A 115,343-nucleotide genomic window follows, 5' to 3' on the forward strand; every position below is an offset into this window, starting at 1 on the left:
ACAGGCCGATCTTGATGCATTTGAATCTGCGATGAAAGTGTCAGACATGTCTGGTGTGAGAAAAATTGCTCACAAGATGAAAGGTGCAGCCGCTATGATTGGTGCCAGGGAACTGGCCGATATTTGTCTTTCTATTGAAAAGGAAGACGTTGAAGCGTCCGATACCATTCCTATTCAGCGGAAGTTAGAACAAATTCATGATAAAACGGCAGCCATCCGTCGTGAAATAGAAAACCTCGTTCGGAGTCATCTGCACTTTACTTCTTTGTGATACAAACCAGCGTTTGTTGGTTTTGTCCATGTTGATTATACCCCCAGAGCCTTACAGTTTTTCTGCCAAATAAAACATCAGCCTGCCTGGCGATGAGGCTCGTTGAAAAGTCTTCTTTGTACATGTATTTTTCATTTAAGAATCTTGCTATGTATCACACACCAAAAAAGCATTAAAAAGTAGCGTATATTTCTACTCTGAATTTTCACTATAAAAAACAATGAAATAGACTTATTTTTCGTCTGTGGATAACGAACTTTTTATCCACAAAAACAGTTGATAAGTCGGTAGACTTCTCATGGGGGTACTGATCTGGAGCGGCTTACGAGAATGTCAATACCTGGACTGTCTAAAGGGAGAGAAGTGAAATGTCCGGTTGCAGAAAAAGACAAAACCTGCCTCCGCCAATCACGAAGATTTTGTGATTGAAGTTGAGCAAGTTTTGTTTATATACAAGAGATTGACTATTTGCTGATGGCTTTAACTGAAAGTGTGAGATCAAACAAAGCCATCGGTTCGTCACCATGAAGGCTTGGGCAGGTAGCCGTAATACGGACTGGCTGGTTAACCCGTTCGCCAGTGGAAAGGGTTTGGTCGAGCATTTGGTCAATCAGCTTTCCATCATTGCAGGTAAACAGTACATCGGCCTCTGGTCGTTTCAGGAACTCGGCAGTGACAGCCTTAAACGCGAGTGAGATCTTCTTGCCCCTGGTTTCCGCTTTACTCATGGCCATAAAGCCGCCTGCCACATCAGCGCCTACAGCGAGAGTGCCGAAATACATGCTGTTGAGGTGGTTTTTGGTTTTACGCTTCAACGGAATTCGGATTTGTACTTGCTCTTCATCCAAGACCAAAATTCTGGGGCGGCAATACCAGATGAGGGGAACCTTGAAAAAGCCAAACAGTTTGAGCATGCGGTTGGCGTGGGCGAGCGTCTGTTTCATGCTTCATCCTTGAAAAGAAAGATGTTCTCACCCTATGGTTCAACTGGTCGGATGTCAATGTTAATGCTTTGTGAAAATTCACCTATGTGATCAGTCCGAGCAATTGGGCCCGGCAAAACGCCACAATGGTTTTGCTGTCCTGAATCACATCATTGGCAATCATGCGTTGCACCTCATTGACGCTGAAATGTACCACTTCAATGATTTCATCCGCGTCCATTTCAGCACTGCATGGGTGAAGCTGTCTGGCGACAAAAAGGTGCTGGGTTTCATTGCAGAATCCGGGCGCAGGCAGGGATTCGCCGATAGCATGCCATTCCTCAGCCCTGAGCTGCGCTTCTTCCGCAAGTTCACGCTCTGCACAGACACGGGGAGATTCATGGGCCTCAAGTGTCCCAGCTGGAAATTCATAAATCCACTGGCGGATAGACGGGCGATACTGGCGAATCATGACCAGTTTACCGTCGTCAGCAACGGGCAGGATCAGCACGGCACCGGGGTGTTCAAGGGTGATGTGTTTCGTGACAAGGCCATTTGGCAGGATGTGCTCACCCTCTTCCAAAGAGAACCTTTTCCAGGCAAAAAGTTGTTTCGGTTTATTCATCGTGTGGGGTCCCAGTTAGATAAGCAAAGTACACTACGCCGATTACCGGGTAATAGAGATAATGGGTTGTTTTATGTACTTGAAAATGTGATCCATACCAATAAAAACTGCGTCTAATTCCAGAAGTATGGTAGAATCCGCGCCAATTTTGTGGGAGTTGGGAAAGCCATGTGGGCGCAATAACTCCCTGTACCAACGCAAGTTACCGCTATTTGGTGACTTGGTATAGATGATAATTCTGGAGTATTACCTTGCAATTTGAAGACCTGGGTTTAGACAAACGCCTTTTAAAAACGATGGAGCTTTGGGGATTTGATACCCCGACGGATGTGCAGGCATCTGCGATTCCTGTCGTTTGTGCAGGGAAAGATCTGCTTGCGTCGTCTAAAACCGGATCAGGTAAAACACTGGCTTTCCTCTTGCCGGCATTACAGCGTGTGATGCGCAGTAAAGCATTCAGCCGTTCTGGTCCCAGAGTTGTGGTTCTGGCTCCCACCCGTGAACTGGTAAAACAGGTGTATGGCGAGCTACGTAAACTGCTTGCTGGCACACAGTTCAAAGGGATGCTGATTCTGGGTGGAGAGAACTTCAACGATCAAGCAAAAGAGTTTCGTAAAAACCCTGCCTTTATCGTGGCGACGCCAGGCCGTTTGGCGGACCATCTGGAGCATCGTCACCTGTCATTGGAAGGCTTGGAGCTGCTGATTCTGGATGAAGCTGACCGTATGCTGGATCTGGGCTTTGCGCCACAATTAAAAGCAATTAACAGCGCTGCAAACCACCGTCGCCGCCAGACGTTGATGTTTTCAGCAACACTCGATCACCAGCAGGTGAATGAGATTGCAGCGGATATGCTTAAAGATCCCAAACGTGTTGCCATTGGCTTTGTGAATGAAGAGCACAAAGACATCGAACAGCGTTTTTTCCTGTGCGATCACCTTGACCACAAACAGGCTTTGCTCGATCGGGTGATGGAGCAAGAGTCTTACCAGCAAGTGATGATCTTTACGGCGACACGTGCAGACACAGATCGCTTGGCGACATGGTTTGTCGAACGTGGCATCAAAGCGGTTGCCCTGAGTGGTGACCTGAGCCAAAGCGCCCGTAACCGTATCATGAATGAGTTCGAGCGTGGCCTGCACAAAGTGTTGGTGACCACGGATGTTGCGTCCCGTGGATTGGATATTTCGAATGTTTCCCATGTGGTGAATTTCGATATGCCAAAACATGCTGAAGAATACGTGCACCGTATTGGTCGCACCGGCCGTGCGGGCAATAAAGGTATTGCAATCTCATTCGTGGGGCCGAAAGACTGGAACAGCTTTAAAAATATTGAAGGCTTTCTGGACAAACGCATGAGTTTCCAAACCCTTGAAGGCCTGGAAGGGAAGTTCAAAGGACTGGCACCGAAGAAAAAGAAAACCTTCAGCAAAAAGCCGCAACACAAGAAGAAGGGGGACAAACCTACCCAGAAAAAAGCGGCAGTACCGAAAAAGCGCAACAAAAGCTTCTACCAAGGCGTGGCTGTGGGTGAGCAGGTGTTTGCGATTAAAAAGAAAAAGCCGACAGAAGAATAATCGGGCTGGACTGAAAATAGCGCCTTTCACTGGCGCTTTTTTATCGTTTGTATAGAGCAAAAACAGAAAAGTAAAAAACCAAAGATAAAAGCTAAAGGAAAATGAAATGCATACAGCTCAGATAAACGGCAAAAACATGTCGTACTTGGATGTTGGCGAAGGCCCGGTTGTGTTGTTTGGTCACAGCTACCTTTGGGATTGCGATATGTGGCGACCGCAAATCGAGGTACTCAGCAAAAAGTACCGTTGCATTGTGCCTGAACTGTGGGCGCATGGTCAGTCAGAGGATGCACCGGAAACCACCACATCGCTGATTGATTATGCTGACGATATTCTCTTGCTGATGGATAGCTTAGACATTGAACAGTTTGCGCTGGTTGGTTTGTCTGTTGGTGGCATGTGGGGCACTGAACTGGCATTGAAAGCGCCGGGCCGGGTGAATGCACTGGTGCTGATGGATACCTTTATCGGCTATGAACCGGAGGTAGCCAAAGAAAAGTACTTTGCGATGTTTGATACTATCGAGCAAATGGGTATGATCCCGCCCTCCATGGTGGATACAATTACGCCCCTGTTTTTCGCCAACGATGCTGAAACGGCCAACCCCGGATTGGTTTCTGCCTTCAAGGATAAGTTAACGAGCTTGAATGGTGAGTCAGCAAAAAATATTGTCAAGGTTGGGCGAATGGTCTTCGATCGCCGTGACACGTTTGACGATATTGAAAAATTGACGATTCCAACGCTCATTCTGGTAGGGGCCGAAGATAAACCACGCCCTCCGCTGGAATCTATGTTGATGCATGATGCGATTGATGGCAGCGAATACAAGGTCATCCCTAACGCGGGACATATCAGCAACCTTGAACAGGCAGATGTTGTTACCCAGGCGCTCACCGATTTTCTTTCTCGCTACCTGTAAATCCCCGAAAGCCGTTAAGGCGGCTTTCTCTTTGTCGTCAAACAGCGCTCAGCCTTGTATATCAGTTTGAGCATTTTCAGGTTGGTTGGGTATATTTGTGTGGCAGAGGTTACAAAATGCACCATCCAATGTGATTTTTTATCTATTTCCCTTTTCTAGTATGTGAGTTGAACACAACAGAAAGGGAAGACGACAATGAAAAAACTCGCCGTGGCTACGATTGCATCACTTTTATCCGTTTCAGTGGCAAAAGCGGAAGAAGGGCTGATTCAGATACAGAGCGCCAATTCAGTGGCAGAGACAGCAAGCAAGGTTGAAATGTTCTTGAAGGAAAAAGGCTTAACCCAGTTTGCACGCATTGATCATGCTGCCAATGCGGAAAAGGCAGGATTAACGCTCAGACCGACGGAAGTCATTATTTTTGGTAACCCGAAAGTAGGGACGCCCTTGATGCAATGTGCCCAAAGTATTGCTATCGATTTACCGCAGAAAATGCTGATAAGTCAGGATGCTGATAACAACGTTTGGTTGGCCTACAACGATCCAGTGTACCTCAGGGATCGCCACAACATGGAAGGGTGCGAGAATGTGCTCAATAAGGTGTCAAAGGTGTTGGCAGCCATGGGGAAAACAGCGACCAACTGATTTTCCGAGCATTCATATTGCCCAGTCTGATACTGGGCGTATGCCCGCATGTATTGGAACCAACATCGTTAAGAAGTCGTGTCGCCTATACTGTCGATAAAAAACCCAATAGGCGGAATATTTTTTTGCTTCCTGTCACAAAATCCCCTTTATCAGATGAAAGGGTTTGCACTACTATACGCAAATGGCCTGAAGATGCTCGACTTCAGGTGATTTGATGGATATATGCAGGCTCAACCATTTCAATATAGGCGGATTATTATGAAAAAGGCTATTGCTTCAATGGCTATTATGTTCGCGCTGACAGGCTGTGAAGAAGCAAACGAAGCGATCGACAAGGCGCAAGAAGTGGCGACCAGCGCTGCAGAAAGTATTCAGGAAAAAATGGACTCCGTTGATCTTGGTGAACTGAATTTGGATTCGCTGGAAAGTGCGACAGCATATGCTAAAGCGCTCACTGAGTCGATGGAAGAAGCACTCCGTGCTGATCTTACCGATGCTGATGTGGTTGCAAAGGTTCAGGAAAAAGTGGCGAACTCTTACGCCTGCCTTATCGATGCCACCTCAGAAAATACGGCTGAACAACTGCTCAATAAATTTATGTCAGCTATCAATGATGAGGACGCGCAGTCCCTGATTGAAAAAGGTGTGGAAAAAGCCAAAGCGGCGAAAGCGTGCGTGATGTAACCGACGTGAATGCCTCCTTTTAAAGGTTGACGTATTGTCAGCCTTTTTTAATCAGTGATGCATTTTTGTCTCCATTCACACTTTTCATTTCGGCAGCAAACTTTTTGCCTAAAAAGTTAACATTTAGTGAGATTTGCTTTTCGGATTTCGCTATACTCCCGCCTGAACAAAAAATCAGCAATTTGCAAAAGTAAGACGTGGCGTCATGACAGCGCGACGACAAGCTAGCAAAAATTATAGGAGAGGAACATGGAGACTGTTTTAGTTGTCGCATTTATCGTTGGAGCGTTCTTTATCGTGAAAAAAGAGCGTGCTTGTCGTTCATAGCTCATTGATGTTGACTGTTTGATATCATTTTATACTCCTTTTTACAGTCGAATAACATGGTGCTGAACACAAAAGCAGAGCCTGGCGCTTTGCTTTTTTTGTTTGGTTTTACCAACGCATTACAGCTCACCAACCACAGTGCCTTCGCTGGCTAACGCATACAGGTGATGCCTGATGCTGTTTTTTGCTTCGGCCGAAAGACCGAAGACATCGTAAATCCCAATCACCTTCCCAGTTGTTTCTTCCGATGTGACCAGCATTCCTGTTGCAACAGGTGCACCTTGCTGCATGCCGACAAACAGCTGAACCTGCATTCCTTCCGGGAGGGGAAGATCTGTCAGTGATAGTTGGGAAAGAAACGCTATCAGGGTTTCGCGTTCATGTTCCGGCCATTTCAGTGACAGGGTTTTGGCGTATCGCACCATCAGGGGGTGACAATCGACTTCATAGACGATGAGGCTTCCTCTTTTTTCTACGGTTGCTACATCAATTTCAACAGGCTCGGCTTCTGCGGCCTTGTATAAACGTAGCCCTTCTTTACTTTCCAAGGTGGGAAACTGGGCGCTTTCAACATGGCTGGCCATCCAGGCGCGCTTTTTGTGAAAGTGCGAGAGAATGATAGATTTACTCATGAAAACTCCGGTTTTTATGAGGTGAGCGATCCGTGTACAAATCGTTCCTCCAACATCATGAAGGCAATCTTCAATCGTGGCTTGATAATAACGCTGCTGGATGAAATAACAATGTCTTGCTCACAAAATGAGGAAATATCACGACCGAGTGTCGATAATTTGATCAAGTGTGTTCAATCCACGCCAACACCAAGTAACGTAGGCTTATACATTGATAGTAAATTAAAAAATCAGGTATAAAATAGGGAAGTAAACTCCATCATTGCCCACACTTTAGGTTCCGCTTTTTTATGTCTGGACAACGTCTGCAAACCCAGTTTTCAATGATTTATACCCATTTCGGGGGAAAAGACAGCGATACCAACCTTGAAACTATGTCAGAGATCTTCTGCTGCACCCGGCGTAATGCCCGGATGGTGCTGAACAAAATGGCAGGGCAGGGTTGGCTGAGCTGGGAGCCAGCCGTAGGGCGGGGAAAAATGAGCCGCCTGACGTTCCACCGCAGTGATGCAGATCTTCAAATGAAGCGGGTTAGGAAATGGGTTAAAGAAGGCAAGCTGGATGCAGCCTTGGAAGAGCTTGACAATGATGCAGCCAAACTGGCGAGGTTGATTCAAGAGCAATTGGGTGTCTCCACCCTCGAAGGGCGGCAGATTATCCGCCTGCCGTATTACCGTTCATTCCCTATACTGAATCCGGCCAAGCCGTTGCGACGCTCTGAGCAACACCTGGTAAGGCAAATTTTCAACGGCCTCACACGTATTAACGAGTCCACAGAGAAAGTGGAACCTGATTTGGCACACCATTGGGAGACGTTGTCTGACACGCACTGGCGTTTCTATTTGCGTCCGGCTGTCAGATTCCATGATGGAACGTTGCTTTGCAGCGAAGATGTTATTTGGTCACTTAAAGCCGTGTCTTCCCGTCCATATTTTTCGCATATCGAGCGCATTGAAGCGCCGACGGAAAACGTGGTCGATATTTATTTGAACCGTCCGGATTGTCGGCTTGCTGAAACGCTCGCCGTTCCTATGGCATCAATCCAATCGAAGAAAGTGGCACACAGTAAAGAAGCGGATGCGTTTCCGGTTGGAACAGGCCCTTACCGCATTGTTGAAAACAACAGCCGTCAGTTGGTGTTGAAAGCCCATGACCAATATTTTGGCTTCCGTGCCTTAACCGATGAAATTGAAATCTGGGTTTTAGACAGCGCTGCAATGTGTTATTTGCAGCCGACAGCGTCGCTGGATCCGACGGCATTGGATTCGCGCCAGGGTGCGTTAAAAAGTGCAGCAAACCAAAGGCTGGAATTGGATGAAGGTTGCAATTATCTGTTGTTGAACCGTAAAACCGGATTGGCCAAAGATCCGGCATGGGCAGAATATTTCAGCCAACGTGTTTCCTCCCTGTTTCTGTTACCTCACCTTGCTGAGCGGGGCATTGGTGAGTATCGCTTGACGAATGCTTATGGTTTGGTTCCTGGCTGGATTCATACCAGAACAGCCAGACAGGATGTCAAGCCTCCTGCGATGGGCAAATTGCGTCTGGTACACCAGAAAGATAACCCATTGTTCCCATTGCTTGCTGCCGCCTTAAGGGAAATGTTGGCGCAGGACGGGGTTGATCTTGAAATCAGCACGGTTTCATATGAGGAGATGATGCTGCCAAAAAATGCCAAAAAGGTAGATGTTTGGCTTTGTGGAATGAGCCTTGGGAATAAGCGTCATGATGCTATCTTGCCTTGGTTGTTGAGCTTCGAACATATTTCTGCGGCGATGCCTGAAAAGGAGTTCATCCAGTTGAAGGAGAAAGTGGCACAGTGGAGAGAAGCTGAAAATGTGGTGTTTGATGCAGAGTCGATAGGACGCTCTTTGGTGGAATCTTCACAGATAGTCCCGCTTTTCCATATATGGTTAGGTGTGGTTGATGGGCAAGAATTGGAAGATGTCGCTTCAAACAGGATTGGCTGGTTCGACTTTAAATCGGTCTGGAAAAAACCGATTGTGTAGGAAAAGAACCGGACGTGGGGTCAGAACCAGGCAAATGCGGCCATCAACAGTAAAGGAAGTGTCACCAGAGTAAGGAAGTTCCCAAATAGCACCATTGAGGCCACCTTATCGGCACCGACTTTAAATCGTTCGGCAAACAGGAAATTCAACACGGCGGGTGGCAGCATGGCAAACAATAACATCATGCGAAGGTGCTCTGATGGCAATGGAACAAAGAAATATATCACCGCAAAACTGATGGCACCGGTCAGTAAGCTGAGAATGGTGCTTAACAGGCCCACCCTGAGCCCTGACCATTGAATAGCGGTGAGTTGGACGCCCAGGGAAATTAGCATTACTGGCACCGCCGCATTGCCAATGAGCGTCATGGCTTCATTCAACGGATCCCAAACCGTCCAGCCATTAAAATTAAACACCAACGCCAGCATTGAGGCCCAGAGCAGGGGCATTCTAAGCACGTTATTGAAACGGTATTCGCTATTGCTGAGTAGCGCCAAGCCTACAGTGACGTGGAGCATCATTGACACGACAAACAACAAAATTGCGGGGGCTTCAGCGCTCTGCCCAAACGCATAACCAAACAGTGGAATAGCGAGATTTCCACTGTTGCGGAACATTTGCGGGGGGCCCCAGGTTTTGAAGGGCAGTGACAATGTCTTGCCAATACCCATCATTAACATGCCTGGTAATAGAACGGCGATAAGTGCAGCAATAAACAAGGATGTTTGTTTGCTGCCCATTGGCATAACAGAAAGTGAGGTGAAAACGAGGCACGGCACCATTAAGTCAATGTTAATACGGTTGATATGGCGCATATCAGGTTTCAATGCTTTCCCGACAAAAAAGCCAGCGGCAACTACGGCAAAAACCGGAAACAGTATGCTGATGACTTTTTCGAGCATTTCTGGCCCTTACTGAGTTTTGGGATAAATGAAGTGGTCAGAAAATCTGTTATCCCCGAGCAGGTAATGCCAGTCTAACCAATGATATTCATTTGGCAATTACCCTTTTGATGAAACACTGGAAAATTAGCATGAAGGTGTCGAAAGGTTAAATCGTGTAAGTTGCAGTCAACAGCATGTATTTGAACAGGGGTAATCCATCTCGCTGGCGGAATAAGGGATGGAATATCCGATGTTTCCCTCCTGTTAACTGGTACGCTTGTGCAAAATCAGCTGCCAGGCTTTTTTCGGCATCAACCAGCCTGATGCCCTGCGCGACATATTCTTCTTTGTGAATGGGTTGGTGACCTAACCACCAGCTGGGTATTGACTTGCTGGCGTTTGAACGATCTATCCAGTGATCAGCGATGATGATTAGGCGTTTTTCTTTTGGGCTGGCCGTGTCGGGGTGTTCAAGTGTCCGGAGGGTATCTTTTACCAGTGCATTCCGGCAGGCAATATTGGCGCTGATGAGACGATGAGCGGCAAGATAAATCTGGTGCTCGGGGCTTTCTATGCGAAACGCTGAGTGTTTGATTGAGGCGCTTTCCTCAAGCTGGACATATTCAGTGTCAATGCCCAGATTATGGTAGGAATGGATTAACCGTCGAGACAGTGCTCTCCCAAGATGACTTTCTTTCATGCCACGGTTGTGGATAGTCGGATAGTGATGTTCGCAAAAGCTGACGCAGTCAGATTGGAAATCTCTCAGACTCAGCGAAATAAGTTCATCCAGCAAGAACGCCTACTCCAAAAATCAGCACAACAATGTAGGAATGTGTCAAAGTGGCCATGGGCTACTTAAAGTATGGCAAAAATGAGAATTTTGCCATATTTGGATGCGCTATTTGTGCAGAGGCGTTCAAAAGTCGGGTTATGTTCTTCTAAATACTGGACGAATAACGATTCTTTTTAGCGTTTTCCAACGAATTGCCAGCAGTGAAAGTGCGAGAACAATGTAAATTGTCGGCTCGACAAGTTCAGATTTTGCTGACCAGTAGAAGTGGATGGGGCTCAGAATAAGAGCGAGATAGACAAAGTTGTGCAATTTTTGCCATTTCACTCCCATATGCCGTTGGATTTTCGCTGTAGAGGTGACGGTAAGTGCAAGCAAAATCACCCAGGAAATAAACCCGATTGTCATGTAAGGGCGCGAGATGATTTCTTGCCCCAATAAGGTGAAATTCAAGGTCAGATCTAGCGCAAAGTAAGTCAGCATATGTAACGTTGCCCAAAAGAAAGCATAAAGGCCTACAACACGACGGCACCGGACCAATAGCCCATTTTGGGTAAAACGGGCTATTGGGCTGATCAGCATAGAGATGATCAGGGTGTTCAGCGCGGCCAGCCCGGTGTAATGGGTGATTCCATCCACCGGATCGGCGCCGAATTGGTTGGATAAAACCAGATAGGCCATGTTTGCTACAAAGCCAAGGCTGACAAAATGTACCATCACTTTTATGCCAGTGATCTGGAGAGGGGTGACTCGCATTAATAATTGGCCCTCAAATCCATGTTGCTGTACAGGTGGGCGACTTCTTCACCATAGCCGTTAAACATGGCTGTTGGTTTGCGACGGGAGCTGAATATTGACCCTTCGCCGATGAAACGTTCCGATGCTTGACTCCAGCGTGGGTGATCAACCTGTGGATTAACATTGGCATAGAAACCATATTCATGCGGAGCCAATAAATTCCAGGTGGTTGGCGGCTGGGCTTCAAGCAAGTGAATTTTGACGATCGACTTGATGCTCTTAAAGCCATATTTCCATGGCACGACCAAACGGATGGGGGCGCCGTTTTGTGGTGCTAATGTTTGACCATACAAACCCACACTCAGCAGAGTAAGTGGATTCATAGCTTCATCTAAGCGCAAACCTTCCACGTAAGGATAATCGATACCGCCGCCAACAAACCGGGAGCGTTGTCCTGGCATTTGTTCGGGATCATAGAGGGTTTCAAACGCAACATATTTGGCGCTGCCCATGGGATCGGCGTCTTTAAGCAATGCTGCCAATGAAAAACCCACCCAGGGAATATTCATGGACCAGGCTTCAACACAGCGCATTCGGTAGAAGCGGTCTTCAAGCGGGTATTTTTTTAGCAGGTCGTCATAACTTAGTTTCATTGGCTTGTTTACTAACCCACTGACTTCAAGTGTCCATGGGTTGACAGCAAAGTGTTGGCTATTTTCTACAGGGTCGCCTTTGCCTGCTCCGAATTCGTAGAAATTGTTGTAGGTCAGTACTTTGGATTCAGGGGTTGCTTCAAGTCCTTTTCCGTAAGGGGTTGTTTTTGCTACTAGAGGCGATCGTACGAAGGACCCAGCTTCACTTTTATTATCACCACCAAAGACATCAAAGATGTTGGCTTGGCTTTGCGCAGCAAAGGGAAGGCTGGCAGTCACAATACCGAGCTTTTTTAGGATCTCACGGCGAGATTTATAGATGCTCTCTGGCGTCAGTTCGTTTTCTTTTATCTCGGATTTCTTCGGTACTCGAATCAGCATTTAGGTGCTCCATTGCATATGCTTGTTGGTTTACTAACACACAGACCTAATAAACGCATAACTTATTTCAATAGATTGGTTTTTTTATGAAAAAAATGCACTCCAGTGTGGCAGTTCGGTTTAGTGGTGAGTAAGTGACTCATTAACGACTGCCTTATATAACCAAGCAACCTGAATCCTGCACCTTCAAGTTGCTTGGATGTATTGACTTGTGCTCTTAAACTATTTCACTAAAGATCAACAAACCATCAGTGCAAGGGGGGCGGCAGGTGTTTTCTTTGGCTCACCTATGTCAGGAGTGACAGTTTCGCAACGTAATCTCCGTGCTTCTTTGGGGATAGAGAAAAAAAGCATTGCTGTTGATGGGCTATGGAATATGGGAGAATGGCTGGATGATGAGTACTATAAATGGGGACCTCGAGCGGGGTTGGGTATTGCTGTCCCTATGGGGCAACGGTCCTATCTCGTGTTATGTTTAGAGACATTGCTCCAATTTTAGAAGAGAGACCATAGCGAGATGATGAAGTTCGCGAGAAAACTTGTACCTATTTTTTTTGCAAGCTTGTTACCAACACTGAGCATGGCCAATGAGTACCCTTGGCCTGAAGCCAACACCCGATTGATTGGCGATAATCCTGTGCATATCGTTCAGGCTGGTGAACACCTTGAGAAAATCGCTAAAGCTTACAATGTGGGCTTTTTAGCGTTGATGTCTGCAAACCCAGGGGTTGACCCGTATCTGCCTAAACCTGGTACGTTTATCACTGTTCCTCAACAGGTTATCCTACCGGATGTGGAATATGAAGGCATCGTGATTAACCTTGCCGAGCTCCGTCTTTATTACTTCGACACTGATAATCGTAAAGTGCATGTTTTTCCGATAGGTATTGGACGGATAGGCCGCGATACTCCGATCATGCAAACCAAGATCAGTCAAAAGCGTGAAAATCCAACCTGGACACCACCTGCAAGCTTAAGAAAAGAATATCTGGAAGAGCGGAATATTGTATTGCCTGATGTAGTGCCGGCAGGGCCGGATAACCCCCTTGGGACGCATGCGTTAAGGTTAGCGTATGGAACGGGGTCATATCTTATTCATGGTACGAATAAAAGCTTTGGTATTGGGCTGCGTGTGAGTGCTGGCTGTATCCGTATGCGCCCGACAGATATAGTGTGGCTGTATAATAAAGTGGCGGTAGGTGAAAAAGTGCGGGTGATTAATGAACCCGTTAAGGTCAGCTTTGAACCAGATGGTACTGTATTTGTAGAAGCTCACAGACCCTTATCGGCAGACGAAACTCAGGTAGGGAAGCGGGTGTTGACTCAACCGGATCCACGCATCTCCAACTGGCTTGAGTTAAATCAAATGAACGTCAATCGGTATCGTGCGGCACTTGCTGTGCAGTCTGGTGTGCCAATTGAAGTTGGGTATGCGATTGCACAAAATGCTGCGGCACCCGAAGGTGCCGCAGATTTATAAAGCAACGATGGTGCAGGTCTTATTTGGTGTAAGACTGCGCCATGTTGTCGATGCGCTCGTTTGCACGTGCTGCTTCATCATAAGCTTGGTTGGTTGCAGACGCTACGTCTGCCACATCGCCTTGTAGCGCTGAAACTTGGTTAGACAGAGAGTCTACTTTAGACGAAAGATCAGCAACACTTTGCTCTAGAGCTGAGTTGTTTGAACAACCAGCCAATACTGCACTTGAAGCGATTGCTGCTAACGCTAGGAGACGAATTTTCATAGTAAAAACCTCTTCGTTTTTTTGTTGGGGTTGTCTTACTGCTTTATATTTACCTGTTAAATAACTGGCTGCAGTATAAACCATAGACTGCGTTTATGTATTTTGCCGATGGAGGGGAGAGTTATCCGCCTCAATGTTGATACAGCTTATAAACTACTCCCGCCATCAGCCTAAAAACTTAGAACTTTGGTGGTTTAGTGAGCACTTTCGCGATTATGCTCCATCGTTGCACCTGCCATAACTTTACGAATCGGGACTTCCCGGGTGATTTCTGAACCATCCGAGAAGAGCAGGGTAAGCGGAAGTGTCTCACCTTCCTTGAGTGGCATGCTTAAATTAAACAGCATGACATGTAAACCACCCGGCTTCAGTTCAGTGCTTCCATTTGCAGGAATGTCAATGGCTTTTACCTGACGCATTTGCATCATCCCGTCTTTCATAACGTGGTTGTGCAACTCAACTTTTCCTGCCACCGGCGTGGATGCTTCGACTAAAGAGAGTTTTTTATCACTATCGTTGCTCAGCACCATAAAAGCTGCACTGTTAGGTGCATGTGGTGGAGTAGCTCGGGCAAAAGGTCCCACAACATCAACTGCTGCATAGGCAGCAAAAGAAGCCATCCCCAATACTGCAACAAACAATGAAGCGCGGAATATCATCAAAAAAACTCCTGTTATCTTGAGCAGCCAGCATCCACTAACTGAATCTTTTTCTATTATCTTCTAAAGCTGCGTTTTTCCAAAGAAATTATTGCAACGTTCCGGTTAAGCGCAAAATGGCATCGGAAATCATGTCGGGGTTCAGTGTATGTGGCACCTTTTCTAGTAGATTGCCTGCCGGATCAAGAAAATAGAAATAAGAGCTGTGGTCAACCGCATACTCCATGGCAGATCCTTTAAGCTCGGCAATTCGGTAAAGAACACCGTATTGACGAGCAAGGGCTGCAGTGCTCTTCTCTGATGTACTCGCCCCCTCAATGTTTGGGTGAAAATAGCCTGCATACTCTTGTGCCGTTTCACCGTTGTCCCGCTTTGGATCCAGTGTAATGAAAACAGGACGAACTTGTGTCAGGATATTGTCAGATAAGGACTTCAAAGAGGCTGCCAATATGGCGAGAGATGTGGGGCATACGTCTGGACAGTGCGTGTAACCAAAGTATACAACGCGCAGGCGCGGATCTCGTTGGTCAAACAGGTCGATGGTGTCTGAACCGCTTTGCAAAATCCCAATGCTCTCAGTAGAGGGCGCTGTCTCATTACGATCAACCCAAAATCTTGCGCCAAAACCCGCCAGGAGGGCGGCCACAATAACCAGAATTTTTAATTTCATCGGGTCATCCTTATGTCAACAGGAAGTGACACTGCGTTATCGGGACTCTGTATCCGTCCACGCCATGTCATTTCTGATTCCATGCAAATGGGCAGCATCACGTCGCCGTTATAGATGTTGTCATGTGACTGGGTAAGTTTGAGTTTATACACACCCATGTTCATTTCTACACCCTCTAATTCAACATACAGGTAGTCCGGAGCATGCCCTTCGAGTTTTACGCTGAGTTTGGTGGGAATGAGTGGCGATACTGTGTCGCTTGCCAGTGATGCTTCAGCATGCCCAAAGTAACACGTGGCTGTGCTCAAGGTGCATGAAGGGAGTAATGTGGGAGTAGGCTCGTCGAAAAGCATTTGATCTGCAAAAAGATAACCTGTACCAACCAACAACATAAGACTGACAAATTCAACGCCTCGCTGGCGTCCTTTACCCAAACGGTCCATAGAAGAGCGACAACTAAAAAAATGATCAGTAAGGGTATCACTTCGTTTGTGGAACTGATGTGAGAAAGCTCTTGAAATGAAAGCGATACCGCAAAGATGCCTGATGCAAAAAAAGCAAAACGGCCTCATTATTGAGACCGTTATGAATAAGCGAGGAGGCTGATTTGATGGCGACGCTTAAGGCCTCAGTCAGCCAGTTTCTCTGACACTTTTTCCAGTCCCAACACCAGCACAAAACCAACAACCATCATTATAATGGCCGTGACCACCAGAGGATCTTGACCGGTAGCTGTTTCAAAGCTGCCCGGTGTCAGTATTTTTTCTATCAACGGTACTTGCTCGCCAGATGAGCTGGTACGGAAGCTAATCGCTTGTTTCCAGGGCCACACTTTACCGAGTGCGCCAATTAGCAAGCCTGTCAGGAAGGCAAGAGTCATGCCGCGATATTGACGGAGTAACCAGGACAATACGTGAGAAAAAGAAAGAATTCCTGCGAGACAGCCTACGGCAAACAGACCGAGAATTGACAGGTTCAGGCTTTTGACCGCGTCCAACACTGGTGCATACATCCCCAGCAAAAGCAGAATGAAACTCCCCGAAATGCCAGGAAGAATCATGGCGCAAATGGCAATGGCACCAGAAATAAACACAGTCAGCATGTTGAACTCCATGCTGACCGGGCTGGCAACGGTAATACCGTATGCAAAAACGGCTCCGGCGATTGCCATGGTGATTTCAGCGACTGACCAACGTTCCACCTGTTTAATCATGTGAATGGCAGAGGCAATGATCAGGCCAAAGAAAAACGACCAGATAATGATAGGGTGTGATTCAAGGGCGTAAGAAACGGCTTTCGCCAGTGTGAGAATGGCAGTGAGAATACCTGTTAATAGTGATGCCAGAAAGGTGCCGTTGATATGTTTCCATACGGCAGTAAAGCCGTCATTACGCCATAGGGAAAAGATTGAGGGATTAACGCGACGAATACTTTCAAGAAGAGTGTCGTAAATGCCTGTAATAAAGGCGATAGTACCACCAGACACGCCAGGAACGACATCTGCTGCACCCATCGCCATTCCTTTGAAAAAGGTGAGAATATTATGCTTCATTGCTTGAAATATAGCCAAAGTCTACAAGTGGGTTGCCATTATAGCGACTTGATATAAAAGGGCTATGAATTGTTGTTAAATGCCCATTCGTACGCTGCAGCAAGCTTTTCTCTTCCATTAAACATAATCGGATCGCCATGAACAGGGAGAATATGGTCAAAAGGCCATGTCAGGATTTCCTGCAGGGATTGCCGCAGGAGTTTCGATTCTTTAATTTGGATTTTATAGAGCAGAGGGACACGTGCTTCTTTAGAGCAGCCCAATAACCGACCGGTTAATCGTCTTGCCAGGCTTCCTTCACGGAGTAATAACAAGCTTTCACCCAGTATTAAGGTTCGGCTTTGGGGATCGCAGAAGATGACTTCTTCACACGCATCGTTACCCCGTAATACCGTCTGATAGAGTTGCTCTTTCCACAGGGCAAATGTAGTTGAATTCAGGATGCCATCAAACCCCAGATCTGTACGTTTACTATAGAGCCCCGGTGCTGCAAGAAAACGTGCTTCAGGGTACTCAAGCCACCAATCGGACAGGTGCTGGTGGAGGTTTAGGTTCGCGGTCGTAACACAACTTATTTTACCTAACCGTTTGAGCTGCTCTTTCAGACCTGCGGTGAGAGCTATCGGGTTATGGACAAGTAACGAATTGTCATTGAGGCGAAAGACTGTCATCCGTTGCCCGATATCGATGCCATAGTGTCGATAGGACTCAGTATGGTGCCACAGAGTATTTGCGTGCCACTCAATCATGTCATTCATCCATGGGTTAACAGTATGGAATATCAATATCAGAAGCGTTGAACTTCTTAAAGCAATTATTCGCAGGATGGAAGAGATCAATTAGGCGCTTCCTTTCCGTATGGCTCACGATTATGCATCATGCGGTAAACAAAATGTTGAATACTTGTGTCTCATTTGGTTTATTTCTGGTTGGATAAATGTTGGGAAACACACTTTGTTTGTTATTGTGCATGCAGCTGAAACAGTACTTTTAGTCACAGGCCTTATCGCATTGGTCCGGTGCGCGTTTCAATATGCATCAAGGACCGAAAACTGGCACCAGCTCAACGTGGTGCTCTTCCATGTGCAGAACCTTTCCCGAGCAGAAATGAAGTGGTGGTATATCGCGATGGTCTGCCTCATTCTCGGAGGAGCTGCAAGGCTGTTCACAATTATCTTCCTTTCTTAAAAATCTTTTGCAATAAAAGTGTGATGCATGTGAATTAGTCTGGAACTTTGGTACACTCTTGCTTTGTGCAATGCAGAAAAGGACAACATGCTAAACGCCACACCGATCACGCTATCTATTGCGCATATCAATGACACACACTCTCACTTTGAACCCACTCCGATTTCGCTGGCTATAGCCGGCCTGGATGAAAGGGTTTATGCCAATGTAGGTGGGTTTGCCCGCATCTCATCCGTTGTTAAGTCATTCAAAAAAGAATCAGAACAAGAGACTGACGGATTTTTGTTCCTGCATGCGGGGGATTGCTTTCAAGGCACACTCTACTATAGCCTGTTTAAAGGGGAGGCCAACGCGACTTTACTTAACATGCTGGGTCTCGATGCAATGGCTCTTGGCAACCACGAGTTGGACTTAGGAAATGCGGCAGTTTCCAAGTTTCTCGATCAAATCAACTTTCCGTTTCTTGCAGGAAATTGGGATGTCAGTAACGAATCCGAGGGCAAGGCATTTCCCGTGAAGGGGAAAAAGCCACTTCTGGCATATGACCCAGAACAACAAATAGCGAGTGTGCTGATCAAACAGTTTGGTGATAGCAAAGTGGCTATATTTGGCATAGCACTGGATAAAATGGCAGAGATTGCCATGCCGGACCCAGATACACCGTTTGTGAATGCCAAACAGACCATTATTAATACTGTTTCCCATATCCGCGAAGAAATTGGCACGCCTCATATCATTCTTTTGAGCCACCTTGGCTACGATCAAGACCTTAAAATGGCAGAAGAAGTCGAAGGCCTGTCAGTCATTGTTGGAGGCCATAGCCATGTGTTACAGGGTGACTTTAGTAATCTAGGTCTTGGCGATATGGGCCCCTATGGATGTCATATCAATGGCACACTGGTTGTACAGGCAGGGTGCCATTCACTTGCTCTTGGGAAGCTTAGGGTGTCATTAGATGAAAATGGCAGGGTCACTGATTACAAGGGTAGCAACGTACTGATGTTGGGCAGGAGCCTTGCTATGGATGCATCCTGGGATCAGGGGCTCTCTGAAGACAGTTTTCGAAAGGCGAAAGAGTACCTATTGTCACAACCAAATGTGGTTCACTGTCGTGGGGACGAAGCCATCAAAGCCGTCATCAATGCTCGCTATCGTCCTGCCGTGGATAAACTTAAAAGTGACGTTGTCGCTTTTCTGCCGGAAAAACTGCGCCATATTCGTGTGCCGGATGAGAAAGGGGGGAGCCAAATCGCTCCGTTGGTATGCGAAGCCATGATCTATTCTGCGCGTAAGCGTGGTCATCATATCGATTTCGCGATACACAATGCCGGTGGTGTGCGTGTCAGCCTTGAGCAGGGCAAGCTCACTGCGGCGGAAGTGGCAGGACGATTACTGCCCTTTGCGATTGATCTGATGTTGTATGAACCGACAGGCTTGCAGGTAAAACAAGCATTGGAAGGGGCGATCAATAACGCCACAAATAACGGTGTGGAAGGGATTGGAGATGGCAGTTTTCCGTATACGGCTGGGTTGAGATACACCTATCATTGCGACAAGCCCAAAGGTAGCCGTATTACACAGCTCGAGTATCAATCCCCGGAAGGCAACTGGTTGCCGCTGGAGATGGAGCGGCACTATATGGCCATTTCTTCTGCCTACACGTCACAGGGTAAAGAGGGTTATGATTCGCTCAAGAACCTCGCTACGTTACCGCGATCAATTGATATCACGTTAGCAGACAGTTTTATCGAATACGTAAGAACAAAAGACGAATTGTTAGCGCCAGAGCAAAATCTCGAACTTTACCTTCCTTGTTTATCTTGCTGATTGATATAGTAAAGAAATGTCTAATGTCCAGGCGCAATTCTACCGCTGTTTTTAGATCCGAACCTATCTGAACTATCAAAGCATACGCTTTTTTAGTTGTGCATGAAATTTGCTTAGTGTCGTAGACAGAGTGGCATGTTGCCGCCACAAAAAACAGCGAAGAAATAACTTAACTTCTTTCTGTATTGACCGATATGTAAATAAGAAGGTTGTTTTAAGGAGGAAATGATGGTGGAAAAGCGAGATTGGCTGGACTTCGGACTTATTGCCTTTTGGATCCTCGCCTGGGCATCACTGGTTTACTTTGTTCCAGCGGCAGGTCTATAACGAATTGGCTCAGTTTGCGTCCAGATTAACTGGGCGCAAACCATGTGATACAAGCAGGCCCTAAAGTTTCGATGTTTTGGCGGCTCTTTTCTTATCATTTCTCAATATCAATTTCATCAAGGCGGGTTGAAGGTAAATGGGCAACTGTAACGCGCCGATCAATGGCAAGTAAAGTGGCCCAAGGAAGGCTCCTGCCACTGAATAGGTTAAAAGAACATTGCGGTTTCCTGATGTGATAGCCGCGACGTAGGCTTCTTCTTTACCTTTGTGCCAATAGAAAACCAATCCAATCATGAAAAATAATACGCATATTGCAAACGCCATAAAGAACATCGCAATCGCAGAAGTTCTGTCTTGCTCCCACAGCCAACGGTATTGACCGGTAAGGCCGAAGGGAAAGCTGAAAACCAGAATGATAGTAAACTGCGTAAGCTTGCTATGTATCCGGACTAAGCGTTCCTCAGGAACATACTTGTGTACCCCGTAAGAAAATATCATTGGTCCGCAAATAAAGATGATTAGGCGTAGGCAATAATCCTGGAGATCCAGGGAAAACTGATCGGCACTGAAGACGGCGAGGTTGATATACAAGGCGATTGGCATCATCAATGTCGTCGTAATAGTAAATGCCATGGCTTTCAGTGGTTCAAAACCGACAGAACGTACAATGGCGGGTGTCGCAAAAAGTGTTCCAGTAGCACAAACTGCGGCTGTTGCCATCAGTAACTCAGTGCTGGCATTAAAAGCGTACCCGATAAAAACAACAAAAAGTGTGGTGACACCGCAATGCACAAGGGCATACAACCAAGCTTCTTTGTCGGCGATTGACTTGACCAGTGCACGCTGGTCAATACCCAACAATGTAAACAACATCAGGGTAAACAATATGTAAGGAAGGATGGGCAGCGTCGCTTCAGAGAGCGAAGGAAATACAAACCCGGCTATAGCAGACACAACCAGCAAAATTGATGAATGTTTACTTAAAAAGGCAAGCAAGGGGGCCTCTACAATCCGTTGTTAAAGTCAGATGTTATCAGATTGGGGTGATTTTGATAAATAAGTTTTAGTAATGGTGGTGGTGTTATTTAAGTACTTGCTTTAAATCAGAGGCCTCCATTTTGTAGACTACTGTAGTAATATGATTATAAAGAATTAATTATAAAAACTAATCAATGTCTAAAAATGAAGTTATGTTATGTCCGTTTTTATGCCCTGAGCTCCCCCTAAAATTTGCTGTAGTTTCAGGTGTTTTTGGGAGCCCTTTTAATATCAAGTTTCTTTTTCTCTGTGCTGGACAACAACTGGGCGTTTCGTCACTATAAACTTTCCTATTGGTTCGAATATTGAGGGTGAATTAACGTGGGACTTTTTGACTGGTTATTCAGCAGCAAGGAAAAACCAACGAAAGAAGCCGAGCCGACAGAATACAAAGGTTTTTTTATTTATACCGAAGCAAAGTCTGAGGGAGGGCAGTACCGGATCAATGGACGTATTTGCAAAGAAATCGATGGTGAGTTGAAGACTCATCATTTCATCCGTTCTGACCTTTTACCTTCTGAAGAGAGTGCTAATGAACTAATGCTTCGTAAGTCTCAATTATTTATCGATCAAATGGGAGAAAGAATGTTTTGATTATTCGGTCTTTACAGTAATCAAAGCAATGGAAACCCAAGAAAACTGAAGATGTTATCAACCAGCGTTTTCAGGCTGATACATATGACACCGATTACAAAGGTCGCCAATGGTTTGTAAGGATACAAAACGACGCAAAATATACGCGGAACTGAATAATAACGAGCTTAAAATCAATAAGTTAATGGCCTAGATTAGGTCTGCCTTAAGATTTAATAAATGACGTTATTTTATTACTGAAAGTCATTAAAAATGTTGTGTATTGCGCTTGCTTATTGATTGTTTTGGTATTTTTCTTACAGAAATGCTTGATTAAGTGTATTCGGTTCGTTACAAAAAGATTACTTTTACTGCCAATAGTTAGGGATTAGCTATGCAAATTGGTGTTCCAAAAGAGATACTCGCGCATGAAACGCGGGTGGCTGCCACACCGAAAACGGTTGAGCAGCTATTAAAGATGGGCTTCGAGGTTGTTGTCGAAAAGGATGCAGGGGCGTTGGCAAGTTTCGATAACGCGGCATTCGAGCAGGCTGGAGCTAAAGTTGTTGATGTCGATGCCGTTTGGCAATCAGACATCATTTTTAAAGTTAACGCACCGCATAAAGATGAAGCGGCAGGGATTAACGAAATCGATCGCATTAAAGAGGGTGCTACGCTCATCAGCTTTATCTGGCCAGCTCAGAATGAAGCACTGATGCAAGATCTTTCTTCCAAAAATATCAATGTCCTCGCGATGGATTCGGTGCCGCGTATCTCCCGGGCACAAGCGTTGGACGCATTGAGTTCGATGGCTAATATCGCCGGTTACCGCGCGGTAGTAGAAGCGGCACATGAGTTTGGACGTTTCTTTACCGGGCAAATTACCGCTGCCGGTAAAGTACCGCCTGCGAAAGTATTTGTTGCCGGTGCCGGAGTGGCGGGACTTGCTGCGATTGGTGCGGCGGGCAGTCTCGGTGCTATTGTTCGTGCATTCGACGTCCGCCCTGAAGTCAAAGAACAAGTCGAAAGCATGGGTGCTGAATTCCTTCAAGTGGCGTTTGAAGAACAAGCAGGCAGTGGTGACGGCTACGCAAAAGAAATGTCTGATGACTTCAACAAAAAAGCCGCTGAGCTCTATGCTGAACAGGCGAAAGACGTTGATATCATCATCACCACTGCACTGATCCCCGGTCGTCCCGCCCCTAAACTCGTGACCAAAGAGATGGTCGATTCTATGAAGCCAGGCAGCGTGATTGTTGACCTTGCAGCAGCGAATGGCGGTAACTGTGAATACACTGAAGCCGATAAAGTCGTTGTTACTGACAATGGCGTAAAAGTGATTGGCTATACCGATATGGTCGGTCGTCTTCCTACCCAGTCTTCACAGCTTTATGGCACTAACCTCGTGAATCTGATGAAGCTCCTCTGTAAAGAGAAAGACGGTAACATCAATATTGATTTTGACGACGTGGTGCTTCGTGGTGTGACGGTTGTCAAAGACGGTGAAATCACCTGGCCAGCACCACCTATTCAAGTTTCTGCACAGCCTCAGGCGAAGGCTCAGCCTAAACCTGTCAAGGAAGAAAAAGTTGAAGAACCCGTGTCTCCAGTGAAGAAACTGGCAGCGCTGATTGTTGGGGTGGGCGCATTTGGTTGGGTTGCATCAGTGGCACCACCGGCATTCCTTTCTCACTTCACGGTATTTGTTCTGGCTTGTGTGGTGGGTTACTACGTGGTTTGGAACGTTACACATGCGCTGCATACGCCTTTGATGTCTGTGACTAATGCTATCTCGGGCATCATCGTTGTGGGTGCGCTACTCCAGATTGGTCAAGGCAATGGTGTGGTTTCTTTCCTCGCTTTTATTGCCGTTCTCATTGCAAGCATCAATATCTTCGGTGGCTTTACAGTTACTAAACGCATGCTTGAAATGTTCCGCAAAGATTAATAGGAGTAGCAAAGAATGTCTGCAGGACTAGCACAAGCGGCATATATTGTTGCTGCACTGTTTTTCATCCTGAGCCTTGCTGGCCTCTCTAAACAAACGTCAGCAAAATCAGGGAATTATTTCGGCATCGCCGGTATGGCCATCGCACTTATCGCGACTATTTTTGGCCCTTATTCACAGGGACTGATCTGGATTATTCTGGCTATGGTGATCGGTGGCTCTATCGGTATTTACTATGCAAAGCGCGTAGAAATGACGGAAATGCCGGAATTGGTAGCCATCCTTCACAGCTTTGTGGGTATGGCTGCGGTATTGGTGGGGTATAATAGTTACCTTGATTCACCGCTATACACCGGTCAGTTTGCTCACGCAGAACACGTTATCCATATGGTAGAAGTGTTTTTGGGCGTATTTATCGGCGCGGTAACGTTTACGGGATCTGTTGTCGCGTTTGCTAAGCTTCGCGGTATCATTTCTTCCTCACCCCTCAACCTGCCACACAAACATAAACTGAACCTGGCTGCGGTTGTTATTTCGACACTGCTGATGGTGTATTTCGTTAACGTTGATGGTAGCACGTTTGCATTGCTCGTGATGACTCTGATTGCCTTTGCGTTTGGTTATCATCTCGTGGCGTCAATCGGTGGTGCAGATATGCCGGTTGTGGTTTCCATGCTTAACTCTTACTCCGGTTGGGCGGCGGCAGCGGCTGGCTTCATGCTGGCGAACGATCTTTTGATCGTTACTGGCGCGCTGGTGGGCTCTTCCGGTGCGATTCTGTCTTACATAATGTGTAAGGCGATGAACCGCTCGTTTATTAGTGTGATCGCGGGTGGATTTGGCCAGGAAGTTTCAATTTCTACAGATACTGAGTACGGTGAGTACCGTGAAGTGTCGCCAGAAGACGTAGCGGAAATGCTGAAGGAATCCCGTTCTGTGATTATCACGCCGGGATACGGTATGGCGGTTGCACAGGCTCAGTATCCGGTGCATGAAATCACTGAGAAGTTGCGCGCAAAAGGTATCAATGTTCGTTTTGGTATTCATCCGGTAGCGGGACGTTTGCCGGGACACATGAATGTGCTGTTAGCAGAAGCGAAAGTACCTTATGACATCGTATTGGAAATGGATGAAATCAATGATGATTTCCCTGAGACGGATACGGTTCTGGTTATTGGTGCTAATGACACGGTTAATCCGGCAGCGATGGAAGATCCGGGGAGTCCCATTGCCGGAATGCCCGTTCTGGAAGTGTGGAACGCAAAGAATGTTATCGTGTTTAAGCGTTCGATGAACACCGGTTATGCGGGCGTACAAAACCCACTCTTCTTCAAAGAAAACACAGCAATGCTGTTTGGCGACGCGAAAGAGAGCGTTGACGCGATTTCTAAAGCTATTTGAACCGATGTCACAGATGAATCAGGCCAGCGAATGCTGGCCTTAATTGTATACGGGAGCAGCAAATAAACCCCTTTTCTCGTTTGACTCTTACAAATTACTGACATTTAGAAATATTTTGATGGTAATCTCTCGCCATGCGAACGTTTCTGGTTGTATGTTTAACGTTGCTCAGCGCTCGAACCTGGGCAAATGTCTCTTTCCCTGAACAGCTCAGTGCTTTCAGGTCGTCATTATTGGCTGAACCTCCGATCGCAACATACGCACTGAATGCGATTCACAGTGAATACCCTAAAGCATTACTGATCCCGGACAGTCTATTGCCACAATCAGCGAATTATCCGCTGAAGGATTTAAAACGCCTTTATCAGGCTTCTGAACAGTGCAAGGGACCATGGCCGGTAAGCCCTTTGGTCACTGATCCCCTGGTGTTTACTCGTGCACTCTGTTTTAACACCTATTTGCCGTCTGTCTGGTTTTCCCGTTCAAACCTGATCCATCCTGGTGGGGGAAGTTATGCAGCAAAATATGTTGAGAAATTCCCAGAACGTCGGGATGAACTGCTTCGCTTTTTCCATATAAAAGAGCGAATGTTGGCACTACCCGACACTTTGCTGGGAAAATTGCAACGTATGTCGGAAAATGCTGTCAATGCTTTAAACGGTGGTGCTGAAACGATCCTTTCAGGGGACGATTTTTGGCTCCGAGAGGGAAGTCACTACAAGGTATATAGTGCAGATGTCTGGAAGCCACTTCTGGAGAGTCAGAATCTTCTGGCATCACAGATTGACCAAAATGGCTTTTGCCTGTCCCGTATTGGCAATGTTTGCTGGAACCAAAAACAGGCACCGTCTTATTGGCCCCAACTGGTTATTGCACTTGCTATTATTAATGTGCTCTGGATGGCGGGTTGGGTTTTTAACCGCTGGAGTGTCAAACGGCGGCTGATGCAAGAACGTATGCTGGTATTGCAGATCCTGACGCATGAACTGCGAACACCTATTGCCAGTTTATCTATGACTGTAGAAGGGTTCCGACGTAAGTTTGATGCCTTGCCTGAGCCACTCTATGACGAGTTTCGACGCTTATGTGAGGACTCAATGCGTCTGAAACAACTTGCTGAAGCAAGCAAAGATTACTTGCAATCCAACCAGCAACAGCTGGTAAGGGAAAATATCCCTTCACTGGAAACGTGGCTAAGTTACCTGTGCGAAGAACGTCAGGTAGAATTGAAGGTCAAAGAAGATGGGCCGGTCGCGGTCAATATTTATTGGTTGACGACATCTCTTGACAACCTAATTAGCAACGCCAAGAAATACGGCCATGCGCCGGTAATGGTATTTGCCGAAATTAGCAATGGACTACTGATAATTAAAGTACAGGACCAAGGAAGACTGTCTGCAAAAGACTGGAAGACAATTCGTAAACCTTTTGTCAGTGAAAAAGGTCTAGGGCTAGGACTGACAATCGTTGAAGCAATGATAGAAAGGATGGGAGGCAAACTGACACTTGTCGGCCCGCCAACCACATTTACTTTGGAGATACCTTGTGACCCAACAAACGACTCTGTTGCTGGTTGAGGATGATGCAAACCTGGCAGATGGTCTTCTCGCCAGTTTAGAACAGAATGGATATAAGTGTTTGTACGCAGACTGTGCAAGCAAAGTAGAACACCTCTGGGCGCAGGCTGACTTGGTGGTTCTTGACAGACAACTGCCAGAAGGCGATTCCATGGAATGGCTACCAGCCTGGAATAAGATCAAAGACGTTCCCGTGATCATGCTGACCGCTATGGTGTCAGTGCGAGATCGTGTTGGGGGACTGGACTCGGGGGCGACAGATTATATGACCAAGCCTTTTGCTGAGGCTGAGCTGTTGGCACGTATCCGTGTGCATCTGCGTCGTCCTGTGACGGCAGGAGAAAGTACCTCTGACGACATCGTCGTGGGGAAATTGCGTATTAACCTGTCGACGCGCTCAGTGATTTGTGCTGAGAGTGAAGTGGTCCTTACCCGTACTGAATTTGACCTGCTGGCTTTCCTTGCAAAGAATGCCGGGCGTGTGTTCACGCGAGACGAACTGCTTGATCAAGTGTGGGGGTACAACCATTATCCAACCACACGTACAGTAGATACTCATGTACTGCAGCTTCGTCAGAAATTACCAGAGTGTGAAATTGAAACACTGCGTGGTGTTGGTTACCGGATGAAAATGCAGTAATGAGACACGCGGTATTTCTTTTTCTCATCTCAATGCTTCCATGCGGAAGTTCGGCGGCATGGTTTGGTGGTTCTGATGCGTTGACATCCGCGCATCAGCGCTTGCTGGAAGGAAATACCGCTGAGAGTTTTGAGTCCATGGTTGAGGCTTGGCAGCAAGAAAAAAACGATACGGAAAAACGGCACCTGACAGAGTTTCTCTCACTCGCGATCAGTGAAGATTGTGGTCGGAGTTTAAGCACATTGTCTCTACCTCAATGGTTACAAGCGATTGTGATCCGGCGAGAAACGGTGCAAACGCCAAACCGTGTCTACTATCAATTCTCTCTTTATGGTTCGTCACAAGCTGGCGTTGCGAATATTACATTTTCAGAATGGCCAGAGAAAAAACTGTTGGCTACTAATCTTGACGGTGAAGATGTCAACAATTTCAAGCTGGATATTGAAGGGCGTTCGGGAGCACTCCAGGCGGGTTTATATAAACTGGAAGTGACATCCCTCAAAGGGGAAAAATGGTCGTCTTGGGTGCTGGTTTCTAAACCTGATCCCATACAGAAAATCAGTTGGAAGGACAGTCGAAGCTGGCGTATTTCTCCGCCGACGGATTTAAAAAATACCTGTCCACGCCCATTTCTTTCGATGAATCTCTATCAAAAGGATATTGGGCAGGATGCACCAATATGGTCAGACGAAAAAGACAAAAATTTGCCAACGTCATTACCGGTGATCGATGTTCCCAACGGGCAATATTGGTTTTCCGTCGCCTTGATTGAGCGGCGTTGGCAAGGCGCCATTCTATTCGAAGACGTTCAAAGAATCGCGCGATTCATTGATTTGCCTGATGTTGATCTTGATGAACTTTCTCTCAAGGAAGGGAAAGAGTAATCATTTGTAGTTGGTTTTTTATCAAAAAAACAACACTTGAGTTTGAGAATTGTCACACCTTCAATAAATGTCTCATTAGTGGCACTTTCCATTGACTAGTATCTGTTAAAGACAAGAGGACACAAAGCCTACTACCGTGTTTCTCTCTTTTCGATTTGACAGAAATGGAATTCCGCCATGAAAAAAAGTTTACTCGCACTCAGTCTCGCCTTGACGTCTATTCCTGTGCTGGCAGCGAACTACAGTATTGATACAAGAATTGATGCCATGGGTGGGGCTGGTACGGCAGCGGCGGACTATCTGTCAGCTGGCTTCCATAACCCGGCGTTGGTAGCCATGGATCCTGACAGCAACTTTGGCGTGCTTTTTCCTGTTATAGGGATTCAGTTGCGTGATCCGGATGAACTGGTTGATAAACTTGAGGATTTTGGGGGCGTGTTTGATGCATTTAAAGCTGAACCATTAAGCGAGACTAACCGAACAAATGCAGCAAATGCACTTCGAAATTTGCAAAACAAACTGGCTTATGTCAGCGGTGGTATAGGTGGTGCTATTGCATTACCGACCTCAACCATTTCGGGGAATTTCTTCGTGAAAGGCTACACCGAAGCAGTTGTTATTCCTGAAATCTCTGATACAGATATTTCAAATATCGAAAGCCCTGTGTTGGATCCTAATGCCGATTATAGTCTCACATCGAGTGGCCGTGTATTGGCTTTTGGCGTGGTAGATGTCGGGCTTGCTTTGGCGGGAAATATTGAACTGGCTGGACAACGGATTGCAATCGGTGTGACACCTAAATCCCAAAAATATTATACCTACCATTACGAGGTGTCCGTTGAGAATTTCGAAGCCAATGACTGGGATTCTGATGCCAATCGTACTGAAGATAGCGCGTTTAATATTGATCTAGGTGCGGCTTGGCAGACGGGGCCTTTCAGAGTCGGCTTTGCGGCGAAAAATATGATTTCGCAAGACATCAAAACCGTTAACTACACCCGAGAATATACTTATCACATTGACCCCCTTTACACCGTGGGTGGTGCTTTTATAACTGATCTGTTTGTCGCGGCAATAGACATAGATTTCAACAAGCAGAAACGTTTCTCTGCGCCAAGTGGGCCAGCCATCATCGATGATACCCAGTTGGTTCGATTGGGGGCAGAATTTAATGCCTGGGGCTGGGCTCAGGTTCGAGCAGGCTACATCAATGACTTGGAAGATACTCTTGATGGAATCGTCACGTTGGGCCTTGGCCTGTCACCCTTTGACACTGTCCATTTTGATCTGGCGGCACAACTTATCGACAGCAACAGTTATGGTGGTTCAGCACAACTCTCGTTTACCTTCTAAGGCGTTTAGGTATAGACTACGCGGCTTCTGAAAGTGTTTTTTGAGGTCGTCGCAATGAACCAAATGCCAACATTGAGCCATGCTGAACAACAGGAAGCTGCAGAGCGTATCCATGCACTAATGGCGCAGGGTATGAGTAGCGGTGAAGCTATCATGAAGGTGGCCAATGAGATCCGCGAACGCGAAGCGTCAAAAAATAATGATTAATGTGAAAGCGGCCATTTTTTGGCCGTTTTCTTTTTCGTTTCTAACGTTATTCTAGGATCTGTTTATTTATCCCTTTTTAAAGTAGGGAAATCAGAGGAAAGGGACGACGTTGAACGATCGTTTGCTACTGGCAAAAGCATTTGCCCGCGCCCGACACGCAGGACAGCGATATGGAGAATTTCCCTATCATGTGCATTTAGATGATGTGGAGCGGTTAGCCCAACCTTTCGGTATCAATGCGATGGTTGTGGCGCAATTACATGATGTGTTGGAAGATACCACCACCAGTGTTGATGAGCTACTGCAAGATTTTGGTGAAAAGATAGCCTTATCCGTCAGCTATCTAACGGATCCGATGGTGGGTAATCGTGAGGAAAGAAAACGTCAGATAAACCAGCGTTTTCGAGAGCTTGATGAGTCAGATGAAGCGGCAAAGCTGGCATTGATTGTAAAGGCGTGTGATAGGCTCTCCAATGTAAAAGCTTGTCGGTTATTCCACCCCGAAAAATTCATCAGATACCAGCGAGAACATCCTGAATTCCGTAAAGCGGCTTATCGGCACGGCTTGTGTGAAATGATTTGGTGGGAATTGGATATGTTAATCGAAGTGGGTGACAAGCTCGCAAGGTTTTAGGGTCGTCACTTTTCAACCAAATCCCGACATGACAGGATATAAAGCGCTCTGGGGAGCGCTTCACGTTTTTATTCATTGTCGTAAACCGTTGGGATGGGCTGACGCTTGTGTTGTGTCGCATTGTAGATACTGATCAGACGATCCTTAACGCGATCCTCTACAGGTTTGCCTTCAAGGAAATCGTCGATCTCATCATAAGTCAGTTGTAACGCGTCTTCGTCGGCTTTTTGTGGCGACAATTCTTCCAGATCTGCTGTGGGTGTTTTTACCACCAATAACTCTGGCGCACCCAGATAAGCAGCCAGTTGGCGCACCTGACGTTTGTTCAGACCAAACAGAGGGGCAAGGTCACACGCGCCGTCACCGAATTTAGTATAAAAACCGGTAATATTTTCTGCAGAGTGGTCAGTGCCCAGCACCAAACCGCCTACCATACCAGCAATTTCATACTGGGCGATCATGCGGGCACGGGCTTTCACGTTACCTTTCACAAAATCGAGTTTTGCGTTGTCTTTCGGGATCAGATCAGTACCTTCGAGGGCTGTCAGGGTTGATGCATGCAGGCCATCAACACCCTCTTTGATGTTCACACTGACAGAATGGGTAGGTTGGATAAAGCTTAGTGCCAACTGAGCTTCATCTTCATCTTGTTGTACACCGTAGGGAAGACGAACGGCTATAAACTGATAATCCGTTGAGCCGGTTTCTTCATTCAGTTGTTCAACCGCCAGTTGCGCCAGTCGGCCACAGGTCGAAGAGTCGACACCGCCACTGATCCCGAGGACCAGTGATTTCGAGCCCGATGCTTGTAAACGGTTTTTGATGAAATTCACACGACGCTGAACTTCAAATTCAGGGTCGATGGTTGGGAGTACTCGCATTTCTGCACGGATAGCTTGTTCCATTTCCATTCCTACTGACAGAGTTTCTTTAAAGCCAACTACTTTAATGACAGGTTATTTACTGCATTTTGCAACATCCTTCGTGCAAAATCATGATCATTCTTACATAGATGGCTACTGTGATAGTTTTTCATTCTTTTGGTGCGATGAAACGATAAAACTCACTAAAATAAGGCAAAATTATACGTATTAGGTGGTTTCTTGTTCATCCAATCCCGCTTCATCCTGAAAGGGATTGAAGGATGCAGATTGGATCAGGTATCAATAGGGGACGACTGTGTATATTAAGAAGAGCATATGAGTAAAGCGGAATTACGGCAACACATTGCCATATTTGGCAGTGCATTCAATCCGCCCAGTTTAGGACACCTCAGTGTTGTAAAAAGGTTGGGGCATTTTGATCGGGTGCTTTTGGTGCCAAGCTTCGCCCACGCCTGGGGGAAGAAGATGGTGGATTTCGATAAACGCTGCGAGTGGGTTGAGATTTTTATTCAAGATGCAAACTGCTCCAACCTAGCCCTTTATCGTGAAGAAGAATTCTTGAGTGGTAAAGGCACGGTTACAACATGGGCACTTCTAAACCATATTCAGCAGCAATATCCCAATTCTGATCTGACCTTTGTACTTGGTCCAGATAATCTTTTAAATTTTTCCAAGTTCCACAAATCGGCAGAGATATTGCGGAGATGGAACGTGCTCGCATGTCCTGAGACGTTACCTGTAAGGAGTACAATAATCAGGGAGAGGCTGTTGGCAGGTGAATCGATTGATGACCTGACGACGCCTATTTTGGCGAAAAAACTGACGTGTCAGGATTTTCGCCAGAATAAGGCTGATCAATGCTAGTTTTTGCTGCAAATACAGATGGTTACTCTATAGCATAATTCGAGGTTAGACCGGTCCTGCAATTTTCCCGATCAATTGCATCAAAGATGCTTCTGTAAGGGATACTTGTTGGGCAAGATAGGTTGAGTTTTGGCCGGATTTCATTTTTCTTATCCAATTCCTGACTTTCAATTGTTCTGAAATCTCTCGGTTTTCTAAGTCTAATATGCTTATACAATCAATGTTGTCTGGTGAGCCACCGCTGTCTAACCATGTGATGGTTTCGGCCAGTTTTAACGTGCTGTCATCATATTTATCGTCAGGGGAAACCAAGGCGAAATAATCCCGGGCGCAACGCAGTAAACGTCCATAGGCTGATACCCACGCGTTGTTACCATTTTTGTTGAGCATATTCAGCTGTTCTACAATACCCTCTACCAATGTCGAAGGTGCAATATAACCGGCGCGGTTTGGCAGTGAAACTGTCGAACGAATAGAAAAATTAAACGTCGAAAAGAGAGATCCCTGTAAAACTGTTACAGCAGCAAGGCATCCCGAGGGCAGCCAGAATCCTTGGTTTTGACAAACGGGTAGCTCTAATTTGCCTAGACGGATAAGTGCCATGCCCTCGTGAATGAGGATATAGGAATAGTGGGGTTGTTTTTTACGCGGACCGACAATCAGGAAGTCGGCAGTTTGGTGCAGAAATTCTATGGCTTGCTTCATGTTAACGTTCTCTCGTTGCAAGGCGCACATAGTCATCGGTTTTGCCGGTGAGATCAAGCTAAGCGTATCTTGTTGTATGAAAATGCGCCACGCTGTTACAATAAGTTGTAGAGAAAAAGAGGTAAGACCTCCAACCTCTGTATTGTGGCGATGAAAACAATGTTCGAAATCCTATAACCGCGTAAAATAGCGCGGTTTTTATCGGAGTAAGTAGAGTCCTGTGCAACAAACCAACGATCCTTTCCTAGAAATTCGTCCATATAATGATGATGAAGTTCCCGGGGCGATTGAGCGCCTGGTCAATGATGAAGAATTTATATCTGCCATTATAAAATACCGTTTTCCTCAGTTGTCGGGCATTGCCGGGTGGTTGCTTAAACCCGTTTTGAAGCAGTACCTACGCTCAAAATGGAATAAAGTAAAAACCGTGCGTGATGTACAGCTGCATGTAGCGAAATACATGGAGTCGATGCTCAAAAACTCGTCGGACGGTTTAACTACCAGCGGCTTGGATAAACTCGATCCATCAAACAGCTATCTCTTTGTTTCCAATCACCGTGATATTGCCATGGATCCTGCCATGGTAAATTGGTGCTTGCACCAGCGTGGCTTTGATACAGTGCGCATTGCCATTGGGGACAATCTGCTCAAAAAGCCTTGTGCGACAGAACTGATGAAGCTCAATAAAAGCTTTATCGTGAAGCGTTCAGCGAAAGGTCCACGTGAGATGATGAAAGCGTTGGGGCAACTCTCTGCTTACATCAAATCATCACTCGATGAAAAACAGTCGATCTGGATTGCACAAAGAGAAGGCCGCGCAAAAGACGGTAACGATAAAACCGATCCCGCCATCCTGAAGATGTTCTTTATGGAAGGTCGCCGCCAGAACATTGATTTTGCGGACTACATTGCGTCACTTCGCATTGTGCCAGTGACCATTTCTTATGAGAACGATCCTTGTGACGCGGCGAAAGCCAATGAACTTTTCCGCAAACAGCAGGAAGGTGGATACGAGAAAGGCGAATTTGAAGATATCGAAAGCATCGTACAAGGCATTGTTGGCCAGAAGCGTCGCATCCATGTTGCGTTTGGTGATGTGATTGGTAGCGAATTTCACTCACCTGATGCCTTGGCAGAAGAAATAGATCGCCAGATTTACCGGAATTATCATTTGTTCCCGGCAAACTACATCGCTGCGGGTAAAGAACACAGTTCGATCACGGATAGTGATCGTGCGCAGTTTGATAGCAAGTTGTCATCATTACCGGAAGGTATTGCACAAATTGTGAAAGCAATGTATGCGATGCCAACGGTGAAAAAAGCGGATGCTTAAAGTAAAGCATAAGTCTGGAATAAGAAAAGGGATGTGACAATGTCACATCCCTTTTTCTGTGAGTTTGTGGTGGGTAATTTATAGGTGTGTACTTCAAACTACCCGAATATTCTCGGAAAGAAAACTTACGAAATGGCGTACTTTCGGTGCGAGGTATTCCCGCCGGGGATAGACAGCATAAACAGGTAGCTTCATTGTCGGTTTCCAGTCTTTCATCAGCACATTGAGCTCACCATTTTTTATTTCATCATTAAGAAGGTAGGTGGCTATATAGGCAATGCCAACGCCTGATTTTGCTGCTTCCAAAACCGCTGGGGCGTTATTAATGCGATAACTCCCCCTGACAGTCACTGACTGTTCACTGCCATCACGTTGGAATGACCATTGATCATAAATGTGCTGAACATTTTGATAAGTAATGCAATTGTGCTCGCGAAGATCGGACGGATGCTTGGGTGTACCGTTTTTTTCAATGTAAGACGGTGAAGCAACCAGTTTAAACTGACAATCTCCCAGCTTTCTTGTCACCATTCCTTCCGACGGAACTTCATGAATAACCAACCAACAGTCGAACCCATTTTCAACCAGGTTTGGGCAATGATCGAAAAGATGCACCTCGAGCTCTAATTCAGGAAATTGCGCTTGAAAAGAGGAGAGCAGTTGGGTGATTTGGGCATTGCCAAAGGATTGTGCAATGCCCACTCTTAGTCTTCCCGATACCTCATTTCTAAAACCAGCCACCACCGCTTCAGCATTCTGCATGGTTTCAACAATTTGATGTCCGAAAGCGGCGTATTGTTTGCCCGCCTCTGTCAGTGCGACTGACCGGGTATTGCGCTGCACCAGTTGTACGCCTAAACGCGCTTCCAGAAAGCGGATCTGCTTACTGACCTGAGACTTTGAGATCCCAAGATACTCGGCAGCACGGGTAAAGTGCTGTTCGTGGGCAACTGTCGCCAGAACGACCATTTGTTGCAGGTTATCTAACATATGGCAATTTCGTTAGTTATCGAGAGGGATAGCGTACCACAATCAAGCAATATTCAGTAAGTGACGTTGTCACATCATGTTAATTTTATCGTCGGGTTTGAAAAGTGTGTAGCAACACTCTCAGTGTTTTCTTTCTTATCTCTGTGTTTGTTTATCGCAAGCAAAGAACACGTCGATTGTACCGAATATTTCGGGTTGGAATAACGGAGTAAAGCTGAGCGGATATTTGATCCCTTTGCGATTATAGCCGGTGCGAGTTCAGATATGGAATCCATGTTTGTCAGCGAGTTACATAGTATTCTTTCAATATCTCCGATAGGTTAGGGTTTAATTAAATGATTAAAAACAGTGAGTTATGCGATTTGTTTTCTTCTGGAAACAATTGATATTGAAGTTAGTGAGCGCTAACATATGAGTGTAGTAAATATTCAATATTCAAAGCCCATCGGTTGTTCTGGGGGGATTTTATGGTTTTGAGTAGATTCAATGGAGATGATGAATAGTGTGGACTGATAGGAATTGTTTCCATTCACAGAAAGCGCCTTTTAGAATCGTTTTGTCCATACTGGTATAAAGCGTGTGGGATGCTGGATGCTTGGTTCATTAAGGAGGTTATCGTTCGGATGTTAGAGGTTTTGCTTCGTTTCTTTGCCCTTGGCTGTATGAGCTTTGGGGGACCCGTCGCCCATATTGGTTACTTCCAGCGGGAATTTGTTGAAAAGCGAAAATGGATTGAAGAAGAGAAATTTTCAATGGCATTGAGCTTGTGCCAGTTTTTGCCCGGTCCAGCAAGTAGCCAATTAGGCATGTTTATTGGTTATCATCGTGCAGGGTATCTGGGGGCAGTCGCTGCGTTTCTGGGCTTTACCTTTCCGTCTTTTGCACTTTTGACTGTGGCGGCGATGTATAGCACGAGTCTGGGAGAATCCTCTGCTCTGACGCTGATTATTTCGGCAGCGAAGTTGCTGGCAGTGGTGGTAGTGGCCGATGCTATCTGGACAATGGCACGTAAGTTTATCAGTGACGCTGTCACATTTTCTGTCTGTATAATATCAGCAGCATGGATCCTTTGGCAAACGGGCTTGATCGCACAATTGATGCCTATTGTTATCGCGGGTGTGCTGGGTTGGTTGTTTATCCGTAAACCTAAAACTCTAGTAGAGGCGGGTAAACCTGAGGGCATTAAACAGACAGCGGTTTTGTTTGGTGTGTTCGCCATATTTCTTGTTCTGCCCGCGTTAAGCCGTGCACCTGTAGTGAGCCTGTTCCATCACTTCTATCAAGCGGGGAGTTTTGTATTTGGTGGGGGCCATGTTGTCCTGCCATTGTTGCAGCCATTAATTGGTGATGCAGTACCTGGGGATGTGCTGGTAGAAGGATATGCTGCCGCACAGCTGGTTCCTGGTCCTATGTTTACGATTGCCAGTTATATTGGTGCGTCAATGGAAGGGATGAATCCGGTTCTTGGCAGTGCAGTGGCGACTATTGCTATTTTCCTGCCGGGAGCACTGCTTTTATTTGCTGCAATTCCTGTCTGGCAGGCAGTAATGCACCATCACAAATTCGCTGGCTCAGTGGTGCTGATTAATGCTGCGGTAGTAGGCCTTCTTATCGCCGCCTTTTATCAACCGGTTTGGGCGTCAGCGGTTCATGGTGTTGCGGATATTGTCGCTGTCATTATCGGTTTTGCAGTATTGCGTAAGTTCAACCTCTCAGTGTTTTGGTTACTGATGGGCATGTCGGTCTATGTTGTTGGCAAAAGCATGCTGTAAAAACGAAAAAGTGCCAAAGGTAATTCAATGGAGCCCGTGTTTACGGGCTTTTTTACATAGATCTCTGTGTATATCGTTATTTTGAACTTCTTCATGCACTATAACTTTTTATTGAGTGCTCATAGATAACGTGGGGATGGTGAACCAATTAGGTTCAGGCAGGGCCAGTGTCTGGGAGAAAAAAGAACGATGTTGCAGGGTGGAGGACATGTGGTTTGAAGGGAATAACGCCGGGATTGGCCGGCGTTGATTGGCAATTAAAACTCCCAGCGCTCGGTTTTACCAGTATCAGAGGCATGTTGGGCAAGCTCCAGCGCATAAACACCTTTCACCGCGTCATAAGGATCGATAGGGGGTGGTGTGCCGTTTAGAATCGCAGACGCTAGACTGGCAAACAGCTCCGAGTAACAACCATGTTCCAATGCAATGTCTTTTTCTGTGACATTGTCACCTATTTCCAGTTTTCCAACATGCTGTTGACGGCCAAACTCAGCGTTTGTAACCGTGACGCCGTCACGAAGTTGCTGTTCCTGAATATCCAACCCAAAACAAGAGAAGGTTGCTTTGCTACCCTGGGCGACAAATCTTGCCCCCTTACCGGAACGGTATGGACTCGAACTGAGAATGACTTCTTTGCCAGCGTAGTGAAGTGTCATCTGAAAATAATCAACTGCCTGAGAGTGAGGACGCATGGATTTACATTGGGCTGAAATAGAGCGTGGATCGCCAAACAGGTGGATAGCTTGATCAACTAGGTGCGAGCCCAAATCATAGAGGATGCCAGCACCTTCGCCCGGTTGTTCCCGCCAGCGTTGGCGAACGTCAGGACGGAAGCGGTCAAAGCGGGATTCAAGGACCTTGATGTCGCCAAGATCGCCTGAGTCAATCAATGCTTTTAACGTCAGGAAATCGCCGTCCCAACGGCGGTTTTGGTAAGGGCAGAGAATTTTTCCGCGGGCATTGGCGAGGTTTATCAGCGCCAGACCCTGACCGCTTTTCACCACAAAGGGCTTTTCGAGTAAGACATGGCAGTCTGCCTCTAGTGCTTGTTTGGCAAGCGTAAAGTGTGTGTGGTTTGGTGTGGTGATGATCACCAGATCTAACGCTGCATCCCGCAGCATGTCTTCAATGTTTGAGTAATACGTCGCTGAAGGCAGTTTCTCTGCCACCAAATCATGGTTTGAAGAAACAACCGCAACAGGCTCAAAATCTGGGTGGATAGTTAGAAAAGGGAGATGGAAGGTTTGCGCGGCGAAACCAAACCCAACAATGCCAGTACGAATCATATAGCGATCCTTGTTTTCGTTCGTGTTGTGGTTAGCCATTGATTATACGCGAGCCGATGAGAAAAGCTGTTTACCTGTCGAAAAAAGCCCTGGCAATTATGCGAGGGCTGTTGGAGATATTGGAATCAGGCAAGAATAACCGGGTAGTGCTCAGTAGGATGGGGCATCACATTCACTGGCCATCCATACACATCTTCGATGATGGCAGGTGTCAGTACAGATTCTGGTTGTCCATCTGCCACAATTTTTCCGCGGTTCAGCATTAAGATGCGGTCAGCGTATTGCGCCGCAAGATTTAAATCGTGGATCACGGCGATCACCGCAGATCCCTCTCTTGCCATCTGCTTTGCCAGTGTTAAGGTTTTATGTTGGTGTCCAATATCCAATGCGCTGGTGGGTTCGTCTAACATCAAAATCGGATCACGCTCGGATCTGGCGATTTGGGTTAATACCCGCGCAAGGTGTACCCGTTGTTTCTCGCCGCCGGACAAGCTGGGGTATAGCCTGTCTGCCAGATGCAATACGTCGGTTAGCACCATGTTTTTTTCAGCAATATTTACGATTTCCTTCTGGGATGCGGCCAGAGCAAGCCCGCCAAGTTCAACCACCTCACGAGCGGTAAAAGCAAACGTCAGGCCACTGGATTGGGGCAGAATGCCGACAGATGCTGCCAGTTGCTGGGGTGTCCAATGAGACACTGGCTTGCCGTAGAAACTGAGCGTACCGTTGCAAGGCCACTCCCGGCTGAGCAGTTTTAACAGACTGCTTTTCCCTGTCCCGTTTGGACCAAGGATAATCGTCAGCTCACCCAGCCTGAATGCAGTACTGACATCATCGAGCAGGGTTTTATTGCCCAGCGTCAGGGAGGCATGTTTAATTTCAATACCCATTATGCCAAACGACCTTTTTGTTTTAGTAGCAGAGCGAGAAAGAAAGGGGCACCCAGTGCTGCCGTAATAATACCGACAGGGATTTCTAACGGTGCAACGATAGTGCGGGCAATCATGTCCGACGCCAAAAGCACCAGCCCACCTAAAACGGCGGATACTGGAATGAGAGAGCGGTGGTCTGGTCCAATCAACATGCGGCCAATATGCGGAACGACAAGACCGATGAAGCCAATCATGCCGGATAGGGCTACTGTCACACCCACACCAGCCGCTGTTAACAGGATGAGGTTTCGTTTTAGAGACTGGACATTAATGCCTAAATGGCGCGCCTCAGCTTCACCTAATAACAACGCGTTCAACGGTTTGGCGTAGCGCTGGAACAGAATACCGAGTATGGCCAGCGATACAAACGCCAGAAGGATCGCATCCCACGACGCGCCCGCTAAAGAGCCCATGGTCCATAACGAGAGATCGCGAAGCTCCTGATCGTTGGCAAAGTAGTTCAGCAGCCCCATGCCTGCACCTGCAATCGCGCCAAGGGCGACGCCTGCCAACAGCATAATCGTCACAGATGTCCCATTGCTGCTGGTTCCCATGTAATAAATGGCAAAAGTGGTAAGTGCACCGCCCAGAAAGGCGAAAACAGGCACGGTTCCAAATACCAGAAACGCGGTATGCGTGATAACGCCGCCAAACAAAACAATCGCAATCGCGGCGCCAAGTGATGCACCGGCTGAAACACCAATAATGCCGGGATCCGCCAGGGGATTTCTGAACAGGCCCTGCATCACGGTACCGCACATCGCAAGAATCCCCCCCACAGCAATAGCCAGCAGGGTGCGTGGCAAACGAACCTCCTGGATGATCACCGACATATAGTCAGGAAGATCTGACGGGAGAGGGAGCAGTGCTTTCAAGCTGTCGAAAAAGCCAATGTTCATCGGTCCCAGCGTAATTGAGCTCACGACGGTGATGTACAGCAAGATCAAAGAGACGATCATCATCCACCGCACAGGCACGCGGCGAGTTAACAAATCATTCATGGTTACGGCTGCTCACTGGCCACAAAGCGTTGATTCAGTTCCGTTGCCAGCTCCAGGCTCGCTAAGCCGAACCCGCCCAAAATGGCATAGCCAGAAATGGGAATGACGTTGTTGTTTTTAAACGCGGGTGTGGCCGCTAATAAAGGCTGCTGTTTTACCATGCCTTCAATACCGCCAACCTGGGATAAGGTACGCTCTGATACCAGAATGTATTCAGGTTGCATTTCAACGATAGATTCCGTCGAAAATGGCTTGTAGCTGGACGTTTGTTTTGCGGCGGGATTAATGCCGCCAGCCAGTTCAATCACGGTGTTGACCGTGGTTTCATTGCCAGCGACGGTCAAGGGGCGGCCATCAGAGAGCATCATGAACAGGACGGTCGGTTTCCTTTCTGGGGCAGAAGCCGTTAGGTGACTGATCTTTTCTGCAACATTCGATTTAATTTCTGCACCTTTATCCATGGTACCGGTGATCGATGCTACGAGATCTACCCGTTGGTTAAAGTCTTCAATGGATGTGCCAGTCGGCAGTTTTTGCACGTCGACCTTTGCTGATTTCAACAGGTTCAATGTGCTTTCCGGTCCCATTTCAGGCGAGCCAATCAAATGGGTGGGGCTCAGTGCCAGCAAGCCTTCTGCGGAAAGCTGACGGTGATAACCCAGCACAGGAATATCCCGGCCGTCGAGATAATGGCGACTGGTGAGGTCAACCGCCACGACATCTTTGTCAGCACCAAGGGCAAACAACAGCTCTGTGACTGTTGAGCCCGCGCTGATAATCCGCGCACCATCAGCAAACGCGCAAGAAGCAAACAAACCAGAGATAAATAGCGCAGCAGCGCCAAGTTTAGTGTTTATTTTCATTGTTCTTCCATCACAATATTGGTGGCATTGATATTGTTGTTTTGCATAAAGGCGAGGACTTTCAGCATGCTTTCCACATTGGCTTGCTTGTCCGCCGCAATCACCACCGGTTTATCAGGCGCGTGTGCAATGGCTTCCAGCAGTTGTGTGGTGAATGAGGTCCAATCGGGGATGGGTTCCCCCTGTAATGCCCATGAAGGCTCGCCACGCAATACATTAATGGCAATAACATCACGGTCGGGTGATGCCAGCACATCCGTATCTTCCGTCTGGGGAATGGCGATATCCATGGTTTTGATTTGGATATTGGCGGTCAGCAGCAAGAACACCATGACGATAAAAATGATGTCGAGCAGGGGAGTGAGATCGGGCGTGAATGACAGTGATTCACTTTCAGGCTGTGAGCGAATCATGCAGTAGGCTCCGAAGGGGTAATTGGGCAAACAGGCTTACAATGTTTTGGACATTCACCGTATTCATCAAACGACACACCTGCCAAATGAAGGTTAAAGTGATTCAGTACGTATTCTATCTTCGCCAGTGTACGATCCGCCCAAAGACTGAATACCTGTGAGGAGGCAATGGCTGGCAGCGCAATAAGTAAGCCTGCTGCGGTGGTTGACATGGCAAGGCCCAAGCCATCAGCCAATTCCGCTGGGGAAATACCGCCTTGTGTGGCGGACAGTCCTTTAAACATCTCAATCAAGCCCATGACAGTGCCAAGAAGACCGATGAGCGGGCTTAGGACACCAATAATATTCAACATCTTTAGGCCTGCTGTGAATTGGCGGCGTTTTTTCTGTAGCCAGATGCTAACCGCTTCCTCACGTAACGATTTGGTAAAGTGACGATGATTGATCAACATGCAGATCCCCTGAGAAAGGGTACTTTTGTCTTTCTGGTGGCGCTTAACATACGCCTCGAGTTGCTTGTCGTCAGTCAGTGATAATGAATAGATCTCTTTTTGTAGTGGTTTGCTGCCCGTTTTGGTGTTCAGGATGGCAAAAACAATGCGCTCGACAATCAGCATCAGCATCAATGCAGAAAGCAGGGTCAACGGCCAGGTCATGATGCCAAGCTGCGCGTGAATAGAAGAGATAAAGTGTAAGTCGAACATGATTAATCCAGATTAAAACGAACAGGAATTCTGACTCTGTGCGCCAAGGCGACACCATTTTCTTTGTGGCTGTTAAACTGCCACTTTTTCACTGCTTCAATCGCAGCATCGTCAAGCAAATCAAAGCCTGAGCTTTTCAACAGCGACAGGTTGGTCTGGTCGCCATTTTCATCAAGCCACACCTCAAGCAGTACCGTGCCTTCCATACCTTTACGCTTTGCCATTCTTGGGTAGTTTGGTTGGGAAGGACGAACTTTAAATGTCACCTTGTCGACCAATACCGGGGAAGAGGCAGCTGTCTGGTTCGCTTGTGTCTCAGAGCTCACTTTCTTGACGGTCTCTTTCGGTTTTTCATTGGGCTTATCATTTATTTTTTTTCTGGCAGGCTGTTTTTTTTCCTTCTTGGGTTCCTGTTTCTTAACCGTCTCAACAGGCTTTTTCTCGGTTTTCGTTTTGGGTTTAGGCTCGGCTTTTCTTGGCAGCTCTGTTTTTTTCATTTTTGCCCGTTCACTGATCTCAGAAGGCTTAGGTGCTGCCGGAGGTTCTGGTGCCTTTCTCTCCACGGGGTCAGATGCTTGCGTGTGAGGCGGTTCATCGACAGGAGAGGGTGCTGGCTCCTTGGGTGCCGGTTTTGCGGTTGCAACAAGCTTTATAGCCACGCGGTTTCCTGTGTTGGCATCATGCAACGTGAACTGGGGTGAAGGTGGCTGGGCAAAGATCGCCAGACTGTGCAGTGCAACTGAAACGACACCACAAATTACGTACCGTTGAGCGTTCACACATACTCCTGAAGAACGTCATTTGATAAGCGATTAACTGCATTATGCATGAAACACGAATGAGATCAATTATCAGTTGCATTATTTTCTAATCTGAATATGATTGAATTCACAAGGAAACAGCTCGCAGTTTGACGCTGTTAGTCGTAAAGGTTGCTCATTGAGATGAATATTGATCTCCACAATCCGGAACTGGTCGGGCTAAACACGCCTGATCCACTTCGTTTTGCCTTTCAACGTAAAAAGAGTGCACATGCTGGTGGCATGATGCGATCTGTTAACACTGAAGATATTCAAAGTACGCTTGAAAAGGCACACGCAACCCCCGCATTGTCAGCGTATTCTCCGCGTTGTCTGTACATTCATATTCCGTTTTGTCGGGTGCGGTGTACGTACTGCAATTTCTTCCAGTACGCGTCCAGCAATTCCCTGATCGAAGGGTATGTTGAGGCACTACGGGCAGAAATACGGTGGAAAGCGGCGCAAACCTGGAGTCAGTCTGCACCTTTTCAGGCAGTCTACATTGGCGGAGGAACGCCAACTGACCTCAGTGGCGAGCAAATCCGGCTGATTGTATCGGATATACGCAGCCTGTTTCCCCTGACGCCGGATTGTGAAATCACCCTGGAAGGTCGGATAAACCGCTTTGGGACAGATAAATTTGAAGCCGCATTGGAAGGGGGCGTGAACCGCTTTTCGTTTGGTGTGCAAAGTTTCAATACTCTGGTTCGCCGCAGTGCAAAGCGCCTTGATGACCGTGACGTAGTGCTGGAAAAAATTCAGCAGCTTTCACGCTATAACGCAGCGCCCATTGTGCTGGATTTGCTCTATGGACTGCCACATCAAACCCTGGAAATCTGGCAGCAGGATTTGAATGATTACTTGGAATCCGGTGCACACGGTGTTGACCTTTATCAACTGATCGAAATGCAAGGCTTGCCCATGGCGAAGTTGGTTGAAGCGGGTAAATTGCCGCTCCCTGCTGACACCCAAATGAAAGCCAGCATGTTTGAGATGGGGGTGAACTTTATGGCAACGCATCACCAGAAGCGTCTTAGCGTTAACCATTGGTCGTCAGATAACCGTGAACGCAGCATTTATAACTCCCTGGCTAAAACCACCGCAGAAATCATGCCGCTTGGCGCGGGGGCAGGTGGCAATGTGAATGGCTGCCAAATGATGCAGACCCGCGATATGGAGACATATATCTCAGCGATTAAAGATAATCGTTACCCTGTCACCATGTTAACAATGGCATCACCTAACCGGGCTGTTATCGCAGAAGTGAAATCAGGTTTTGATGCGGGTGTACTGTCCCAATACAAACTGGATGCGGTTGCTGGCACAGGAACATTCGACGCACTTTCCCCTTTGTTTGAGGCCTGGCAAGGGAATGGGCTGGTCTATCTTGAAAAGAACGGAAATAACCGAAGCTATTTAACATTGACCCTGGCGGGGCAATTCTGGGCGGTCACGCTCGCTCAGAACCTGATTGACGTTTTATCGAAACAACAAGCGGCAACGGTCGCCGCTTAGGAGTAGCAATACGATGCAACAAGCGATCATCGTGACGGAAGAAACCAAACAGCGTGTCGCTGATTATTTAGCCAAAGACGTGCATACGCCTGTGTCCAATATGGTGTCTGAACTTGGTCTCACCGAAGGTGAGATCACCTTGGCGCTTCCGGAAAGTATGGTAACCCGTGTAGAGGGCGTGTTGGCCCAAACCATTCTTGAAGCTATACCATCCTGGGGTAAAGTGACCACGATTGTCCATTCAGGCGGGTCGGTGTTTGAGTTCAAGGCGGCTTTTCCAAAAGGCAAGGTGGCGCATGGGTACTACAACCTGATGGGCCGGGAAGGGCAGTTACATGGTCATCTTCGTCTCGATCTGGTGTCAGATATTGTCTTTGTCAGCAAACCTTTCCGTGGCACCGAAAGCCACTATATCGGTTTTTATGATGCGAGCGGACATTGTGTTTTCAAAATCTATCTGGGCCGCGATAAAAAGCGTCAGCTATTCCCAGAACAAGTTGAACGGTTTAATGCCATGAAGCAGGAGTTGGCAAAATGAGTGACAAAGCAGAACGTATCCAAAACCGTCTGGGTCCTGAAATCCAAGAATTTCGCGATTCACGTAAAACGCTTCAGCTTGGCACTGTTGATAAAGAAGGCAGACCACATACCAGCTATGCGCCTTTTGCCTTCTCTGAGCGGGGTTACTACATTTTGGTGTCTGACTTAGCCACCCATGGCCAGAACCTCAAGACTTGCAAAGCCGTGTCTATCATGATGATCGAAGATGAAAGCGAAGCCCGCTCGATTTTTGCGCGTCGCCGTCTGTCTTTTGATACCAATGCAGAGCTGATTGAACGTGATTCTGAGCACTGGAATACCGCGATTCACGTGATGCGTGAGCGCTTGGGCGAGATGATTGACAACTTAAGCCAGCTCGGTGACTTCCGCCTTTACCGTCTTAACCCAGTGATTGGTCGCTATGTGAAAGGCTTTGGCCAGGCGTTTGATGTGTCGGGTGAAGACATGCTTTCAGTGATCCATCTGAATGAAGGTCACGTGAAACAAATGAAAGAGAACGCGTAATCTTATTTGCAGCCCCTCTACCTGAGGGGCTGCCATTTCTTATAACGATAAAAATCGCACGGAAACCAGTGTGAGTGGGTTTCTTTTGCCTGATGAAAACTGAATGGAAATTCTCAGGCATTTAAAAAGAGTGGAAATTATGACTATCAGGAAAAATAAACTGGCACTTTTGGTCGGATTACTGTGTGCCGGCAGTGCGGCAGCACAGGATGTCTACACTTTCGACGAAGTGGTAGTCTCTGCAACACGGAGTGAGCAAAACATCAGTGATGTGGCGGCATCGGTGGACGTGGTCAGCAGTGAAAAACTGGAAAAAGATCTGTCCCAGAACATGAAGTCCGCTGTTGAGTCAGAACCAGGTGTGAGTATGGCCGGTAATGGGCGGTTTGGTCTGACAGGATTTAACATTCGCGGTCGTGATGAAAACTATGTAAAGACCATTATTGATGGTGTTGAACTGCCTGGAACATATAATCCAGGCGCGGATGTTATGCGCAAGTACAATAACACATTAGAAACCGACACACTTCAACGCATAGAAATCAATAAAGGACCGATTTCCAGTCTTTATGGCAGTGATGCATTGGCCGGTGCGGTGATCCTTCGTACCAAAAACCCGGATGATTTGCTGGATGAGGGCAATGATACCTACGCCAGTGTGAAAGGCGGTTACTACAGTGCGGATGAGAGCTACAAAGCTACAGCAACGTTGGCAAACCGCACTGGCGATTTGGAAACGCTGCTGATTTTCACCCATCGTGACGGGCATGAGACCCAAACTTATGGAGGCTCTGGTATTGCCGGCCCAGATCGTGGTGAGGCTGATCCGGTTGATTTCCAATCCGATAACATTCTGGCAAAGGCCTTTTATCAACTGAATGATGCGCACCGTGTCGGTGTTTCCGTAGAGTCTTACCATCGTGATCAGGACGTTATCCGTCTGTCTGATGAAGGTGATGTCATTGCATTTGGCCCATACCGCTATGTGTATTCCAACACCCGCGGGTACGATGATGATTCACGCCAACGCTACAGCATTGAACATCAGTGGCAGGCGAATAACCCAGCGTTTGATTTACTCGAATGGCGGGTTGCTTACCTGAAATCGGAATCCAAACACGACAACACTGACACCCTGACGAAAACCACGCCAACAGGGACAAGTGTTGAAAACCGAAACCGTCAGAGAATCGGTGAAGACGAATCGTGGCAAGCCGATGTTCAATTCAATAAAGTTGTTGCGTTGGATAGCACCTATCACGACGTGGTTTATGGTGCCAGTTATGTCAGTAATGAATTCAACCTGGACTATAACAACATCAATCGGGATACCGGGATGGTGACCGATGCAACCCCGGAAGTACCCAATGCAGAATCCCGCAAATGGGGAGTATTTATTCAAGACCAAATGTTCTTGATGAATGAAACACTGGTCTTGAATGCGGGTCTGCGATACGACAACTTCAGTGCGGCTCCAAAAGGTAACAGCGCCTATGCTGATGGCAAAAATGATGCGTTGACTGGGCGTTTAGGGGCGGTTTATCACTGGAATGATACGTTCAGTACCTTTGCTCAGGTCAGTCAAGGATTTAAAGCGCCAACGCTTCAGGATCTTTACTACTTCTATGACACAGGGGCGACGTTCATTCCTAACCCGAACCTGAAAGCAGAAGAAAGCATTTCCTATGAAACCGGTATGCGGTTTAGGCAAGAGTTTGGCCGTATTGATATTGCTGTTTTCTATAATGATTATAAAAATTTCATTGAGAGCCGTTTAGTGGATGCAAACGGGCCTGATGGAAAAGAAGTGTGGACAACGGACAATATTGGCCGTGCTGAAATCTACGGTGCTGAACTGAAAGCGCATTTGGCATTGGATCGTATGCTGGGTGCACCAACGGGCATCTATTCTGATCTCAGCCTTGCATATGCCAAGGGTGAAAACAAAACCAATGGCGAAGCGATTGATACGGTTGCCCCGCTAACGGCAACGCTCGCACTCGGCTATGTGGATTCGGAAGATACTTACGGTGGCAAGGTGTCGATGCGCGCTGTCGCGGGTAAATCGGGGGATGACTGGAGTAACGCCAATAATGTCAATAACGTGAGTGCGCCAGGTTACACTGTCACGGATTTGACAGCATATTACCGTCCAATGAAAGACCTGACCCTACGAGCGGGCCTGTTTAACGTCTTCGACAAGAAGTATTGGGATTATGCTGATCTGGCAGGCGTGGACAAAGATGAGTCTGGGCTTGATCGTCGCACCCAGCCTGGACGTAATTGGGGGATAGAAGCGGAATACGTGTTCTAATTCCCACCGTGTCTTACAGCAAACACCCCGGGGATGTCCGGGGTGTTTTCCGTTCTGGCCTGCGTTATGCTCAGGTTATGCATAAAAATAAAGATGACAAACTCTTCTGGAGAGATAGTGAGTAGCACGACACTAACAACCCTTTCAACGCGCTGGTTGATTGAACAGGCAAAAAAGCAAAAAAAACGCCTGATTGCCGCCAACCTTATTGCGATTTGCGCGACCTTGATCAGCGTGCCCATTCCTCTGTTTATGCCCCTAATGGTTGATGAGGTGTTGTTGAACAAGCCCGCTGGTGGCGTCGCTTTCTTCAATTACATCTTGCCTGAATCATTGCAGCAACCGGCCAGCTATATCGTGATGGTGTTGCTGCTGGTGATTGTGATGCGGATACTCAGCCAGGCACTCAACATCTGGCAAAGTCGTCAGTTTACTCTGGTATCCAAGTCGATCACCTGTCACATCCGCCAACAGTTGCTCGACAAGCTGGGCCGCATCAGCATGAAAGAGTATGAAGAGCGCGGCAGCGGGGGCATAAGCTCTCATCTGGTGACAGACATTGAAACCATTGACAGCTTTTTGGGTAACAGCCTGAGCCGATTTGTTGTCGGTGTGCTCACTGTTATCGGTACAGCCGCTATCCTGCTTTGGCTGGATTGGGCGCTGGGGCTGTTTATCTTGCTGGTCAACCCGCTGGTCATTTACCTTTCCCGTAAAATGGGTCAGCGGGTCAAGCACCTTAAAAAAGCCGAAAACCAATCTTTCGAGCGCTTTCAGCAACGTTTGGTGGAAACGCTGGACGGTATCTACCAATTGCGTGCCGCTAACCGTGAGCGCGCATACTTAGAGATGTTGAAAAAAGATGCCGATGCCATCCGCCATGACGCCGATAAATATGCCTGGCAATCAGAAGCAGCAGGGCGCATCTCCTTTCTGATGTTCTTGATTGGCTTTGAGCTTTTCCGCGCTGCCGCCATGTTGATGGTGCTGTTCAGTGATCTGACTATCGGCCAGATTTTTGCGGTGTTTGGCTATCTGTGGTTTATGTTGAGCCCGATTCAGGAGCTGTTAGGTATTCAATATGCCTGGTTCAGCGCCTCCGCTGCGATGAAGCGCTTGAATGGATTGCTGGCACTGGAGGAAGAGCCACGGCAGGATGCAGGGAAAGATCCGTTGTCTGATTTAGACACCTTCGGCGTGGAGTGCCGTGACCTGACGTTCAGTTATGACAGCGAGAAAACTGTGCTGAACGGGCTTTCTCTCACTATTCCCCAAGGTAAGCGTGTTGCACTGGTTGGTGCATCCGGTGGCGGTAAATCCACGCTGATACAACTTTTGCTTGGCCTTTACCGGAAATCTGGCGGTGACGTGTTGGTTGACGGTAAACCGATTGAAGAAATTGGCTACGAAACCCTGCGCCAGCATACAGCTGTGGTGTTACAGCAACCGATGATCTTTAACGACACCCTGCGTGAAAACCTGACGCTGGGCCGTACCGATTTTTCGGATCAGCAGCTTTGGCAATCATTGGAGATTGCTCAGCTGAGTGATGTGGTCGAAAAGCTGGATAATGGTCTTGAATCACAGCTGGGCCGTCAAGGGCTTAAGCTTTCTGGCGGTCAGCGACAGCGTCTGGCAATTGCCCGGATGGTGCTGACCAACCCGAAACTGGTGATTCTGGATGAGGCGACCTCAGCACTGGATACAGCGACAGAAGCTGCGCTGCATGACGCGCTGAATAACTTTCTTCAGGGCCGCACCACGTTGATTGTGGCACACCGTTTGTCTGCAGTGAAACAGGCTGATCTGATTTATGTGCTGGAAGACGGAAAAGTTGCGCAGTGTGGGAACCATAATGAGCTCGTGAAGGAAGAGGGCGTTTACCAAACCCTTTATGGCAATCTGCAAGTTGGGTGATTGATTCAACCTGATAAAGATAGAAAGCCCTGCGGTGCAGGGCTTTCCAGTTTCTAGAGCAGGGAATTATTCTACTTTCAAGGACGCACCCTGTGTTTTTATTACATCCTGATACCAGAAGAAGCTCTTTTTGCGTTTCCGTGCCAGTGTGCCACTGAAATCATCATGGCGGTCGACATAGATAAAGCCATAGCGCTTACACATTTCTGCGGTAGAGTTTGCCACCAGATCGATGGGCCCCCACGAGGTAAAGCCCATTAATTCAACGCCATCCTTGATTGCTTCACGTGCCTGAACAAGATGATCATTCAGATACGCAATACGGTAGTCGTCCTGAATCTCGCCATTTTCGTCAGGTTCATCGCGTGCCCCTAATCCATTTTCAACAATGAAAAGCGGCTTTTGGTAGCGGTCGTATAAGAAATTCAACAGAATACGCAGGCCTTTCGGGTCAATCAGCCATCCCCACTGGCTCTTTTCCAAATAAGGGTTTGGCACACTGGCGACAATGTTGCCGATCTCTTTCTGCTTCGGATCAGCGCTGGCACAACCGCTGGCGTAGTAACTGAAGGAAATAAAATCGACCGAAGCCTGGGCGATTGTTTCAAGGTCACCGTCTTCCATCGCGATGTGAATACCGTTCTCACGGAAGTAACGCAGCATATAACCGGGATATTTTCCGCGTGTTTGAACATCACCAAAGAACAACCACTTATTATTCTCGTGCATGGCGGCAATCACATCATCAGGATTGCAGGTGAGTGGGTAGTTAAGCGCGCCCAGCAACATGTTGCCAATTTTGGCATCAGGGATAATCCGGTGGCACAGCGTCACGGCTTTGGCATTTGCCACCAACTGGTGGTGAATGGCCTGATAGATAGCCTGCTCACTGGCATCCTCTGACAAGCCTACGCCGGTGAAAGGAGCATGGAGAGACATATTAATCTCATTGAATGTCAGCCAAAGTTTCACTTTATCTTTGTAACGCTCAAATACCACGCTGACATAGCGTTCAAAGAAGTCGATAAGCTTGCGATTAGCCCAACCGCCATAGTTTTCAACCAGTGCATATGGCATTTCATAGTGGGAAAGTGTCACAAACGGTTGAATGTCATACTTGGCCAACTCATCGAAAATGCGGTCGTAGTAGGCAAGACCTGCCTCGTTTGGCTTCTCCTCATCGCCATTGGGGAAAACACGGGTCCATGCAATCGAAAGGCGAAGGCAGTTGAATCCCATTTCGTTGAACAGGGCGATGTCTTCAGGATATCGGTGATAAAAATCAATCGCCACATCCTTGATGCCCGATGTGCGCTCTTCACGCGTCTGGTGAGGGCTGAGAATACCTGACGGCAACATGTCAGATGTAGAGAGTCCTTTTCCTTCGACATCAAAAGCGCCTTCTACCTGGTTGGCAGCGATTGCACCGCCCCATAGAAAATCATTCGGGAATAACGTCATGTAAACCTCGTTGGGATACAGGATGAATGCATAAAAAAGATGATGTGTAGTATCGATGACTATTCCTGCAAGAAAAAGAGGCTTTTATGGAGGAGAACCGTTCCTTATTTTCAGGAAAGTTTCCAGTTTTTGGAAGGCTAACAAAGAAAAGGGGAAACAGAGATTGTCCAGATGTGTCACTTATTTACATGTGAAATGGAGCAAAAGCGAAATGTGGCTGGAAAGTGTAGTCAGTGTAGCCCACGCTTATTGATACTAAAAATAGTAGAAGGGGATGAATTGCTAATGAAAGTGAAGTTGAAGTCCGACATAACATGCCCGCGATGTGGACACAAGAAATCTGAATTGATGCCTGTCGACGCGCCCCTGCATCACTATGAATGCGAAAATTGCGGGGAAGTGCTTGTTGCCCAAGAAGGGATGTGCTGTGTTTTTTGCGCCTATGGTAGTGTTCCATGCCCGCGTGCGCAGGTAAAAGGTCATTGCACTAATAAACGTCATTAATCACTGTATAGATCCGATGTGGGAAGTTAATCATGTGAAGTACGATTGCCGAATAATTCATTCTTGTCTCGATCATAAGTCGCGATTCATATGAGATGTGAAATTACACTCATTGTGATAGAGCAAAGGCTTTAGAAAGGAGATAATTATGGGTTTGCATCTTTGGTACTGCAATAACTGTAAAAAAGAAACTGATCATGAAGTACGGGAGCAAGCCCACCATGATCCTGCGGTTCGGGCATTGACATTACCCCCTCTCGATGGCGATTATCAAGACCACGCCGAATGTACTTGCACGGTATGTGGCTTTGTCGAATGGGTCGATCCTGTCGATATATTTCAACTTGATGTGCATGACTTTGGTGATTGAAAACGCTGTCAGTCCATCATAAGAACAATATAAGTATTGTTCTTTTTAAGTACACATTAACGCACTATAACTTATGTACACTTTAATCAAATAAACCTCCATCAGCTATTACGGTTTTTCTCAAAAATAGTCATCTTCTACAGAAAGCGCTGTTATACTCAGTATAAATATAAAACAGCGTTCAATTATGTCGTTAACTTTGCAAAACTCTGACAATCTGGGTTTTATAGAATTTACGATCCGCCAACTCGCGCATATCCTTGGTAAATGTGCCAAGTACAATCCCTCGAAGTATGAGGGTACAATGAAGGAGATAAAATTATGCGTAAATCCATTCCTGTCGTTACTTTGGTTACTGCTTCTTTAATGTTGGGCGGCTGTGCAACAAACACAGGTAAGGGCGCAGCGATTGGGGCTGCAACAGGTGCTATTTTGGGCAAAGCGACCGGCAACCATAAAGACAAGCGGATCTTTATTGGGGCTGCAATTGGTGCCTTGGCTGGAGCTGCGGTGGGTCAATACATGGACCGCCAGGAAGCTGCGTTTCGTGAAGAATTGGCAGGTTCTGGTATTGAAGTGGTGCGAGAAGGAGACAACATCCGTCTTGTTATGCCTTCAAATATTACGTTTGGTACCAACCAAAGCGGAATCTCCCCCGGTTTCTATCAATCTCTTGATGCCGTTGCCCGTGTTATGAATGAGTATGACAAAACGTTTCTGAGTATTGAAGGACATACTGACAGTACAGGTGATGCTGCTTATAACATGACACTATCTGAAAAGCGTGCGGAGAGTGTAAAGAGTTATCTTCTACGCTCAGCAGTGAATGCCAAACGCCTATATGTTACCGGTTATGGTGAGACACAACCTATCGCTTCAAACGATACGTCTACAGGACGCGCTCAAAACCGCCGTGTAGAAATTCAGATCGTACCAAACCAAGCATAACTTTCTCTCATGGAGGAGGATTTATACTGGTCCTCCTCACTTTCGTTTCGTTAATTTCCCCCGTAATATGTTCGTTTCTGTCATTTATCTAAACGACATCTAGTTAGGTGGCACCAATCTTAATAGAATGATCCCTGAGCCCTAAGATTAGACGGCTCCAGGGGGAATAGAACGAATTTAGAAATGGAAGAGGTTCTCATGCCATTAGTTTCTTGCCCTGTATGTGAAAAACAAGTTTCCAAACATGCACTTTCGTGTCCTGGATGTGGAGAGCCTGATCCAGCTGGTTACCACACACGTAACGCTTGGTTGTCGCGTCTGTTCTGGCTATTAGTATGGATCGGCATTGGTGCGGCTGTCTGGTATAAAGTCGTGCCATTAGTGATGGAGATGTTCAAGCGATGAAGAAGAGTGGAGGGTCAGCGTCGCTTTTCAAGGAAAATGTGTTTATGTACAGTAATAAGTGTCATTGCACATAAATAAGGACATTATGAGAGATTCGTTGCGCAACAAAGTTATTGATGTATGTAAAAAGAAGATTCTGTCTAAGGGAGAGAATGTAAACGTTTCTTTCTACGCCTTTTTCACCAACAAGAATGATGATCCAGAACTGCTAATGGAAGCCGCTACCTGGTGGATTCAAACCCACGAATTAAGCCATTTCGTTAAAGCCAAAGACATTATCACTTTGATTGAGAATGACAGATAGGAGTGCAGTACTAATCGCGGTTAAAAACGAGAACATTTTTACTTGGGAGAATTAGGACATTATCGCTTTGGGATTACACGATTAAGTGCGCATTATACATCTTATGTTAAATAGCATCATGCGCTACGCAATAAATATCTGACCCCGTAGGCTTGTTACTAACCCACAACCCGCTTTCTTCATAGACTTCGTCGTATTGAACGTAATTATCTATTTACCATAAAATAGATAATTACCAATTCTCTAAGAGACTCAGTTGGATCATATTGTTCCAACTGAGTTCTTCTAGCGTTGGTGAATTATCTAATAAGAAGCAAGCTTGAGTGGTTGCCGGCCGCTTCTAACGGGATTTATCTTTGTCATCATCTTGACCCGCGCTTTTGATAGTACTTGAGCAATCAGACAGTTTAGACCAAATGAGTGGCTCTATTAGAAAATTGGTCGGGCGCTTCAAGCTTTAAACCAGATCTGACACTTCGATTTGAAAATGATTAGAAGAATTAACCGCCAGCCAATTTTACTGTGTGGCCTTTCTTTTCAAGGTAAGCTTTTATTTGATCCCGCTTGTCCCCTTGAATTTCTATCACTCCATCTTTTACAGAGCCACCACAGCCACACACTTTTTTCAGTTCTGCAGCAACAACCTTCAGTTGCACATCGTCCAGATCTAGACCAGTAACCAGACAAACACCTTTACCTTTTCGACCCTTGGTCTGGCGTTGAATACGAACAATGCCGTCACCTTTCTCGCGAGTCGGCGCACGTTTTTCTTCCTTAATACGTCCAGTTTCGGTGGAATAAACCAATAGGCTGTTATCGTCTCTCATCAGTCACTCTTTGATGCATGAAAATAGGTTAATCCTAACAGGCAAAATACGTTAAATGGAAGCCTCTCCGGAAGAATTAGTAGGATGGCCGCGATGAGAATCATTGTTGAGAACTGTTAGTTCAAGACTTTGTCGCTACCCTTTTATCTATAAACTGTTTTAACGCAGGAAGTGAGCCTTTGAGGAGCCTTCCCTTGATCATCATGTACCAAGTATTGTTGTTGTCAGGGGTATCATTCATGATCTGAATTCCCTTGTAGTCTTCAACACCTTTTTGTTGTGGTGGATTGAACTCTTGCTTATCGAATTCATTGGGTTCACATACCACATTGGTATCACACCACCAATCGATGGATTGTTTAACTCCCAACAAGGTACCGGAGACGCGCCTCCCCCCAAGGCGCGCGCTGTATTGCCCGGCCTTTTCGTCGGTCAGTTCGATATTGTGACCGCGGTGGAATAAGCGCTTTCTCATTGGCAGTAACTCTCAGTAGATTCATCATTAATACACATGTAACAAATTCGCGTCTACTGTGTAAATTAGACTAGTTTTACATAGCTCGCCAGTGTTAAGGCCTTTAAAAACAGCAGTACACACATAGGTTATGTGATCATTTTCCTTTTCAATGCCTCCCTGTGCTGGGATAATTGGAAATAAATAAAATAAGTTATAGTGCATTAAGAAGTGAGAAAGATACATCCTATTAGCGATCCGGCTGAAATCAAACAAAGCCTTGCTGTATTCAAGTGCGGTGAGGTCTCTCTGGATGATTGGAATACGCTCACAAATGGCTTATACAGCCGCAATTCCTTATTGAGTTTCCAGAATGACTGGCAAGTATTTGTTGAATACTGCAGGGAAATGAAAGTATCCCCTCTTCCTGCTGCGGTAACGGCGGTAAGACGGTTTGTGGAAAAACAGGCCATTAGTCGTAAAGCATCCAGCATTAAGCGCTATGTCATTACGGTTTCTATGATGCATCGCCTCCATTCGCTAAAAGACCCTACCCGGCATCGTGAAGTCCGGTTTACTCTAAACCGGCTGTATCAGGATAAAGCTGATGAAGCAACACAGGCGAATGCATTCCATTACACGCACCTGCTAACGCTTCAAGAGAAATTAGGCGCGAGTAAAAGGCTCAAGGATATCCGGGATTTACTTATCTGGACACTTTGTTTCGAATGCATGTTGAAACGCAGTGAATTAGCAGTAATCAGTGTTAACGATGTCTCTCTGACAGGAGAAACCGGCACGCTGAATATTGCTGAACATACACTTGAGCTCTCCCAAGAGGCCACAGGACTTATTGAACAATGGTTAACTCTGACAGGAATCACTGATGGTCCTCTCCTGCGACGCATTAATAAGCACCAGCAACTGGGCGACGCACCGATGGATCACTCTTCTATTTATCGGGTGTTCCGTCGGGCTGCATCAGAATTAGGTGTCGAGGGTTCTCTGACATTCTCTGGCCAGTCGCCACGGGTAGGCGCAACCCAGGATTTATCAGCCTCCGGGCTTTCAATTAAAGAGATACAGCAACAAGGCAGATGGAAAAGCCCCGCTATGCCTGCCCAGTATGTGGGTAATAAAAAGGCAAGAGACGAGGCGATGGATAAATTTAAGCGTAAGCTCGAAAAAGACTAGTTGGCGATACCTGCGCGGATACAGCTTTCCAGATACTCCGAAAACGTATGGCCGTTGTGTTCGACCAGTTTTGGGAACATAGAAATCGGTGTCATACCAGGGAAGGTATTGATTTCATTCAGCAGCACATCGCCTTCTGGTGTCAGGAAGAAATCGATACGCGACAGATCTTTTAGTTTCAAATGCACAAACGCTTTTTCTGCGTATTCCCGCATTTGGGCTATCTGCTCTTCTGTCAAGTTTTCTGGTTCAACAGTCGTTTGGCTATGACTACCGGCGCTGTATTTCTCTTCATAGGTGTAGAAGGTATCTTCCGGACAGGCAATTTCGCCTGGTCGGGTAACAACCACTTCACCATTGTAATGATAAGCAGCAATTTCCAGCTCTCGTGGACGAACAGCTTTCTCAACCAACACCTGGTTTGAATACCCGAATGCACTGGCAACCGCTTCGCGCACCGCAGATTTCTCAGTAACTTTATAGCAACCAACCGACGAGCCCTGACACGCCGCTTTGACAAAAATTGCGCCCCAGCGATCAAAAGCATCCTCTGCACTGCGAACACTGTCTTCGTTGTTATCCGTAAGGAAAACATACGGTGTGTTTGGAATGCCGATAGCATCAAACCAAAGCTTTGACGTGATCTTGTTAAAACAAACATTGCTTGCCGACGAATCACACCCCATATAAGGCACGCCTGCCAGCTCAAATAAAGATTGAATATCACCGGTTTCACCGGGAAAACCGTGAATGCAAGGCACAGCAAAGTCGATATTGATAATCTCATCGCCGACCTTGAGAGTTTTATCCAGGTTCAGGCGGCAGTCTTGCCCTTTGCTGTCTTTCCAGCCATCGTTTTTAGTGATTTCAACACGGATAACCGAGACAGACGGCAGCTTATTTAACTCAGATTCCAGATAATTTGCTGATACCAATGAAACTTCATGCTCAGCACTACCGCCACCACACAACAACAATACTTTAGTTGGGTTCATGACCATTCCTACTTCGCCCTGACAACACGCTCAGGGGTATAAAATCCAATCGCACAATCCGTGAGGCCCTTATAGTAGACAAACAAATTGGCCGTTTCACTTAATCCAACGCAAATATCTGGCAATTTTTGCGTGATTGCGCAAAAACCGACCGTTGGAAACCCCAATGCTGTCTTCCCTTTTCTCCAACAAGAAAAAAGAGAGCTTTCGCTCTCTTTATCCCATTATTTCAGCCTCTTAGTTTAATCGCGTCATTTCTGGTGTCGACGATGATTTGATAGAAGCGATTGAACGGATAAATGGACCAAACTGCTTGATATCCTTAGGCAATGCATTCAGCGCATGCTTGGCATCCTCTTTCGATGCAAATTCACCATAAAGCAAGGTATACCAAGGCAAACCGTCGACCATTTTTTTGTTTGACCAGACCGGCTTATCAGAAGGTAACTTGTTCATGTAATCGTTAAAGCCCTTGTTGTGGCTCAATGCGATCACCTGAATCGTATAAGTGGTTGATTCACTTGCTACAGGTTTTTTAGGTGGTTTCGGCTTTGCCGCTACCACAGGTTTTGGCATCGGTTTCGGCGATACAACCTCAGGTTTAGGCTCAGGAGCGGGGGCTATTGGCTGGCTGACCGGCATCACTTCTTCTTCTGAAGACTGAGTCAAAATTTGTGTGGTGCTGGTTCCTCCAGCACACCCGGTAAGCGCAAGGGTTAATACGATAGAAAGGATTTTCTTCATGAATATTCTACTTTAGGAGTCACTGTCCTTATTCTGAACCCAGCCAATGATTCATTCAACTGAAACCACGACCACTCTGATCAGTATCTGCCATATGTCACACATCATTCTGACTCATTGGCTTACCGTACGGCGGATTTAGCGACGGATCACAGCGACGCTAACCGATTGAATCATCAAGATGACAAAACAAGTAAGATAGAACGGTTCGCTTAGCTTACGCGGAGAGGGAAATGACCAGCCTGAACACCTTGTTTAAACCAAAATCCATTGCCGTTATTGGCGCATCAGATACTCAGGGACGCACAGGTAACGTCATCATTCGCAACCTTCAGTCAGGGGCATTTCAGGGACCCATCATGCCTGTAACCCCTAAATATCAGGCAGTCGCCGGGATCCTTGCCTATCCAACTATTGAAGCATTACCTCTGGTACCGGATCTGGCTATCCTCTGCACTCACGCATCACGAAATAGCGAACTGATTCGCCAACTGGGCGAAAAAGGCGTCAAAATGGCGATTATTCTCGCCGCGGGTATGAAAAAAACCAAAGCAGAGGATGGCAGGAGCGAATTCGAAGTGATGCGGGAAATCGCCTCACAGTATGCAATGCGGGTCATCGGCCCAAACAGTCTCGGCCTGATCCTTCCCTGGCTCAACCTGAACGCCTCTTTCTCTCCTATTCCTGCAAACCGGGGCAATATTGCGTTCGTCTCCCAGTCAGCCGCTGTTTGTACAACCATTCTCGACTGGGCACGAAACCGCCGGATTGGGTTTTCAACCTTTATCTCACTGGGTGAAGCAAGCGACATCGACTTCCCTGAACTGTTGGATTACCTCAGCCGCGAAAGCAAAACCGATGCAATCCTGCTTTATATCGACAATATTCAGGATGCGCGGGCCTTTATCTCTGCCGCCCGGGCCGCGTCGCGTAACCGTCGCGTACTGGTACTGAAAAGTGGCCGGACACCTGAAGGGGCGGCAGTACTTCCCCACCTTCAAGAAAACGCAATGGGATTGGATGGCGCGTATGATGCAGCCATCAGACGTTCCGGTATGTTGCGCGTAAAAACTACCCACGAGCTGTTTGCCGCCGTAGAAACCCTGTCCCATTCTGTACCGCTGCGCGGTGAGCGCCTTGCTGTTATTTCAAATGGCGGAGGCCCGGCGATTATGGCGGTCGATACCTTACTGGAAATGGGAGGTAAACTCGCAGTATTGAGTGAAGAAACCATCCACAAACTCAATGCTGTTCTTCCGCCCAGTTGGTCACAGTCAAACCCCGTCGATATTGTGGGTGATGCTGACATAGATCGTTATAAAAAAGTCACCGAAATTCTGTTGGAGAGCGATGAAGCCGATGCATTGTTGATCCTACATTCACCCTCTGTCACTGCGCCGGGCTTAAAAACGGCCAAAGCGCTGGCTGACATGCTGAAAAAATCGCCGCGCGCGAAACGTTTCAACATCCTGACAAACTGGCAAGGTGAAAGTGACGATGCCACCGTTGCCCGTCTGGCTTTCGCGCATGCAGGCTTTCCCGCATACCGGACGCCTGAAAGCGCTGTCACCGCCTTTATGCACTTAGTGGAATACAGGCGTAATCAGAAACAACTGATGGAAACCCCGGTATCTATCGGCCAGATTGATTACGACGTAGAAGGCGGAAAAGCGCTTATTCAACAAGCATTAGACGAAAGCCTGACCATCCTGACAACACATGAAGCACGGCCGTTTCTGTCGAAATACGGCATCAATGTGATGGCAACCTGGCTGGCAGAAGATGCCGCAGAAGCCGCCCAGATCACAGAACAAGTCGGCTACCCGGTTGCTGTCAAACTCCGCTCACCAGACATTGCTCACAAGTCTGACGTCAACGGTGTCATGCTTGATCTGAATAATGCCACCGAAGTTGCCAATGCTGCCCAGCTTATGCTGAATCGGGTCAGTATGACCTACCCCACCGCCCGGATTGAAGGACTGCAAATCCAGAGTATGGCGAACCGTGCAGGATCTCAGGAATTGCGGGTCTGTGTTCGCCATGATCCTGTTTTCGGCCCGGTTATCTTACTCGGCGAAGGCGGGTCTGAGTGGGATATAAACCGTGATGCTGCTGTCGCGATCCCCCCTCTCAATATGGCACTGGCACGCTATCTGGTGATTGGTGCGCTCAAGTCCGGCAAATTGCGCCAGCGTGGCCACCCTTATAACCTGGATGTGAATGCACTTTGTCACTTTCTTGTGACACTGTCACAAATCCTTATTGATGTTCCGGAAATCACGGAGCTCGATATTCACCCTCTCTTGGTAACCGGGGACAGTTTCACCGTACTTGACGCATCGATCCGACTTTCCCCGTTTGAGGGTGACGCCGCATCGCGCCTGGCAATCCGCCCTTACCCGAAGGAATTGGAAGAAAAAGCCAGCCTGAGGGATGGACGTGCCATTTTGCTGCGCCCCATTCTTCCTGAAGATGAACCCAACCATAAGTCCTTTATTGAACATGTGTCGGTGGAAGATTTATACAAACGCTTTTTCTCTGATGTCGGCGAACTAAATCATGAAGCACTGGCAAACCTGACCCAAATTGATTACGACCGGGAAATGGCTTTTGTTGCTGTCCATCGGCTTGATGATGGTAACGAGGAAATTCTCGGTGTCGTAAGGGCATTAGCAAACCCCGAGCATACAGATGCTGAATTCGCCGTATTGGTGCGTTCAGATCTTAAGGGAATGGGATTAGGCCGTATCCTGATGGAGAAAATCATCAGCTATGGACGCAACAGCGGATTAAAACGCTTGAACGGGATGACCATGCCTTCAAATTCAGGCATGATTGCTTTAGCGCAGAAAGTCGGTTTCAGTATCGATGTGCAACTCCAGGACGGCATTGTCGATATGGATCTGCCACTTTAACAGTTAACCCACTGATTTTTGGGGAATTAAAAACTTTCTGTCTAATAGAAAACTGTCCGTCGGCTCTGAATTCCAGAACCGACGGGTTGATGTGGTTCCACCCTGTGCCTTTACCCTACATTGCCTTCTGTAACCGGCTGGAGCACTTTCAGGAGTCGTGGAATTTCGCGTAACATCCAGATTTTAGCATTTCCCATCCGGTTACGTTTCCAAGCCATTACCCAGTAGAGTTTCTGTGGGCCACTGCCGTCAATGACTTTCAACCGCCCTTCTTCAATATCTTTGCTTATCCACCAATCCGGCATCGTACCAATTCCATAACCATCAAGAATGGCGTGGTACTTTTCTGTCATTGATGAAACGGTCAGGCGTGGCTGTTCGTCAAGGATGTTGAACGTATAGGTTTTTGCATTACGGGCAGAATCCGCCACCGAGATACTGCGGTATAAACGACGGACATTGGCATCGTAAGGGTTAGCATGGCGATGGATAGGATGATTTGTCGCTGCGACCCAATAGTTATCGGAGTAGCCGATTTCCTGGATTTTGACACCCGCTGGCGCTGTAGGTGGTTTGGGACTGATCAGAATATCCGTACGATCATCTTCCAGCGATTCCCAGGCACCTGCGAGGATTTCTTCTTGTAGCCGCACCCGGGTACTGGCCTCACGTCCAAGCTTTTCCACCAGCGGGAAAAAGTGACGGGCAGTAAGCAGGCCATCAAAGGCGATGGTGATATCCAACTCCCAGCCATGAGCCAGAGATTTTGCATCTGCCACCAGTTCATCAGCGGCATTCATCAAAATACGCCCTCTCTCAAGCAATAATTTGCCAGCGTCAGTGAAGACAGCTTTGTGTCCCGAGCGATCGAAAATCACCAAATCCAGCTCCTGCTCAAGCTTCTGGACTTGATAACTCAGCGATGATGGCGCACGGTTGAGTGAATCTGCGGCAGCGGCAAAGCTACCCTTACGCTCAATGGCATCCAAAACCTGAAGTGCTTCGAAAGATAGCATGCTAATTCTCGTTCCTTGTACTCATTTAATACATGACCTGCATAGCAACACAATGTATTCGTTTGGCAGGCATTTGTATCCCATTACCTAAAACTAATGGATTGTGCTTCATTTGGGCATATGCCAAATGAATCACAATCCCCTGATTGAGAACAGAAAAATATGGGCAGAAAGTGAATTCGTGATGCATGTACACTCATAGTGCAGCGATCTGTCTTAGGCTTAAGATAGAGGTGAGTATGAAGTTAGATCGCATTGAGATTTCCGGTTTCAGGGGCATTCGCCGCCTTTCTCTCAGTATGGACGAGCTTACTGTCCTTATTGGTGAAAATGCTTGGGGTAAAAGTTCACTGCTCGATGCACTTTCGCTCTGTTTGCCCTCTTCCGGTGAACATTACGCATTCAAACGTTCAGATTTTCATATTGATTACACGCTGGGCAATGCCCAAACCAATCAAATCCAGATAATATTCCGTTGGGTTGAGAGTTTTGCAGGTGAACACCGGGCCCGTCGCTACCGCCAGTTTAATGATGTGTGGAACGGCAGTGACGACAACGGGTTACGCCGGCTCGACTTTCATATCAATGCGCTCTATATGGATGGAAAAATCACCGTCAGCCGGGATTTTCTTGATACAAACGGTAACATCATCGACACAGACAAAAACGAAGCGTTGGCGCAAAAACTGGTGTTGTTACACCCGATCATCCGGATCCAGGATGCACGGCGCTTGCGGGACAACGAGCTTGGGATGAACGGCAACAAAACCCGTTTGGAAAAGCGACTCGAGAACACCGTGAAGCGCCTTCAGCAAAAACCCGGACATGTCAACAAAGGGGAGATCCACAGCGGACTGAAAGCCATGCGCACCTTGCTCGATCACTACTTTGCCTTTAACAGCCACAACCGCTCACCGGCGGAAATCGAACCCTCCAGACACCTGAACATGCGCGCCAATTACGTTCACCCGCTGGAACTGGTGGCAAACAATACCTCCAATCATAGTCGGCTTTTGTTAATGGGATTGTTGAGCACCTTTGTACGTGCCCGCGGTCCGAAACAGTTAAAAGCGAATGCACGGCCCATCGTGATCTTTGAAGATCCGGAAAGCCGTCTGCACCCGACACTGCTCAATCAGGCCTGGCGGCTTATCAGCATTATGCCGATGCAAAAAATCCTTACCACCAACAGTGGTGATTTGCTGTCAGCCGTGCCACTGACCAGCATACGGCGCCTGGAACGTGGCGCAGCCCAAACTGAATCCCACCAAGTGCCTGTTGGCAGGTTAAGTAAGGATGAAGAACGCCGCGTCTCCTTTCATGTCAGGTTTCACCGTCCCAGCGCCCTGTTTGCCCGGTGTTGGCTGCTGGTAGAAGGCGAAACCGAGGTGTGGTTGTTCAACGAAATGGCCCGGATACAGGGCTACGATTTGAGCGCAGAAGGTGTCCAGATGATTGAATTTGCGCAAAGCGGGTTAAAACCTCTAATCAAGCTCGCCATTGCCCTTGGCATTGAGTGGCATGTGATTACTGATGGTGACTGGGCGGGGCAAAAATATGCACATACCGTCCGCAGCAGATTGGGTGGCGAAAAAGAAAAACACCGGCTAACGGTCCTTCCAGAGCGGGATATTGAGCACTACCTGTTCGCCCACGGATACGAGCCCCTGTTCCGTCAAATGGCAAATATCGAAGAAAACACCCATGTTTCCCCCAAGAAAATTATTGCCCGTGCGCTGAAAAAATACGCTAAGCCAGATGCAGCACTCGCGATCATTGAATACACAGAGCAACATCTGGAAGACGATATCCCGCTACTCCTGAGATGGATTGTGCAGCGGGTGGTCAGTATGGCGCGGGGATCCGGTTAATCCTGCTTTTCAAAGAAAATAGAAATCTTGCCAACTTCAATACCAAACTTCTTCATGGAAGTGAGGTTGAAAGCACGTTTTTCATCCTGACGATATAACCAGTCATCCAGAGTAAGCACGTAGATACTGTCGCCAACTGGCACACTGAGATCATAAACCCAGTTCAACGCATTGCCAGACTCCCTGCCTTTTGCAATCCCGACAACATCACTCGCAGTGCCTGTATAACTGCCATCGTCAAGGCGGGTGATCGTCCAAATTCGCTTTTGCGTCTCACCGTCATCAAAAAGGAAATCTTCATCCAGCGTGATTTGGTTGCCCTTGACCGTGCCGACAATACTGACGTTAAAACGCCGGGTTTGTTTCCCGGTGTAATCCTGCACCATCCCCCAGGCGAGGGTTTCCCCTTCAAAATACTCAAAAAGGTTAAACGCCGGTGTGCTGGATTCATACTCTTCCAGTGACGCAGAGCAGCCAACCAGCGCCAGGAATAAAACGTATAGGTAAATGATTTTTTTCACTCAGGCTTTCCTCCAATTAAAGCCAGACGAAGCGAAGGATAAGCGGTGGCCGGTGACAACCAGATAGCAGAAAATGCATTGGCAATGTCTGCGTTATCAAGAGCGCCAGTAGGCTGTGCGTTGCCTTGCAGGGGTTGGTAAAAAAACCGTCCTCTATCATTCGATAAAACATAGATTAAGCGGTCTCCTTCCCTGACATCTGGCCACACACCAGACATCTGGGGCAGCCAGTTTTTTATCTGGTTCTCCGTGAAGCCTAGGTGTTCCCATTGTTCAACGGTCGCTTCCAGCAAATCTTCGGCGTCGATATCACGGCTGTACGTAATGACCAAAGCTAACGGATCGCCAGATGCAGGGTCAAATTTGCCGCTGGGCGATCTCAGTTCGCTGTCGTAAATTTTCCAGAATCCCCAGGTCAACGAGGCTTTACCAACAGGTTTCCACCAAACCCAGCCATCACTCCTGTCGCCCTGATTTGTCGTCGCCATCGCCGGCAAAGACAGCCACGTAAAAACAAGGAACAGACTTGCCAGCAACCCCAAACCTAGTCTTTTTCTGTCAGCGACGTTTCCGTGACTTGTTGCGTTGTGGTTTCGCATGTCTCCCCCTGTCGCGAAAGGCGTTTGAGTAGGGATAAGAAAATAGTAGTGTAGAGAAACCAGGCGACGGCCAACACTGCAACCGTTGTGGGTAAAGGCAGCGAAAATGTCACGCTACCGAGTTTTTCTCCGCCAAGGTAACTCATTGCACCACCGACTGTTCCAGCACTAATAAGCAGCCATCGCGGCTTGTCGAACAACCACTCCCTCACCAGCCAGACAAAGGCAGCAAAGCCCGCCCATAACATGCCCAGCCACAAAGGAATATATGGTGTGTTGAAATTCAGCACCTGGGCATAGGTCAGTACGCTGTCACCCAGAACACCGATCAGGGTGATAAGGGGGACTGCTTTCACGACGCCCCGATCAATAAACACCGAAACCAACAGTGCAATCACCAGAAAAGGAAGCAAGTCGTTCTGCCCGAGAACAGCGGCAAACCAATAAGCATTGAATGCCAGCGACACGATAACAATCCGCATACTTGCCTCCTCTCCTCTCGGGTTTATTCGCGCCAGTCCGGGCGGCTTAGCAGCATCTGTACGGTACTGATAGTGCGTTCGCGGAATCCTCCTTCGCAATAACAGAAGTAGTAACACCACAGTCGGGCGAACCGTTCGTCATAACCCAGTTCTGCCAACGCATTCAGGTTGTCATTGAAACGTTGGTGCCATTGCTGGAGCGTTTTGGCGTAATCCAACCCGATATCTTTCAGATCACGCACTACCAGGTCACTCTGGCGGGTAAACTGGTCAAGGAGGACACTGACTGACGGCAGGAAACCACCGGGGAAGATGTGCTTCTGGATAAAGTCCACGTTATTGCTGTAGCGCTCATAACGCTGGTCGGCAATAGTGATCGCCTGAATAGCCATTAAACCGTTGGGTTTAAGCAGCGATTCGCATTTTTTGATATATGTGGCCAGGAACTGTTTGCCCACCGCTTCAATCATTTCAATCGAGACCAGCTTGTCGTATTGCCCTTCCAGATCGCGGTAATCTTTCTTTAACAAGGTGATCTTGTCGCCCAGACCTTCCTGCTCAACGCGGCTTTTTGCCCACTCATACTGCTCATTGGAAATAGTGGTGGTTGTCACCTTGCAGCCGTAGTGTTTAGCAGCATGGATTGCCATTCCTCCCCATCCTGTGCCGATTTCAATCAGGTGGTCGGTCGGTTTCAGTTGAAGTTGCTGACAAAGGCGATCCATTTTCTGGAACTGCGCACGTTCCAGCGTGTCGGTTTCACTTTCGTAAATTCCACTGGAATAGAGCATTTCCTGATCGAGAAAACGTTCGTAGAGGTCATTGCCTAAATCGTAGTGGGCAGAGATATTAGATTTGGAATTTTCTTTGGTATTACGGTTTTTCCAGTGCGCGAACTTGGTGGCGATAGTGGCAATCCAGCCCACTTTGCTCTCCAGCCTATCCAGTGCGGGCAAGTTTCGGCAAACGACACGGATCACGTTAGTCAAATCCGGTGAATCCCACCAGCCATCAATGTACGCCTCCGCCGCAGCAATGCTGCCCCCAGTCAGGATGCGCCGGTAAAAACCCGGATGACGGACAATCACTTCTGCGTGCAACCTTGCATCTGCTTCGCCAAGCTTCTGGGTTTGCCCGTCAAAATCGACCAGCGTCAACGCCGCACCTTTCATATGTCCGAACGTTGACATGATCATGCTTCTTGCGAAGGTATCTCTCCTCGTTACCGGCCAGGCGGATGCATTGATGTTCACTGAATTCATAGTTTCTCCTTTGCCTGTTCAGGATGACCGTAAAAAGGTGCGCCTTTTATCCAGAGTTTAAGCGCTTGCCAGTAAATCGAAACGACGACTTTTACCGTCATCACGGGCGTTTTTGCGATAAGTTTGGAAAGCTCAGACGAGGTAAACGGCTTCCTTATCATGGCGAGGGTTGCATCGAACTCACGTTCACCACGATGCGTTTCCAAATGCACAAACGCGGTCTTGTTCAGGGGGCGCAATTTCCAAACGTATTTTTGATCGATGGGGTTGAAGGGAGAGACATGGAATGCTTTGTCATTCTCCCAATGCTTCCCGGCAGGAACAGCGTAATAATGCCTTTGGTTCCACGGGGTGTTGCTTACCTCTGCAAGCATATAGGCCCAGTTGCCTTCCTCGTCGTAGAGGTAATAAAAATTGACAGGGCTGAAATACAGCCCGAAGTAGCGCAAATGACAAAGCGCCAAGACTTTCCCGGTAAAGCGCTTCCCGGTTAGCGCAACAACTTTATCCTGCACGGCTTGTTTCGTGTCTTCGCGCCCTTCCATGTAGTCAGGGCGATAGAAAGATGCCATGCCCCATTTTTTGGTACTGAAACCCTTCACGGATGCCGCCAGTCTATCCACGTCATCAAGGTCAATAAGCGGCATGAACATCGGGTAAGAAAACACATGCTCTACGGGTGTAAAGCGCCGATGGCGAACACTGCCAACAAACAGGCCACTTTGGGATGCTGCGTTCATGATGCGCTCCGAAGTGGGAAAGGTTCGACATTGCTGTTAATGCCGGAAACCACATCCAGGGCACTTCTCACGCCATCTTCATGGAAACCGTTGTACCAGTATGCGCCACAGAACCAGGTGTTGTTCACACCCGAGATTTGCTCCCGCTTTTTCTGGGCTGCAATACATTTCTGGTCAAACACCGGGTGGGCGTAAACAAACTTTCTCAAGATCGTTGACGGATCGATGTTGTCTGTCTGGTTGAGCGTGACACAGAAAGTTTCCGGCGATGTTATCCCTTGCAGGATATTCATGTTGTATGTCAGTGCCGCCGGACGGGATTCCAATCCTTCGTCTTTACCGAGGTGATAGTTCCAACTCGCCCAGGCGGCTTTGCGCTTCGGCAGCATTTTTTCGTCTGTATGCAGGACAACGTCGTTATCCTGATAATCAATATCCCCCAGAATGTCCCGCTCCTGTTTCGTAGGATCGGCCAACAGTGCCAGCGCCTGATCGCTGTGACAGGCAAACACCACCTTGTCGAAACGCTCTTCTCCCCGTTCACTGTGGACAATCACATGCTCATGGAAACGGTTCACCTTCTGGATGCGGGCATTGAGGCGAACGCGGTCTTCAAATGCTGGAACCATCTTGCGTACGTATTGGCGAGATCCACCCGGGATCACATACCACTGTGGCCGGTTCGCCACTTCCAGCAGACCATGATTGGCAAAGAAACGCAGAAAAAACTTCAGTGGGAACGCACGCATATCACTTAGAGTCGATGACCAAATCGCTGCTCCCATTGGCAAAATGTAGTTCTGGCAGAAATATTCACTGAAATGGCGACGGTTCAGAAAATCACCCAAAGTCTGTTCGATCAGCGGATCGCCATGAACAGATACCGAGTAGGCTTCACGTGCTTCCTTGTTAAAGCGGAGAATTTCTGCAATGAACTTATAAAATCTGGGATTAAGAAAATTGCGCTTCTGGGCAAACAACGATGCTACGCTGTGTCCGTTGTATTCCAGCCCGCTCTCGTCGTTGTGTACACTGAAACTCATTTCCGTTTCCTGACCGCTGATACCTATCTCAGACATCAGGCGTTGGAAGTTCGGATACGTCCTGTCATTGAACACAATAAAACCGGTATCAATCGCGTATTGACCACTGGCAACCTCGACATCCACCGTGGCCGTGTGCCCACCAATGTAGTCATTGGCTTCGAACAGTGTGATGTCATGCTGTTTGTGCAGATAGTGCGCGCACGTCAGGCCGGATATACCTGAGCCGATAATTGCCATTTTCATTATGCTTTCCTTGTTATTTTTCTTACCAGCGCGAGTTGCATTGCCATTGGCAGTGAAGAGAGGAATTTCAGGAAGTAACTGAACTTACGGGGGAAGTGCACTTCTGTTTTCTTTTTTGCCAGGCCATGTCGGATAGCGTTTGACGCATCTTCCGGCGTCACCAGCATAGGCATAGGGAAATCGTTTTTGTCGGTCAATGGAGTTTTGACAAATCCGGGCGAAATCAGTGACACGGTCACTTCTTTGTGCTCAAGATCTACGGACAAAGAACGGGCAAGATAAGAAACGGCCGCTTTTGATGCCCCGTAGGCTTCAGCACGCGGAAGGCCGAGATACGCGGCAGTTGAACCCATCAAAGCAAGGTGGGTACCAGGCTTAAATTCGTTCTGCAGCGCCTCAATGCAATGAAGAACGCCGAAAAGGTTGATATCAAAAACACGCTTGAACAATGCCACATCAATGTGGCCGTTATCGATATACTCACAGGTTCCTGCGTTGAGGATGATCAAGTCAAAGGGCTGCTGACATTGCCCAAGAACAGTGTTCGTCGCCTCTTTATCGGTTGCATCAAAGCTTAACACTGTGACGTTGTCACGGCTCTCGGCCCAAGACTGCAAACCGGCAACATTCCTGCCACAGGCAGTGACGTGCCACCCCTCTGCGGCATAGTCTTTGGCAAGCTGCATACCAATACCCGATGTTGCTCCTGTGATTAACACTCGGTTCATTGCCCCAGCCTCTTTTTGATCATACGGACAGCAGAACCGAGTACCGGCAGCGCTTCGTAGAGCATCTCGCCAAGGTCAAAATAATCGCGATGCATCACGACACGCCCTTCTTTGAGTACCAGTCGTGAACATCCCTGAACCGCTCGCTGAGCGCCACCATCCAATTTGGGATGTGACAGCGTCATCGTCCAGCTGATAAATGCCACATCGCCGTTAACCGCATGATCATGGATATCAAAGCGACAATCCGTCACATTGGCGTACATTGCTTCAAAATAGCGGGAAAGATTGCCATAACCTTCAATGCGGTGCGCGGGGTCTTCAAAAACCACATCCTCGCTATAAACAGTGTCCAGCGAGTGGAGATTGTCTTTGTGCAGTGAGCGATAGACGGAGATGAAGCGCTCCAGTGCATCATTCTGCGACGGTGTGGACGCTTGAATCATGGTTCAGCCCTTTGTGTACTCTGGTAGTTTTTTGCCATCTCAAACATTTCGATGGCGCTGATCCTTGCCGTTTTGTGATCCACAATTGGGGCTGGGTACGAAAGTTCTATTCCCTTTTTTTCGGCCCAAATGTGCGGTGTATGCAATGCTGAATCGGGTACAGATTCCAATTCTTTCAACCATCTACGGATGAATCTTACATTCGGATCAAACTTTTTACTCTGAGACGCCGGATTAAATACGCGGAAATAAGGCTGGGCATCTGTGCCTGTGGAAGCAGACCACTGCCAACCACCATTATTGGCGGCAAAATCGCCGTCGATCAGTTTGGACATGAAGTAACGCTCACCCCATCGCCAATCAATATGCAGATCTTTCACCAGAAAGCTGGCGACGATCATCCGCAGGCGGTTGTGCATCCACCCGGTGTCATTCAACTGCCGCATTGCCGCATCAACGATAGGAAAGCCGGTTTTACCCTGCTTCCAACGCTGGAACTGCAATTCATCCCGGTTCCATTCAATGTTGTCTGTCCAATCCTGGAATGCTTTCCCCTTACTGACATCTATATAAGCGGCGGCAATGTGCTGATAGAACTCGCGCCAAATCAATTCACTAAGCCAAACATGGGCACCGCCGGCGTCTTTCTCCATACAATTCGGGACTTCCGCTAACAGTCTCGCCAGACATTGACGTGGAGAAATTGCACCAATCGCCAGATAGGGTGAGAGCTGACTTGTTCCTGGAATAGCGGGAAAATCCCTCGTGGCTTGATAATGGTCGACCCGGTAACGACAGAAATCACGCAAACGCTGGATAATGGCGCTGTCGTCAATCGGCCAGCCAACTGAATCACATTGCGGGTAACGAAACGCTATCTGACAAGGCTGACGCAGCAATGCGCTGGTCAATGCATCGGTTTTAACCGGACTGGGTGCGCCTATAGGTGAAAGATCTAGCTGGGTTGCCTGTGTTATCCAGGCTTTTTTAAACGGGGTAAAAACACGGTATGTATTGCCTGCACCGTTGGTCACCATACCGGGGGCAAAGATGCATTTGTAATCAAAACGGTGCAGCGTTGTGCCCGTCAGGCTTAACATGCCAGCAATGGCGTTGTCACGATCCACTTCGTCCGTTTCGTAATCCCGGGTACAAAAAATATCGGCAATCTGATACTGCTGGCAAAGCTGTGCCAGAGATTGATTAATATCTTTGTATCTGTCTACAGAGCGGAACAACAACGGGATATTCAGCGTCTCCAGTTCCTGCCGGAGTGTAACCAGACGGCGCTGGATTAAATCAGCCTGCATGGGCGCAAGAGCGTGGGCTTTCCACTGTACTGGCGTTTCGTAATAAATCGCAATGACGGGCTCACCGCTTTTGCATGCTTCAGTCAGGGCAACATTGTCTTTTACTCTCAGATCTCTTCTGAACCAAACCAGCTTCATCCTGATACTTCCTGATTGTCTTGTGGGGGTTGATGTTGGGCAGTGTCCTTTGTTGTCATGGTGAACTCTGGGTGGATTCTTGTGCATTCACCTGACACCTCGATATCAATTTCGGTAGACTCCCTCATGGCTAAAAGTTCACGTTTCTGAACGGGGGTAAAAGCCTGGTCCGAATAAATGACCAAACAGTGAATTCCTTTCTCTTTTAAACACTGACTGAGGATAGTGATGCCAGTGCCGATGCCACTCAGAGATGTGACAGCGTAACCTTCTGACTGAAGCAATAATGCTTTAAGGTAAAAACGGTAGTTTGGCTCACATGCAATATTCACTATCCAGCAACGTTTCTTACCTTTTGCTTTCTTATTCCTGTGAAAACAGTGAACCAGTACATTGTTCAGTGCCGAACGCCAAATATGCGCACACAAGATGCCTGCATCAGAAGCTTGTTTATCAAACCAACGAGTCAGGGGCTCAAGCAGTTTGGTGTTGAGTACCTGTATGGGGTAGTTTTTGGTGAGCTCAAAGAGCATTGCCTCAAGTGCGACCACATCAACATTGACCACCAGTTTTTTTAATGTGTCCCATTCAGGCAGCGTTTGGACGTCTGAGACATCAGTTGTGGCTGTTCCTAATAACGATTTCACTTGCCCAACAGGCACACCTTTGTCTAACCACGCAAGGATCTCCTGAATACGTTGTACATCCTGCCCGGTATAGAGCCGGTGACCTTTCGGTGTCCGTTTAGGGATAATTAAGCCATAACGTCGTTGCCAGGCACGCAACGTGACGGAATTCACGCCTGTGATTTCAGACACCTGACCGATTGTCAGCAGTTTTTCTTCAGAGTCCATAACGCAACCTCAAGCTATTGGGATAGGGATTAAGGTAACTTTGCTGTTGCAGATAAGGGTCTGGATTTTGATTCAGATGGTGATTTATCAGTGTCAGTGGTGCCAGCAAAGGCATCTCGCCTTTGCGGTAGGCATGAATCAAATCCGCTAGCTCTGCTTTCTGCTGCTTGTCAAGGCGGCGCTTGAAATAGCCTTGCAGGTGCATCAATACATTGGTGTTATTTTTGCGTGTTGCCCGATGGGTGATTGCCTGCATAAAACGGTTGCGGTATTCAACAAAAAAGGCATCAAGGTCATGATTGGCAATGTCCGCGACAAACTTACCCAACGCTTTGTATGCTGTTGGACAATGTGCCATTAATACCAGCTTATAACGGGAGTGAAATGCCACAATCGCACGACGGCTCACGCCCTCCGCCATCGCGTCGTAGAAGTCCTTCAGCGCGAAAATACGGAACACAAAGTTCTCACGAAGGACGGGATCATTGAGCCTGCCATCTTCCTCTATCGGTAGCCACGGCATACGCTTAATCAATTGTTGGGTATAGAGCCCCACCCCGATTTTTTCTGACGCCAAATAGCCATTTTCTCGATAAACCTTGACCCGCTCCATCCCACATGTTGGTGATTTGGCGCATACGACATAGCCACACAGAGCCATACCCGCAAGGTGCTCAGCTTTCCCCTTGCTGAAGTTGATCATCTTTTCGGTGTGATCGGCATCAGCGTCTTTGGTTTCCACCAGACGCACACCTACCTCTTCACCACGATCCAGCAAACGAATGGTCGGACGCGGTACTGGTAGCCCAATCCCAACTTCCGGACAAACGGGCACAAACTCGACGAACGGGGACAGTTCTTCTGCCACAAAATGGCTACGCTTGTGTCCGCTGTCGAAGCGGACGTTGTCACCGATAACACATGCGCTGACGCCGAGTTTAATCTTCATGATGCTAATCCTTGTTATACAGATTTTACTGTATGTACAAGTTAAGCATAAAAAAGGATCACTATTGTACAATTTTTCTTCTGCGTACAAGTTAAAATACCCATGGCGAGACAAAAAAGGCCCTCCCGGTATAGGGAGAGCCTTTAATAAAAAACTTAGAAATGTACGTTAGTCTGCCGAAACAGGCCGTTCCGCTGCCAGCGTTATCTGCTCTTCAAACCCTTTGAGTCGCTTGTAAATCGACATCAATTCAACAATGGTTGACCAGGAGTTGACCAGAAACTGGAACGATTCCTCTACTTTCCCAAATGCCCGGATGATTTGCTGCAATACACCCAGCGTGACGGCGCCTGACACAATAGTAGGACCAAGTGCAATGTAAGGAACAATCACCGTACCCTGCAAATAGGACCATTTCGCAATGTCAAAATAGAGGTAATGTTTATACAGGTTGAAATAGTTGCGTCTAACATTGAAAAATAATGCGTTCAATGACTCTGGTGTTGCACGGTCTTCATGATCTTCACCATATACCAGTTCTTTACGGTACGCCGCCTCAACTTTCTGGTTTTTGAATTCCAGCCCCGGCAGCTTAATACCGACAATAGCCAACAGTACCGTACCAAACAAGGCTGAAAGAATCGCGATGTACACCAAAGAGCGTGAAACTTCACCAATCCAAGGCAGTTCGGTAATGTTTTCGCTGAGCACCCAAAGGATCGGCAAGAAAGCAAACAGTGTCATTAAAGAGCGCATGAAACTGACCCCCAGGGATTCAACGATACGTGCGAAACGCATAGTGTCTTCCTGAATACGTTGCGATGCCCCCTCGATATGGCGAATCTTGCTCCAGTGGGAAACATAGAAATCATTCATGGCGGTTCGCCACCTAAATACATAGTGGCGGATGAAAAACTCTAGAAGTACGGCCACGACAATGTATATCGTGGCAATGGAAAGGAAATCTAAGCAAGCAGCGAGAAACTCATCAAAGGTGACGGTATTCGGCTCCGCCAGTGCTTTTTGGATCAGGTTATAAAAAGTACCAAACCACTCGTTGATCTGGACATCGAGCTCTACTTTATACCAGGTGACATAGAGGATCAGGGCTGACCCTAGAATTGACCAGTGGAACCAGCGTTTATCCAGAAAAAAAGATTTAAACATAAAAAACACTTCCTAATGCACAGAGTGAACCTTTGACGCAGATTTACGCCAAGAGTTTCCTTACTCACCCCTCTTCTCCAAGGATGAGAAACATGAACGCATCTTGTCTCCAAATATTTCAAGTCTAGTCATTCTTCGTGCGATTGACGAGAAGATAACGATCTGATCTTGCGGATTATTCTATGAGTTTAAGGGGGTTATTGTATTGGAGGATGGTGAGCATGCGTGCATGACTTCCCCATCAGCAATTTGCAAAAAACATTAAATGGCACAGGATCACCAAAATACGAGCCCTGGAGCATTTCAACACCAGATTTAATGAGGTAGTCCGCCTGCACTTTGGTTTCAATCCCCTCAGCCACGACGCGCAACTTCGATTCTCTGGCAAACGCAAGGATCGAATCCAGAATGGTGTTTTTGAAGTCTTCCATACCAATTCCGTCTACAAACATGCGATCGATTTTTATCGTATCGATATTAAGCACATGCAGGTAAGAAAAAGCCCCATAGCCCGTACCACAGTCATCTAACTTGATCGAGATCCCCTGTTCAGTGAGGGCTTCAATGCAAACGGCGGCCTTATTCAAATCACCGAACTTGGTCCGCTCGGTGATTTCCAACGAAAGCAAGTGTGGATCAAGACTGGCGTCTGCGATTTTACTGAGAATTTTGTCTGCAGTATCTATTTTTTCCAGGTAGCTTGGCGACACATTAATGCTGACAAAGAAACCATCCGGCACGTCCAACGCTTTCACGTGGTGAAGGACATTGTCTATCAGCTGATCGGTGATCCTATCTATGGTGCCATTTTGTTCAGCCAACGGAATAAACGTATCCGGCGGAATAAATTCGCCATCACTCGCCTGCCAACGAACCAATACTTCTGCACCAACAATCTTGTAACCTTTTCCGTCTGGCATCACGATGGGTTGGTAAAAAGGCTTCAACGCATTGGACTCAATGGCTTCATCCAACAATCCCGTTAACCCTTTTCGCGAAGATTTGCTGAGCTCAACCCCCACTGCAACCAGCACACCAAACAACACGACCAGTGTAGAAAACAACACAACGAGATTGTTAACCAGATATTCAACCCCATCCTGATTGATATAGATGCGGACAGTGATGTTACCGTTCATTTCACTGTTGTAGACCTGACGATATAGTTTCTCGTTTGTCTGATACAGAGATGTCTCGCGCCCATTAACCTCCGCCACCACGTAAAAGCATTTGTCGCAGTTAGAGAGGAAATTGCGGGGTTGCTGGAAAATAAAACGCAGTAGTCCTTTCTCATTATGGAAACGCATTTCTATGAACTGGTTATCATTCAATATCAGTGATATTGCATTGAACTCAATCCCGTTCTGGGGCTGAAATGCCAGCAGCTCCCGGTCTGTCTGCTGATTGTTATAGACAGAGCAGGACTCACCATTACTCAGGTACAAATCAACGTATTCAATAAAGAGATTGTTCTCTTTTGCCTGGTTCATCAGTTCAATGTCATTATCATCGCAAAGGTAGAGCAGTTTGCTGTCAAGCTCTCGCATAGCACCAAAGCTCTGCTGGTAAAGTTTCGAGTAAAATTCAGAAAGCGCAGAAACGTCTTCCTTGATCTTTTCCTCAACTAACCAATTCGAAACCACGAACTGCGATAAATACGCAAAAAGAACGGAAACCAGTATAATTGTCAGCGCGTTAACGTGTTTAGTGAGCCAATCCACCTGGGCTCCTGTTGTATCCCTAATCATTGGTTTAAGGATAGGACAATTGGCAATAGAGTATTTGTGAGAATACGAGACTATTTCAAATTAATGAGTCTCTAAGGTTTATCTATCCCCCTGTCTCACACACTTCATCATTCAACACCGCCTACGTTGAAAAGCGTCTCGGCTCTTGTTCTCTCCTCAGAGTTTCCTGTCAGTGTTTTAAACACTGTCCCAGATGGTTTACCTTACTGACGAACAGGACATTTTGAATTTGCAGTAAATTTATTCTGTCTCACATTGCGATCTGTCGCATATGACTTAAACTTTTTTAGGATCACCTGACTCATTATTAAGGGTTTGTATTGCCTATTGAACCGCCATATTCCGAAAGCCCATCCCATCACGATTTAAACACACCAAGGTTCAAATCTTTGGTGGGGATCGCTCTGGTATGTATGGCAATACTGATTTCCACGTTCATCTTGTATCGGAGTGCGCTGACTCGCCAGTTGGAGCTTCAGGATCAAATGCTCAACATAGAAGTGAACCGGGTTCAGCGCGCCATTGAAGTCAATTTGCAAAAAGAAGCCTATTTTCTCGTCTGGCTGGCAAACAACCTCCAGAATAAAGGAACAATCAATCAACAAATCTGGCAAAATGCTACTGATGGGATAGACCTTACCCAGCCTTTTTTTAACGGCATTTATTGGCAAGATCTCAACCAAGAAGTGGTGTGGACTGCACCGAATTCATTTCAGCCCACTCGTTTAGAAAGCGGCTGGCAAATTGATCTCTCAACCAGGCTCAACAACATGCCAGTACTTTCCAACCTTTCCACGTCCAGCGTCAGGACGTTACCAGATGGAAACTTGTCGATAGAAATGCTTCATCCTGTCTATTTTGATGATCATATCGCAGGCTACCTGGGCGCAAGCTACAACATCAAGCGTATGCTGGAAGCGATTACGGTAGAATTTCTCAGTGCAGATCAACAGGTAGTACTTAGCGAGGGTACAAGGCCATTTTTTGGGGAATTGCCTGACGTTAGCAATGCCATCATGGATACCGTGGAAGTATCAGCATTGAATGGGGTGTGGCAACTGACGGTGTGGCAGCGGCCTGAGTTACACCAGACCTACTTTTCCCTCCCCATGCTGATATTTTTTGCTGGCCTGATTGTCACAGTACTTGCTGCTATTTCTCTATACCTTTTGGAAGTTAACATCATCTGGCGACGGGCCGAGTCTGAAACGGTTTACAAACTGAAAAAAGAGATTAACCAACGGCGTGAAATCGAAACACAATTGCAATTTACCGCAAACCATGATCCTCTAACACATCTGCCAAACCGTTTCGCCATGGAGTCTTACCTCAACCGGATACTTACATCTGAGCATGACATTGTCCTGATGTGTGTAACGCTAGATAAGCTCCGCGAGATCAATGATATGTATAGTCATCTCGTAGCAGACCAATTGATCAGCGAATCTGCTAAACGATTCAAAACCGTGCTACCACCCCATGCGGTTTTGGCTCGAACAAGTCATGATCAATTTATGGTTGCCTGCGCGGGCATGTCACAACTGGAAGCAGAAATGCACGCAAACCAACTGCGCATGTGCCTGGAAGAAGAATTTTTTATCGAAGATAACGACATTCTCACGACCTGTGCAATTGGTATCGCCTATCGCTACAGCAATGATCTGCGTGCAGAACACTTGATACGCCACGCGGATACTGCCGCTAACAAAGCCCGCGTCTTGGGTAACCGCAAAGTAGTGGCATACAACCAAACCATGCAGGATCAACTCAATCACAAAAAAGACTTAGAACGCGCCATTCGCAAAGCGATCAATAACGATGAACTGGAACTCTATTTCCAGCCTCAGGTCGATCTCCGTACCCGCCAAATTGTGGGGGTTGAAGCACTGGTCCGGTGGGAATCCCAAAACGGTGCAGCCATCAGTCCCGGCATCATTATTAAAACTGCCGAAGAAACTGGCTTGATGCAACGGTTGGGGCACTGGGTGATCGATACTGCACTCCGACATTTTTCACATATGCTGGATGAACGTTGTGCACCAAAATGTATTGCTATCAATGTCTCCGGACATGAATTCCAGGATGGCTATCTGGCCGACTACGTGATCCGCGCCATCAACCATTACGATATTCCACCAACGCGTGTGCAAATCGAACTCACCGAGCAGGTGTTCATAGAAAACCTGGAACGTAACCAGCATATTCTGAATCGTTTAACCGCATCAGGCATCAGTCTGGCGATTGATGATTTTGGCACTGGTTATTCCTCCCTCGCCTACCTCAAGCACTTCCCAGTGAACACAGTCAAGATTGATCGCGGCTTTATTAAAGATCTGCCCCGTTCAAAAGACGATTTGGTAATATGTCAGGCCGTGGTGAGCATGGCAAACCTGCTGCAATTGAAAGTTGTTGCAGAGGGTATTGAAACCATCGACCAACAGGAACTACTTAGAAACATAGGGTGTAACTTCGCCCAAGGTCATTACTATTACCCGCCAATGACCGCCGAACAATTGATGACTGAGCTGAAAAAGCAAAGAGCCGGGCGTCTATACCCGGCATCTTGATATTACCCACCCATAATTGTCTGCATTTTTATACGCAAAATGCAAAGCAATTTATGCTGCCGCGGTCTTCCACACGTCCGGCTGAATGGCAATCACTGAATTCCCAACCGAAAACCAAATCTGGCCATCTTCGATGGTTGACTGAATGGTCATGTTCCGGCTACTTGCAGCTGCTGCAACATCCAAGATTTCATCCATGATATTAATCACGGTCAGGTTCCTGAATGGAAACAGCTTGTTGAGCATTTGCGATTTCCACACACTGGCAGCATTGTCACCATACGTGAACAACACCACTTCCTTCGCTTGGGTGCAGGCTTTCTTCAAACGTTTTTCATCTGGCAGCCCCAGTTCTACCCAAAGTTCAATGTCGTCGCTGTAGTTTTTAATCCAAAGTTCAGGTTCTGAGTCTTCACAAAGACCTTTCGTGAATTGCAGCCGCTCATCGGCATACATGGTCCATGCCAGCAGACGAAGCATCATACGTTGTTCGGTTTCTGACGGGTGCTGCGCCAGCGTCACAGTGTGGTCAAGATATACATTTCTCGACATGTCTGCGACATTAATGGAAGCTTTGTACACCGTTGCTTTAAGTGCCATGGTTTATACCCACTCTAAATTCTGTCGTTTAATAAGACCTGTATACCGTCGTATTCCTTGCAAAGGCGCTCTTTTTCCCGCTTAGTTAGCCGCTTTATTTTCCACTCCAGCGACATCGCCTGCTGTTTTGTTCCTGCTTCGTACGACCAGGCTAAGGTAAGGGGCTGCTTTCCTCTCAAGTACTTAGCAGTTTTCATGCCATTCTGTTGGTGCTCATTAAGCCGACGGACAACATCTGTGGTAACGCCACAATACAGAGAATTATCGCGTGCGCGGATAAGGTAAACATACCAAGGCGAGTCAGATCCTGGTATGTCGCTGGATAGCGTTAAGCTCATGACAAAGGAATGCCTGGTTTCAACTCACAGATCCTGATTATCCATCAGTTGGTTGACCAGTGCTTTCAGTTCAGCCACTTCATGCTCAAGGGCTTCGACACGTGCAGCCAACGAATGGTCACTGCTTTCTGATGGGGTTGATGTGGTTGGCTGCATGTCTGGTACTTCGCTGCCAAACAGGTGAATGTAACGGCTTTCACGTTTGCCCGGTTCACGTGGCAATTGGGCAACATGCCCTTTTTCCACTAATTGACCTAATACAGATTCTACTTGCTGTACATCAGAGAATTCGCAAAGGCGGTTAGTGCGGGTACGCAGTTCACCCGGTGTTTGTGGGCCACGGAGCAACAGCACGCAAACAATGCCCTTTTCCTGTTTGGAAAGTTGCAATGACCCAAATTCGGTATTGCAAAAACGGTGTTGATACTTAGTCACACGACTGCCAAACCCTTCCAGATCGCTGACAAGGCGTTTAGATTTCAATGAGTCGACAGCATCAAGCACTTCAGCTTCCGTCAGCGAATACACCGGATCGCGGTTGCTTTTTTGGTTCACGGCAGTTGTCAGGCTGTTGAGCGTTAACGGGTAGAGATCTGGCGTGGTGACTTCCTTTTCTAATAAACAGCCAACCACACGCATTTCGTACGGGGTGAGTTCAATTGCCATATTTTAATACCTTAGATGGATCCCATGCAGCGGTTTATATCAACCAACGCTTTCAACGGCAACTTAACCAGTGACTATTTAACGATTCCGTGATGTAACAGCACGATGTTCCGCTACTCGATCTAGCAAAATGCGCACATGCCTGTCTTACAGATGTGATTTTGACTCAACAAAACAAGATTCTGTCACGATACTTATCAGTTTTCCTATACTCTCTCATATATATTGCTGTTTTACGTTGTAAACAAGGGCGTCACTTATCCTTATTTGGCGCTGAAAGGAGAGTGAAATGGGTGTGTTTGGAAAGAAAACTGCATCTAGCCCATGCCTATCCTTGATTTCGAAAGAGTGCCGCATTGTTGGCGAATTCGATCTGCAAGGTGACATCCAATTTGACGGCCAAGGGGAAGGCTCAGTCATTAACGCACGAAATGTTGTTATCTCCTCTACTGGCCACTTTAGCGGGGATATCTGCGCAGATCACATCACCATCAACGGTCTTGTTGAAGGCACCTGTACAGCCCGTGAAGTCAATATTCTTAGCTGCGGCAAAATGAAAGGCGTGATCCACAGTGAGCAACTCACCATTGCAAAAGGCGGGTGCTTGATGGGTGAAAACAAGCTGAAAGAAGAGCTGTCCCTAAAAGTGGTGAATGGCAAGCCTTCCACACAAGCAAAACCCGCCCCTTCCTCTGAAGTAAAGAAAAACACTGCATCTGACTAAACTGCGCGTAATTGATCAACAGTTGAAATCGTGGATCGCTTTCAACTGTTGACTTCATCCCCCAGCCCTATACGATGCGCGAAAATATGTTATTTCGGAAGTATCAAGATGTCTGAACAAGCAAACCAAGCAGAAGAAACAGTGAAACTGGAAGACCTATCTCCAGAGCTCCAGCAAGTTATTAACTATGAGCAAGTTCCTGCTGAACTATTCACCATGCTGGCTTCCATCCATGAAGCATCAGAAAGTGTTGTCCGTGAAGCTTGGGATACCATGCCTGCTAGCGCACAAAATATTCTGGACAACTTCGAGCAATTCCATGCGCTGGTTAGCCTGAGCCAAAGCTACGCCGGCCTTGATTTCATGCAAGAGACTCAGGACATGAAATTCGACGACATGGATGACGAACAAACACAAGAGTATAAGGCCATTTTACTGGATAAGCTGCTGCACAATTGCGTAAAAGATCTGGTGAAACAACTGAAGCAAGCCCGCTTAAAGCCTGCAATGAAGCGCGAATTCCGCGAAATTTTCACTCAATAAATTCGGTTGTTATTTAAAAAAGGAGGTGACGATTCACCTCCTTTTTTGTTTGCTGATTTACTAAATGGTTTTCTATATCCACAGAATAAAGCTTTTAAAAATGAGCATGCCAAGGAATGATGGGATGTAAAATTGGTTTTCATTATTGACATTACGATATTTTAAGGATTGGCATAATCGATGCGATTTAATTTGATGACACACATCGAATAAATCACAGATAAAACACCAATAATACTAAAAGTGTTAGTCATCTCACCAATGAGACATTGATTGCATTACAGATGGTAGCTATAAGATTCGGCTCTTATAAAAAATTGGTTGTATTAATAATTAATGAGTCAATGAGTCTATGAAAATCAAATTAGTTAGCAGTGTAATTAGTATTGTCATGCTGTCCGGCTGTACAAGTATGATGCAGAAAAACGACTTCGATAGTTTTAATTCTAAGCTTGATGCTGGTGATTATGCGGGTGCATCTCAGGTAGCACTCGATCATGCAGGTTACGACAAAAAGTCAGGAGAAACAGATGACCTACTTTGGACGTTGCAAGCTGGCGCAAGTTTAAACTATGCCGGTGACTACGCATTATCGACCAAGTTACTTGATGCAACTGAAACCATGATGAAAGAAGAAGACACCGAAAGCACAGTTTCTGAAGGTGCAGAGCTTATTGGTTCAATGGTTGGCAATGATGCAATGCTGGATTATGAGCAGGCGCATTACGACGGTATCATGACTAACACAATTAAAGCATGGAACTTCATAGCAACTCATGATTATCAAAATGCCCGCGTAGAGCTTAACAGGGCCGAGGAGCGTCAGCGTCGAGCTGCCCAACATTTTGCGGATATTATCAAAGAGCGAAATGAAGAGATACAGTCAGAAGCTGGTGAATCGGAAGTGTTGATTAAACAAACAATGGCATCGGATGCGACAAAAAAAGCACTAAAACAAGCAGGAATTGAACAAGGTCAATGGAAACCTTATGAGGGCTACGTAAACCCTTTTACCACTTATTCTTACGGCCTTAATTTACTCGTTACTGGCAAATCTAAGTCAGATTTTGAAAAAGCATCCAACTCATTTAAACGCGTGTATTCTCTTACTGGTTCGCTTGCAGCCAAAGCAGACTATCAGTTAGCACGTAGCATGGCGAAAAGCCGAAGCCAATCAACGCTTGATAATCAAGTCTGGGTAATTTTCGAAAATGGTAAATCGACAGTAAAAGAAGAGCGCCGCATTGACCTGCCAATTTTCTTATTTTCTAACAATGTCTCTTATGCTGGTATTGCTCTCCCTACATTGAAAGAGCGCGGTGTTGCTTTTGATAGCATTACAGTGAATGGCTCAAAAACCGATACCATCGCAGACATGGACAAGATTATTAGCGCCGAATTTGATCAGGATTTCCCTTATATCTTAGCACGTGAAATTACACGAGTGACGTTGAAGACTATCGCTCAAAAGCAAATTAAAGATGAAAACGCTCTATTTGGTAATGCATTGGCAATTATCCAAATGGCGACAACGGGAGCTGATATTCGAACATTCTCCGCACTACCAAGCGAGTATCAGGCAACTCGAGTCACGGCTAAAAACAAGATGGTTGAGATTAAAGCAGGAACTTTCACGATTCCTGTTGAGCTCGATACTGAATCTAAAAAACACATTATCTACGTGAAAGCGATTTCTCCGTTAGTCGCACCATCCGTCAAAGTCGTAAATATTTAGGGGCAACAAGATGAAAAAATTTGCTATTGCAGCTGTCATAGCAGCGACGAGCTTAGCTGGCTGTAAAACGACAACGTCTTATATTGATGCAGCAGACACCACAACAAACGTGGTGGCGGCACTTTCTTATGCTGACTTCTCGAAGGCAGCAAATGAAATGGCGGATGAGATTATCGCAAGTAAATTGATGACTCACCCACAAGCGGATGCTGGTGGGCGTTACATCATTTATGTTAGTGATATTGAAAACGACACCATGCAGCGTTTAGACACGGATCAACTCACTAAATCCCTACGCGTCAAGTTGCTTCAGTCGGGCAAGTTTTTAGTGACAACTGCGTTCGGTGAAGATGATGCAACAAAGAAAATGCGTGATTTAAAAGACTCAAAAATGGTTAAGCAATCAAGTGTTAAAGGCAATAACCAAGTATTAGCACCTGACTTTAGTCTATCAGGCAAGATACTTCAGCGAGACTCTACTTTAGATAATGGTGATACACGAATCGAGTACTACTTCCAAATGTCGCTGACCAACATTGAAAATGGCCTAGCGTACTGGGAAGGGGAACGAGTGGTAGGGAAAGTGGCTGATGGCGCTAGTGTGAGCTGGTAAAGAGCACTGACTGAATGATGGGCAGTATCTACTGCCCATCACTTTTTAGTTTGAAGGTTAGGTAATTAATAATGAAATTGAACAAACTGCTTACGGCTATGTTGGTTGCTGGTTTATCACTGACTGCAGCAGCTTCTGACGAAGTTAAGCGTGTAGACACGACTGTGACAGCAGAAGTGACAGAAGACGTCGCTGGTAAGCAAACAGATAGCGATGTTGTTCAGGTTAAAGACGATGTTGATACTGCTGATGTTATTGATGAGAAGCTAAATACATACATAGCAAAAATAAAACGCAATTTGCATAACCAAGGAAAGCAACACAGCGTCTTTGTTTATTCAGGTTCAGCTGAAATTATGGCTGACCGCAACGATCCTCGATGGACCGAGTTTCGAGTAGCGGCATTGGACAAAGCCGTGTTAGAAGCACAAAAAGAGTATCTGCAAACACTGAATACAAATGTTGATAACAACATGCTTTATTCCATGACTAAAAACAGTGGCTTACCAACACCAACGGAAGAGGACTTTCAGAGCGACTCTAAGATGGCAAGCTTCATTGATAAAGTAGTTGCTGTACTTGAAGGTAAACTCGATAAAGAGCTACAAGAAATGGGGATCGACCCAAAAGAATTCGACACTGCTCCGCCATCCATCAAGCGAGATCTGTTCAAGGAATCGGTTATTAAACAAACGGTAAGAGCGTCATATGGTGACCTAGCTGGCATGATGGTTATCAAAACATTCGAGGAAATCAGGGACTCAGGTCAAGGTACTGTCGGGGTTGTACTTGCACTGTCCGCCAACAAGCGAGACCAAGTTCGTGCAATGATTGATTCTGATGGACAAATTGCACCACAAAAGGATAAAGCAAATCCTAAGATGACCTCTATCTACGACATGTTCTACAACCAAAAAGACACGCTATACCTGAAAGCCGGAACTCAAGTTGCTTATGACTCAGAGGGCTATCCCATGTTGATTTCCTACGGGCAAGCAGGGGTAACTTATGCATCATCTTCTGCGGAAAGGAAAATTGAACGTAAAGCTGCAAAGAGCTTTGCGACCAATAATGCATGGGCAAGCTTAGCCCAAACATACAACCTGAATGGGGATTTCCAAGAATCAACATCAGAAGAAAGCCGAGTCAGTAAATCTGAACAGTTTGACTTAATCGCGGGGGCTGTCCGAAAAAAATCGCCAGGTCTTACTAATGAGTTGATAAAAGCTGTTGAACAAAGTGCGTCAATGACATCAAGTCTACAAAATATGACCGGTGTGAGTACTGAATTTGAATGGAGCCGTAAGCATCCAGTCATGGGGCATGAGATGGTTGGCACTGTGCTTGTCTGGCATCCCAAAAAGATCGTTAGTACAAAAAACATGGCAAACGGAATGCGTGCTGACAAATTAGAACAAGAAGCATTGGGAGCAGAATCTCTGTCAGGAAGCATTAATTCTGCAGAGTCGGAAGATATGTTTGATGCTGCGGATTTTTAGTATGAATAAAGGACTTATATTACTTTGTGCTGCAACTTTTTTTTCGTGTTTCTCTCAAGCTGCGAGTTATGAAAAAGTCGTAACGACAGGGCAAGGCGAAACGTTAGATCAAGCTATTGATGTTGGTTTGAGACGAGCTGTAGAACAGGTCTCTGGTGTATCCATTGAAAGTTCTCGTTCATCACTATTGATGTCCGCTAGCGATGGAAAAACTAAGCAATTGGTAGATTCTATGGCAGACGGTACAGCAACTTACTCGCGAGGCGATGTTAAATACAAAATCTTGAGTGAGAAGTGTTCAAATGATGACTGTCGGGTAAGGCTAGAGGTGAAGGTTAACGTCGATCCTAGAGATAAGATTAGAGACCAAAATGCAAATAGAAGAACAATCGCCGTTGGTGATTTTTCTGGACCAAAAGGCTCTACTATTGGCAAGAAAGTTGAAGAACTATTGGTTCAAGACCGCAAATTCAAAGTACTTCATGACAAACGAGATCCTGCATTGCAATATTTCGTTACTGGCAAAGTTATTACAGCCGAAACCAACAAGCGTGTGGTCGATAATTCGCGCACTGTAGAGTTAACAGGAGAGAGCATTAAAGATGTAAAAACCTACTACAAATCCAACGTTTTGGTAAAATTTCAGATTCTTGATGTCGTCAATAATCAAGTAAAATGGTCAGCAACTGTTCCAACCACTTCAAACCGGAATAACTTGAGTCTGTTGGTTGATATTGCATCTAAGAAGGTATTTAACCAACTGAAAGATAATATTTATCCTTTGGTTGTCTTGGTTGGGGAGAATGGTTCTTTAGTTTTGAATTCGGGCGGCAACACAGTTAAGCAAGGACAGCACTTTGATGTGTTCAACTTAGGTGAAAAGTTCATCGATCCAGTTACAAAAGAGAGTTTGGGGCGTGATGAAATCAAAGTCGCGACTGTCAAAGTGACAAAAGTGCTGCCTAAGTTATCTTACGTAAGTGTCGTAACAGGCAATGCTGCGGATATTAAAAACCATAGCATTGCACGCAAGTCTGCTTATACCAAGCCACAGAGTAAAAAAACAAGTCAACCTGCGCCAAAAGCTGTTAAGCCTAAACCTAAAGAAGAAAAAACTGTTGGAATTATCCTCTAAAATGAAAACCGCCTGCCACGGCGGTTTTTTCAATCTATTCGCCCAAGTTTATCACGATGCGATTCTTCTACCCCCAAGCTACATGATGATCTGGCAATCTCAGGGAGAAATAATCACTTTCAACGCTTTTGAGTGAGCAGCATCAGAAAAGGTATCATACGCACTTAAGACTTCTTCCAGACTGAAGCGGTGAGTGATCAAAACCGAAGGATCGAGCTTTTTCGAAGCGACAGTTTTAAGCAACATCGGTGTTGTCTGTGTATCGACCAATCTGGTGGTGATAGACACATTGTGGGCCCACAATGTTTCCAAATGCAGATCCACTTTCGTTCCATGAACGCCTACATTGGCAATATTGCCTCCGGCAGTGACAATACTTTCGCACACCGCGAAGGTGGCTGGTATACCCACGGCTTCAATCGACGTGTCTACGCCCAACTGGTCAGTCAGCGCCATTACCGCCGCAACGGCATCTTCCCTGCTGCTGTTAACAACGTCTGTTGCTCCGAACTGTTTGGCAACCTGCAACCGGTTTTCATCCAGATCAATAACAATGATCTTAGCAGGCGAATAGAATTGGGCAGTTAACAGCGCGGCTAGACCAACCGGGCCCGCGCCCACAATGGCAACGGTGCTTCCCGGTTCGACCTGACCGTTAAGGACACCACATTCAAAGCCGGTTGGCAGGATATCACTCAACATAACCAGTGCTTCTTCGTCAGCGTCTTCGGGGATGTGATAAAGGCTGGTGTCAGCATGGGGAATGCGCACGTATTCTGATTGGGTGCCATCTATCATATGCCCTAAAATCCATCCGCCAGACACACAGTGTGAGTACATGCCTTTTCGGCAATTTACGCATCGTCCACAACTGGTGATACAAGAAATCAGTACTTTATCGCCGGGCTTAAATGCGGTGACACCCTCGCCCGCTTCGTACACCGTCCCTACGCCTTCATGTCCGAGTATCCGTCCCGGTTCACACGTAGGAACATCCCCTTTCAAAATATGCAGATCGGTGCCGCAGATTGTGGTTTTGTCGATTTTTACAACAACATCGGTCGCATCAATCAGTGATGGCATAGGTCGGTCTTCAAGCGTTTTTTTACCGGGTCCGTGGTACACAAGTGCTTTCATATTGTTCACTCCATTTGAAATAACGTTCCAACCAGAGTGTTCTCAGCAACAACTGTGCCACTCTTTTTACTTTCTAACCATTTGAATTTTAAGAATTGATAAAAAGCAGCGTCCTAAAGTCGGACACTGGCGGTCAGTCTATGTATGGATTTCAAACACTCCGCCAGTGATTAATGATATAACTGGATTGGCGTTTTTCTGTTGTCAGCGGCGGGTGATATTAGCTTGACTAGCACTTGTGTTAACTTAGTAAATACAATGCTTAAGACATCCTCGAATTAATAAAGCCTATGCAGCTTTCAACCATCATGTCCGATAAAGTACCTTCACCACATGCCAGCCAAATTTGGTCTTGACGATATGTGGTGTCAGTATCTCTGCGTTAAAACAAACTTTGTCAAATTGGGGTACCATTTGGCCACGACGGAATTCGCCAAGGTCACCGCCCTTCTTACCTGAAGGACAGAGTGAGTATTTCTTTGCCAGAGTCTGGAACTTGGCCCCCTTTTTCAACTGACTGACAAGGTCCTCCGCCTGGTTTTGATGCTTAACCAGAATATGAAGAGCATGTGCTGTTTTGGCCATGATTGCACTCTTTTACTACTGTATTTCAATGGAGGCGGATTATATCCAAGGTTTAGTGTGCTTTGCAGTTTTTCAGCTCATCCAATGGTAACCAGTTTATCTTCACCCCTGCCTGCTCAAACATATCAACGCTGACTTGGATTTTGTCACCCCAGCGGGAAAGAAAATCTTCACTTTGTTCAGGGCAATGGACCTGTGAAATACCGGTTTGAATGATCTTCGCAGCGCAATTCGGGCACGGGAAATGGGTTACCCAGATTTCACAGTCCAGTAAGTCACGTTTAGCAAATAAAATCGCATTTTCCTCTGCATGCAGGGTTTTCAGCAATTTCATCTCCCGCCCATCTGTTTCAGCGCTGTCTGAAATACCATGGGGATAACCATTAAACCCTACCGATACAATACGGTTGCCTTTGGTGATTACCGCACCGACCTGGGTTGAAGGGTCTTTACTCCAAGAGCCTACCAACTTCGCCATTTGATAAAAGCGTACTGCCCATTTTGAGATCATTGTCTTTCCGATATGTTATCGAGCCATCATGGCACTATTTTGCAAAAGTGACAGGCATAGCTCAACAAAAAAGCGGCTGGAAAGCCGCTTTCATAGTGAAACCACTCGATGCATTAAAACAGTGCGCTGTTAATAGTTAAATGGGCCAGGATCGCCGCCACATACCCCAACATAATGACAGGACTCCACTTAAGGTGACCAAAGAAAGTGTACTTACCCCGGGCCTGTCCCATCAGCGCGACACCGGCGGCAGAACCCAGTGATAACAAGCTGCCTCCCACACCTGCTGTTAAGGTGACTAATAGCCAGTTACCCATCGACATATCTGGCTGCATGGTTAACACCGCAAACATGACAGGTATATTATCGACAACTGCAGAAAGTAACCCGACGATGATATTTGCCCAGATCGGATCCCATTGCAGGTACATGATGTTTGAGATAGTGGCAAGATAACCAATCAGGCTAAGGCCCCCCACACACATTACAACGCCATAGAAGAACAATAAGGTATCCCACTCGGCATGGGAAACACGGCGAAATACATCAAAAGGAACCACGGAGCCTAAACGTTTCAATGCAGCTTCGTCTTGCTTAGCCTGTGCGATAGCACGTTTTCTTGCCAGAGAACGGGGTAAGGTTTTGCGAAGGTAAAAACCAAAGAACTGCAAATAAGCAAGGCCCATCATCATCCCAATCACAGGAGGGAAATGAACCAGTCCATGAAAACCAACAGCGGTGACAATGGTCAACAGGAAAAGGACCACAATGCGCTTTGCGCCACGCTTGATTTCCACATATTCATGCACCACGTTTGGCTGAACTTTCGGGATAAACAGCGACATAATGAATGCAGGCACAACATAGTTGATCACCGAAGGAATAAACAGTGCACCAAACTCGAAGAAGTTAACAAGCCCTGCCTGCCAAACCATCAATGTGGTGATATCACCAAAGGGGCTGAAAGCACCGCCAGCATTGGCTGCTACTACTATGTTGATACAGGCAAGATTGACAAATTTTGTATTGTCTCCGCCGATTTTCAGTACTACGGTACACATCAACAGCGCGGTTGTAAGATTATCGGCAATGGGTGAAATAAAGAAAGAGAGAATGCCAGTGATCCAGAAAAGCTGCCTAAGATCATAACCCTTACCGACAATCCAGGCTTTCAGCCCATCGAACAGTCGTCGCTCTTCCATCGCGGAAATATATGTCATCGCGACAAGTAAGAAGAGCATTAGTTCCGCATATTCAAGCAAATTATGCTCAATAGCGCCTTGTGCGATATCTATTTGCCCCGCGCCCGAATAGGCAAAGCCAAGCATCAACCAGATCAACCCGGCTGCCAGCAGTACCGGTTTCGATTTTCTGAGGTGCAACTGCTCTTCGAGCATGACGAGGGTGTACGCCGCTGCAAAAATAACCAAAGAAAAATAACCAACAGCGGAATTGGTCAAATCCAGAGGGGTGCCACTGGTAGTGGCAGCGACGGCATTACCGGAAAACAGTAATACTAACGCCATTAAACACTTCATCCTTGTGCCTCCAAGCGAATTAAATGGGGGGGTTCGCGCGGGGCATAATCTGCTTCATGAGCGGGTAGAATACACTCACCGATGCAATGCCCCAAAATGATCTCTCCCTGATATTTTCACAACCTCTCACGATACGCAGTATATCAGTGGAAATATGGATGTTATTTATAGTGATTACTGGCAGATCCTGACCAGTATGGCGCTCAAATAACGCGCACCAATGATAGATCTTGTTAAAGAATATTGCAGCGTAAATTGCTGACTTTCGGGCATTCTCCACAAACCTGATTTTTAACAGCGATTCTTATGTTTCACTGTTGGTAAATGCGAGCATGATCTGGCATTTCTAAACTAAAAGATGATAGTGAAGCACGGGAAGCGCCCTCTTTCATATTCCCACTGAATCACGATTTACATTGTAAAAAACTGACTGCAAAGTTACTTAGATCAAATTTTTTTACAAAAAAGTACAGGCCCCCACCGTAAAGTGATTGTGACATATCATTCACTGCTTTATAACGTAAGAGAGGTGTCAGTATCTGTATTCAATTAATTTTAGTAGTGCATGTTTTGGCTCATTTAAACTTTGACCGGCACGTTCACATGCTTAAAAGATTGTTGTTTTTCATTGCATTAAACAAACATGGACAAACTGTGCTACTGCACCGAGCATCATATTCATTCTAAGCTAAATCTTTAGTGCCTGATTTAACATCAGATTTTGGATATAACAAAGGAATAACACAGGCGGAAAGATGAGCGTAAAGCTCGCTATCCACTTATCACGGAGAAAGAGATGAACGTATCCAAACTACTTCTGTCCGCGTGCTGTGCCGCAGCACTTATGACTACCCCTCTTACTGCAATGGCAGACACCGCAAAGGTCGCGGTCTCGCAAATCGTTGAGCACCCTGCCCTAGATGCAACGCGTCAGGGTTTATTGGATGGCTTAAAAAATCTTGGGTTTGAAGAAGGCAAGAACCTTGACTTTTCCTACCAGACTGCGCAAGGCAATCCAGCAATCGCTGTTCAAATTGCACGTCAGTTCGTTGGTGAAAAACCCGATGTGCTGGTAGGTATTGCAACTCCCTCTGCCCAGGCACTGGTTGCTGCAACCAAATCTATTCCCGTCGTTTTCACTGCCGTTACCGACCCCGTTGGTGCCAAGTTAATTAAAAACATGGATCAACCAAATGCGAACGTGACCGGTTTGTCAGATCTTTCCCCTGTTGCCCAACACGTGGCGCTGGCAAAAGAACTTTTGCCAAACATGACGTCTATCGGGGTTGTCTACAACCCTGGTGAAGCGAATGCCGTCGCGCTGGTTGAACTGCTACGAGAAGCCGCCGGGCAACACGGTGTGAAAGTGGTAGAAGGCACGGCCCTTAAAAGTGCTGATGTTCAATCCGCAGCGCAAATTGTCGCTTCTCAGGCTGATGTTATTTATGCCCCAACCGATAACACTGTCGCCAGTGCGATTGATGGTTTAGTTGTCGCCGCAAATCAAGCGAAGAAACCCGTCATCGGTGGTGCAACATCTTATATTCCAAACGGCACCGTGGCGGCATTGGGCTTTGATTACTACCAGATTGGTGTACAAACAGCTGATTATGTCGCTGCCCTACTCAAAGGCGAAAAAGTTGCAGATCTGCCCGCTAAAGTTGCCATTGGTTCTGATCTGGCGATAAACCTGAAAGCGGCAGATAAGCTGGGGATTGAGATCCCCCAAGCACTGCTTGAGCGCGCAACCACCGTAGAAAAATAACCGAGTCAGGAGCAGTACATGACCTCTATTGCCTTTTTTGGCACGCTGGAAGTAGGTCTGGTTTATGGCCTGGTTGCGCTGGGCGTATATCTGACTTTCCGGGTTTTAGATTTTCCGGATCTGACGGTTGATGGCAGCTTTCCGATGGGAGCTGCTGTTGCTGCCACACTGATTGTGTCCGGCGTTGATCCGTGGATTTCTACTTTTGCAGCAATGTTTGCCGCGTCATTGACAGGATTGGTGACTGCATTTCTTACAGTGAAATGTGGGATCCTCAACCTGCTCGCCAGCATCCTAACAATGATCGCAGCATTTTCTATCAATATCCGCATTATGGGGCGGCCAAATATCGCACTTTTAGGCGAAGACACCATTCTGACACCGTTTGAAAACATGGGTTTCGATCCTGTCTACGTGCGTCCGCTGGTGGTCTTTGTTCTGGTTGTTATCAGCGCACTGTTTGTGATCCGTTTACTTGCGAGTGACTTTGGTCTGGGTTTACGCGCAACCGGGGTGAACGCCCGCATGGTAAAAGCACAGGGAGCAAGTACCGCTTTTTACACCTATTTCGGCCTTGCGCTGTCAAATGGCTTTGTTGGCTTTTCAGGGGCGCTTTTCGCTCAAACCAACAGCTTTGCGGATGTCACTTCCGGCGTGGGCACCATTGTCGTCGGTCTTGCTGCTGTTATCCTCGGCCAAACCCTTCTGCCAGGAAGAAAAGTCTGGGTCGCGGTAGTAGCAGTAATTCTTGGTTCGGTGCTTTACCGTCTGGCTGTCGCATTTGCCCTCAGCTCCGGTATGTTTGGGTTGGAAGCCTCTGATCTGAACCTTGTTACCGCCGTGCTGGTTGCTCTTGCACTGGTTGCGCCGAAAATAAAACAGCAATACCAGAAGAATAAGAAAATGAAACAGGCTGAGGTGGTGAAATGATCGAATTAAAAGACATTCAAGTCACCTTCAATCCTGGCACTGTACTGGAAAACCGCGCACTGCGTGGTGTGTCGCTGACAGTACCTGAAAAGCAATTCCTGACCATTATTGGTTCAAATGGTGCGGGAAAATCTACCCTGTTAGGCGCTGTTTCCGGCGAAACACCGATGGTCGGTGGCCGTGTTGTGATTGACGATATTGATGTGACCAAGCAACAGGTCCACCAGCGCGCAGCGCTTGCCGCCCGCGTGTTTCAGGATCCGCTTGCCGGTACCTGTGCATCCCTGACCATTGAGGAAAACCTTGCGCTTGCTTACAGCCGTGGCAGCCGCCGTGGGTGGTCGTTGGCCTTGTCGAGCAAACGCCGTGACGTGTTTAGAGAGCGTATTTCCATTCTTGGATTAGGGCTGGAAGATCGTCTCGGTGACAGCATCGGCTTGCTTTCCGGTGGTCAAAGACAGGCGGTCAGCCTTGTTATGGCAACACTGTCAGACAGCAAGCTGCTGTTACTTGACGAGCACACCGCTGCGCTTGACCCACGCATGGCCGCGTTTGTTATCGACCTGACCAAAAAGGTGATCACAGAATTTGGATTGACGGCACTGATGGTGACGCATTCGATGAAAGATGCTCTCGCCTGTGGTGATCGCACTGTGATGCTTCACCAGGGAGAAATCGTGCTGGATGTAGAAGGCGAAGAACGTGCCAATATGGGTGTTCCCCAATTGCTGGATATGTTCAGTAAAGTTCGTGGCGAAGAACTGGCAGATGACAGCCTGCTGCTGAGCTGACATTCTTCAACGAATAGATGCAATATCCTTTTAAGGGCGGTACATAACCGCCCTTTTTGTTATGTCTAAATTCTAGAAACGCTTGAGCAGGCGTCCCATCAGTGACGGATGATAATCCCAGGTGTGATCAAACATTTCCATCAGTTTTGGATTGCCGTATTTTGACAGGCAGATAGCATGAAATCGATTATGTTGCTCTTTCAGCGCGTTCACTTTTTCCTGCACGTCTTTGGGCTGAACCGGTGCAATGAAATCCGAAATGACCACCAGATCGGCATTGCGGTATTTATCAGTGCCCATCAGTTCAATGGAATGGGTCAGCACGGGCGCTAAGTCTGTTCCCCCATGGAACGAATAAGAAAGAAAATTCAGCGCTTCTTTAAGCCCATTCTCACCAGTCAGTTCATAAGTGATGTGGTCAGTGGAAAAGATCATGACCGAGCAGTCTCTGTCTTCCTGTACCGCGATTTGCATCAAGGCATAAGCCATCGCCTTGGCACATTGTTCAGGAAAACCACTCATCGACCCTGATGCATCGACACAAATCAGGAATGGCCCTTTTTCCACCTCTACCTGCTTACTCTCAGGCTTAAACGATTTCACTTTTCTTAAAGAACGTTGCATGCCTTGCATGCGATAGGTCAGCAGGCGTTTGTCCGCAAAATGTTTGTAGAACAGAATTTCCAGTGCAGGTTCTGCAAGGTAGATAGTCTCGTTGGGAACAATCTTTTCAAGGTTATCGCTTTGATGGATACCAACAATATCATCAGCGACGTTATCGGCCGGTTCTTCAACCAATTTCAGTTCTTCTGCGGGTGAACGCTGGAGGGAAGGATCATCCACGTCATTCGCCATTCTCCCCAGCTTTTCGGCGATACTCTGAAGATCTTTGTTTTCTTTCAGGAAGGCAACAAAGCGCTTCAACAAATCTACATCGGTTTGGGTCACTTTTGATGAAGCCAGATCCCAAAGGCGGCCCACTTTTTCTAATGTTCCCTGCTCCCGCACATTTTCGAGCGTTTTGTAGGTTTCGATGCGCTGGTAAAGCTCTTTCAGCAGCTTTTCTTTGTGTGATTCAAGTTCTTTCTTCTGAGCCTTTTGAATGGCAATAGCTAAGTACTCATACCATTTTTTACAAAAATACGCCTGAAACATCGGCGTCTCATTGGCAACGTTTTTTTCGATCAAACGCCTTGCTTCCAGATAGAACCCGGACTTACCTTCAAGCTTTTTGATCATCGGTTTCGCATTGCTGACGAAATCCTGCTGCGACAGGGAAACCGCTTGCTGATAAAGTTGGATTTCCTGGCGTAAATCATCAGTAATGCAATCAGTGCTTAACCGGCGCTTTACAGAGTGTCGCCATTTACGGATATGCTGGCGCACTGCCGATTTAGCAGAAGGGCTGGCTTCTGTCATCATCAAAAGCTGGGGCTTGGCCATGACCTCATTGACAGCATGCTCCAACATGCCGGTTTCGGCTAGCATCATGCCTAGATGGAGACTTTCAGGACTCAGCATTCCCACTCCTTACTCGAAGTATTCGGCTAACATACGTGTTCGGAATGCGCCTTTCTCAAATTTAGCCGTTTGACGCTGCAATGCCTCCTCTGCGTCAGTAATGCTGTTGGCCAACAGTGTCAAAAGCTCTGTATTAGCAAAATGATGCGGTAGAGCAGCATTGAGCTGGCTGCGAGCCACCCGGATCATATGTTTGGCTTCGTCGATTTTAGCAATAGAGGCTTCATTCCTTTGCTGCCATTGCGCAAACGCATCAGCATCATTGTTATCGATGCCTGCAATAGCAACTGGAACCGGGCGATTGGCAATGTCTTTGATCACCAACTTGTGCTCACTGTCCACGTCAAATTTCAACAGACAAAGGTTCGGGTTTTTGTTGACGTAACCATACACATCGCATGCACCGTTCTTGATCTTCTTCTCAAACTCAGCCGCATCCACATAGACCCAACGGCTGTCTCCCTTTTCTTTTTCAGACACCGAAGGATTGGCTTCGAGCATGATAAATTTCACCAGGTTGTTTGCCATGTTGAGCGAATAACGACGAGCCTTCGTCAGGTCGACACGATTTTTCTCTTTTCGCATCGAAAGTTCAGTATCCACCGTGTGGCCCAGTGCGTTTTTGATTTCTTCTTCCAGCTCTTTGCTGTCTTCATTGGCCTCCTGGGCAAGGGCGAGCGCCTCTTGTTGGTTGAAGCAAACCTCTTGGGCAAAACGCCGCATCACCGCAGTCACCACATTGCGGGATTCTGGGCTGTGCCACAGACACTCTTGCAATAGAAGAAGGTCGACAGGGTTCACTTCGTGGCGACCATTGAAAAACGCACTGGCTTTCAGCAAACGAACCGCTTTTTTCCAGCGGCGATCAGAAATGTAAAGCTCTTCAGCGGGAAAATCATTGGTACTGTCTTCTGCTTCTTGTTCGAGCAACATTTTAAGTGCATAGATTTTTTCAAACACGTCGTCAGGCAAGCCCACGCTATCAATCTGCTGTTGCCATTGCTCGTACTCATGCGCTTTGATTGAGATATCTCTGCCGATAGTAATGTCAGGTTCACCGCTGTTGCCGGTCAGCAAGCGTTTGAAATTACTCTTTTCCTGAATCCGGTTGACAAAGATCCGCACCAACATCCGGTCATACAGTGCATCCAGACCGCTGTCTGGCTCTGGTAATTCATTTGAAGCGGTTACCAAAAGCCGCATTGGAACCGGCAAGACTTCACTGCCGTTGCGGAATACACGCTCGTTAACCACAGTGAGCAAGGTATTGAGGATAGCCGGTCCGGCTTTCCAGATCTCATCAAGGAAAACCACGTCTGCCGTTGGCAGGTAACCGTCAGTCAGGCGGACATATTTCCCGTTGTCTTTGAGCTCTTGAATAGAGAGCGGGCCAAACACTTCTTCCGGTGTCGAAAAGCGGGTCATCAGGTATTCGAAGAAGCGACTGTCATCGAAGGCTTCGATAAGACGCTTGGCAATATAACTTTTGGCAATGCCAGGGGGCCCCAGTAGAAAAACACTTTCACCGCTAAGCGCTGCGAGCAGACATAGACGAATAGTGTTCTCGCGTTCATAAACGCCGTTGGATAAAGCATGCACAAGCTTTTGAATGCGCTCAGGCAACAATGCATTGTTGGTAGGCATAGCGATTTGATTCGTCACGTTGCTGCTCCATTTTACTCATCAACAACATGAGACAAGTCATAACACATTGTTAATATTTTGTAACTATTAATATTTGCTTACATCTTGTATAGCATTTCAACTTTGACCTTTGCCACCGTTAAATCTTAGTTTGCATTCCAGTTGCATAAAAAACTCCCAACTTGATTCCCATTTGTTCATTGGATTGGTTAGAAGGCTGTCTTTCCCTCTTGGGTAACGTGAGTCAGCAAAAGCAGATAAAAAAGCCCCCGCAATTGCGAGGGCCTGATTACAGCAATTAAAACGTGTTCAATCCGTTACGACAGGTAAGGTAGGATGACTGCCCCACTCACTCCATGATCCATCATAAACCGTCACTGTTTTGCCCAGTGCATATTCACTCGCCAAAGCAAGCACACAGGCCGTCACCCCAGAGCCGCAAGATACGATGTTGGGCTTTTCATCTGAAATCACGCCCGCTAACAGCTGCTTCAACAGATCAGGTGATTTGTATTTTCCGTCTTGCAGCAGGCCTGAAAATGGCAGGTTTTTTGCCGTTGGCATATGGCCGCTACGCACACCCGGCCTTGGCTCTGGCGCCTTACCCGCGAAACGGTCAGCGGCGCGTACATCAATCACGTTCACTGAACAGGCTTCAATGCCAGCCAGCAGTGCTTCTGCGTCGATAACGCGCTCAGGTTGGAAGTTTGCAGAATAACGGCATGGCACAATTGTTGGTGGTTCTGACGTTTCCAATGAGCCGCCTATCGCTTCCCAGGCTGGCAAGCCACCATCCAGCACCGCAACGTGCTTGTGCCCCATCACTTTAAACATCCACCACCCACGGGGCGATGAGAAAATGCCTGTGCTGTCATACACGACCAGGTGATCGTCATGACTTATCCCCAACTCACCGACAGCAGCCTCAAATTCCTTTGGCGACGGAAGCATATGTGGCAGTGGCGAACGTTTATCATAAATCTCACCATCGAAATCGAAGTAAATCGCACCGGGAATACGCTTTTCGTGCCATTCCGCTTTGCCGTTTCTCCCCACGCCGGGCATGAACCAACTGGCGTCCACCAGCTTCAATGAAGGTGCATTGAGGTTATCTCTTAACCATTCGGCACTGACCAATACGTCATTTCTCTGTAGCAAATCACTCTCCTTATACTTCGCCATCGTCAGATCCAAATGAATGAGATAGCATGACCTAAGTTACTATTAAATATACTAAGGACCTTATGTTTTCACGCAGATTTTTGGGTACTGCGCTGCTTGCTGTCCCTATGCTCAGTGTTCCCGTCCACGCGGCGACCGTTTCCTTTTCCCTCGACAACGATAGTGCTCTGGGAACAGACCGAGATTATACCAGCGGCCTTTTCCTCCGTTGGTCCTCAAATCCAGACGTGATAGGTTACAGCTTGGAGATTGGCTCTCAAATGTGGACGCCGTCTGATATCGAACAGACCACACCTCAACCAAATGAGCGCCCTTATGCAGGCTTAGTCTATGGCATGGGAAGGGCCTATCACCAAACCGATTATCGCGCATTTAAAGGAAGTTTGATGCTCGGCACAGTTGGTCCCGACTCTTATGCCGAAGACGCGCAATCTATCGTTCACGACATTGTCGGCTCACCGGAGCCAAAAGGTTGGGACTACCAAATTAGCAACGAATTTGTCTATCAGGTAGGGCTTGAGGCCCATCAATTGTTAATGCGCGCCCCAATAGGCGAGTTTAGTGTGTTTGGGCGGGGACAAGGTGGCAATTTCCAAAGTGAAGTGGCCGTTGGTGGCACTTACCGGATTGGTTTTGACTTGGAAAACACTTTTGGTTCGACATCAGTTCTTCCGGGCAATGCAGTGGATATCGGCCTGTTAAGCCACAGTGACAGTGGCATGTTCTTTTTCGCCACCATTGAAGCGCGCTACCGTTTTGACGATATCACTATCGAAGGTGATAAGCCGGCTGAAAATGATGACATTCATGTTCAACATGGCCAGGCCGCGATTTCCAGTGGTGTCAGCTGGTATTCTCAACACTGGGGCGCAGTGGCATCAGTCACCGCCCAATCCAAGCAATTTGAGGAATCAGGCCGCGATCACAGTGCGTATGCCAACTTTACGCTGTTCTATCGTTACTAGGGTCTGTTGACCTTTGATGATGATTTTTGCAGCAGTTTGTGGGGACTTTATGCAAGGCAGAGGCTTCGACGTGTAGCTGGCCTACATGAGAAGCCAATAACGCAGGAGAAAGTTCCCTCAAACGCTGCCCGAAGGGTTCGGCTAAACGCGTTTTATGCTTTGTTGAGTTGTATTTGCTTAGAATGCTAGGCGGCATACAACTCGCCGCGCCTAAAACGCTTTTCGCAAGAACAAAAATTTAACCACCAAAGGTCAACAGACCCTAATAAGACAAAAAATAGGCTGGTGAGGATTGCCAGCCTATTGTGGTTTACCGCCCAAATTTCTACGCGATTGGTTGTAACAATTATGCTTCCTGTTCAACCAGCAACCCTTGGTTTTCTTCATAGTGCTAAGCAGATAACTGACGGTCATCTGAAACAAAGAACAAGACCATTCGTCATCTGGGCTTTTAGCAGGACAACGTACGTTTTATTATCATATTCGCCAATTTTTATCTCGCAATTTTGAACAGTAAGTGTGTATTTTGTATATAATTGTACTTATCAGTAATATCCTTCTTCGTCGCTGAATACAAACACTCAGGGTAAAGTAATCACGTCGACACCGGCATTAATTAATCGGAGCACACATCAATGCTGCAAAAAGTCGCCATTGATCATGTTGAGATCGGCATGTATGTCGAACAAATCGAATCTCAATGTGCCCGTACCAAAATGAAAAGGCCGGGGTTTATCAGACGACAGGAAACCATTGAAAACCTGCGCGATAAAGGCGTGTTATACGTTTATATCGACGCTGATCAAATCACTTCAGATGAGGATATCCAATACCGAGAAACCAAGCTGGGGAAGCATTCATCCATAAAAGGCAGTGATGAGTTCCGTGCGGCAAAAGAGTTGGTTGATACGTCCAAAAAGCAAATCAGTAAACTACTCAACGATATATACGAAAACAAACCCGTCGATATTGAGCCAGTCAAGCACATCAGCTCTGACATCGTAGACAACATTTTTGAACGACGCGACGCTGTACTGTGGATCAGCGGCATTCGTGAAAAAAGTGCGTATTTGCTCGAACACTCCATGAATGTTGCTTTCCATTTGGTGAACTTTGGCCGATATCTGGAGTTTGATCGCCAGACACTTGAAGAATTGGCTATTGGAGGCTTGGTGCATGACATTGGAAAGATTCTGGTTCGCGATGAAGTGTTAAACAAACCAGGGAAACTCACCGACGAAGAGTTTCTGCATATGAAAGAGCACCAAACCCTGTCACAACCCGTACTCAACAGCATGGTCGATTTACCTACCCTTAGCAAAGATGTCAGCTTGATGCATCATGAAAAACTCGATGGCAATGGTTATCCTAACGGCTTAAAAGGTGACGAACTGACAGTCATCGGACGTATGGCTTGCATCGTTGATATATATGATGCCTTAACGGCAGAGCGCTGCTACAAACCGGCCCTGTCTCCCTCAGAAGCATTTAAGATCATGATTGGCCTGACGCCCTTTCACCTCGACCCTGATCTGCTGAAAAAATTCATCCGCTGCATCGGTTTTTACCCGGTAGGTTCAGTGGTGGAACTGAGCAACGGCCGGGTAGGTCTGGTATGTAGAGAAAACCCGGATGATCTGATGACACCGACAGTGAAGCTTTTCTATTCAGCGCACACAGGCTCCTACCGTGAAGTCGAATATGTTGACCTAAAAAAACGCCCTGATCTCAAGATCGTTCGCGGACTGACCGAAGCCAAACTAAAGACAAACTTCAGCGAGTTCCGTTAACCGCTACAATATTCACCAATTGCGCCACTTCTCTCCTATATTTCATGACCTCGCCAGCGCTTTTTCTTATACTTGTCTCCTTAATTGATTTGTGGAACTGAAATAATGCGTATTTGTGCTGTTGATTTTAAAAGCAACGAAGCGAACATTTGCCTGCTTGAGTCAAATCAAGGTCTGTTTGAAGTGCCGGAATGCCGCGCACGAAAATTCACTATCACGGATGTGGCCAGCGCCGAGCAAATCCGAAACTTTCAGAAGCAGTTTGCAAAACTGATGGAAGATTACAAAGTGGATAAAATTGTTATCCGTGAACGCCCCACCAAGGGGAAATTCGCTGGTAGTGCGGCAGGCTTCAAGATGGAAGCAGCACTTCAACTGATCGACGGCATTGAAGCAGAAGTGTTCCCGTCATCAGAAATGAAACAGTCACTCAAGAGAAACCCTATTGCGGTTTCACTGAAAGAAGTTGGCCTGAAGCAATTCCAGGAACATGCTTTTATGACAGCGTGTGCCTACTTGAGCAAATAACAGGCTCACAGACCCACGGGGCTGCATACGCAGCCCTTTTTACCGCCCTCCACCTCCGCAAGAAGGTCATCACTGCGCTGTTTCTGGCAAATAACCAGTGGTTGCTAATGCGATCACATTTGGTCAGTCTGGCCCACCGATTGAAATATACATACAGGCGCATGAAAGCGAGGCACGCATCACGATATCTAACACTGGTCTCGTATTACCTGAAAATATGGGAAATCAATATCTAAGATCCATGGTCTCCGTTTGGGATGAAGAATATAAGTGAGAGCGTTCATTTGGAGTTTGGGCATTACATCGCCAAACTGATGGTGATGGACTGAATGTCACCAAGGATACTTATCGATTTCCAACTGTCTCAACGGCGACAACGTAAATATCTCGGTCTTGTTACCCCCTGATATATACCCAAGCAACCTGACGATGCAGAATTCAAGTTGCTTAGGGTTTGTTGACCCTGGTATATACTTATCGTCAAAGGATGATCTAAAACCATCACAGGGAGTAAATATGAAGCTTTACGAAGTTGGCGCTGCACCTAGCGCAAAGCGTGTCAATCTGTTTCTGGCAGAGAAAAAAATCGACATCCCGCGCGAACATGTTGATATTCGTGGAGGGGAAAACCTGACTGAATCGTTCAAAGCAAAAAGTATCAATGGACGCATTCCGATGCTGGAATTGGATGACGGTACGACAATCAGCGAATCAGTCGCGATTTGTCGTTATCTTGATGCGGCCTTTCCAAGTGACCACCATTTATTTGGGCACACACCAGTAGAAATTGGTCAGGTAGAGATGTGGAACCGCATCGCAGAACTTCAGGGACTGTTTACCGCCTTTCAGGCATTTCGCAATATCACGGGTATTTACAGTGACCGAGAACGCTGTGTAGAAGCTTGGGGAGAGGAATCCAAACAACGGGTAATGGAATTTTTACCTGTGCTGGAAACGCGCCTTTCAGAATCCCCCTTTCTTGCGGGCAAACGTTTTTCAATAGCAGACATCACTGCCTATGTCATGATCAACTTTATCAAAAACATGGATATCCATGTCGATGACAGCATGCCAGCGTTGAAAGCCTGGCTCGAAACCGTAAGCCAGAGAGACGCGTTCAAAGAAGCGTAACCAAAAGAAAAGGAATAGACAATGATTGAGCTCTATACAGCGGGTACGCCGAATGGCCATAAAATTTCTATTGCACTGGAGGAAATGGGCTTACCCTACAACTACCATGCGTTGGATTTGATGGAAGCTGACCAGAAAAAACCTGAATTCCTTGCTATCAATCCCAATGGCAGAATTCCAGCCATTGTTGATAAAGAAAACGGCGATTTTGCTGTGTTTGAATCGGGTGCCATTCTGATTTATCTCGCTGAGAAAACGGGGAAATTCTTGCCTGCGGATCCTAAAAAACGCAGCCAGGTGATTCAATGGCTGATGTTCCAGATGGGTGGTGTAGGCCCGATGATGGGTCAAGCCAATGTTTTCTACCGTTATTTCCCGGAGAAAATTCCTGCCGCAATCGAGCGTTACCAAAACGAAGGACGCCGTCTTTTTGAAGTCATGAATACCCAGTTAGCAACCCATGCTTATCTTGCCGGAAACGAATACACGATTGCTGATATGGCGACCTGGCCTTGGGTACGTATCCACGAATGGAGTGGCGTAGACATTACCGGTCTTGATCACTTAAAACGCTGGATGGATGAGCTGGCTGAGCGCCCAGCCTGTCAGAAAGGTTTACTAGTGCCCCCACCGTCGCCCCTTTCTGATGAAGAAAGAGCCAAACAGATCTCAAAGATGGTAACCAAATAATTGCAACCCCACTGTCAGAGATCGGAATACAAAAGCCATCTCATCCCTTGGGATGGCTACTATAATTCTTTGACATATTCAATGAATACCTGATCACCGGAGTATTCCACTTTAGAGATATTGCCATCCACTGTCAGTGATGTCCGGATTGTAATCGGTCCACGATGTGTCACAGGTCGGTTTTTTTTCAGGCTGGGTAATGCACTTTCTGGATCCAGGCCCATTTCCTCACAAAAACGGAATACAAAATTCCGATCCATGGGTACATCGCCACGCATCGCTCTTGAAAAATCTAACTGACTTACACCTAATCGCTTGGCCATTTCAATTTGTGTGATCCGCAGTTTTGCCTTGTATGACATCCAGGCATCATAGAGTGATTGTCTGTCATGATAGGTAAATTCCATACTTTCCCGCCTCAGCACCTACCTGTGTAGAGCCCAATGGTACTGTCGAAGTACTTTCTCAATGTCAGCAAGGGGTAAGTACGGCGTTAACACTTGTCGAAACAGACGGTCTTCGCTATGTTATCGAGGCTTTGAGTTATCACCGAAACGACAAAGAGAGAAAGCATGAACCACAACCTCGCCCTATTACCGCCAGATGAAAAACAGAAAATAGAATTGGATAAACAGGCATCATTTTCTGTGTGGCAGGTAAAAAATGCGTTGGCAGATAAAAGCATTCTCACGCATCAGGCGAAAGAAATAACAGATGAGAATGAGCGTGCTCATTTCATTGAGTGTGTTGAGAAATATTCAAAAATGATGGGGCTATGAAGCCCCATTTTTATGCAAACGCCTTAGCATTTAGCGCTTGGTCAGTAAAGCAACGTATTTATTGCTGTCATCACAATAAACAATACGGCAGTTGAAACTCTTACTGTCTGCCACACACCTGAGCGTCGACATTCCAATGTCGAACCAAGGAACCTCCTCACTGACACTCCCATCAAACTCGAATGTCAAATGACGCGTGCGGTATCCTTCGTAGCGAAGGTTTTCAGAGCTCAGTATCAACCGTCCTCCCGGGTACAAATTCCGCTGAGCTAGGTTTAGAAAATGGAAGAAATTCCGGATGTCGCCTAGTTGACCAATGGCACCACGCAGTGCCAGCCAACTGAATGTCCGTTCAAACATCGGGTGTTGATCAAACAGGTGACCACAAACCACAGAGGGCACCCCTCGTTGGTGCATGATGGCACACGCGATCGGTGAACTATCGATGGATGTGACCTTGATGCCTTTTGCTGTCAGATAGAGGGAATGCTCTCCACTGCCTGCGCCAACATTCAACACACTACGACGGCAATAAGACAAAGCAATTCTGTCTGTCGCGACATCTGCCGGACAACGGAAAAAGTCGGATGTCGGGATCACGGAAGTACCGTTGCTCTCCCTGACTATCAGCTTTCCTGATTTATTGCCGTTGTAATAGCTGGCAAGTGCGGTACCGAATACCTCAACAACACTTTGCATGGACAATCCCCCTGTTATTCAACCAAGAGAATACGATGAAGTGTTACACTCGACTGTCTCATTTTCAAAATGACTTATCTGTATCAGAAAAAAGTCTGAGATGGTTTAGATTGTGCTGATTGAAACATGTCGCTATAGCAGCAAGAAATCATATAGTCATGTGTGATCTCTCATTGGCTTTTTCATGAAAAAATCATGTCAATTATTTGATCTAATGCTTTCGACTGAGTCGTGCTTTCTTTCGCTCTCGTTTATATTGGTACATGGTCTTGTCTGCTTCACTCAACCACTGCTCGGCCGACACTACCGTTTCTGACAATTCGATAGCCCCGAGGCTGATCGAAACATTTATTCCATCTGGTGAGTCTTCCCATTCAATGTCACACTTAAGGCGTTCAAGAATATGTGGTATTTCTGCCTTCGCAGTGTGGCGTAAAAGCACCACAAATTCATCGCCCCCAATACGGCCTGCCACATCAGAGTCCCGGATGTTTGCCGTCAGGTGATCAGCAATAGCAATCAATACCTTGTCACCTATTTCATGGCCGAATGAATCATTGATATCCTTGAAACCGTCTGCATCGATATACACCAGTACAGATGGATCTGTCGTTATTGTGTATTCTTTGTAGGCTTCCTGAATATCTGTCATGATCGCATGTCGCGACTTGATCCCTGTCAGAGAGTCAAACTCCACCAGTTCACGCAATTTCTTCGCCATCACAACCACAGTGTCACGCTGGTCAATTTCAGCAGTAATATCCGTCAGCGTCCCTACCCGGTAAATCAGATCACCGCTACCATCAAATACACAGTTGCCACTGTCACGGATATGCTTCACACGGCCATCGGTGAATAGAAGACGATAATTAATGTTCCAGGATCCCGTCGATGAGGAGAAGCGCGTGGTTTTCGCAAGTTCGCGTTCTGAAGGATGTACTTTCTGTAAGAATGCACAGGGGTCCCTGTAAAGCTTTTCGACGTTCTCTTCCCAAATGGTGTCATAGCGTTTGTTCACGTAGAAAAGATGCATCGGATCGGCGGCTGAAATCCACACCACAGAACTGACATTTTCGGCTATCGCCCTGAACCTGCGCTCTGAAGTAATGATCGCATCCTGCAGTTGCTTCTCTTCGTTGATGTCCAATACTGCAATCAAAAACTGTTGTTGATCGGTGTACTTACACACGATCGAAGAAACAAACGTTCTTACCCAAATATGGTGCCCGTTTTTATGCAAATACCGCTTGTCGACACGGTATTGGTTTCCCAAGCTTAACGTTAGATTTTCACGAAGTGGCTTTTCACGGTTGATATCAGAGTGGTGCGTTAAATCATACTCACTGTACTCAATGAGCACATCTTCTTCATAACCAAGCAGTGCAACAAATGCCGGGTTCACAGTGATGAACTGCCCTTTTCGATCAACGCGTACCATGCCCATAGGAAGACGCGCTAATAATGCTTCGTTAATATCATCGTCTTGTTGATAGAGCGTGAATACCGCCACAAACATATTGCTGGAAACCGTGCTGATGAGGCTCACCTTCAGTACATAAATGTTCTTGTTGTGAGCAAGCCGCACCAACTTGGTAAAAGGTTCATATTCAGGGGTGTTCAACACCACCTCAAAATACTGGATTGTTTCGTGCCAGATGCTGGCGTTTAGGTAGCCATCAATATGCTTTTCTCCCTCACGAAGACGAAAAAGCTGTCTGCACTCACGATTACTCTGTATGATCTCGCCAAGATCGTTGAGTAGAACCATGGGTACAGGTGCCAGTTCAAAAAACGGCATCTGAGGAAGGCTGTGCGTCTGAAACATCCGGGGTCGTCATATCCTGTGCCAATGAGGCATTTTCAAGAAAAAGCTCGAGCATCCGAGCTTCCCACTCACGCAACATACTAGCGATAAAAAGGGTCAACATCCGTCTCACTTTTACGCCGAGAACAAAAAACAGGTAAATATCGATATTTGGGCCAATTTCCTAGACAATACTTTGTTCACTTAGCCGATCCTGGATAAGGCAAATGACCCACTTTTACCCATAACAAGGTGTCTTCTTCTGCATAAGGATTGTATTCAAACATGTGCGGGTTTCGAATCCAGGTTCCGGCCCTATATCGCCCGTACTCATCTCGATACTCTCCCTCTAACACATACACCTCTTCCCCACAAAAATGAGAAATAGAAAAGAAATGCTGGCCCGCGGGCCACTTAATCAACGCAACCTGCTCCCCATTGAATTCATGCAAAGGCAACATTTTTAATCTGCCCTGCCCATCTATCCATCCTTCTTCACTACGTGTATTGATACGTACCATATGATGGTCATTAGCAGAAAACTGATGCAGTTTAACCAGTATGATGCACCCTACCTCACTGAATGGGGTATGGGTAAACCCGGGAGGATTACGGATGTAGGAGCCTGCGGGATAGTCACCGGTTTCATCAGAAAATACCCCTTCAAGAACGAGAATTTCCTCACCCAGTGGATGTTCATGAGAGATAAATCGACTTTTAGGGGAGTATTTAACAATGCTCGTGGCGTGACCACGCTCAGCCTCTTCACGCGACAGAGGCTTTCTGTAGACACCTTCAACGCGCGAAGGTTGCCAGTCCATATCGCAGGTATTGATAATCACCCGCTTATTAAACTGCATGTTCAGCATAAGACAGTCCTCAAACAGGGAAACGGCCTATATCCATGTCATGGAAAATGACATCCTGTACCACGAATACGTTCAAAACGCCCAGTTTCGGCTTGCTGTCTCAATAATATAGTAATCTCCCGAATACCATTACGTCCCAATCCTTGGAACAGCATTCATTGCTTTGGTAACGTCCAACACCGTATTACCTGTCGGATATTGTTACTATCAATTAAAATCCTTATAAAACAGACAGTAAAAAACCCGCACATGGCGGGTTTTGACGTTTATCTTCAGACGGTGAAATTAAGCCTCTGCATGACGGCGTTCGCCACGGAATGAGCGACGATCGCCGCTGCGATCACGGTCAAAACGACGACCTTTGTCACTGCGGTTACCACCACGTGGGCCACGGTCATCAAAGCGACGAGGACCACGATCACCGCCATTGCGGTCACCGCCGTTACGGCGACGTGGTGGTGCCATGTCAACATGCCCTTCAACCAGCTGTGCATCAGTGGCTTTCTGGCGAATACGCAGCTGTCTCAGTTGGCCCAGAATCTCTTTTGGCATTTTCTTCGGCAACTGGACGTAAGTGTGGCCTGTTGCCAGTTTGATAGAGCCGATGAATTGCTTCTCCAGACCTAACTCGTTCGCAATTGCACCAACAATATCTTTAACCTGTACGCCTTGATCACGACCAACTTGCAGTTGGTAAGTATCCCAGTCAGCAGCATTGTAACTACGGCGCTCACCACGCTCTGAACGCTCACGTGGAGCACGGTCATCACGACGTGAATCACGACGGCGGCTTTCACGCTCCATCGCCGCAATCAAAGGATCAGGGCCATTGTAGAACAGTGGGCGCTTGCCTTGCTGGCGTTGAAGCAACATGGCTGCCAATGTCGCAGTATCTACATCAATTTGCTCTTGCAATTTTTCGATAAGACCGACAAACGCTTCCAGGCTTTCTGATTCTTTCTGCTCGTGCAAATCTGCTGCCAGACGCGCCAAACGTGCCTCAGCCACTTTATCACGCAGTGGAAGCTGGATTTCTTCCATTCGGGTAGAGGTTACGCGCTCAATGGTACGCAGCATGCGGATTTGGTTAGTACGAACCAGCAGAATCGCTTTACCGGCACGTCCCGCACGACCAGTACGGCCAATACGGTGGATATATGACTCAACATCGAACGGAATGTCGTAGTTAAAGACGTGGGTAATACGTGGCACATCAAGGCCACGGGCCACAACGTCAGTCGCAACCAGAATATCGATAACACCACGTTTGATGTGCTCAACCGTACGCTCACGCAGAGACTGAGGAATATCACCATGCAGCGCAGCCGCTTTGAAGCCACGCGCACTCAACCAGTCAGCCAAGCGTTCAGTGTCCTGGCGGGTGCGTACGAATACAATCGATGCGTCAGTTTCTTCTGTTTCAAGCAGACGAGACATTGCTTCATCTTTTTCTACGCCTTTAACAACCCAAAACTGTTGTTCTACTTTCTCAACAGTACGGTTGCTGCCAGCAACATCAATACGTGCTGGTTCACGCAGGAAGCGATCAACGATTTCCTTCACCATTGGCGGCATGGTGGCAGAAAACAACACGCGCTGTGCAGATTCCGGCGCCTGCTCCATGATCCAAGTGACATCATCAACGAAGCCCATCTTGAGCATTTCGTCAGCTTCGTCCAATACGAAGGTATGCACTTCGTCCAATTGCAGACGCTCACGATTGATCAGATCTTTCACACGACCCGGCGTCCCCACAACAATGTGTGCACCGGCGCGCAGAGCACGCATTTGGTCAACGATAGACGCACCACCGTAGATTTCCAGCACCTTTAGACCATCAATTTTCTGGCCCAGCGCTTTCATTTCAGCAGCCACCTGAATCGCCAGTTCACGGGTTGGCGCCATCACGATAGCTTGTGGCTTACGTTGGCCCAGGTCCAGCTTGTTCAGCAGTGGAAGTGAAAACGCCGCCGTTTTACCGGTACCGGTTTGCGCTTTACCCAGTGCATCAACACCGGTCATAAGGAGGGGAATCGAGGCCGCTTGAATGGGCGTTGGTGAAACAAAACCGATTGCGTCAAGAGCGGAAAGGATGTTTTCAGCCAGATCTAACTGGCGAAATTCTGTAACAGTTTCTTGCATTGGGATCCCAATATATAAACAAAAGTAACGGGGCCCCTCTAACGGTTTCGCACTGTTATTTTTCACTGATACAGGGTCACCATCTAAGATTCGGTGACATCCTACTCTCTGTAACAGTATCTAACGCTACGGGCCTCGACAAATAAGGCGTGCATTCTGCGCCATTAAACCAAAAAAAGCCAGAAAAAATTGAACAAGTTCACAATTTTTTCTACGACTGATGGATTATTGACTGAAATGGGTCATTTCCGTACCATTTTGCTGTTATTTCAGTCAAGACAAACACGGTTCTGCCCCAGTTTTGCAGCTGTCGCTCTTAGTTGTTTAGCCCCTTTAAGCACTTTCTTGTTGTTGGAAAATAGAGAAACTGAATCTTGGGTTACCCCTACACTGATAGTAACACGCTGATAATGGATAGAATTCGTATTGGAAATATTCAGGTGGTAAACCGCGCGAACCATATTTTCAGAAATTTCGCGCAATACCAGAACATCATCATGCAACAGCAACATCGAGAATCGACCTGATCCGGCGTAACCCATCATGCCGGGCAGATGATGGAGGGTTGGGGACTCCAACACATCTGCGACTTTTTTCACCAGATTGATGGCAGCCATATTGCCACATAATTTTCGATAGCCGTGAAAGGCATCAATTTCTATCGAGATAGCCGCCACTTTCTGCTTGGTTTTCCGGGCTTGTTTTACCAAACCTGGTATTGCAATCATCAGTGCCTGTTGGTTTGGTAAACCCGTTTCTTTATCGCTGGTGTTCATCCAACGTTCAACCTGCTTTTTAGTAAACAGTTTTTGCTTCAGTGTTTTCAGCTCACTCACGTGACGGCTGTTAACATCCAGCAACTCTTCAAAACGCGCTTTTGCCGTCTCCGTTTCACGCAACTTAACGATTTTCTGGCAAACAGAAGCAGCCAACAGTTTAATAGCTTCTTTCTTTGGCTCATCAAGCGGGGTTTTATAGAGCAGGTTGTCACCGGCTATCCAACCAATACACTCATCGACGTTCCACATCGCCATCATGACGTTCCAGCCAACCCCGACCTGCTCAGTACCAAAGTAAAGCGGCACATTCTCCTTAACGATAAGCTCATTCTTTTTAGTAAAGGCTTCTTCCATAAATAGGGTATTGGGCATTTCCTGACAAAACTCAGAGCGATCAACAACATTGCCATGAGGATCTGTACCCCAGGTTCCCCACATCTTTTGGGCTTCCAAATCACAGAGGAATATTCCCATGCGGTCAACTTGTAAGCGATCACGTCCCAGCTCAACTGCAATACGGCACAGGGAATGAATCGTTGTCGCTTTGGTAAAACGAAGGGATATTTCGTGCAGATTTTTCAGGTATGCCAGTTGAGAAGCCAATGTGTGGTTGTTTAAAGCGAGATTGAGTTCACTCCGGCGACTACAGGTAGTTTGCTGACTTAACCGGTGTGCGAGCACTTTGCATTTCATGTGAGCATCAACATTTTTTAGCAGCCATTTGAAGTGCTCCGGTTTGAACCTGCGCTGCAACATTGTCGTTTCTGACTCTATCAACAGGTAACCCAACCTTTCTTCCCCTTTATACAGGGGAATGACTGCATGTTCCCATTGGTCATCGTTTTGTTGCCAGTCTGCGTTAAAAGGTAACCCAGATATAAACGAAAATTGCTCCCTGCGCTGGCACGCCAGACGTGCCCAATCAATGTAATAGCCACTGTACTCTTCGGTAGGCTTAAAAGAAGGGTAAAAGCTGAAAACAGACTGAGTTTGGCTGGCTGCCAGTTTGAGTTCATCCTCTATCCATACAAAAAGCGCAATATTTTCAATATTATTCTGACGATCCAGCCGACGAAAAATATCCTCGCACCATTTTTCAAACGTGCTGTTGGACTCCTCGAGTGCATACGTTTTAAGTGCTTCAGAACTTTCCATAAACAACCCACTTCATCCCTGTGTTGACTGCGCCTCATTTTGTCATTGTTACGACATTTGGCATTCACGCTCCCTTAACTTTGGGATGTATATTGATGTTTTTATTCTGTTTCAATACGTAGCTTCTCAGTTTTCTCTCCCCCTTATCCAAGTACGCAGCCACTGACGACACACAGGATTAATGTGTGACTGCTTGGTTTTGACGGTGTGAATCCGTATAGTGTGTGGGTTCACAATCTGAGACCAGGCTAATGTTTCAAGACAATCCATTACTCGCACAATTAAAACAGCAAATCAAAGAGACCATTCCAAAAAAAGAAGGCTCAATCAAAGCAACAGAAAAAGGCTTTGGCTTCCTCGAGGTCGACAGTAAAACAAGCTACTTCATCCCCCCTGCATACATGAAAAAAGTGATGCACGGGGACAAAGTCGTCGCGCTTATCCGCACCGAAAATGACAAAGAAGTCGCTGAACCTGACGAGCTGCTGGAGCAGTCAATCGATCGTTTTATTGGCCGTGTGAAAATGATCCGCAACAAGCTGAATGTGGTGCCGGATAACCCTCAGCTGAAAGACGCCATTCGTGCAAAAACTAAAAAAGGATTGAGTCATGATGCACTTGCCGAAGGCGATTGGGTGGTCGCAACACTCATTCAGCATCCACTGAAGGGTGACAATAACTTTTTCTGTGAAATCAGTGAAAAAATCACGGATGCCAACGACAAGATCGCCCCTTGGTGGGTGACGTTAGCCAAGCACAATCTTCCAAACCAGGAACCAGCCCCTCAATCCGGCTGGGAAATGTTGGATGAATCGCTGACTCGTGAAGACCTAACAGGACTGCCATTCATTACTATCGACAGTGAATCGACCAAAGATATGGACGATGCCTTGCACACGGTTGCTAATGCCGATGGCACATTTACACTGACAATAGCAATTGCCGATCCGACAGCGTATGTCGCACAAGGCACTGACCTGGATAAAGAAGCGCGCGCGCGTGGCTTTACGATTTACCTGCCAGGTCGCAATATTCCCATGCTCCCACGTGAGCTGAGTGACGATCTTTGCTCGCTGCGCGAAGAAGAAATACGCCCGGCCCTGTGTTGCCGTGTTACTGTGCTTGCTGACGGCACGATTGCAGATGATGCAACATTCTTTGCTGCCACAATCAAATCACAGGGTCGTCTGGCTTATGATAATGTTTCCGATCTTCTGGAAACCGGTCGCTGTGACAAATGGACACCTTCAGAGGTGATTGCCGAACAAATCAATGCACTTCACGGTTTGGCGAAAGCACGTATTGCTTGGCGTGAAGCCAATGCGGTGACGTTTCCTGACCGCCCCGACTACCGTTTCGAGTTGAGTGAAGACAACGACGTTATCGCCATTCACGTTGACTTCCGCCGTATCGCCAACCGTATGGTTGAAGAAGCGATGATCACAGCCAACATCTGCGCCGGCCGAACATTGCGCGAACACTTTGGCTTCGGTGTTTTCAACACTCACTCGGGGTTTGCGCCAGAGAAAATCGTAGATGCGGTTGAATTGCTCAACAGTCATGGCGGTGAAGTGACTGCCGAAGCCCTAGCAACACTTGACGGTTTCAGTGCATTGAGACGCTGGTTGAATGAACAGGAAACAACGTATCTAGATAACCGTATCCGCAAGTACCAATCCTACAGTGAAATAGGGAACACTCCTGCACCTCACTTCGCAATGGGTTTGGACGTTTACGCAACCTGGACATCACCAATCCGTAAATACGGGGATATGGTTAACCACCGCTTGCTCAAAGCGATTATCCGTGGCGAAAATTCAGCACAGACACCCGATGAAACGATCGGTGAAGAACTCGCCCTGCACCGCAAACACCATCGTATGGCGGAACGTGATGTCGCAGATTGGCTGTATGTCCGGCTGCTAAAAGATAGCGTAGAAGCAAAAACCACGTTCACGGCAGAGATCTTCGATATTAACCGTGCGGGCATGCGTGTGCGACTGTTGGAAAATGGCGCAATGGCCTTCATTCCCGCACCAATGATTGTTGATAACAAGGATCGTATCGAATGTAATGGCGATCTCGGCACCATCTCTGTCGATGGCACGACAGAATTCCAGTTAGGCGATACTATCGAAGTAGTGCTAATAGACGTGAAGGAGCCTACCCGCTCTATCATTGGTAAGCCCACCCGTGAATTTGCGGTCATCGCTGAAAAAGCAGGAGAAGCGGAAGAAAAAAGCAAATAATTCCAGCTCATCTAAAAAGCCAGACAAACGTCTGGCTTTTTTTGTTTTTAGCTATCATCAGGCAATAAAAAACCCGGACCATGGAAGCCGGGTATGTGGTTACTTTGTTTGACTTTTCACGCAGCAAGCGAGAGTAAAGTCCAGCTATGCAGTAACGCCAAAAATTGGACCAATCATTAGGATGTCGGCGGCCAAACCAATGCCTTATGATTGTTTGATGTCCAAAGGGTTTGTGGATACAAACCTTATTATTATAAGACGAATTCTATTAATTTTTGCTTAACCGCGGATGAACCAAGGCATAAGCATATTAATACGATATTATCGTCAAATTTGTCTTTACTCGCAATTTAAAACTTCGCTCAGCCCAAAACACAAAGAAACCTGTGACAAAAATCTCAAAAACACATCTTAACTATAAAAAATTGTCAACAAAATGAAGACCGATTGTTTCCAATAACATTTTTCATTCAATGCGTTACATTCAGTGTAGTTAGCAACCTTCGGTATACCAAATTAGGTGGTCGATACAATGGAAAGGCCCCCTATCGCTTTGGTAACGTTTCCCTCTAAAGGCATGAATTACTCAGTGTTCACCTAACAGACGTTTGCGGCGATTTTCAAACACATGCAGCCAAGGACAACCCACCCTAACCGCTTTTTAAGTTATACCCACAACCTAACGTGTTTTTGCATCCAACCTCCACACAGCGTTCTGCTAGTATCTAACATACTGATTTTTATATTTATGCCGACGCTACCAGAATGATCGTTTATCTGTCATATTCGTAACATGCATGCAAAGACCTAAAGAGAATGATATGACTGAAAAGACAATTGTAATCACCGGGGCCGGACAAAGAATTGGACTTGCGCTCGCGATCCATTTTCAGCAGCAAGGCTATGGTGTGATCGCCTCCTACCGTTCAGAGAAACCGGGCGTAAACATACTAAGGGAAGCAGGTGTGACGTGCATTCAGGCAGATTTTTCCACGGATAAAGCAATCCATGATTTCGCCCGTGAACTTGCCGCGCGTAATGTGATAATTCGGGCACTCATTCACAATGCATCAGACTGGAACGCGGAAAGCAAGACTGATGATTACGCCACCCTTCTGGATGCTATGATGCAAATCCATGTTAAAACGCCCTACCTATTGAACCTGGCCCTGGCACCCTTTATGGCAAAAGAAAGGCCTGCCGGATCTGATATCATTCACTTTACCGATTATGTCGTCCGCAAAGGCAGTGAAAAACATATTGCCTATGCAGCCAGCAAAGCCGCACTGGATAATCTGACCCTTTCCTTTGCCCAGAAATTAGCGCCAGCTGTTAAAGTGAACAGTATTGCCCCTGCCCTCATTATGTTTAATGAAAGGGATGATGAAACATACAGGGCAAAGGCATTGTCTAAATCTCTGATGGGGATTGCACCCGGTGAGCAGGAGGTGATTAATGCGGTCGAGTTTATCTTGAACAGTCGCTATATGACCGGACAGAGTATCAATCTGGACGGTGGCCGAGCACTCAAATAAGCCCGCTCTTATACCTACGTATGGAAACTACACTATGCAAAACGCCGTTATCAAAATTACCAATCTTCGTTTGCGCACCTATATTGGTTTCAACCCGGAGGAACAGCAGAAAAAACAAGACGTTGTACTCAATATAGAAATCCATTATCCGGGTCAGAAAGCCTGTATTAATGACAATGTTGAAGAAGCACTCAATTACAAGGTGATCACCAAGGCTATCATCGACCATGTTGAAAATGGCCGATTCCTTTTGTTAGAAAAATTGGTGTCGAGTGTCTTAGATATTGCACGTTCACACCATTGGGTAACGTATGCCAA

At 46.8% G+C, this 115,343-nt stretch carries 111 protein-coding genes (2 of these 111 cut by a window edge); 52 read left to right on the forward strand and 59 right to left on the reverse strand.

Annotation, left to right across the window (positions count from 1 at the left end; translation table 11 throughout):
* Positions 1–271, forward strand: partial view of a response regulator gene (locus VHA_RS05000; protein WP_005502445.1) — the 3' end only. The gene continues 3,068 nt to the left of window position 1, outside the view; 271 of the gene's 3,339 nt are visible here — the last part of the coding sequence; its start codon lies off the left edge, out of view; its stop codon occupies positions 269–271.
* Between the two features lie 464 nt (positions 272–735).
* On the opposite strand, the gene VHA_RS05005 is transcribed toward VHA_RS05000, so the two are convergent.
* Both VHA_RS05005 and VHA_RS05010 read right to left on the reverse strand, forming a co-directional pair.
* Positions 736–1,215: a PaaI family thioesterase gene (locus VHA_RS05005; RefSeq protein ID WP_005502447.1), complete on the reverse strand. Its 480-nt coding sequence runs from the start codon at positions 1,213–1,215 to the stop codon at positions 736–738.
* An 82-nt stretch (positions 1,216–1,297) separates the two neighbouring features.
* Positions 1,298–1,819, reverse strand: coding sequence for an NUDIX hydrolase (locus VHA_RS05010; RefSeq protein WP_040528260.1), 522 nt, complete (start codon positions 1,817–1,819; stop codon positions 1,298–1,300).
* A gap of 251 nt (positions 1,820–2,070) precedes the next feature.
* On the opposite strand from VHA_RS05010, the gene VHA_RS05015 reads away from it, so the two are divergent.
* From VHA_RS05015 to VHA_RS05030, 4 genes are all read left to right on the forward strand, one after another.
* A complete protein-coding gene (locus VHA_RS05015; protein WP_005502450.1) occupies positions 2,071–3,396 on the forward strand; it encodes a DEAD/DEAH box helicase in 1,326 nt (441 codons plus the stop codon).
* 106 nt (positions 3,397–3,502) lie between these two features.
* Entirely contained in the window at positions 3,503–4,315 is an 813-nt protein-coding gene (locus tag VHA_RS05020; RefSeq protein WP_005502451.1) for an alpha/beta fold hydrolase, read from the forward strand.
* A 195-nt stretch (positions 4,316–4,510) separates the two neighbouring features.
* The gene (locus VHA_RS05025) at positions 4,511–4,960 is read left to right on the forward strand and encodes a DUF302 domain-containing protein (RefSeq protein ID WP_005502452.1); all 450 of its coding nucleotides are present in this window, start codon (positions 4,511–4,513) and stop codon (positions 4,958–4,960) included.
* 261 nt (positions 4,961–5,221) lie between these two features.
* Complete coding sequence (locus VHA_RS05030; protein WP_005502453.1) at positions 5,222–5,647, forward strand: hypothetical protein; 426 nt, start codon at positions 5,222–5,224, stop codon at positions 5,645–5,647.
* Between the two features lie 446 nt (positions 5,648–6,093).
* On the opposite strand, the gene VHA_RS05035 is transcribed toward VHA_RS05030, so the two are convergent.
* Entirely contained in the window at positions 6,094–6,606 is a 513-nt protein-coding gene (locus VHA_RS05035) for a hypothetical protein (RefSeq protein WP_005502454.1), read from the reverse strand.
* A 290-nt stretch (positions 6,607–6,896) separates the two neighbouring features.
* Here VHA_RS05035 and VHA_RS05040 point away from each other — a divergent pair, with 290 nt between their 5' ends.
* Entirely contained in the window at positions 6,897–8,615 is a 1,719-nt protein-coding gene (locus tag VHA_RS05040; protein WP_005502455.1) for an SgrR family transcriptional regulator, read from the forward strand.
* Between the two features lie 20 nt (positions 8,616–8,635).
* On the opposite strand, the gene VHA_RS05045 is transcribed toward VHA_RS05040, so the two are convergent.
* The 4 genes from VHA_RS05045 to msrP form a co-directional block, all read right to left on the reverse strand.
* Positions 8,636–9,517, reverse strand: coding sequence for an AEC family transporter (locus VHA_RS05045; RefSeq protein ID WP_005502457.1), 882 nt, complete (start codon positions 9,515–9,517; stop codon positions 8,636–8,638).
* A gap of 148 nt (positions 9,518–9,665) precedes the next feature.
* Positions 9,666–10,295, reverse strand: coding sequence for a hypothetical protein (locus tag VHA_RS05050; RefSeq protein ID WP_005502459.1), 630 nt, complete (start codon positions 10,293–10,295; stop codon positions 9,666–9,668).
* Positions 10,296–10,430: 135 nt separating this feature from the next.
* Positions 10,431–11,048, reverse strand: coding sequence for a protein-methionine-sulfoxide reductase heme-binding subunit MsrQ (gene msrQ / locus VHA_RS05055; RefSeq protein WP_005502460.1), 618 nt, complete (start codon positions 11,046–11,048; stop codon positions 10,431–10,433).
* The gene (msrP, locus tag VHA_RS05060; protein ID WP_005502462.1) at positions 11,048–12,064 is read right to left on the reverse strand and encodes a protein-methionine-sulfoxide reductase catalytic subunit MsrP; all 1,017 of its coding nucleotides are present in this window, start codon (positions 12,062–12,064) and stop codon (positions 11,048–11,050) included. The genes msrQ and msrP overlap by 1 nt, the downstream gene beginning before the upstream one ends.
* Before the next feature lie 520 nt (positions 12,065–12,584).
* On the opposite strand from msrP, the gene VHA_RS05070 reads away from it, so the two are divergent.
* Positions 12,585–13,544: a L,D-transpeptidase family protein gene (locus tag VHA_RS05070; protein ID WP_040528334.1), complete on the forward strand. Its 960-nt coding sequence runs from the start codon at positions 12,585–12,587 to the stop codon at positions 13,542–13,544.
* A gap of 19 nt (positions 13,545–13,563) precedes the next feature.
* Here the strand turns inward: VHA_RS05070 and VHA_RS05075 are convergent, their stop codons facing one another.
* From VHA_RS05075 to VHA_RS05100, 6 genes are all read right to left on the reverse strand, one after another.
* Entirely contained in the window at positions 13,564–13,809 is a 246-nt protein-coding gene (locus VHA_RS05075) for an Lpp/OprI family alanine-zipper lipoprotein (protein WP_005502466.1), read from the reverse strand.
* Positions 13,810–14,003: 194 nt separating this feature from the next.
* A complete protein-coding gene (locus tag VHA_RS05080) occupies positions 14,004–14,468 on the reverse strand; it encodes a copper chaperone PCu(A)C (RefSeq protein WP_005502468.1) in 465 nt (154 codons plus the stop codon).
* 88 nt (positions 14,469–14,556) lie between these two features.
* Complete coding sequence (locus VHA_RS05085; protein WP_005502470.1) at positions 14,557–15,138, reverse strand: SCO family protein; 582 nt, start codon at positions 15,136–15,138, stop codon at positions 14,557–14,559.
* Positions 15,135–15,446, reverse strand: a complete 312-nt coding sequence (locus VHA_RS05090) for a hypothetical protein (RefSeq protein ID WP_226926488.1) — start codon at positions 15,444–15,446, stop codon at positions 15,135–15,137. The genes VHA_RS05085 and VHA_RS05090 overlap by 4 nt, the downstream gene beginning before the upstream one ends.
* A 320-nt stretch (positions 15,447–15,766) precedes the next feature.
* Complete coding sequence (locus VHA_RS05095; RefSeq protein WP_040528261.1) at positions 15,767–16,690, reverse strand: polyprenyl-phosphate transporter; 924 nt, start codon at positions 16,688–16,690, stop codon at positions 15,767–15,769.
* Between the two features lie 62 nt (positions 16,691–16,752).
* Positions 16,753–17,439: a DUF4336 domain-containing protein gene (locus VHA_RS05100; RefSeq protein ID WP_040528262.1), complete on the reverse strand. Its 687-nt coding sequence runs from the start codon at positions 17,437–17,439 to the stop codon at positions 16,753–16,755.
* A gap of 526 nt (positions 17,440–17,965) precedes the next feature.
* Between VHA_RS05100 and VHA_RS05110 the strand changes: the two genes are divergently transcribed.
* Entirely contained in the window at positions 17,966–19,705 is a 1,740-nt protein-coding gene (locus VHA_RS05110; protein ID WP_005502476.1) for a bifunctional metallophosphatase/5'-nucleotidase, read from the forward strand.
* Positions 19,706–20,092: 387 nt separating this feature from the next.
* On the opposite strand, the gene VHA_RS05115 is transcribed toward VHA_RS05110, so the two are convergent.
* The gene (locus tag VHA_RS05115; RefSeq protein ID WP_005502478.1) at positions 20,093–21,028 is read right to left on the reverse strand and encodes a hypothetical protein; all 936 of its coding nucleotides are present in this window, start codon (positions 21,026–21,028) and stop codon (positions 20,093–20,095) included.
* A 363-nt stretch (positions 21,029–21,391) separates the two neighbouring features.
* Between VHA_RS05115 and VHA_RS05120 the strand changes: the two genes are divergently transcribed.
* The 9 genes from VHA_RS05120 to VHA_RS05155 all read left to right on the forward strand — a co-directional run bounded on the left by VHA_RS05120 (position 21,392) and on the right by VHA_RS05155 (position 30,287).
* Positions 21,392–21,664, forward strand: coding sequence for an HlyU family transcriptional regulator (locus VHA_RS05120; protein ID WP_005502480.1), 273 nt, complete (start codon positions 21,392–21,394; stop codon positions 21,662–21,664).
* Positions 21,665–22,037: 373 nt separating this feature from the next.
* Positions 22,038–23,591 (forward strand): Re/Si-specific NAD(P)(+) transhydrogenase subunit alpha, encoded by a 1,554-nt coding sequence (locus VHA_RS05125; protein WP_005502482.1) that lies wholly within the window; start codon positions 22,038–22,040, stop codon positions 23,589–23,591.
* 15 nt (positions 23,592–23,606) lie between these two features.
* Positions 23,607–24,992: a Re/Si-specific NAD(P)(+) transhydrogenase subunit beta gene (gene pntB, locus VHA_RS05130; RefSeq protein WP_005502484.1), complete on the forward strand. Its 1,386-nt coding sequence runs from the start codon at positions 23,607–23,609 to the stop codon at positions 24,990–24,992.
* Between the two features lie 134 nt (positions 24,993–25,126).
* Positions 25,127–26,569 (forward strand): ATP-binding protein, encoded by a 1,443-nt coding sequence (locus VHA_RS05135; RefSeq protein WP_005502486.1) that lies wholly within the window; start codon positions 25,127–25,129, stop codon positions 26,567–26,569.
* Positions 26,538–27,209: a response regulator transcription factor gene (locus tag VHA_RS05140; protein ID WP_005502488.1), complete on the forward strand. Its 672-nt coding sequence runs from the start codon at positions 26,538–26,540 to the stop codon at positions 27,207–27,209. The genes VHA_RS05135 and VHA_RS05140 overlap by 32 nt, the downstream gene beginning before the upstream one ends.
* A complete protein-coding gene (locus VHA_RS05145) occupies positions 27,209–28,093 on the forward strand; it encodes a DUF2861 family protein (RefSeq protein ID WP_005502490.1) in 885 nt (294 codons plus the stop codon). The genes VHA_RS05140 and VHA_RS05145 overlap by 1 nt, the downstream gene beginning before the upstream one ends.
* Positions 28,094–28,270: 177 nt before the next feature.
* On the forward strand, positions 28,271–29,446 hold the full coding sequence (locus VHA_RS05150) for a conjugal transfer protein TraF (RefSeq protein ID WP_005502492.1): 1,176 nt from the start codon (positions 28,271–28,273) through the stop codon (positions 29,444–29,446).
* A 54-nt stretch (positions 29,447–29,500) separates the two neighbouring features.
* Complete coding sequence (locus VHA_RS18565) at positions 29,501–29,653, forward strand: YoaH family protein (RefSeq protein ID WP_005502494.1); 153 nt, start codon at positions 29,501–29,503, stop codon at positions 29,651–29,653.
* A 109-nt stretch (positions 29,654–29,762) separates the two neighbouring features.
* Entirely contained in the window at positions 29,763–30,287 is a 525-nt protein-coding gene (locus VHA_RS05155) for a nucleotidyltransferase family protein (RefSeq protein WP_005502495.1), read from the forward strand.
* A 68-nt stretch (positions 30,288–30,355) separates the two neighbouring features.
* On the opposite strand, the gene nadE is transcribed toward VHA_RS05155, so the two are convergent.
* Positions 30,356–31,192, reverse strand: a complete 837-nt coding sequence (nadE, locus tag VHA_RS05160) for an NAD(+) synthase (protein WP_005502496.1) — start codon at positions 31,190–31,192, stop codon at positions 30,356–30,358.
* A 294-nt stretch (positions 31,193–31,486) separates the two neighbouring features.
* Between nadE and VHA_RS05165 the strand changes: the two genes are divergently transcribed.
* A complete protein-coding gene (locus VHA_RS05165) occupies positions 31,487–32,035 on the forward strand; it encodes a nicotinate-nicotinamide nucleotide adenylyltransferase (RefSeq protein ID WP_005502497.1) in 549 nt (182 codons plus the stop codon).
* Positions 32,036–32,080: 45 nt separating this feature from the next.
* Here the strand turns inward: VHA_RS05165 and VHA_RS05170 are convergent, their stop codons facing one another.
* Positions 32,081–32,740: a hypothetical protein gene (locus tag VHA_RS05170; RefSeq protein WP_040528264.1), complete on the reverse strand. Its 660-nt coding sequence runs from the start codon at positions 32,738–32,740 to the stop codon at positions 32,081–32,083.
* 220 nt (positions 32,741–32,960) lie between these two features.
* On the opposite strand from VHA_RS05170, the gene VHA_RS05175 reads away from it, so the two are divergent.
* Complete coding sequence (locus VHA_RS05175) at positions 32,961–34,073, forward strand: 1-acyl-sn-glycerol-3-phosphate acyltransferase (RefSeq protein WP_005502499.1); 1,113 nt, start codon at positions 32,961–32,963, stop codon at positions 34,071–34,073.
* A 93-nt stretch (positions 34,074–34,166) separates the two neighbouring features.
* On the opposite strand, the gene VHA_RS05180 is transcribed toward VHA_RS05175, so the two are convergent.
* Positions 34,167–35,063, reverse strand: a complete 897-nt coding sequence (locus VHA_RS05180) for a LysR family transcriptional regulator (RefSeq protein WP_005502500.1) — start codon at positions 35,061–35,063, stop codon at positions 34,167–34,169.
* A gap of 623 nt (positions 35,064–35,686) precedes the next feature.
* Here VHA_RS05180 and chrA point away from each other — a divergent pair.
* Positions 35,687–36,835, forward strand: a complete 1,149-nt coding sequence (gene chrA, locus VHA_RS05185) for a chromate efflux transporter (RefSeq protein ID WP_005502501.1) — start codon at positions 35,687–35,689, stop codon at positions 36,833–36,835.
* A 257-nt stretch (positions 36,836–37,092) separates the two neighbouring features.
* Here the strand turns inward: chrA and VHA_RS05190 are convergent, their stop codons facing one another.
* The 7 genes from VHA_RS05190 to VHA_RS05220 form a co-directional block, all read right to left on the reverse strand.
* Positions 37,093–38,121 (reverse strand): Gfo/Idh/MocA family oxidoreductase, encoded by a 1,029-nt coding sequence (locus tag VHA_RS05190; RefSeq protein ID WP_005502503.1) that lies wholly within the window; start codon positions 38,119–38,121, stop codon positions 37,093–37,095.
* 125 nt (positions 38,122–38,246) lie between these two features.
* Positions 38,247–39,011 (reverse strand): heme ABC transporter ATP-binding protein, encoded by a 765-nt coding sequence (locus VHA_RS05195; protein WP_005502505.1) that lies wholly within the window; start codon positions 39,009–39,011, stop codon positions 38,247–38,249.
* Complete coding sequence (locus tag VHA_RS05200) at positions 39,011–40,054, reverse strand: FecCD family ABC transporter permease (protein WP_005502507.1); 1,044 nt, start codon at positions 40,052–40,054, stop codon at positions 39,011–39,013. The genes VHA_RS05195 and VHA_RS05200 overlap by 1 nt, the downstream gene beginning before the upstream one ends.
* Before the next feature lie 2 nt (positions 40,055–40,056).
* Positions 40,057–40,917 (reverse strand): heme/hemin ABC transporter substrate-binding protein, encoded by an 861-nt coding sequence (locus VHA_RS05205; protein WP_005502509.1) that lies wholly within the window; start codon positions 40,915–40,917, stop codon positions 40,057–40,059.
* Positions 40,914–41,330, reverse strand: coding sequence for an ExbD/TolR family protein (locus VHA_RS05210; protein ID WP_005502514.1), 417 nt, complete (start codon positions 41,328–41,330; stop codon positions 40,914–40,916). Before VHA_RS05210 ends, VHA_RS05205 begins: the two co-directional genes overlap by 4 nt.
* Positions 41,327–42,034: a MotA/TolQ/ExbB proton channel family protein gene (locus tag VHA_RS05215; protein WP_005502515.1), complete on the reverse strand. Its 708-nt coding sequence runs from the start codon at positions 42,032–42,034 to the stop codon at positions 41,327–41,329. The genes VHA_RS05210 and VHA_RS05215 overlap by 4 nt, the downstream gene beginning before the upstream one ends.
* A 2-nt stretch (positions 42,035–42,036) precedes the next feature.
* Positions 42,037–42,813, reverse strand: a complete 777-nt coding sequence (locus tag VHA_RS05220; protein WP_005502516.1) for an energy transducer TonB — start codon at positions 42,811–42,813, stop codon at positions 42,037–42,039.
* Between the two features lie 165 nt (positions 42,814–42,978).
* On the opposite strand from VHA_RS05220, the gene hutW reads away from it, so the two are divergent.
* The 5 genes from hutW (at position 42,979) to VHA_RS05245 (ending at position 49,645) form a co-directional block, all read left to right on the forward strand.
* Complete coding sequence (gene hutW, locus VHA_RS05225; protein WP_005502517.1) at positions 42,979–44,349, forward strand: heme anaerobic degradation radical SAM methyltransferase ChuW/HutW; 1,371 nt, start codon at positions 42,979–42,981, stop codon at positions 44,347–44,349.
* 13 nt (positions 44,350–44,362) lie between these two features.
* The gene (hutX, locus tag VHA_RS05230; protein WP_005502518.1) at positions 44,363–44,887 is read left to right on the forward strand and encodes a heme utilization cystosolic carrier protein HutX; all 525 of its coding nucleotides are present in this window, start codon (positions 44,363–44,365) and stop codon (positions 44,885–44,887) included.
* Entirely contained in the window at positions 44,884–45,414 is a 531-nt protein-coding gene (gene hutZ, locus VHA_RS05235) for a heme utilization protein HutZ (protein WP_005502519.1), read from the forward strand. The genes hutX and hutZ overlap by 4 nt, the downstream gene beginning before the upstream one ends.
* Before the next feature lie 139 nt (positions 45,415–45,553).
* Positions 45,554–47,728 (forward strand): TonB-dependent hemoglobin/transferrin/lactoferrin family receptor, encoded by a 2,175-nt coding sequence (locus VHA_RS05240; protein WP_005502520.1) that lies wholly within the window; start codon positions 45,554–45,556, stop codon positions 47,726–47,728.
* Positions 47,729–47,845: 117 nt separating this feature from the next.
* Entirely contained in the window at positions 47,846–49,645 is a 1,800-nt protein-coding gene (locus VHA_RS05245) for an ABC transporter ATP-binding protein (RefSeq protein WP_005502522.1), read from the forward strand.
* A gap of 66 nt (positions 49,646–49,711) precedes the next feature.
* On the opposite strand, the gene VHA_RS05250 is transcribed toward VHA_RS05245, so the two are convergent.
* On the reverse strand, positions 49,712–51,106 hold the full coding sequence (locus VHA_RS05250; protein WP_005502523.1) for a glycoside hydrolase family 1 protein: 1,395 nt from the start codon (positions 51,104–51,106) through the stop codon (positions 49,712–49,714).
* A 285-nt stretch (positions 51,107–51,391) separates the two neighbouring features.
* Between VHA_RS05250 and VHA_RS19200 the strand changes: the two genes are divergently transcribed.
* From VHA_RS19200 to VHA_RS05265, 5 genes are all read left to right on the forward strand, one after another.
* On the forward strand, positions 51,392–51,610 hold the full coding sequence (locus VHA_RS19200; RefSeq protein WP_081455998.1) for a GDCCVxC domain-containing (seleno)protein: 219 nt from the start codon (positions 51,392–51,394) through the stop codon (positions 51,608–51,610).
* Positions 51,611–51,758: 148 nt separating this feature from the next.
* Complete coding sequence (locus tag VHA_RS05255) at positions 51,759–51,980, forward strand: hypothetical protein (RefSeq protein WP_005502525.1); 222 nt, start codon at positions 51,759–51,761, stop codon at positions 51,978–51,980.
* A 321-nt stretch (positions 51,981–52,301) separates the two neighbouring features.
* Complete coding sequence (locus VHA_RS05260; RefSeq protein WP_005502526.1) at positions 52,302–52,928, forward strand: YiaD family glycine zipper/OmpA-like lipoprotein; 627 nt, start codon at positions 52,302–52,304, stop codon at positions 52,926–52,928.
* Positions 52,929–53,126: 198 nt separating this feature from the next.
* Entirely contained in the window at positions 53,127–53,333 is a 207-nt protein-coding gene (locus tag VHA_RS19120) for a hypothetical protein (protein ID WP_081455999.1), read from the forward strand.
* 85 nt (positions 53,334–53,418) lie between these two features.
* The gene (locus VHA_RS05265) at positions 53,419–53,637 is read left to right on the forward strand and encodes a DUF6500 family protein (RefSeq protein WP_040528338.1); all 219 of its coding nucleotides are present in this window, start codon (positions 53,419–53,421) and stop codon (positions 53,635–53,637) included.
* Positions 53,638–54,137: 500 nt separating this feature from the next.
* On the opposite strand, the gene yciH is transcribed toward VHA_RS05265, so the two are convergent.
* Complete coding sequence (gene yciH, locus VHA_RS05270) at positions 54,138–54,464, reverse strand: stress response translation initiation inhibitor YciH (RefSeq protein ID WP_005502528.1); 327 nt, start codon at positions 54,462–54,464, stop codon at positions 54,138–54,140.
* A 121-nt stretch (positions 54,465–54,585) separates the two neighbouring features.
* A complete protein-coding gene (locus VHA_RS05275) occupies positions 54,586–54,939 on the reverse strand; it encodes a DUF3319 domain-containing protein (protein ID WP_005502529.1) in 354 nt (117 codons plus the stop codon).
* Positions 54,940–55,149: 210 nt separating this feature from the next.
* Here VHA_RS05275 and VHA_RS05280 point away from each other — a divergent pair, with 210 nt between their 5' ends.
* Positions 55,150–56,112: a tyrosine-type recombinase/integrase gene (locus tag VHA_RS05280; protein ID WP_005502530.1), complete on the forward strand. Its 963-nt coding sequence runs from the start codon at positions 55,150–55,152 to the stop codon at positions 56,110–56,112.
* Here the strand turns inward: VHA_RS05280 and VHA_RS05285 are convergent.
* Positions 56,109–57,107, reverse strand: a complete 999-nt coding sequence (locus VHA_RS05285; RefSeq protein WP_005502531.1) for a D-alanine--D-alanine ligase — start codon at positions 57,105–57,107, stop codon at positions 56,109–56,111. The two genes, VHA_RS05280 and VHA_RS05285, sit on opposite strands and share 4 nt — an antisense overlap.
* A 237-nt stretch (positions 57,108–57,344) precedes the next feature.
* Positions 57,345–57,851, reverse strand: a complete 507-nt coding sequence (locus VHA_RS05290; RefSeq protein WP_005502532.1) for an SPOR domain-containing protein — start codon at positions 57,849–57,851, stop codon at positions 57,345–57,347.
* Between the two features lie 233 nt (positions 57,852–58,084).
* Between VHA_RS05290 and VHA_RS05295 the strand changes: the two genes are divergently transcribed.
* Positions 58,085–60,766 (forward strand): bifunctional acetate--CoA ligase family protein/GNAT family N-acetyltransferase, encoded by a 2,682-nt coding sequence (locus VHA_RS05295; protein ID WP_005502533.1) that lies wholly within the window; start codon positions 58,085–58,087, stop codon positions 60,764–60,766.
* Between the two features lie 110 nt (positions 60,767–60,876).
* Here VHA_RS05295 and VHA_RS05300 read toward each other — a convergent pair whose 3' ends face one another.
* Positions 60,877–61,782 (reverse strand): LysR family transcriptional regulator, encoded by a 906-nt coding sequence (locus tag VHA_RS05300; RefSeq protein ID WP_005502534.1) that lies wholly within the window; start codon positions 61,780–61,782, stop codon positions 60,877–60,879.
* Positions 61,783–62,021: 239 nt separating this feature from the next.
* Between VHA_RS05300 and VHA_RS05305 the strand changes: the two genes are divergently transcribed.
* Positions 62,022–63,653: a DUF2813 domain-containing protein gene (locus tag VHA_RS05305; RefSeq protein ID WP_005502535.1), complete on the forward strand. Its 1,632-nt coding sequence runs from the start codon at positions 62,022–62,024 to the stop codon at positions 63,651–63,653.
* Here the strand turns inward: VHA_RS05305 and VHA_RS05310 are convergent.
* From VHA_RS05310 to VHA_RS05370, 13 genes are all read right to left on the reverse strand, one after another.
* Positions 63,650–64,174 carry a DUF3833 domain-containing protein gene (locus VHA_RS05310; RefSeq protein WP_005502536.1) on the reverse strand — a complete coding sequence of 175 codons (525 nt, stop codon included), beginning with the start codon at positions 64,172–64,174 and terminating at the stop codon, positions 63,650–63,652. The genes VHA_RS05305 and VHA_RS05310 overlap by 4 nt on opposite strands.
* Complete coding sequence (locus tag VHA_RS05315; RefSeq protein ID WP_226926487.1) at positions 64,171–64,773, reverse strand: chalcone isomerase family protein; 603 nt, start codon at positions 64,771–64,773, stop codon at positions 64,171–64,173. The genes VHA_RS05310 and VHA_RS05315 overlap by 4 nt, the downstream gene beginning before the upstream one ends.
* Complete coding sequence (locus VHA_RS05320; protein ID WP_005502538.1) at positions 64,719–65,255, reverse strand: DUF2878 domain-containing protein; 537 nt, start codon at positions 65,253–65,255, stop codon at positions 64,719–64,721. Before VHA_RS05320 ends, VHA_RS05315 begins: the two co-directional genes overlap by 55 nt.
* A 23-nt stretch (positions 65,256–65,278) precedes the next feature.
* Positions 65,279–66,517 (reverse strand): SAM-dependent methyltransferase, encoded by a 1,239-nt coding sequence (locus tag VHA_RS05325; RefSeq protein ID WP_005502539.1) that lies wholly within the window; start codon positions 66,515–66,517, stop codon positions 65,279–65,281.
* A complete protein-coding gene (locus VHA_RS05330) occupies positions 66,514–67,257 on the reverse strand; it encodes a DUF1365 domain-containing protein (RefSeq protein ID WP_005502540.1) in 744 nt (247 codons plus the stop codon). The genes VHA_RS05325 and VHA_RS05330 overlap by 4 nt, the downstream gene beginning before the upstream one ends.
* Complete coding sequence (locus VHA_RS05335) at positions 67,254–68,546, reverse strand: NAD(P)/FAD-dependent oxidoreductase (protein ID WP_005502543.1); 1,293 nt, start codon at positions 68,544–68,546, stop codon at positions 67,254–67,256. Before VHA_RS05335 ends, VHA_RS05330 begins: the two co-directional genes overlap by 4 nt.
* A complete protein-coding gene (locus VHA_RS05340) occupies positions 68,546–69,274 on the reverse strand; it encodes an SDR family NAD(P)-dependent oxidoreductase (RefSeq protein ID WP_005502545.1) in 729 nt (242 codons plus the stop codon). Before VHA_RS05340 ends, VHA_RS05335 begins: the two co-directional genes overlap by 1 nt.
* Positions 69,271–69,720: a nuclear transport factor 2 family protein gene (locus VHA_RS05345; RefSeq protein ID WP_005502547.1), complete on the reverse strand. Its 450-nt coding sequence runs from the start codon at positions 69,718–69,720 to the stop codon at positions 69,271–69,273. Before VHA_RS05345 ends, VHA_RS05340 begins: the two co-directional genes overlap by 4 nt.
* Positions 69,717–71,168, reverse strand: a complete 1,452-nt coding sequence (gene phrB, locus VHA_RS05350) for a deoxyribodipyrimidine photo-lyase (protein WP_005502548.1) — start codon at positions 71,166–71,168, stop codon at positions 69,717–69,719. Before phrB ends, VHA_RS05345 begins: the two co-directional genes overlap by 4 nt.
* On the reverse strand, positions 71,165–72,022 hold the full coding sequence (locus VHA_RS05355) for a MerR family transcriptional regulator (protein ID WP_005502550.1): 858 nt from the start codon (positions 72,020–72,022) through the stop codon (positions 71,165–71,167). Before VHA_RS05355 ends, phrB begins: the two co-directional genes overlap by 4 nt.
* On the reverse strand, positions 72,012–72,971 hold the full coding sequence (locus tag VHA_RS05360) for a YbgA family protein (RefSeq protein ID WP_005502551.1): 960 nt from the start codon (positions 72,969–72,971) through the stop codon (positions 72,012–72,014). The genes VHA_RS05355 and VHA_RS05360 overlap by 11 nt, the downstream gene beginning before the upstream one ends.
* 168 nt (positions 72,972–73,139) lie before the next feature.
* Positions 73,140–74,138 carry a peptide antibiotic transporter SbmA gene (gene sbmA, locus VHA_RS05365; RefSeq protein ID WP_005502552.1) on the reverse strand — a complete coding sequence of 333 codons (999 nt, stop codon included), beginning with the start codon at positions 74,136–74,138 and terminating at the stop codon, positions 73,140–73,142.
* Positions 74,139–74,335: 197 nt separating this feature from the next.
* On the reverse strand, positions 74,336–75,859 hold the full coding sequence (locus tag VHA_RS05370) for an EAL domain-containing protein (RefSeq protein ID WP_005502553.1): 1,524 nt from the start codon (positions 75,857–75,859) through the stop codon (positions 74,336–74,338).
* A 440-nt stretch (positions 75,860–76,299) separates the two neighbouring features.
* Here VHA_RS05370 and VHA_RS05375 point away from each other — a divergent pair, with 440 nt between their 5' ends.
* Positions 76,300–78,453 (forward strand): putative bifunctional diguanylate cyclase/phosphodiesterase, encoded by a 2,154-nt coding sequence (locus tag VHA_RS05375; protein WP_005502554.1) that lies wholly within the window; start codon positions 76,300–76,302, stop codon positions 78,451–78,453.
* Positions 78,454–78,504: 51 nt separating this feature from the next.
* Here the strand turns inward: VHA_RS05375 and VHA_RS05380 are convergent, their stop codons facing one another.
* The 3 genes from VHA_RS05380 to VHA_RS05390 are packed head-to-tail and all read right to left on the reverse strand — an operon-like array spanning position 78,505 to position 80,057.
* A complete protein-coding gene (locus tag VHA_RS05380; protein WP_005502555.1) occupies positions 78,505–79,053 on the reverse strand; it encodes a YaeQ family protein in 549 nt (182 codons plus the stop codon).
* A 14-nt stretch (positions 79,054–79,067) separates the two neighbouring features.
* Complete coding sequence (locus VHA_RS05385; RefSeq protein ID WP_050778530.1) at positions 79,068–79,391, reverse strand: GIY-YIG nuclease family protein; 324 nt, start codon at positions 79,389–79,391, stop codon at positions 79,068–79,070.
* Between the two features lie 24 nt (positions 79,392–79,415).
* Complete coding sequence (locus VHA_RS05390) at positions 79,416–80,057, reverse strand: YceH family protein (RefSeq protein WP_005502556.1); 642 nt, start codon at positions 80,055–80,057, stop codon at positions 79,416–79,418.
* Between the two features lie 289 nt (positions 80,058–80,346).
* On the opposite strand from VHA_RS05390, the gene VHA_RS05395 reads away from it, so the two are divergent.
* The 6 genes from VHA_RS05395 to VHA_RS05420 all read left to right on the forward strand — a co-directional run bounded on the left by VHA_RS05395 (position 80,347) and on the right by VHA_RS05420 (position 86,306).
* Positions 80,347–80,781, forward strand: a complete 435-nt coding sequence (locus VHA_RS05395; protein ID WP_005502558.1) for a bactofilin family protein — start codon at positions 80,347–80,349, stop codon at positions 80,779–80,781.
* Positions 80,782–80,889: 108 nt separating this feature from the next.
* The gene (locus tag VHA_RS05400; protein WP_005502560.1) at positions 80,890–81,324 is read left to right on the forward strand and encodes a DUF3069 domain-containing protein; all 435 of its coding nucleotides are present in this window, start codon (positions 80,890–80,892) and stop codon (positions 81,322–81,324) included.
* 352 nt (positions 81,325–81,676) lie between these two features.
* The gene (locus tag VHA_RS05405) at positions 81,677–83,059 is read left to right on the forward strand and encodes a COG3014 family protein (protein WP_005502562.1); all 1,383 of its coding nucleotides are present in this window, start codon (positions 81,677–81,679) and stop codon (positions 83,057–83,059) included.
* 10 nt (positions 83,060–83,069) lie between these two features.
* A complete protein-coding gene (gene lpoB / locus VHA_RS05410) occupies positions 83,070–83,672 on the forward strand; it encodes a penicillin-binding protein activator LpoB (protein WP_005502564.1) in 603 nt (200 codons plus the stop codon).
* Positions 83,673–83,743: 71 nt separating this feature from the next.
* Positions 83,744–85,171, forward strand: coding sequence for a DUF6844 domain-containing protein (locus VHA_RS05415; RefSeq protein ID WP_005502566.1), 1,428 nt, complete (start codon positions 83,744–83,746; stop codon positions 85,169–85,171).
* 1 nt (position 85,172) lies between these two features.
* The gene (locus tag VHA_RS05420) at positions 85,173–86,306 is read left to right on the forward strand and encodes a hypothetical protein (protein ID WP_005502568.1); all 1,134 of its coding nucleotides are present in this window, start codon (positions 85,173–85,175) and stop codon (positions 86,304–86,306) included.
* Positions 86,307–86,405: 99 nt separating this feature from the next.
* On the opposite strand, the gene VHA_RS05425 is transcribed toward VHA_RS05420, so the two are convergent.
* The 4 genes from VHA_RS05425 to nhaD all read right to left on the reverse strand — a co-directional run bounded on the left by VHA_RS05425 (position 86,406) and on the right by nhaD (position 90,077).
* Complete coding sequence (locus tag VHA_RS05425) at positions 86,406–87,443, reverse strand: zinc-dependent alcohol dehydrogenase family protein (RefSeq protein WP_040528266.1); 1,038 nt, start codon at positions 87,441–87,443, stop codon at positions 86,406–86,408.
* Between the two features lie 306 nt (positions 87,444–87,749).
* On the reverse strand, positions 87,750–88,028 hold the full coding sequence (gene ppiC / locus VHA_RS05430) for a peptidylprolyl isomerase PpiC (RefSeq protein WP_005502573.1): 279 nt from the start codon (positions 88,026–88,028) through the stop codon (positions 87,750–87,752).
* Between the two features lie 52 nt (positions 88,029–88,080).
* A complete protein-coding gene (locus VHA_RS05435) occupies positions 88,081–88,539 on the reverse strand; it encodes a dCMP deaminase family protein (protein WP_005502575.1) in 459 nt (152 codons plus the stop codon).
* 113 nt (positions 88,540–88,652) lie between these two features.
* Positions 88,653–90,077, reverse strand: coding sequence for a sodium:proton antiporter NhaD (gene nhaD, locus VHA_RS05440; RefSeq protein WP_040528267.1), 1,425 nt, complete (start codon positions 90,075–90,077; stop codon positions 88,653–88,655).
* Positions 90,078–90,873: 796 nt separating this feature from the next.
* On the opposite strand from nhaD, the gene VHA_RS05445 reads away from it, so the two are divergent.
* From VHA_RS05445 to VHA_RS05455, 3 genes are read left to right on the forward strand one after another with little or no spacing between them, the layout of a single operon-like run.
* Positions 90,874–91,842: an ABC transporter substrate binding protein gene (locus VHA_RS05445; protein ID WP_040528269.1), complete on the forward strand. Its 969-nt coding sequence runs from the start codon at positions 90,874–90,876 to the stop codon at positions 91,840–91,842.
* An 18-nt stretch (positions 91,843–91,860) separates the two neighbouring features.
* Positions 91,861–92,772, forward strand: a complete 912-nt coding sequence (locus VHA_RS05450; RefSeq protein WP_005502581.1) for an ABC transporter permease — start codon at positions 91,861–91,863, stop codon at positions 92,770–92,772.
* Entirely contained in the window at positions 92,769–93,563 is a 795-nt protein-coding gene (locus tag VHA_RS05455; protein WP_005502582.1) for an ABC transporter ATP-binding protein, read from the forward strand. The genes VHA_RS05450 and VHA_RS05455 overlap by 4 nt, the downstream gene beginning before the upstream one ends.
* A 72-nt stretch (positions 93,564–93,635) precedes the next feature.
* Here the strand turns inward: VHA_RS05455 and viaA are convergent, their stop codons facing one another.
* The 3 genes from viaA to sseA all read right to left on the reverse strand — a co-directional run bounded on the left by viaA (position 93,636) and on the right by sseA (position 97,910).
* A complete protein-coding gene (gene viaA, locus VHA_RS05460; protein WP_005502585.1) occupies positions 93,636–95,084 on the reverse strand; it encodes an ATPase RavA stimulator ViaA in 1,449 nt (482 codons plus the stop codon).
* Positions 95,085–95,093: 9 nt separating this feature from the next.
* Positions 95,094–96,728: an AAA family ATPase gene (locus VHA_RS05465; protein WP_172465041.1), complete on the reverse strand. Its 1,635-nt coding sequence runs from the start codon at positions 96,726–96,728 to the stop codon at positions 95,094–95,096.
* A 309-nt stretch (positions 96,729–97,037) separates the two neighbouring features.
* Positions 97,038–97,910, reverse strand: coding sequence for a 3-mercaptopyruvate sulfurtransferase (sseA, locus tag VHA_RS05470; protein WP_040528271.1), 873 nt, complete (start codon positions 97,908–97,910; stop codon positions 97,038–97,040).
* Between the two features lie 62 nt (positions 97,911–97,972).
* Here sseA and VHA_RS05475 point away from each other — a divergent pair, with 62 nt between their 5' ends.
* The 5 genes from VHA_RS05475 (at position 97,973) to VHA_RS05495 (ending at position 103,014) form a co-directional block, all read left to right on the forward strand.
* The gene (locus tag VHA_RS05475; protein WP_040528273.1) at positions 97,973–98,875 is read left to right on the forward strand and encodes a lipid A deacylase LpxR family protein; all 903 of its coding nucleotides are present in this window, start codon (positions 97,973–97,975) and stop codon (positions 98,873–98,875) included.
* Positions 98,876–99,510: 635 nt separating this feature from the next.
* Complete coding sequence (locus tag VHA_RS05480; protein ID WP_005502590.1) at positions 99,511–100,665, forward strand: HD-GYP domain-containing protein; 1,155 nt, start codon at positions 99,511–99,513, stop codon at positions 100,663–100,665.
* Positions 100,666–100,770: 105 nt separating this feature from the next.
* Entirely contained in the window at positions 100,771–101,193 is a 423-nt protein-coding gene (locus VHA_RS05485) for a DUF3010 family protein (RefSeq protein ID WP_005502591.1), read from the forward strand.
* Positions 101,194–101,709: 516 nt separating this feature from the next.
* Positions 101,710–102,324: a glutathione S-transferase gene (locus tag VHA_RS05490; RefSeq protein ID WP_005502592.1), complete on the forward strand. Its 615-nt coding sequence runs from the start codon at positions 101,710–101,712 to the stop codon at positions 102,322–102,324.
* A gap of 21 nt (positions 102,325–102,345) precedes the next feature.
* Entirely contained in the window at positions 102,346–103,014 is a 669-nt protein-coding gene (locus VHA_RS05495) for a glutathione S-transferase family protein (RefSeq protein WP_005502593.1), read from the forward strand.
* A gap of 59 nt (positions 103,015–103,073) precedes the next feature.
* Here VHA_RS05495 and VHA_RS05500 read toward each other — a convergent pair whose 3' ends face one another.
* A complete protein-coding gene (locus VHA_RS05500; protein ID WP_005502594.1) occupies positions 103,074–103,421 on the reverse strand; it encodes a helix-turn-helix domain-containing protein in 348 nt (115 codons plus the stop codon).
* A gap of 165 nt (positions 103,422–103,586) precedes the next feature.
* Between VHA_RS05500 and VHA_RS05505 the strand changes: the two genes are divergently transcribed.
* On the forward strand, positions 103,587–103,793 hold the full coding sequence (locus VHA_RS05505) for a DUF3283 family protein (protein WP_005502595.1): 207 nt from the start codon (positions 103,587–103,589) through the stop codon (positions 103,791–103,793).
* A 30-nt stretch (positions 103,794–103,823) separates the two neighbouring features.
* Here the strand turns inward: VHA_RS05505 and VHA_RS05510 are convergent, their stop codons facing one another.
* The 5 genes from VHA_RS05510 to VHA_RS05530 all read right to left on the reverse strand — a co-directional run bounded on the left by VHA_RS05510 (position 103,824) and on the right by VHA_RS05530 (position 111,241).
* Positions 103,824–104,492, reverse strand: coding sequence for a methyltransferase domain-containing protein (locus VHA_RS05510; protein ID WP_005502597.1), 669 nt, complete (start codon positions 104,490–104,492; stop codon positions 103,824–103,826).
* A 211-nt stretch (positions 104,493–104,703) separates the two neighbouring features.
* On the reverse strand, positions 104,704–106,317 hold the full coding sequence (locus VHA_RS05515; protein WP_040528275.1) for a GGDEF domain-containing protein: 1,614 nt from the start codon (positions 106,315–106,317) through the stop codon (positions 104,704–104,706).
* A gap of 179 nt (positions 106,318–106,496) precedes the next feature.
* On the reverse strand, positions 106,497–107,165 hold the full coding sequence (locus VHA_RS05520) for a cupin domain-containing protein (RefSeq protein ID WP_040528277.1): 669 nt from the start codon (positions 107,163–107,165) through the stop codon (positions 106,497–106,499).
* A gap of 285 nt (positions 107,166–107,450) precedes the next feature.
* Entirely contained in the window at positions 107,451–109,307 is a 1,857-nt protein-coding gene (locus tag VHA_RS05525) for a DEAD/DEAH box helicase (protein WP_005502603.1), read from the reverse strand.
* A 269-nt stretch (positions 109,308–109,576) separates the two neighbouring features.
* Positions 109,577–111,241, reverse strand: coding sequence for a GGDEF domain-containing protein (locus VHA_RS05530; protein WP_040528278.1), 1,665 nt, complete (start codon positions 111,239–111,241; stop codon positions 109,577–109,579).
* 251 nt (positions 111,242–111,492) lie between these two features.
* Here VHA_RS05530 and VHA_RS05535 point away from each other — a divergent pair, with 251 nt between their 5' ends.
* The 3 genes from VHA_RS05535 to folX all read left to right on the forward strand — a co-directional run.
* On the forward strand, positions 111,493–113,490 hold the full coding sequence (locus tag VHA_RS05535) for an exoribonuclease II (protein ID WP_005502607.1): 1,998 nt from the start codon (positions 111,493–111,495) through the stop codon (positions 113,488–113,490).
* Positions 113,491–114,311: 821 nt separating this feature from the next.
* Complete coding sequence (gene folM, locus VHA_RS05540) at positions 114,312–115,025, forward strand: dihydromonapterin reductase (protein WP_040528279.1); 714 nt, start codon at positions 114,312–114,314, stop codon at positions 115,023–115,025.
* Between the two features lie 34 nt (positions 115,026–115,059).
* A protein-coding gene (gene folX / locus VHA_RS05545) for a dihydroneopterin triphosphate 2'-epimerase (RefSeq protein ID WP_005502611.1) crosses the window boundary here: on the forward strand, positions 115,060–115,343 show its 5' portion. Its footprint extends 79 nt past the window's final position; the window shows 284 of its 363 coding nt (coding positions 1–284); its start codon is at positions 115,060–115,062; the stop codon falls past the right edge of the window.

The sequence above is a fragment of the Grimontia hollisae CIP 101886 genome (assembly GCF_000176515.1).
Lineage (GTDB): Bacteria > Pseudomonadota > Gammaproteobacteria > Enterobacterales > Vibrionaceae > Enterovibrio > Enterovibrio hollisae.

What these genes read in the sequence shown, in the direction of transcription:
- VHA_RS05490 (WP_005502592.1), top strand. Translation starts at nt 101,710, where the DNA reads ATGAAGCTTTACGAAGTTGGCGCTGCACCTAGCGCAAAGCGTGTCAAT.
- VHA_RS05180 (WP_005502500.1), bottom strand. Translation starts at nt 35,063, where the DNA reads ATGTTAGATAACCTGCAACAAATGGTCGTTCTGGCGACAGTTGCCCAC.
- VHA_RS05435 (WP_005502575.1), bottom strand. Translation starts at nt 88,539, where the DNA reads ATGATCTCAAAATGGGCAGTACGCTTTTATCAAATGGCGAAGTTGGTA.
- VHA_RS05075 (WP_005502466.1), bottom strand. Translation starts at nt 13,809, where the DNA reads ATGAAAATTCGTCTCCTAGCGTTAGCAGCAATCGCTTCAAGTGCAGTA.
- VHA_RS05515 (WP_040528275.1), bottom strand. Translation starts at nt 106,317, where the DNA reads ATGTTTCAGACGCACAGCCTTCCTCAGATGCCGTTTTTTGAACTGGCA.
- VHA_RS05240 (WP_005502520.1), top strand. Translation starts at nt 45,554, where the DNA reads ATGACTATCAGGAAAAATAAACTGGCACTTTTGGTCGGATTACTGTGT.
- nadE (WP_005502496.1), bottom strand. Translation starts at nt 31,192, where the DNA reads ATGGAACAAGCTATCCGTGCAGAAATGCGAGTACTCCCAACCATCGAC.
- VHA_RS05165 (WP_005502497.1), top strand. Translation starts at nt 31,487, where the DNA reads ATGAGTAAAGCGGAATTACGGCAACACATTGCCATATTTGGCAGTGCA.
- VHA_RS05205 (WP_005502509.1), bottom strand. Translation starts at nt 40,917, where the DNA reads ATGAAAATAAACACTAAACTTGGCGCTGCTGCGCTATTTATCTCTGGT.
- VHA_RS05325 (WP_005502539.1), bottom strand. Translation starts at nt 66,517, where the DNA reads ATGAATTCAGTGAACATCAATGCATCCGCCTGGCCGGTAACGAGGAGA.
- VHA_RS05125 (WP_005502482.1), top strand. Translation starts at nt 22,038, where the DNA reads ATGCAAATTGGTGTTCCAAAAGAGATACTCGCGCATGAAACGCGGGTG.
- VHA_RS05420 (WP_005502568.1), top strand. Translation starts at nt 85,173, where the DNA reads ATGAATAAAGGACTTATATTACTTTGTGCTGCAACTTTTTTTTCGTGT.
- VHA_RS05375 (WP_005502554.1), top strand. Translation starts at nt 76,300, where the DNA reads ATGGCAATACTGATTTCCACGTTCATCTTGTATCGGAGTGCGCTGACT.
- VHA_RS05345 (WP_005502547.1), bottom strand. Translation starts at nt 69,720, where the DNA reads ATGATTCAAGCGTCCACACCGTCGCAGAATGATGCACTGGAGCGCTTC.
- hutX (WP_005502518.1), top strand. Translation starts at nt 44,363, where the DNA reads ATGCAACAAGCGATCATCGTGACGGAAGAAACCAAACAGCGTGTCGCT.
- VHA_RS05505 (WP_005502595.1), top strand. Translation starts at nt 103,587, where the DNA reads ATGAACCACAACCTCGCCCTATTACCGCCAGATGAAAAACAGAAAATA.
- VHA_RS05040 (WP_005502455.1), top strand. Translation starts at nt 6,897, where the DNA reads ATGTCTGGACAACGTCTGCAAACCCAGTTTTCAATGATTTATACCCAT.
- msrP (WP_005502462.1), bottom strand. Translation starts at nt 12,064, where the DNA reads ATGCTGATTCGAGTACCGAAGAAATCCGAGATAAAAGAAAACGAACTG.
- VHA_RS05295 (WP_005502533.1), top strand. Translation starts at nt 58,085, where the DNA reads ATGACCAGCCTGAACACCTTGTTTAAACCAAAATCCATTGCCGTTATT.
- VHA_RS05100 (WP_040528262.1), bottom strand. Translation starts at nt 17,439, where the DNA reads ATGATTGAGTGGCACGCAAATACTCTGTGGCACCATACTGAGTCCTAT.
- folM (WP_040528279.1), top strand. Translation starts at nt 114,312, where the DNA reads ATGACTGAAAAGACAATTGTAATCACCGGGGCCGGACAAAGAATTGGA.
- VHA_RS05475 (WP_040528273.1), top strand. Translation starts at nt 97,973, where the DNA reads ATGTTTTCACGCAGATTTTTGGGTACTGCGCTGCTTGCTGTCCCTATG.
- VHA_RS05525 (WP_005502603.1), bottom strand. Translation starts at nt 109,307, where the DNA reads ATGCAAGAAACTGTTACAGAATTTCGCCAGTTAGATCTGGCTGAAAAC.
- lpoB (WP_005502564.1), top strand. Translation starts at nt 83,070, where the DNA reads ATGAAAAAATTTGCTATTGCAGCTGTCATAGCAGCGACGAGCTTAGCT.
- VHA_RS05085 (WP_005502470.1), bottom strand. Translation starts at nt 15,138, where the DNA reads ATGAAATTAAAAATTCTGGTTATTGTGGCCGCCCTCCTGGCGGGTTTT.
- VHA_RS05045 (WP_005502457.1), bottom strand. Translation starts at nt 9,517, where the DNA reads ATGCTCGAAAAAGTCATCAGCATACTGTTTCCGGTTTTTGCCGTAGTT.
- VHA_RS05260 (WP_005502526.1), top strand. Translation starts at nt 52,302, where the DNA reads ATGCGTAAATCCATTCCTGTCGTTACTTTGGTTACTGCTTCTTTAATG.
- VHA_RS05520 (WP_040528277.1), bottom strand. Translation starts at nt 107,165, where the DNA reads ATGCTGAACATGCAGTTTAATAAGCGGGTGATTATCAATACCTGCGAT.
- VHA_RS05400 (WP_005502560.1), top strand. Translation starts at nt 80,890, where the DNA reads ATGTCTGAACAAGCAAACCAAGCAGAAGAAACAGTGAAACTGGAAGAC.
- VHA_RS05495 (WP_005502593.1), top strand. Translation starts at nt 102,346, where the DNA reads ATGATTGAGCTCTATACAGCGGGTACGCCGAATGGCCATAAAATTTCT.
- VHA_RS05315 (WP_226926487.1), bottom strand. Translation starts at nt 64,773, where the DNA reads ATGCGAAACCACAACGCAACAAGTCACGGAAACGTCGCTGACAGAAAA.
- VHA_RS05305 (WP_005502535.1), top strand. Translation starts at nt 62,022, where the DNA reads ATGAAGTTAGATCGCATTGAGATTTCCGGTTTCAGGGGCATTCGCCGC.
- hutW (WP_005502517.1), top strand. Translation starts at nt 42,979, where the DNA reads ATGAATATTGATCTCCACAATCCGGAACTGGTCGGGCTAAACACGCCT.
- VHA_RS05330 (WP_005502540.1), bottom strand. Translation starts at nt 67,257, where the DNA reads ATGAACGCAGCATCCCAAAGTGGCCTGTTTGTTGGCAGTGTTCGCCAT.
- phrB (WP_005502548.1), bottom strand. Translation starts at nt 71,168, where the DNA reads ATGAAGCTGGTTTGGTTCAGAAGAGATCTGAGAGTAAAAGACAATGTT.
- VHA_RS05425 (WP_040528266.1), bottom strand. Translation starts at nt 87,443, where the DNA reads ATGAAAGCACTTGTGTACCACGGACCCGGTAAAAAAACGCTTGAAGAC.
- VHA_RS05170 (WP_040528264.1), bottom strand. Translation starts at nt 32,740, where the DNA reads ATGAAGCAAGCCATAGAATTTCTGCACCAAACTGCCGACTTCCTGATT.
- VHA_RS05465 (WP_172465041.1), bottom strand. Translation starts at nt 96,728, where the DNA reads ATGCCTACCAACAATGCATTGTTGCCTGAGCGCATTCAAAAGCTTGTG.
- VHA_RS05255 (WP_005502525.1), top strand. Translation starts at nt 51,759, where the DNA reads ATGGGTTTGCATCTTTGGTACTGCAATAACTGTAAAAAAGAAACTGAT.
- VHA_RS05485 (WP_005502591.1), top strand. Translation starts at nt 100,771, where the DNA reads ATGCGTATTTGTGCTGTTGATTTTAAAAGCAACGAAGCGAACATTTGC.
- VHA_RS05070 (WP_040528334.1), top strand. Translation starts at nt 12,585, where the DNA reads ATGAAGTTCGCGAGAAAACTTGTACCTATTTTTTTTGCAAGCTTGTTA.
- pntB (WP_005502484.1), top strand. Translation starts at nt 23,607, where the DNA reads ATGTCTGCAGGACTAGCACAAGCGGCATATATTGTTGCTGCACTGTTT.
- VHA_RS05380 (WP_005502555.1), bottom strand. Translation starts at nt 79,053, where the DNA reads ATGGCACTTAAAGCAACGGTGTACAAAGCTTCCATTAATGTCGCAGAC.
- VHA_RS05250 (WP_005502523.1), bottom strand. Translation starts at nt 51,106, where the DNA reads ATGACGTTATTCCCGAATGATTTTCTATGGGGCGGTGCAATCGCTGCC.
- VHA_RS05290 (WP_005502532.1), bottom strand. Translation starts at nt 57,851, where the DNA reads ATGAAGAAAATCCTTTCTATCGTATTAACCCTTGCGCTTACCGGGTGT.
- VHA_RS05030 (WP_005502453.1), top strand. Translation starts at nt 5,222, where the DNA reads ATGAAAAAGGCTATTGCTTCAATGGCTATTATGTTCGCGCTGACAGGC.
- VHA_RS05535 (WP_005502607.1), top strand. Translation starts at nt 111,493, where the DNA reads ATGTTTCAAGACAATCCATTACTCGCACAATTAAAACAGCAAATCAAA.
- VHA_RS05355 (WP_005502550.1), bottom strand. Translation starts at nt 72,022, where the DNA reads ATGGACTCTGAAGAAAAACTGCTGACAATCGGTCAGGTGTCTGAAATC.
- VHA_RS05480 (WP_005502590.1), top strand. Translation starts at nt 99,511, where the DNA reads ATGCTGCAAAAAGTCGCCATTGATCATGTTGAGATCGGCATGTATGTC.
- VHA_RS05020 (WP_005502451.1), top strand. Translation starts at nt 3,503, where the DNA reads ATGCATACAGCTCAGATAAACGGCAAAAACATGTCGTACTTGGATGTT.
- VHA_RS18565 (WP_005502494.1), top strand. Translation starts at nt 29,501, where the DNA reads ATGAACCAAATGCCAACATTGAGCCATGCTGAACAACAGGAAGCTGCA.
- VHA_RS05265 (WP_040528338.1), top strand. Translation starts at nt 53,419, where the DNA reads ATGAGAGATTCGTTGCGCAACAAAGTTATTGATGTATGTAAAAAGAAG.
- VHA_RS05080 (WP_005502468.1), bottom strand. Translation starts at nt 14,468, where the DNA reads ATGATATTCCGCGCTTCATTGTTTGTTGCAGTATTGGGGATGGCTTCT.
- VHA_RS05445 (WP_040528269.1), top strand. Translation starts at nt 90,874, where the DNA reads ATGAACGTATCCAAACTACTTCTGTCCGCGTGCTGTGCCGCAGCACTT.
- VHA_RS05195 (WP_005502505.1), bottom strand. Translation starts at nt 39,011, where the DNA reads ATGGGTATTGAAATTAAACATGCCTCCCTGACGCTGGGCAATAAAACC.
- VHA_RS19200 (WP_081455998.1), top strand. Translation starts at nt 51,392, where the DNA reads ATGAAAGTGAAGTTGAAGTCCGACATAACATGCCCGCGATGTGGACAC.
- VHA_RS05390 (WP_005502556.1), bottom strand. Translation starts at nt 80,057, where the DNA reads ATGGCAATTGAACTCACCCCGTACGAAATGCGTGTGGTTGGCTGTTTA.
- VHA_RS05025 (WP_005502452.1), top strand. Translation starts at nt 4,511, where the DNA reads ATGAAAAAACTCGCCGTGGCTACGATTGCATCACTTTTATCCGTTTCA.
- VHA_RS05510 (WP_005502597.1), bottom strand. Translation starts at nt 104,492, where the DNA reads ATGCAAAGTGTTGTTGAGGTATTCGGTACCGCACTTGCCAGCTATTAC.
- VHA_RS05455 (WP_005502582.1), top strand. Translation starts at nt 92,769, where the DNA reads ATGATCGAATTAAAAGACATTCAAGTCACCTTCAATCCTGGCACTGTA.
- VHA_RS05360 (WP_005502551.1), bottom strand. Translation starts at nt 72,971, where the DNA reads ATGAAGATTAAACTCGGCGTCAGCGCATGTGTTATCGGTGACAACGTC.
- VHA_RS05300 (WP_005502534.1), bottom strand. Translation starts at nt 61,782, where the DNA reads ATGCTATCTTTCGAAGCACTTCAGGTTTTGGATGCCATTGAGCGTAAG.
- VHA_RS19120 (WP_081455999.1), top strand. Translation starts at nt 53,127, where the DNA reads ATGCCATTAGTTTCTTGCCCTGTATGTGAAAAACAAGTTTCCAAACAT.
- VHA_RS05530 (WP_040528278.1), bottom strand. Translation starts at nt 111,241, where the DNA reads ATGGAAAGTTCTGAAGCACTTAAAACGTATGCACTCGAGGAGTCCAAC.
- sbmA (WP_005502552.1), bottom strand. Translation starts at nt 74,138, where the DNA reads ATGTTTAAATCTTTTTTTCTGGATAAACGCTGGTTCCACTGGTCAATT.
- VHA_RS05200 (WP_005502507.1), bottom strand. Translation starts at nt 40,054, where the DNA reads ATGAATGATTTGTTAACTCGCCGCGTGCCTGTGCGGTGGATGATGATC.
- VHA_RS05190 (WP_005502503.1), bottom strand. Translation starts at nt 38,121, where the DNA reads ATGATTCGTACTGGCATTGTTGGGTTTGGTTTCGCCGCGCAAACCTTC.
- VHA_RS05110 (WP_005502476.1), top strand. Translation starts at nt 17,966, where the DNA reads ATGCTAAACGCCACACCGATCACGCTATCTATTGCGCATATCAATGAC.
- VHA_RS05275 (WP_005502529.1), bottom strand. Translation starts at nt 54,939, where the DNA reads ATGAGAAAGCGCTTATTCCACCGCGGTCACAATATCGAACTGACCGAC.
- VHA_RS05010 (WP_040528260.1), bottom strand. Translation starts at nt 1,819, where the DNA reads ATGAATAAACCGAAACAACTTTTTGCCTGGAAAAGGTTCTCTTTGGAA.
- sseA (WP_040528271.1), bottom strand. Translation starts at nt 97,910, where the DNA reads ATGGCGAAGTATAAGGAGAGTGATTTGCTACAGAGAAATGACGTATTG.
- VHA_RS05415 (WP_005502566.1), top strand. Translation starts at nt 83,744, where the DNA reads ATGAAATTGAACAAACTGCTTACGGCTATGTTGGTTGCTGGTTTATCA.
- VHA_RS05335 (WP_005502543.1), bottom strand. Translation starts at nt 68,546, where the DNA reads ATGAAAATGGCAATTATCGGCTCAGGTATATCCGGCCTGACGTGCGCG.
- VHA_RS05450 (WP_005502581.1), top strand. Translation starts at nt 91,861, where the DNA reads ATGACCTCTATTGCCTTTTTTGGCACGCTGGAAGTAGGTCTGGTTTAT.
- VHA_RS05320 (WP_005502538.1), bottom strand. Translation starts at nt 65,255, where the DNA reads ATGCGGATTGTTATCGTGTCGCTGGCATTCAATGCTTATTGGTTTGCC.
- VHA_RS05005 (WP_005502447.1), bottom strand. Translation starts at nt 1,215, where the DNA reads ATGAAACAGACGCTCGCCCACGCCAACCGCATGCTCAAACTGTTTGGC.
- VHA_RS05150 (WP_005502492.1), top strand. Translation starts at nt 28,271, where the DNA reads ATGAAAAAAAGTTTACTCGCACTCAGTCTCGCCTTGACGTCTATTCCT.
- VHA_RS05145 (WP_005502490.1), top strand. Translation starts at nt 27,209, where the DNA reads ATGAGACACGCGGTATTTCTTTTTCTCATCTCAATGCTTCCATGCGGA.
- VHA_RS05385 (WP_050778530.1), bottom strand. Translation starts at nt 79,391, where the DNA reads ATGAGCTTAACGCTATCCAGCGACATACCAGGATCTGACTCGCCTTGG.
- ppiC (WP_005502573.1), bottom strand. Translation starts at nt 88,028, where the DNA reads ATGGCCAAAACAGCACATGCTCTTCATATTCTGGTTAAGCATCAAAAC.
- VHA_RS05215 (WP_005502515.1), bottom strand. Translation starts at nt 42,034, where the DNA reads ATGTTCGACTTACACTTTATCTCTTCTATTCACGCGCAGCTTGGCATC.
- VHA_RS05395 (WP_005502558.1), top strand. Translation starts at nt 80,347, where the DNA reads ATGGGTGTGTTTGGAAAGAAAACTGCATCTAGCCCATGCCTATCCTTG.
- msrQ (WP_005502460.1), bottom strand. Translation starts at nt 11,048, where the DNA reads ATGCGAGTCACCCCTCTCCAGATCACTGGCATAAAAGTGATGGTACAT.
- viaA (WP_005502585.1), bottom strand. Translation starts at nt 95,084, where the DNA reads ATGCTGAGTCCTGAAAGTCTCCATCTAGGCATGATGCTAGCCGAAACC.
- VHA_RS05095 (WP_040528261.1), bottom strand. Translation starts at nt 16,690, where the DNA reads ATGAAGCATAATATTCTCACCTTTTTCAAAGGAATGGCGATGGGTGCA.
- chrA (WP_005502501.1), top strand. Translation starts at nt 35,687, where the DNA reads ATGTTAGAGGTTTTGCTTCGTTTCTTTGCCCTTGGCTGTATGAGCTTT.
- VHA_RS05500 (WP_005502594.1), bottom strand. Translation starts at nt 103,421, where the DNA reads ATGGAATTTACCTATCATGACAGACAATCACTCTATGATGCCTGGATG.
- nhaD (WP_040528267.1), bottom strand. Translation starts at nt 90,077, where the DNA reads ATGAAGTGTTTAATGGCGTTAGTATTACTGTTTTCCGGTAATGCCGTC.
- hutZ (WP_005502519.1), top strand. Translation starts at nt 44,884, where the DNA reads ATGAGTGACAAAGCAGAACGTATCCAAAACCGTCTGGGTCCTGAAATC.
- VHA_RS05405 (WP_005502562.1), top strand. Translation starts at nt 81,677, where the DNA reads ATGAAAATCAAATTAGTTAGCAGTGTAATTAGTATTGTCATGCTGTCC.
- VHA_RS05210 (WP_005502514.1), bottom strand. Translation starts at nt 41,330, where the DNA reads ATGATTCGCTCACAGCCTGAAAGTGAATCACTGTCATTCACGCCCGAT.
- VHA_RS05285 (WP_005502531.1), bottom strand. Translation starts at nt 57,107, where the DNA reads ATGAACCCAACTAAAGTATTGTTGTTGTGTGGTGGCGGTAGTGCTGAG.
- VHA_RS05135 (WP_005502486.1), top strand. Translation starts at nt 25,127, where the DNA reads ATGCGAACGTTTCTGGTTGTATGTTTAACGTTGCTCAGCGCTCGAACC.
- VHA_RS05035 (WP_005502454.1), bottom strand. Translation starts at nt 6,606, where the DNA reads ATGAGTAAATCTATCATTCTCTCGCACTTTCACAAAAAGCGCGCCTGG.
- yciH (WP_005502528.1), bottom strand. Translation starts at nt 54,464, where the DNA reads ATGAGAGACGATAACAGCCTATTGGTTTATTCCACCGAAACTGGACGT.
- VHA_RS05340 (WP_005502545.1), bottom strand. Translation starts at nt 69,274, where the DNA reads ATGAACCGAGTGTTAATCACAGGAGCAACATCGGGTATTGGTATGCAG.